We start from the raw sequence: 86,309 nt of genomic DNA, 5'->3' as shown, positions 1-86,309 counted from the left end.
GATGTGTTGTTTTGTGCAAAAAGACCACTGGAAAGACCCAAAGATAGTAAGAGTGCATAGTGTATTTTTACCATTTTCAAATATAAGGCCTTAGGTTAGATATACAATCCGAAAGTTTGCAGAAACAGGATCCTATGGGAGTCTATGCGTATTGGTTAACATATTTACGCTGGCCCTAAGGAGGTAGGTCCTTATATAAAATCCCATTCCACAAATTAAACTCCAGAACAGTTTTTATATAGACTGCACAACAACAAATCAAGTGTGTAAATTTCGTTCTAAGCTTACCAAAGATGTTTAATATTAGTTATTTAACGATTTGTGGTAGGGTTTTTTTAAGGGAAGTTGTTATATAAGCTAACACAAGGATTAAATAAACCCAAATCTTAGTAAAATTTATTATATGAATGAAACAACAAAATGATTACCCCCAAATGAAAAATGAATTTAAACCTTTAAACAATTTAAAAATGAAAACGATAAAAAAAATATTACTAACCGTATTAATTGTATTAGCTATGGTGTCTTGTAGCAAAGACAATGAGGATACCTCTAATGCTTTACCTGAAGGTATTGCCTTAAAAGCGGATGCTAAAGTTAAAGTAGGTGATTTACCTATGAAGATTTTAGATTTTGTGGCCAACGAATTTCCTGAACGTACAATCGACGAGGCAGAAGAAGAAGATAATGGTAATTTTGAGGTAGAGTTGAGCGACGGTACCGAACTTATTTTTGATGCCGATGGCAACTTTTTAGGTATTGATGATGATAGTGAGGAGAACGGCGATTTTGACGACTCTGAGGTGGATATTGCGACTCTATTACCTGCTATTTTGGAGTATATAGAGATGAATTATCCCCAGATAGGCATAGAGGAGGCATCTATTGAAAACAATGATCATTACGAAGTTACTTTAAATGATGATGTCGTTTTAATTTTTGATGCAAACGGTGGATTTTTAGGTGTTGGCGTTGATAAAAACGACCAGGACGGTGATGGAGATTATGACTGGGAAGAGGAAGATGGCCACGATGACGGTGAGACTATAGACCCTGCCCAATTACCGGATATGGCTTTAGCATACTTGGAAGAAATGTACCCTGAACTTACAATTGTGCGTGCAGAAGTAGAAGACGAAGGAGAATTTGAAGTGACAATGAGCAATGGTCTTGAGGTCTATTTCGACGCCGAAGGAAATTTCCTTTCTATTGATGATTAAATCGACTGAGATTAATTGATAAAGTCCGGTTGTCCTTGACAGCTAAAAACTAAACTAGAAGGAGTCTGCCTATGGCGGGCTCCTTTGTTTTAAAAGGGTGTGGTCCTTTTATTTGCAAACATTATAGGGTGGACCATATCATTGGTTTAAAAAACAAATACACTACCTGTATTAGGACTTATCATTAAGGAATTTAAATTGGTCTTCTAAATAAGAATTAATAGCTTCTCCCTTATTTTTTAGTTCTTCGTATAATTTTATATTCACAATCGCTGAAATGGCTACGGCACCTACAAGCTCAGGAGTTTTCTCTATAGTTATAATGCAATAACGTAATTGGGAAGAAGATTCACCATAATAATCTATTCCCTTTTCAAAAATAGCTTTAACGCTTTCCGAATTATGGCAGTTACCTGTCAGTTCACGCAGTTCCTGTCGTATTTTTTTTGGTAACTGGTTAAACCGTTCAATCTGCCCGTCAAAATGGGTATAAAATGCATTTAACTGCACGGTTAGTGTATCATTTATAAGGAAAGTTTTGATGCCCTGTACCTTTAAGCCATCCCAAGTATTCTCATCTCGGTCTACAGGAATTAAATCCGATAAAACCCAGGCAATATTGGTTGTTAACCTGGCCGAATCTAAAACAACAGACTCTTTATTTTCAAGGATTTTGAGCACCTCTAATCCAGTGGTGTATTGATTAGATAATTGCTCAATAATCGATTCAATTTTATTCAAATCTCTGTTTAAATCCTGATGAATAGAATTTATGTGACTTCTTTCACTGATGATTGCTTTCCTATCCTCATTCCAATTATTGATCTGCAATGCAATTAATATTCCTATGACAACAAGAACAATCTCCCCTAAGGCATATATGAGATACCTTCCCGTTTTGCCTGCCCGTCTGTCAGGGGTATTTTCAGCCAAATGCTGCCGGCGTATTTTTTGAAAGAATTTGATCATTTAATGCAGTGGCTGGAAGTTACCTCACCAAGGTACTCAATTATCTTTTAAAAATTTCACTTGGAAAACTCTGAATAAGGATTAATTTTAAAGAAGTGCAAAACGACACAACCATCATATCATTCGGGCACATATTTTAATATAGTAAAACTTCATTTTCAATAATTATATGTAGTTTTAGAAAAGCCTAAGGCAAAATGGAATGGACTGGAAATGTTAATTTAAATTAATTAATGAAATTAAATATAAACAATACAATACATGAGGTGGATGTTGACCCTGCTACCCCTTTATTATGGGTCATCCGGGAACAGCTTGAGTTGACAGGAACAAAATTTGGATGTGGAATAGGACAATGCGGAGCCTGTACAGTCCATTTGGACGGACAACCAATTCGATCATGTCTTACCCCTGTTCAGCAGGCTATCGATAAAGAAATAACCACAATAGAAGGTATTGCGCCTAACGATAACGAATGGCATATCATACAGGAAATATGGATTGAGGAACAAGTTCCTCAATGCGGATATTGTCAATCCGGTCAAATCATGTCTGTCCATGCCTTATTGACCAACAATACGACTCCAACCGACGAGGATATAGACGAGGCTATGAGCGGCAATATTTGCCGATGCGGCACCTATCCAAGAGTACGAAAAGGAATTAAAAGAGCTGCTGCTGCATTGGCGGCCGCTTCTAATACAAAAAATGTGAACAATGGGGAAGTGGACTAGACGGGCTTTTATTACAACCGGTGTATTGAGCGGGGGTGCCTTGATAATTGGGGTGGCCATCAGACCCGGAAATCGTGCTGATAAAGTCAGGGATTTAATTGCTGGAGAAGGAGATACCGTACTCAATATCTGGTTGAAAGTTAATGCAGATAACACCATTACGGTTATTGTTCCTCATGCCGAAATGGGTCAGGGGGTCCATACCACCTTGCCAATGATGCTTGCCGACGAAATGGATGCGGATTGGAAAAACATTAAAATGTTAGAAGCTCCTGGGAATAAGGAATATGCCAATTATGCCATGGGAAAAGGGTTCCTAATGGGGCCAAAAGATATCCCTTCCATGCTTATCGGAACCGTTGACGGCTTTTTTTTAACAGCCACTAAACAAATCAGTCTTCAAATGACCGGGGGAAGTTCTTCTGTTCGTTTTACAGGCATGTTTGCCATGCGTGTGGCAGGAGCCGCCGCAAGATCGGTTTTACTGGAGGCAGCTTCAGAGGAATGGGAAGTTGATGCAGAGGAATTAGTAGTTAAAAACAGTACTATTTCGCACCCGGCGAGTAATAGAATGGCACCTTTTGCGAGTTTTGTAGTTAAAGCTGCGAATTTATCTCAACCAGCCAAACCCCGTCTTAAGACATCAGAAGAATTTAACATAATGGGAACCTCGCCACCGCGGTTCGATATCCCTTCAAAGGTCGATGGCACGGCAAATTTTGGAATTGATGTGGTCCTTCCCAATATGAAATATGCTGCCATCAAGGCTTCTCCTGTTTTTGGGGCCAGGGCAAAACCTTTAGAGGCAAGTGCTATTAAGGATATGCCCGGGGTGCACAAAATTGTGAATCTTGAAGGGGCCATAGCCGTAATTGCAGATGGCTATTGGTTAGCAAAAAAGGCGATAAACACTTTGCCCATTGAGTTTGACAAAAGTGATCACGATACGGTAGGCCTGAATGATATTTATGATAAGTATTTAATGGATATGGATGCTGCAATTGCGGAGGGGAATGAAGAAAAAGATGTTAAAAAAGGAAGCATAAAGGACATTTTTAAAGAAGCTACCAATGTGGTAGAAGCCGAATACAGAGTACCTTATTTGGCCCATGCCACAATGGAACCCATGAATTGCACTGCTTTGGTCAAAGAAGATGGATGCGAGATCTGGGTGGGAAGTCAGAACCCCTTAGGATTTGCAAACAGTGTAGCCGGAGTACTGGATATGGACCAGGAGAAGGTGTTGGTACATAACCAATATCTGGGCGGTGGGTTTGGTCGAAGATCCGTAGCAGATGTCGCTATTCAGGCAGCCCTTATAGCCAAAGAGGTAGACTATCCGGTTAAGCTCATCTGGTCTCGTGAAGATGACATCAGACAGGATCATTACAGGGAAGCCAATATCAGTCGATTTAAAGCAAGCCTGAATGATAAAGGTCAAATAAATGCCTGGAACAATCAGTTTGTATTTAAGCACGACCCGGAAGAAGCCCCACACATTCCTTATGGGGTTGACAATCAATTTATTCATTATACCAATAGTGAAACACATGTGCCCTGGGGGTATTGGCGAAGTGTAGATTCTTCCATGCATGCTTTTTTTACAGAATCCTTTATGGATGAGCTGGCGTTTAAAGCCAATAAAGACCCTTATCAGTTTAGGCGGGAACATCTTTCTAATGCACCCCGATTTTTAAAGGTTCTGGATCTGGCGGCTGAGAAAGCCAATTGGGAAGAAGCCCTTCCGGCTAGCTGGGGCAGGGGTATATCGCTTCACCAATCTTTTGGTACCATTGTGGCTCAGGTTGCCGAGATAGAAATAGTTGAAGACAAAGTAAAGGTGCACCGGGTTGTTTGTGTGGCCGACCCTGGTTATGCGTTTCACCCCGACGGTTTTACAGCACAAATGGAAAGTGGTATTGTTTTCGGTCTTACGGCTGCTTTGTATGGCGAAATAACCATCGAAAACGGGGCCGTAAAGCAGAGTAATTTCCATGATTACCAGATGGTACGCATGCACGAGTCTCCTAAAATTGAAACCTATATCGTTACAAGCGACAACTGGCCAGGTGGTGCAGGTGAACCCAGTACCCCGGGTATTGCCCCGGCATTAGCCAATGCAATTTTTAATGCAACTGGAATACGGATTCGTGAGTTACCCGTCAAAAATCATGAATTAAAGGCCAATACCGGGATATTAGGGTAACAAAATTACCTTAAAGTATTTTAATTGATGACTTATTTTTAGGGATGAGCTACGTCATATTCAATAGTATAAAAAACAAAAAGGAAGGCTGTATTTACAGTCTTCCTTTGTTGGGAATATAGCGTAAAAAGTTTATTTAATAACCAGGATTAAGTAGCTTCTCTTCTATTTCTTTTTTTCGTTTTTCCAGTATTTCCTGTTTCCTGGTGAGTATTAATTGCTGATTTTTAATTTCGGATAGTTCCTTTGCCAATAATTTTTTTTCTATAGTTTCTGTATCCATTGAAACATTTGAATTATCAATGATATTTATGTTGTCTTGGGTATAGATATCTAATTGGTTGATGAGGTCTTGAATATCACCAAAAGCTTTTTTAGTATAGTACCTTCCCATTTCAAAATCTTTTGGGTCTGAAGCCTTTTCTAAATTTTCGATCCCATCCAAAATAGGATCCATGGCTTTAGCACAACCACATAATTCTATCTGGTTTTTTACTTTTTCTAAAGCTTCCAGAGCCTTATAAGCATAATATTTTTGATGATCAAAATTCTTTGAGCTAATTGACTTCTTGGTATGGTTTAACGCATAAGATGCTGAAGAATAAGTGTTGTCGCATTTTGCAGAGGCAAATAAAGTAGCCGTCATAAACACAAAAGATAATAGAAATTTAGGTTTCATTGTAATTCATTTTAAGATTAGGGATGGTAAAGAAGGTAAACTTTGTTGAATTATAAAAAAAATTGTGGTCAACGGTTCAGTTTTGTAGTCAAAATACTATTAAAGGAACTTTTAAGATGTAAAAAGAGCGCTATATTCTTAATACACTTTAGAATTACCTGGCCAATTCCCATCACAATAAATAAACCACAAGAAAACCTAAATAAGTTCCGAGTGCATTTCCTAAAGTTCCAACAAGGATTGCAGGTAAGATGAGCTCATTTCTGTCAAAGGTTTCTGCTAGAGCTATAGCCGTAGTACCTCCGCCAATATTAGCCTGACTTACTATGGAAATCATTTCCCAGTCGCGGTAAATGAAACTGCCTAATAGAATTACAAGGATCCCGTGCAGAAATACAGCAATTGAAGCAAATATCAATAAAGTAAGTCCCACCTCCTTAAGTTCTAAAACCGAACTAATTTCACAATATGCCCCAATTACCGCCAGAAATATGTATACCAGGTACAAACCAAGGAAATGGTTTCCCTTTAAGCCTTGCACAAAAGGGGTTTGCGCAAGTAGAATCCCAATAGTAGAAAGCGTTAAAATTGACGGGATTTGAGGGTAAAAGTCAGTTATTAATTCAGATATATAATATGCGAAAATACCCAAAAAGAGCAACCAGATTAGCGAACGAAAATTAAGATGTTCTTTATCCACTGCAGCTAATGTTGGTGTGGCTGTTTGCACCTTTTTATCTTTCCAGAATGTTCTTAATATGGCAGGGAAGGAGAGGGTTACGATAATCCATAAGGTTGTAATTACATTGTCAACCGCAATGGTTCCGGCATACAGAATACCTCGTTCCTGAAAATCATACTCCAGGGCTACCGCATTAAAGTTAACACTACCTCCTGTATAGGTTCCTGTTAACATACCAGCAATAATTTTACCATCTTCTCCTAGTATGTCCTGCGGTGAAACCAGATACCAGGCTAAAAGTACTCCCAGGGTGGTAGCCAGCGAGCCTATTAAAAACAGGATAATCATTGGAGCCCCGGCCTTTTTTATGGAATTAAGATTAACTCCCAACAATAAGTAAAATATAGAAATAGGGGCTAAATAGGTGAAAATACCATCATATAAAGGAATAGAATTTGAAGCGGAAGGAATTAATCCCATGTTAGCCACTAAGGCTGTAAAAAGTATTACCAATAAAGCGGCACCAAATTTTTTGCCAATTTTAGTTTTAGAAATATAATCGGCCAGGATCACCATTAAACACAATACCCCTAAAACATAAACCGGGTTTTCAATAAAGTTCATTGCCTAAAGATATTAAAATAATTTCCCCAATCCGGAGCGTCTGGATTGGAAACCATAAAACATATCGTAAAATATTGAAGTATAAGTAGATAAGTATTAAATACTAAATATTTGGTTCATATACCAAGGGAGCCGGATCCGGTAAGTTCAACTCACGTATAAGCTCTAAACAGCGAGGATCTTTTCGAAATTCTTCATTTGAAGTAAGTATCCTTATTTGCCATGGATACCAAATGTGTTTTTTGGCATACTTATACCATTCAAATGCCTTATCAAAATCTCCAAGATTAGTATACATTATTCCAAGGCACAATGAAAAAAACGGAGCTCGCGGCATATTCTCCAATTCCTTAATTATTGCTTTGCCTTCTTCTATATGCCCTGCGCGTATTAATGCAGGACCATAGCCCAAATATTTACAGCCGGGATTTATTTCTGAGGCTTGGCGAAAGATCTCAAAGGCATCGTCTGTCTGGCCCTGATCCATATAAATTCTTCCCTTAATTAACATACCCAAGGCGAAATCATCCTGCATTTCGGAAACTTTATCCACTTCGGCAAGGCCTTCTTCATATAACCCAACAAGACGGTATAATTCACCAAGCCAAGCTGTATGTAAAGGTGTAAAAGGATCCAATTCCTGAGCGTGCTTGTGCTCTTCTATGGCTTCGTTCATGCGGCCAAAAAGCGCCAAATACCAGGATCTGTGATAATGATTATAAGCCATATTAGGATTGAGCTCATTGGCTTTATAAAAAGCGTACTCAGCAAGCTGCCAATCCCTCCCGGAATAGGTCTCGTAATGGGCAAGTGCAGCCCAGCCTTCTGCATTGGTGGAATCTAATTGAATAGCTCTTTTAGCTGCAGCATGGGCCTTTGATAGTGCATCCGGTGGCGGCATAAGACTATGACCTACAGTTATGTAACCTTCTGCCAAGCCTGCATAGGCGTAGGCATCTGCCGGATTTTCATCTATGGCTTCCTGTAAATAAACCAAGCCGCGTTGCCAGTCCTGCATTTTAGACTTGTTTAAATAGTGTTTCCCTTTTAAATATAGTGCATAAGTCTCCGGTTTTACCGGCCTAAGTTTAGACCACAATACTTCGTCTTCTAACTTTACTTCCAAGCCCATTTGACCAGACAGATCGGCTGCTACCTCAGCCCATAAACGCCTAACTTCAGAAATATCTTTGGAATAATTTTTTTGCCATTTTACTTTTCCATCATAGGACTCTCTCAACCTCACCTGGACATTCAGTGTATTAATTTCTTGCTCAACAGATCCGGAAATAAAGTAATCGATGCGACCTATTACATTAACAATTAAAAGATTGGTAGGATTGAACCCGGAAGCTAAAACACGTGTCGAAGCCAAACTGATTACGTTTAATTGATCTACTTTCGATAGTTCAGTAATAAGAGCTTCTGTCAATCCGTTTTTAATATATTCTTCAGCATCACTATCTGACTTAAGACCAAACGGTAGGACAGCAACTTTCCTAATATCAAAGGTTTTATCTTGTTGATTCCAGCGAGAACCTGCCCAAAAACTGATTACCACTAGCAATATAACAGCCAGAGAGAGAGATCCAACAATAAGCTTATTAAGACGCCTATTGTTTAATCTTATGGTTTCCGGATCCGTAATAGTATCTTCCGTTTTCTGAATACCTTCAGGGGTCAATTCATAAATCCATGAAAAACCGATCCAAAAAATAAGTCCAATAACCAAAGCGTAAATCAGAATTTTTATGGCATAATCAGGGGCATTGAAAGCGGGCAGTATAATTGAAGCAATCTGAATAACAACCCAGGCAATTGCCAAATAGGCAATTGTAGCTCTAAAAACGTTTCTTCTCTGAAGTTCGGAAATTAGTTTACGAAATTTCATATTCTGAATTAAATAGTAGCATTTATAAACCAGAATTGCACCTGATATGAATTCTGATTCGATTTCCCTTTTATTCAAAAAGTCAAATGCAAACCCTAACTGTTTTACATGTTAAATTAATAAATAAAAATCAATTTTGTTATTAAAAGCTTGATAATTAATGGGTTAATTACTTGGTGCCCACAAGAATATTGTGTAAAATCCAATGAATCATTATATATGATTTATTATCTTTAAAATAGTCATTGATTTGATTATTAAGAGAAACCCAATAGAAGAAACTTATCTACGACAATTAAAATTTATTCTCATGAAAAATGTGCAGTTTATTCTGATCTTCTTGGCACTCATCATAGGATGTAATACGAACCCCAAAATTGAACCAGAACAGGACTCTGTAGAAACTAATATCCCATGTGATAAAACAGGCCTTACGCTCCAGATTCTGGGCTCGGGAGGCCCTGCTGCCGGAGACGCCAGGGCTTCAACCGGATATTTGGTTTGGTTTAATGGCCATCCTGTGGTGATGATAGATGCCGGTGGGGGCACTTATCTAAGATTACAACAGGCGGGAGTGCATATTAGAGATATTAAGTTTCTGGGCATAAGTCATTTTCATCCGGATCATGCCTCTGAGTTACCGGCTTTACTTTGGTCCGACATATTTTCAAGCAGACCGGCTCCATTAAACGTTTCCGGACCGACCGGAGAAGGATCAGACGGACTTACGGGATTCCTGGAAGCGGTAAATGATATGGCAACGCCTGTTGATGCGTTTACCAGAATCAATGCTATTGAAGTTACTCCACACAAAGATTCTATAACAACGGTCTATAAGGATGAACTACTCGAGTTAACTGCAATTGGTGTAAACCATGCAAATAAGCCTTCACTTGCTTATAAAGTGACCATAGACAATAAGAGCATTGCTTTTGGAGCAGATCAAACGCTTGATAGCCCCGGTTTTGTCGATTTTGTTAAGGGAGCAGACCTTCTGGTATTGCATTTAGCCATTTCTGAAGAAGCTGACAAACCATTTACAAACCTTCATGCCAAACCAAGTAAAGTAGGGGCAGTAGCTCAGGAATCCGGTGTTCCGCGAGTAGTTTTTAGTCATTTAATGAAGTTGGATTCTGCCCATGCAAGAGCCAGAGAATTTAGTCTGTCAGATATAAATTCAAATCTAAAACTGGTAAAGGATAGTTTTAAGGGCACCATTATTTTGGCAGAGGATCTTGCATGTATTGCTTTATGATACATTTATTTCTAACATCCCTCTCATGAAGGCAGTTTTAATCCTTTCTCTTTATCATTTCCCTGGCAGGATCCAGCCACGCCTTATTCGGGGTATATAAAAAACCATGCCCGAGTCCTGTATTTATTTGAAGTTGTTCAAAACTTGCCGCATTGGAAGATTTATCTATCCAGTATTGGTAACTGTTACCAGCAACAGTATCAGATTTTTCGTAGATCCCCAAAATATTACCATGCAGGTTCCAGTCAAAAGTCTTCCGGGTATAATCACTGCTTGAACCCAGGAGTACATAATTCACCTTATTTATATTCATATCCGAAATGTACATGGCTATCATACCTCCCTTGGATGCCCCAATCACGGTAATATCTGAAGGCGCTACCCCTTTTGCTATAAGCTCATCTATTTCTTTTGATATTTTCTTTCCAAATTCGTAAAAGTCGGTTTTCTCTGTGCGTACCTCTGCATGAACGTCCGCACCGGTGGCTTTCAGGGAATCAACAATAGCGGTGTATTTATATGCCCCAAACTGAGGGCTTACAGCATGAATTCCTTGCACTTCTATTATCATTCCATGTAAATAAAATATATGTTTCATAGATTCTTTTTTTTGAGAACATGAGATTAGCAGGATTAGAATTGAAAGTTTGTAAAGGAGATTCATTGGTCTTAAATTATTTAGTTTTAAGCCTAAGATAACCAATTAAGTACTAACTTATTTTGTAGTAATGAGCTATTTATCCTGATAATCCAACAAGTGTTTTAAAATGAATTATAAGCACGAATTCCATCGTCTTAAAAAAGGAATTGATTTTTTAGAATAATTTTAAAAGACATACTCCTATTTAACTAAGAGTTCTTAAATTCACACTTCAAATTCAAAAATACCAACTGACAACCATGAAAAAAATTCAGAAATATCTAATTGCCCTTATTTTAGCGGGCATCCTTGTCCATTGTACCGATAAAAAACCAATAGCTGACGAACCTGATAAAAAGGATCGTAATATGTTCGGGCTTTATATGCCGCGTGGCTTAACAAAAACTACAGAAGGTCTTACACCCGGATATGTACTATTCAGACCGGCAAATTCCTCTTCTACATACCTGGTTAACCGGGAAGGAAAAGTGGTTCATGATTGGAAAGGGAATTATGAAGTAAACAGTTTTTATTTAAATGATGACGGTTCGCTAACACTTCTTTCTGTAGATCCGGATTTTCCGGTATTTGGAGGCGGAGGCAATGCGGGAAGACTTCAAAAAATTGGCTGGGATGGTAAAATACAATGGGATTTTGAATACGCCAACGAAGAACATCATGCGCATCATGATATGGCCGTATTGCCAAATGGCAATATTCTTGCAATTGCCTGGGAAGCCAAGACTGAGGAGGAAGTGTTGCAGGCAGGAAGAAAGCCCGAATTTACACCAAAAGCCGGTCTCTGGCCTGATAAAATAGTTGAAATAAAACCCCAGGGTAAAAGTGGGGGTAAAATTCTGTGGGAGTGGCATATCTGGGATCATTTAATCCAGGATTATGATGAAACTAAGGATAATTATGGGGATGTTGCGGCACATCCTGAACTTCTTGACTTTAATAAAGATGGTGAAATACCGCCTCTTATTTCGCACGACAGTATGGCAGTATTGCATAAACTAAAAAGAGCATGGAGGAATCAAACCGTTGAGAACAGGGGTGCTGATGTTTATCATTTAAATGCTATTAACTATAATCCTGAACTGGATCAAATTGTCTTTAGCTCCCCCAACTTGGATGAAATCTTTATTATTGACCATAGTACAACTACAGAAGAAGCTGCTGGCCATACAGGCGGGAAAATGGGACAAGGCGGTGACTTTTTATATCGATGGGGAAATCCTAAAAATTATAACCTGGGAGATTCTACTAATCAGAAATTGTTTGGTCAGCACGATGTTCGATGGATTGAGAAAGGCTTACCGGGCGCAGGCCATCTGACAGTCTTCAATAATGAAATTCCAATGGGACCAGATAGCCTGGAATATTCGGCAGTATACGAATTAGAGTTGCCAACCGATAATAAAGGTAACTATTTAAAGAATAAAGACGGCCAGTTTGGACCGGAGGAACCTGTATGGAAGTATATAGCGCCGGACACACTTTCCTTCTATGGAAGCTTTATATCGGGTGCACAACGAATGCAAAATGGAAATACTTTTATCAATGAAGGTCCCAAAGGTCGCTTTTTTGAAGTTACGCCGGAAGGAGAAATTGTTTGGGAATATCTGAATCCCTATCGCGGTACCATTCATCATTCTGATGGGGAGCCTGTTTCACCAATGCCCATGGCATACTGGCAATTCAGATCAAATTTTATCCCTGCAGACCATCCGGGATTACAAGGAAAGAAATTAGAACCTTTAGATCCACAACCTGAGGAATTCAAACTTCCTCCTAAGCCCAAAAAAGAGGGGGCATAATTAATTATAAGAAGAAATTTGTTTCATTAACATAGAAAGTATGAAATAAGGTGCGATGGTAATTTATTTGTTTAATCGTAATTAATGCCAGGTAATTGCACCTGAATTTCACTCGCAAAATTGGTCCATTCCTGATACATTTCCTGATATTTTTGGGGTTTGATGCTTTTTAAATCATGCATTTCACCCAGATCTTCATCGAGATTATAGAGTTCAAATTCTGATAAACTGAATGGATCACTGAAATTGGTTATTTTCCATTGCCCCTTCCTCAACATTGTATTTCCGCTGTGCTCCAAACCAAAAACATAGTCGTTCGCGTGTATAGTTGTTGTTCTACCCGAGATAAATGGCAGCAGTGATTTTCCCTTCAAAGGGAATAGTGAATTCCCGTTAAATTCTTTAGGATAACTTATTTTGGCGATGTCATACAGAGTAGGAGCAATATCCATAACCGTTAGAAAGTCGCTTGCAATTACATTTTGCTGTCCTACCATGGGGCCGGTTATAATCATGGAGGCTATAATGCCACCGTTAGTGGCAAATTCCTTGTAATACCTGAAGGGTGAAGAACCGGCTTCTGCCCATTGGGGGCCATAGGAAATCAAAGAATTTGCTTCTCCCATGGTTTCATAGTCATTGTTAAAATATGGATTTATATATGGTCTGATCCCCGGATTATTATAATAGTCTTCTCCTGCGGCCCCATTATCCGACATAAAAATAATCAAAGTATTCTCGTACTCCCCGATATCCTTTAAATGCTGTACGATACGGCCAATATTCACATCCAGATTATCTACCATTCCAGAGTAGAGTTCCATTTTTCGCGATTCTCTTTTTTTTTCATTCGCCGAAAGAGAATTCCAGGGCCTTACTGAAGGATGGGTAGGAGGTAAGACCGCGTCTTCAGGAATCATACCCGCCTTTTTAAGACTTAGAAATCTATCTTCTTTTAATTTATCATAACCTTCATCATACCTGCCTTCATACTTTTTCCAATAGGCTTTATCAACCTGCAGTGGCCAATGTGGTGAAGTATATGCCGCATAGGCAAAGAAGGGACGTTGATCATCTTTGTGCCGATCAATATATGTGATGAGTTTATCGGTATAAAGATCTGTAGAATATGACCCTTCCGGCCATGCTGTGGATTTTCCATCTTCTGTATAATGTGAAACCGGGATACCTTTAAATAATCCCTGGCTGTTATAATGATTTCCAACGCCTTCAAGCAGAACGAACGAGTGTTCAAAGCCTTTTTGGTGTGGGTTGGCCTCCCTGTCAGTACCCAGATGCCATTTACCGGCCATATAGGTGTGGTAACCATCCTTTCTTAGCAAATCGGGTATAGTAGCCACTCTATCTGTTAGATATCCTTCGTACCCAAAAACCTGTGTGCTTAGGGCCTGTCTTCCTACTCCTGCAATATGGTTGTCATTACCTGTTAAAAGCATGGCCCTCGTGGGAGCGCACATGGGTGCTGTATGAAACCTGCTAAACCGGATGCCACTTGATGCCAAACCATCAATATTGGGAGTTGCAATATCTCCGCCAAAACATCCGAGATCTGCATAACCAAGATCATCTGCCACTAATATTAAAATATTGGGTCGTGTATCTATTGAAGTTTTTTCCGAAGTACCCGAACAACCTGTAAATCCAATGATTACAAATAGAAACGTAAGAATCGAGGTTGTATGGTTAAGTCTAGAAATAAAATTACTATTTGTAAAGTGACAGCATGTTTTAAATTTTATTGGAAGATGTATATTTTGTCTAGTTCGTCTATCGAGATTTATCATTTAAAGCGACTCTTTCATTATTAAATACCTAAGGTAAGGATTTATCATTTAGATGGTATTTAGCAATATTGAATAATACTTTCTTCTGTTGACTGGAAGAAGTATTATAAAAATCTCTCAAACAATATTATTAACCTGAGGTATGGACTGTTCTGTATAATTCAGTACTTTGTAATTCTTTAGGAAAATATATGAAAGTATTATTTATAGGGGGTACAGGAAATATTAGCAGTGCGTCGAGCAGATTGGCTATTTCAAAAGGGATAGAGTTGTATCACTTGAACAGAGGAATAAACAAGGTTGAAATAGAAGGGGTAAAAACTATTTTAGGTGACATCAACAATCTATCCAGTCTGACAGAACTGAAAGGTCATAGTTGGGATGTTGTGGTTAACTGGATTGCTTTTACATCGACAGATATTGAGCGGGATATTGCTTTATTCAAAGGGAAAACCAAGCAATATATTTTTATAAGTTCGGCATCATGTTATCAGACACCATTGAGTTACCCTGTCATTACTGAGTCTACACCGCTATCTAATAATTTATGGGATTATTCTAATGACAAGATTAAGTGTGAAGATCGCCTAATAAAGGCTTATCGGGAAGAAGGTTTTCCTATTACCATTGTGAGGCCCTCTTTAACTTATGACACCGTTATACCTATAGCTATTGGTGGGTTTAAAGAGTATACCGCAGCCGATAGAATTCTAAAAGGAAAGGAAATTATTATTCATGGAGACGGAACTTCATTGTGGACTGTAACCCATTCTGACGATTTTGCCAAGGGCTTTGTAGGATTATTGGGATTATCACAGGCTACAGGCCATGCGTTCCATATTACATCAGACGAAATATTAAGTTGGAACATGATCTATGAAATCCTGGCAAGCAGTCTGGGTTGTAAAGCAAAAGTAGTGCATATTGCTTCAGATTTTATATGTAAAATAGAACCCTCTTATACAGGCACTTTACTTGCTGATAAAGCCGAAAGTGTGATTTTTGACAATACTAAAATAAAAACATTTGTCCCCGGCTTTAAAGCAACAATCCCTTTTGCAGAAGGTATAAAAAGGACACTGAAATGGCTGGATGAAAACCCGGAAAAGAAAATTATAGACCAAGAGGAAAACAAACGGATTGAAAAAATACTTAAGGCCTATAAAAAGCTTCTGTAGGATATAATAGGATTTGCAATAAATTAATCCAGGTATTTATGAAATAAGAATTAGATTTATAACAATGTAATTAATAGGTACTAAAAATTTAATCATGATCAAAAAATTTACAATTATAGTTATACTATTTTTAGGTGCTTTTGGATTTAGCCAAAAGGAAGTTTATGAATTTCGGGAATATGAGTTAAAGTTTGGAAAACCTGTTAAGGTATTACATGATTATTTTGAAAATGCTTTAATACCTGCTTTAAAAAAACAGGGAATTAAAAATATTGGAGCATTTGAAGAAATTGGAGATGCTTTGCCAAAGAAGATCTATTTATTAATTACTTATAATGATTTGAATAGCTACCAAAAGGTGCTTGATAATCTAAAGGATGACTCAGTTTTTTTGCAGGCATCTGCAGCATACAGTAAATCTTCTCAGGAAATTTTTCCTGTAGAACGATATGTAACGTCATTGTTTACGGCATTCGATGGTATACCAAAATTAGTAAAACCATCAGAGGGTTCCATGGTTTTTGAATTACGAACCTATGAGGGCTATAATGAAGATGCTTTTCAGCGCAAAGTAAAAATGTTCAATGAAAGTGAATTGAGCATTTTTGATGAGGTAGGCCTGCACTCCGTTTTTTTCGGAGAGAAAATTGCTGGGCCACAAATGCCTTGTCTCACCTATTTGCTTGCATTCAAAGACATGGCAGAGCGCGACGCAAACTGGGCGAAATTTGGCCCTAACCCGGAATGGCAACGAATTTCAAAACTACCGGAGTACGCGAATACCGTTTCAAATATATACAGGGTTTTTTTAAAACCTTTGTCCTATTCTCAATTGTAAAATATCAAAGGGGATTCTTAAATCTTTAGGTTCGTATCCATTAAGTTCTTAAAATGGATAGAAGGCGGGAGTATGGTATAGATAGTGGTTGCCGTTCCTTTCCGTAGCTAAGCAGTTTCTCAATTTTGGCCTATCTGTTAAGTTTAAAGGTTTCAAGATTGATATCATCTAAACCAATATCATCAAAAGGATATTCTAATTGATCCTGGATGTTATAAAGAGAAATAAGTATAAACTCCGTAAGCAAAACTATAAAATAGGTAATTCCCTGATTGTTTTCCAAGCCAACATCATAGATAATGGTTGGAGCATAAATTAATGGGAAGATATAGATGAATACGAGACAATAAGCCTTTAAGCTTATTGGTGTCCTATGCGTGTTAATAGCGTGTAAGTTCTCTATAGATTCGTGGAGATCTTTCATAAAACGAAAAGTTCTGTCTTTTAAATTTTTCGAAACTGTTTGATCGTTGGCGACGATAAATGTAAGCACCTTATCAATGATTTCATCCAGATCTTTTGTATTGTCGCCATTATTTTTTAGTTGATCCATAGTTTGCTCACTAATGTTAAGCAAAATATCGGTCATTTCTTTTTTGCTTTCTACAGAGAGTTCCTGGTTACTCATCACAAAATAGTGAACTGTCTTTAGAGCACTTCTGAATTTACTCAAATGTTGCAGGGCCTTTTCCCGACGCCTGAATGAACCACGTATAGTAAAAACCAGAGGAAATATTATGGCAATACTTAACATTGTAAGATCAACATAAAAGTTTAAATTGAATCTAAAAGCCAGAAATGTAACGACAATTGAAACAATCAATACGATTAATGTTCTGTAATTTAATATGGTAAGATATCGTCTAATAGCTAAAAATTTATTAACTTATGAAAGTAAATCTAACTACAATCTAGTGAATAAGCAAGCCATATTTCCTTTCCTTTTTATATACCTATATTTTATTGGACCTGTTTTTTCACAGGAATTAGCAAAAACCGACCAGGATAATCAGGTCACTGAGCTCTTTCTTAAAAATGATGCTTTACCCGTTAAGCTGAGTTATTCCAATAAAGTTTTAAGGAAAGAAACCAATGACAGCACATATGTTGATAGCGAAATTGGATATATGACAAGCGATGAGTCCTGGAAAACCTTAGAAATAAAAATCAGGGCAAGGGGGAATTACAGAAGGGAAAATTGCTTTTTCCCGCCCGTGAAAATGAAAATTAAAAAATCAGTTTCCGCCGGGACCTTGTTTGAAGGAAATAAGAAACTAAAACTTGTACTTCCTTGTGTCCTTCAAAAGGACTATAATGATAAAGTCTTAAAGGAATACATGGCGTATAAATTGTATGAATTTGTTTCTCCTTATCATTTTAAAACGAGATTGTTGAATATTGATTTTACGGATGAAAAAGGACAGAAATTTAAAACCTATACCGTAAAAGGATTTTTTATAGAAGATATTGATGAGGTAAAAGACAGATGCAACGGTAAGCAAATAACAAGGTCTATACATCCGCTTGAACAGGATGATCTGTGTTCGGTTAGAAATGATTTTTTTCAGTTTATGATTGGTAATACCGATTATTCCTCGGCTTATCGGCATAATGAAAAGCTTTTGTTTGTAGATAACAATATTATGCCTGTACCCTATGATTTTGATATGTCAGGATTGGTCGATGCCAGCTATGCAGTTGTCTCTCAGGTTCAGGGTGAGGTACTGAGCATAACCGATGTCACTCAAAGATTATATAGGGGATTTAAACGCAACCCGGCTACATACCAAACCGTAAGGAATGAATTTCTGAATAATAAAAGCAAAATGATGACTGTTATTAATGATCTAGAATCAAGCTTTGATGATCCAAAGGAATTTGCGACGGCAAGAAGATTTATCAATGACTTTTTTGACGTTTTGGCAAATGACAACTCTTACAGAAAGGAGATATTAAACGTTGCAAGGCTAAAATAAAACCCTATCTGCGGTTTATATTAATACTCAATTACTTTTTAAAATAAAAAACCCGTTATCTCCATATGCACTGAAAGGTTTTTCATTCAAACAGTTCTATTAAAGGTTCCCCGGTTGTTCCACTGGGATAAGGTATATTCAGAATCTGTGCGATGCTGGGTGCAATATCGATTACCGATACTTTTCTTACGGATTTACCTTTAGGTATAGAATTCCCGAACCATAACATTGGAACATGGGTGTCGTAGGCATACCCGGAACCATGTGTAGTACCTTTAATTTTTTGCATGGTTATTCTGGGGTCCAAATTCTGAATAAACCCTGGCTTAAATATTAAAAGGACATCTCCTGATCTTTTCGAATGATAGCCATTTTGAAGCATTTGTTTCATACCATAACTATAACTTTGTGATTGTAAATCAGACGCGGTAAGGGCTCCGGTAACTTCATCAAGAGTAATCAGAAAATCTGCGGCTTCCTGCTGTACTGCTCTTAGAGATAATTTTTTTTGTTTTATTACATCCCGGTTTAGATATACAGCCTCCCCATCGAAATTTTCAACCCATTGATTTGTGCCATATTTTGAATTCAAATGAGTCAGAAGAGCAGTCTCATATTGCTTTATATGAGCAAGCCCTGCAGGTAGCTTATGATCTGCCAGGTAGGAAGCTACAGGTACAGACCCGTGATCAGAGGTTAAGAACAGTAAATAATTTCCAGTACCAACAGTTGCATCAAGTGATTTTAATAAATTTTCTATGTCCCTGTCCAATCTTAATATTACATCTTCAAACTCTACGGACTGCGGCCCAAAAGTATGTCCGATAACGTCAGGAACAGAATAGCTTATATTAATAAAATCTGTAATATCGTCTGTACCCAGGCCTTCGTTCTTAATTGCTTCTATAGCAAAATCCGTCAACAAAGAATTACCAGCGGGGGTAACCCAAATTAATTGAAATTCAGCACCTATTTCCCTATAACGCTCCCTCATGCTCTTATAATCATATGGGAAAGTTGCACTTGTTTTACCGCCTAGAGCCCGCTCATAATTATTGTCATCCGGAGCGCTCGCCGTATAGGATTCAATTGGATAAAGAGTTGACCAGGAATCTGATAAATACGAATTTGATTTTTCCAATTTATTAAAACTGGTCACCCATTTAGGTAATTCATCCATATAATAAGAACTGCTAACAAAATAACCCGGACTCGATTTCCAGTCATGCCAATATGCAGCATTAGCCGCATGTCCTCCGGGTAAAATAGCACCGCGGTCTTTTAGGGAGACACTTATTACTTTAGCTCTAAAATTGGTGCCCAATCTCAACTGATCCGTGATGGTAGACGTAAGAAGATTTCTTGGAGACGCACCATAGCTGTTAACATCCGAGGTTCCAACGATAAGTTCGTTATTATCCCCAATATTTGTAATGACCTGTTTTGAACTCCGCTGATACCAGGTATTTCCAATGATTCCATGCATAGAAGGGGTTGTTCCTGTATAAATAGATGCATGTCCGGCTGCAGTAACGGTAGGAATATAGTTATACTGAGTGTTTTTATAGTTAAATCCGTCCCGCATTATTCGTTTAAACCCGCCGTTGGAAAACCGCTCCTGATACTTGTAAAGATGATCAAATCTCATTTGATCTACCACAACACCCACTACCAATTTAGGCTTATCAGCTTGGCTTCTGGCAATGAATCCATTTAAAAGAAACAGGGCGGTAATAGCGATAATTCTAATCATAATTGAGTTATCTTTTTAGATTAAAGTTGGAATCCTGACCTAAGTACAGAACTGCGCTATTCAAAGATAATGAGTAATAATGTTAAATTTTATTAATAGCAGAGGATTAATTTTAGTTAAAAGGATATTTATCCGGAATAAACTTCGGACATAGGTTTAGACCATTATCATGCCCTTGGATCAATAAATTACAGACCCTGGTAAAAGGAATAAATTTTAGGGTTCATGTCTTTAACAGCAATCAGAAGTTCTTAAGAGGGACTCCCGTAAATCTCTGGATAAAAGTCAGCTATCTGAAGAAGTTGACCAAGCAATTCTCCCAGGTTTCCCAAATGAAGAAATATTGCATTAGAATCTATATACGTTTCTCTTACTACACACTCGTTCCCGTTTGCATTAAAAAACCAGTCGTACTTTAAGGTGGTATCTTTTTCTTTCTCCTTCACAATATTCAGGCACTGAGTTGCTATGCTTTTAAATTCTTCCTCTTTACCTTCCTCTATTAAAAATCTTGCGGTAAGTTGTATGTTTCCCATAATTAAAGTGTTTAGTTTAAATAAATATTGATTTTTTGTTTTTTTTATTGCCGTTCCTCTAAAATTAAAATAAATAGGATTCACATGTACGTCTGAAATTAGGTAAAGTCACAAAATAATAGATTTTTTAGCTGCTCTTCAATATCAGTATACCGAGAGCTAATACAAGTTGCTGGTTTAGGGTAGGGAGCAGTGTAGGAAATGTATAAAAAACCCCGAAAAAATATCCGGGGATTTGTATTCAAGCGTTTGGTACGAACTTTATTCAGGGGCAGATGCTCCAGCAACGATTCTGTAGACGTTAGAATTACGTTTGTTATAGTTGTCCTGAAAACCATCCCAAAAGCCTTCAGGCATGGTCCAGTCTTCGCTAAAGGCAGGGGATAATGCATCCTGCAAAGAGGAAAATATATCATAAGAATAGCTGCCATAGGTGAATGTTGAAGTTACCGGAGAAATGATGGCCTGATTACCCCATCCTTTCATAGTTGTTTTCCCTTCCTTCATGGCCTTTTCTACCGCAGGTTTCCATTTTTCAGCTTCAAAAGTAAGGTGCTGTCCTGTGTTTTTTGTGTCGTGATAAATAATACGTACAAATTTATAATCATCATCCGTTGAATTTTCTGCCCGAATATGGTTGGGAAGATTGCTCAGAAATACGTGATGCATGTTGGTGCTTATATTCTCCGTTCCAATGTCTTCCATTTTAACATCTGGAAACATTGTGGCTATGCTTGCCCAATCTGCACCTTTGTCAATATCCTTATAGGTATTTATAATCAGGATATTTGGGCTTGTATCTTGGTTTACACCTCCGACTTTTTGTAAAATGGCCCAAAATGTTAGGTTGCCTTTTGTAACTTCCTTTTCTGCCCATTTAGCCCAATACGTAGTTTCTCTTTTTAAATACTCCTGCATATTTTCAGGTGCCACCCTTCTATATTGATGTGTTGTGATTGTCTGGGCCATTGCAAATTGAAAACTCAATAAGCATACGACTAAAAATGTAATTCCTTTTCTCATTCTATGGTTGTTTTAAAGTTAGTATTCAGAAAGATAATAGTATTTTGGGTAAAGCTCTGCATATTTATTGCTTTGCATCACTATTCCAAAGTTTAACACATAAATAAAGTTGAAATTCTAAAAATTAAACCATCTCAAAGGACGAAGCCTCGCTTTAATTGTCCGAAACGCCTTTTTTATTTACCAAATGATTTCCAGATAAACCTATTTGAAATCATCCTTAGAGTGCAAAGTTTAATCGTGGTAAGTCCAATTCAATTCTGGCAAGAATCAATAATTTGATAAAATGCCCATTAATTACCCAAAGCTTTTTAAGCAATTCTTGTTGGTTTTACAAATGAAAAAAGTAAAAACGTAAACATGATTATCTTGGCTCCAGCACCACAAATGGTATAATCATTTCCTCCAGAGAAACACCTCCATGTTGATAAGAATTTCTGTAATAGCTCACATAGTGGTTGTAATTATTTGGGTAAGCAAAAAACAAGTCATTTTTTGCAAAAATAAATGAACTGCTCATTGTAATACTTGGCAGATGAATATTAGCAGGGTCTTTGGCCTCTATCACATCATTGCTATTATATGTAAGACTCCGGCCTGTTTTATATCTAAGATTAAGACTGGTCTCTTTGTCCCCAATCACTTTAGAAGGTTGTTTTACATTTATAGTACCATGATCTGTAGTAATGACTAATTTTAAGCCCATACTTTGAGCTTGTTGAATGATCTCAAGAAGAGGTGAATTCTTAAACCAACTATTGGTTAAGGAGCGATAAGCCTTATCATTGGATGCCAATTCTTTAATAACATCCATCTCGGTTTTGGAATGTGAAAGCATATCCACAAAATTATACACCAGAACCGTTAGGTCATTTTTCTTTTGGGAACGAAAGTTCTGAGAAAGATGTTTACCTTGTTTCAGACTACTGATTTTATGATACTCCCATTTTAGATCCAGTCCCAATCGTTTTAGTTGTTCTCCCAGGAATTTATCCTCAAATAAATTCTTTCCCCCTTCGTCCGTATCGTTCTTCCACCATTCAGGGTATTTTTTTTCCATTCCCAGAGGCATAAGGCCCGAGAAAATAGCATTTCGCGCATATTGTGTTGCAGTTGGCAGAATGCTGTAATATGGCATTTCCTTGCTTTTCTTATAATAGGGTGTTAATACATCTTCGAATGAAAACCACTGGTCATACCTTAAATTGTCTATCACCAACAAGAGGGTAGGAGCATCCTTGATTTCAGGCAGAATTAGTTCCTTAAACAAGGTATTCGACATTACCGGGCCATCACCATCCTTAAACCAGTTGGCATAATTCTTTTCAATAAATTTTCCGAACTGATTATTAGCTTCAACTTTTTGAGACTCCAAAATTTCAAACATCCCGGAATCTTCTATTTCTTCCAATTGTAATTCCCAATAAATAAGCTTCTTATAAAGATCTGCCCATTCTTCATAAGAATTGACCATAGATAGGTCCATCGAGATCTTTCTGAACTCTTGCTGGTAGTTGGAAGTCGTCTTTTCTGATACCAAACGAGAGTGATCTAAGTTTTTTTTAAGTGAAAGAAGTATTTGATTAGGATTGACTGGTTTTATAAGATAGTCGGCAATTTTTGAGCCAATAGCCTCTTCCATGATATATTCCTCTTCACTTTTGGTAATCATTACTACCGGAAGGGTTGTATCTATTGCTTTAATCTCAGTTAATGTCTCCAAACCGGAAATTCCCGGCATATTCTCATCGAGAAAAACAATATCAAAATTCCGGGCTCTAATTTCTTCCAATGCATCCTGACCGCTTTTGCAAGTTACTACCTGATAGTTTTTGCCTTCCAGAAAAATAATATGGGGCTTTAACAAATCTATCTCATCATCTACCCAAAGGATTGTTATCTTGTCCATTTAGTCCTTATCTTTACCGCTGAAAACAATAGCTATTTTGTCAAAATCAAACAAGCTTAAAATATTCAACGATCCAATTTACGGATTTATTAGAATTCCAGATGCACTAATTTTTAACCTGATAGCGGACCCATATTTTCAAAGGCTTCGGCGTATTTCACAAATGGGGCTTTCATATCTGGTTTATCCGGGAGCACATCATACTCGTTTTCATCATGCATTAGGCAGTATGCATTTAATGCAGGAAGCAATACAACTACTTCGCTTTAAGGGGATTGAGGTTACAGATGAGGAAGCACAAGGATTACTATGTGCTATCTTATTGCACGATATTGGCCATGGGCCTTTTTCACATGCTATGGAACATAGTTTGGTAGAAGGAATAAATCATGAAGCAATTTCGCACCTATTTATGGAGGTGCTTAACCGCAAGTTTAACGGAAGTTTAACTTTAGGAATTGAAATTTTTAAAGGCACATATAGAAAAAAATTTCTGAATCAACTGGTCAGCAGTCAATTGGATATGGACCGATTAGACTATTTGAAGCGGGATAGTTTTTATACTGGCGTTGCAGAAGGAAATATAAATGCCGAGCGTTTAATAACGATGTTAAATGTTGTGGATGGCATATTGGTTGTTGAGGAAAAAGGGATCTATTCGGTAGAGAAATTTCTAATGGCCCGAAGATTTATGTATTGGCAGGTATACCTTCATAAAACAGGAATAGTAGCTGAGCAATTGCTAATTAAAACATTACAGAGGGCAAAGGAACTGGTTGGTATGAATGTTGAATTGGCTTGTAGCCCGGCTCTCATGTTCTTTTTGAAAAACAAAATAGCCAAGGAGAATTTTAATTTGAAGGTTTTGGATCTTTTTGCAAGTCTTGATGACATTGATATTTTGGCTGCGATAAAACAATGGCAGCATAACACTGACTTTGTTTTGTCAAAACTTTGTGGGATGATTCTGAATCGAAGACTACTCAATATAAGGCTTAAAGACCAGCCTGAAAAGGAGAAGAGATTTAATGAACTTTTTGGGAATTTTAGAACAAAATACAAGTTGAGTGAAAAAGAAACCTCCTATTTTGTATTCCGTGGAATTATAGAGAACAAGGCCTATAATCGTCATAGCCAGAATATAAATATTTTACGTACTAATGGTAAATTATTAGATGTTGCCAAAGCATCGGATCATTTAAATTTGACCTCTCTGTCTGAGACGGTAATTAAATATTATATCTGTTATCCAAAAGATGATCTTTAGCTCTAATATTCTGAATTTTGGTCACCTCCAATTTCTTAAAAGCGTTTTGAAAGTCTTAATATGCTAATATATAGGGATTTATGCACATGTATTCTGCTTAATACCATTAATCAATTTTTCTTACTTTTGTCTGAATCTAAACACAGGGTTAAATTATTATAAAATTTGAAATTTACAGCTAGTCAGATTGCAGGTATTTTGGAGGGTGAGGTAGAAGGCAACCCAGAGGTTGCTGTGCATAAATTGGCTAAGATTGAAGAAGGAGAAATTGGTTCATTAACTTTTTTGGCTAATCCTAAATACACCTCTTTTATATACAGTACAGAAGCATCAATCACTCTTGTAAATAAAGATTTTGTCCCAGAGCAGGCCATTACTACTACCTTGATTAAGGTTGATGATGCCTACGAATCTTTTTCAAAACTATTAGAATATTACAATCAGGTTAAGAATAACAAAACGGGACTGGAAAGGCCCATATTTTTATCAGAATCTGCCACTTATGGAGAAAATTTCTATTTGGGAGCATTTTCATATTTGGGTAACAATGTAAAAATTGGTAATGATGTCAAAATTTACCCGAATGTCTATATAGGCGACAATGTGACCATAGCGGATAATGTTCTGATTTTTGCAGGAGCCAAAATTTATTCAGAATCAATAATCGGAAAAGGATGTGTAATTCATAGTGGAGCAATCATTGGAGCAGATGGATTTGGCTTTGCGCCTAATTCAAATGGGGAGTATAGTAAAGTTCCTCAAACCGGGAATGTAATTCTGGAGGAAAATGTAGATGTTGGTGCAGGAACTACTATAGATAGGGCAACCCTCGGATCAACCATTCTTAGAAATGGTGTAAAACTGGATAACCAAATTCAAATTGCTCATAATGTTGAGATTGGAGAGCATACGGCTATAGCAGCCCAGACAGGTATAGCGGGATCTACAAAAATTGGAAGAAATTGCAAGATTGGGGGCCAGGTTGGCATTGTTGGACATATAACTATTGGCGACAGGGTTAGGATACAGGCACAATCAGGAATAGGTAGAAATGTGAAAGATGATGAATTCATACAGGGATCACCTGCATTTAACTATGCAGATTATAATAAATCTTATGTTCATTTTAAAAACCTACCAAAACTGGTGAACAGGATTAATAATTTGGAAAAAAAAAGTGACGATAAATAAAGGATGGCAAAACAGCGTACAATAGCGAATGAAGTAACATTAACCGGCGTGGGTTTGCATACCGGAGAGAAAGTTACAATGAAATTTGTTCCTGCAACCGAGAACCACGGCTTTGCTTTTAAACGAGTTGATCTCGAAGGGGAACCAATTATTGAAGCAGATGCGAATTATGTGGTTAACACTCAAAGAGGCACTAATCTTGAGAAAAGAGGCGTTAAGATCCAAACCTCGGAACATGTTCTTGCAGCATTGGTGGGCATGGAGATAGATAATGTTTTAATAGAATTGGATGCCCCTGAACCACCCATCATGGATGGATCGTCTAAGTTTTTTGTTGAAGCGATTGAAAAGGCCGGAATTGTAGAACAGGACGCCGAGCGGGAAGAATATGTAGTTACAGAAGTAATTACTTATAAAGATGAAGCCTCCGGAAGTGATATAACATTAATTCCTGCGGAGGATTACAAAATTACCACCATGGTAGATTTTGGCACCAAGGTTCTTGGTACACAAAATGCTACCCTCGAGAAAATAGCAGATTTTAAAAATGAAATTGCAGATGCCAGGACATTTAGTTTTCTTCATGAATTGGAAATGTTATTGGAGAATGGGTTAATAAAAGGGGGTGATTTGAACAATGCCATTGTTTATGTAGACAAGGAAATTTCCGCTCCCACAATGAAGAAGCTTGAAAAGGCTTTTAACAAGAAAAAACTATCGGTAAAGCCTAATGGTATTTTAGATAATCTGACATTGCATCAACCAAATGAAGCTGCCAGACACAAATTATTGGACGTAATTGGAGATTTAGCTTTGGCCGGAACAAGAATTAAGGGGAAAGTAATTGCCAATAAGCCCGGACATTACGTAAACACTCAATTTGCCAAAAAACTGTCCAAAATAATTAAATTGGAAAAAAGGAATAAGGTTCCAAAATTTGATTTAAATCAACCTCCATTAATGGACATCACTCAAATTATGAAAATGTTGCCACACAGGCCACCTTTCCTCTTGGTTGATAAAATAATGGAACTTTCTGATTCTCATGTGGTAGGGGTAAAAAATGTCACCATGAACGAACCATTTTTCGTGGGACACTTTCCCGGAGCACCTGTCATGCCTGGGGTTTTACAGGTAGAAGCCATGGCACAAACAGGGGGAATACTGGTTTTAAATACAGTTCCTGATCCTGAAAATTACCTTACATTCTTTATGAAGATCGACAATGTTAAATTTAAACAACAAGTCGTCCCCGGAGATACTTTAATCTTTAAGTGCGATCTTATCTCACCAATACGAAGAGGAATCTGTCATATGCAGGCTTATGCATATGCAAATGGAAAATTGGTGTCTGAAGCAGAATTAATGGCCCAAATCGTAAAAACAAAACAAGAAGATTAGCATGAATCAGCCGCTTGCCTACGTTCACCCAGGAGCTAAAATCGCAAAAAATGTGGTTATAGAACCATTTACGACTATCCATAACAATGTGATAATTGGCGATGGTACCTGGATAGGATCCAATGTTACTATTATGGAAGGTGCCCGCATAGGAAAGAATTGCAATATTTTTCCTGGCGCGGTAATATCAGCACCCCCTCAGGATTTGAAATATGAAGGGGAAGAAACAACTGTGGTTATTGGTAACAACACCACAATCCGGGAGTGTGCCACCATTCACAAAGGTACCCGTGACAGAATGAAAACAGTGATTGGTAAAAATTGTCTTATTATGGCCTATTGCCATATTGCCCATGATTGTTTTGTAGGTAATAATTGTATTTTCTCGAATAATTCAACCCTTGCAGGGCACGTAACGATTGGCGATAATGTTATTCTTGCAGGTCTGGTGGCTGTACATCAATTTGTTTCAATTGGAAACCATGCTTTTGTAACTGGCGGATCTTTAGTACGTAAAGATGTTCCTCCTTATGTCAAAGGCGCAAGAGAACCATTGTCATATGTTGGAATAAATTCCGTCGGACTGCGAAGAAGAGGATTTGATTCAGACAAAATCAGGGAGATACAGAATATTTACAGAATACTTTATCAGAAGAATTATAACAACACTCAGGCTGTACAAATCATTGAAGCAGAAATGGAGGCTACGCCTGAAAGAGATGAAATCTTACAGTTTATTCGTGATTCCCAAAGGGGAATAATGAAAGGCTATTTTAGTACAAATTAATTATCTATGGCAAATACATCGGACATTAGAAAAGGATTGTGCATTAAGTACAACAATGATATTTATAAGGTTACTGAGTTTTTACATGTAAAACCAGGTAAAGGACCTGCATTTGTACGAACCAAACTCAAAAGCGTAACAAACGGAAAAGTTTTGGATAATACCTTCTCTGCCGGGCATAAAATTGAAGATGTACGTGTGGAAACAAGGTCTTATCAGTTTTTGTATTCCGATGGCACAACCTATCATTTTATGAATACGGATGATTATAATCAAATCTCACTTCAGGAAGCTATTCTAGACGCTCCGGGACTTTTAAAAGAAGGCGAAGTAGTTACAATAATGTTTAATACGGAAGATAGTATGCCATTATCCGTTGATATGCCCGCCAGTGTCATTTTAGAAGTAACCCATACAGAACCCGGACTTAAAGGAAATACTGCTACAAATGCATCGAAGCCAGCGGTTGTTGAGACCGGAGCCAAAGTAAATGTGCCACTTTTTATTAATGAAGGGGATAAAATTAAAATTGATACTGAAAAAGGCTCTTATATGGAGAGAGCAAAATAATAAATATAGATAAATATCTGTATTTAAATATATTAGATTGTTTTATTTTAAGCATTAATTTATATATTAAACTATTAATTTTGATAAATTTTTCGTGAAATTTCCAAAGCCATATACTTTAAAAGAAATTGCAGCAATCATCAATTCTGAATATGTAGGAGCGGATGATTTTTCTATTTATGGGATGAACGAAATACATGTTGTGGAAGAAGGTGACATTGTTTTTGTAGATCATCCAAAGTATTATGACAAAGCCCTAAATTCTAAAGCGACTGTAGTTTTAATAAATAAAAAAGTTGATTGTCCCCCTGGCAAAGCATTGCTGATATCCGAGGATCCTTTTAGGGATTTTAATACACTTACAAATTACTTTAAGCCGTTCGAAAAATCAGATTTGTCGATTACAAAATCAGCCATAATAGGAATGAATACTCATATTCAACCTAATGTCTTTATTGGCAATAATGTTGTAATTGGTGATAATTGCACCATTCATTCCAATGTTTGTCTGTATGACAATTGTGTTATAGGCGATCATGTCACAATTCATGCAGGTACAGTTCTTGGTGCCGATGCTTTCTACTATAAAAGAAGGCCAGAGGGCTATGATAAGTTGCTTTCCGGAGGACGTGTTGTAATAGAGGACCATGTAGATATCGGTGCACTTTGCTCAATAGATAGAGGAGTTACTGGCGATACCACAATTAAGAAAGGCAGTAAGCTTGATAATCAGATTCAGGTAGGACATGATACGGTAATAGGAGAAAATTGTTTGATTGCCTCACAGACAGGAATTGCAGGCTGTGTAGTAATTGAGGATGAAGTTACTATTTGGGGTCAGGTTGGGATAATAAGCGGTATTACCATAGGAAAGAAAGCAGTAATAATGGCGCAGGCTGGTATTGGCAGATCTCTGGAAGGGGGTAAAAGTTACCTGGGAAGTCCGGCTGGTGAAGCTCGAGAAAAATTCAGAGAATTAGCCCATCTGCGAAATCTCCCATCAATTTTAAAAGATTTAAACAAACAATAAGCAATTAACCACCCAAAAATAGTTTTCAAAAATATATTTTTGCATAACTAAAAAGACAAATTCACAATGAGCGTATTAGTAAATAAAGATTCCAGGATTATTGTTCAAGGTTTTACAGGTAGTGAAGGTACGTTTCACTCGGAACAGATGATAGCCTATGGCACAAATGTAGTAGGAGGGGTTACTCCGGGTAAAGGTGGTCACGAGCACCTTGGAAAACCTGTTTTTAATACCGTTGAGGAAGCTGTTCAAAGTGTAGGTGCAGATACCACAATCATTTTTGTACCACCGGCATTCGCGGCAGATGCAATAATGGAAGCTGCAAATGCTGGAATAAAAGTCATTATTACAATTACTGAAGGTATTCCGGTAGCTGATATGGTAAAGGCTAATAATTATATTAAAGACAGAGATTGTACGCTAATAGGCCCAAATTGCCCTGGTGTAATTACACCGGAAGAGGCGAAAGTAGGTATTATGCCCGGTTTTGTATTTAAGAAAGGAACTATTGGTATTGTATCTAAATCTGGTACTTTAACATACGAAGCTGCCGATCAGGTTGTGAGACAGGGATTGGGTATTACAACAGCTATTGGTATTGGTGGTGATCCAATAATTGGCACTACAACTAAAGATGCAGTAGAATTGCTAATTAATGATCCCGAAACAGAATGTGTTGTAATGATAGGAGAAATAGGAGGACAACTGGAAGCGGATGCGGCCAAATGGTATAAAGCCAGTGGTAGTAAAAAACCAATTGTAGGTTTTATCGCTGGGGAAACAGCACCTGCCGGAAGAACCATGGGGCATGCCGGGGCAATAGTGGGAGGAACAGATGATACTGCGCAGGCCAAAAAACGTATTATGCGCGAATGTGGAATAAATGTAGTGGATTCTCCTGCTGAAATAGGAAAGAAGGTTAAAGAAGTAGTTGGATAGTGCAAAATAACAACAATAATCCTCGGTAAATCTGAGAGGAAAATCCCGAATTAGTCGGGATTTTTTTTAGCCTTTATGTGAAACAAAACTTATCTTTGGAATACGAGTTAGGAAACAAAACAATGATATGAAAATATTAGACGGGAAGAATGTTATTATTACCGGTGCAAGTCGGGGTATAGGTATGGGTATTGCCAGGGTTTTGGCCGAACATGGGGCTAATATAGCCTTTACTTATAGTTCCAGTGAAGCTCCCGCGCTTGAATTGGAAAAAGAGCTAAATACTAAAGGAGTAAAGGCAAAAGCCTATAAGAGTAATGCGGCAAGTTTTACAGATTCTGAGAAGCTGGTTGCTCAGGTACTGGAGGATTTCGGAGGAATAGACGTGTTAATTAACAATGCGGGTATCACAAAAGACAATCTGTTAATGCGAATGCGAGAAGAGGATTTTGATACCGTTATTGAGATCAATTTAAAATCTGTTTTCAATATGACAAAGGCTGTTCAGCGGACAATGTTAAAACAGCGCAAAGGCTCTATTATTAATATGAGCAGCGTGGTTGGCGTAAAAGGGAATGCGGGCCAAAGCAATTATGCGGCTTCCAAAGCAGGAATTATCGGATTTACCAAATCTGTTGCCCTTGAACTTGGATCCAGAAATATTCGTTGTAATGCTATTGCACCAGGGTTTATTGAAACTGAAATGACCGATAAATTAGATGAAAAAACTGTACAGGGATGGCGAGAAGCAATTCCACTGAAACGCGGCGGAACTCCTGAAGATGTAGCAAATGCCTGTTTGTTTCTTGCTTCAGATCTGTCTGATTATATTACCGGACAAGTTTTAAATGTTGATGGCGGTATGTTAACATAATGCCCGGTCACACGATTTATTAACCCCAGCGCAAGGCTACTGACCGGATTGGGTTCCGGCAGTTAGGTGTTATCCAAAAAGTTTCATGCAACTACAAACGGTATTCCTCATATTATTTGCTGCGATCTTGGCTTTGGGGTTGGTTATATTTCAATACTATTACAAATCCAAGAGCAAAGGCACTTTATATATAGCACTCTCCTTTTTGAGATTTGTAGCATTATTTTGTGTGTTTTTGCTTCTAATAAATCCAAAAATCACCAAAGAGCAATATTCTTTGGAGAAGGCGAATCTAATTATCTTAGCGGACAATACCTCATCAATTGGCCAGGCAAACGGGGTTAATCAGCTTGTTAATGCCAAAAAACTGATTGAAGAGAATACTAATATTGCGGAAAAGTTTGATATCTCTGAATATGTATTTGGGACAGAGTTAAATTCTTTGGACAGTTTATCATTTTCGGAGAAAGCTACGAATATAGGACGCGCTCTTTCATCACTAAATGAAATTTTTGCGGGAAGCAATACAGCCATTTTGATGCTTACTGACGGAAACCAGACTCTGGGTGAAGATTATGAATTCTCTGGAGGAAGACAAAAATTCCCCATTTATCCAATGGTTGTTGGAGATACAACAAGTTATCAGGATATCAGAATAGATCAGGTAAACACAAACAAATACGCCTTTTTAAAAAATAAATACCCTATGGAAATTTTTGTTTCCTACCAGGGGAACAATACGGTGTCAACCACTCTGACCATTACAGAAACTGGTCAAAACCTATATAGAGAGCAAATTCTTCTAAGTGAGACCGAGAATTCCCAGATTATTAATACTGTGTTGAATGCCTCTACTGTTGGAATAAAGAATATAAAGATTAGTCTTAGTCCTTTGGAAAATGAAAGGAACATTACCAATAATTCCAGGCAAATAGGAATAGAAGTAATAGATGAAAAAACCAATATTGCATTAGTCTCCAATATGCTTCATCCGGATCTGGGTGCTTTAAAAAAAGCAATTGAAAGTAATGAGCAACGATCAGTATCAATTATAAAACCATCCTTGTCACCAAATGAACTGGAACAATTTGATCTATTTATTATATATCAGCCAGACACGTCTTTTGAAAAGGTATATTCTTATATAGAAAGTAAAGGGGCAAATATTTTTACCATCACCGGTCCCAAGACAGATTGGACTTTTCTAAATAAAGTGCAGAATAGTTTTCAAAAGAATAGTTATGATCAGAAAGAAGAAGTAACCCCTATTTTAAATGCGGGATTTACGCATTTTGATATCTCAGATCTTGTGGTGTCCGAATTCCCTCCCGTGGAGACAACTTTAGGCGAACTACTTATAACTGCAGCTTATGAAAATATATTGAGCCAACGAATTAAGGGAGTAGATTTGAATGAACCTCTTTTTACAGTACTTGAAACCAATTTACGTCGCGAGGCCATACTTTTGGGTGAAAATATTTGGAAATGGCGCGTACAGAGTTACAGGGAAGATCAGGAGTTTAAAAAATTTGATGACTTTATTTCTAAGGTTATTTTATTCCTGGCAAACAGCAAGCCACGAAGCAGGCTCACATTGGAGTACGAAAATATTTATCAGGGATTTAATAAAGCAACCATAAAGGCTACTTATTTTGACGAAACCTTTGTTTTTGATAATAATGCAACTCTAAATTTAATATTAAGTGGTATTGAGAATAACACTAGCAGGCAAATACCTATGTTGCTTAAGAATGGGTATTACGAAGCTGATATTAGTACCCTCCCTTCCGGGGATTATAGCTTTACGGCAAGTGTGAAGGATGAAAATCTTACCAAAACAGGAAAATTCACAATACTGGACTACGACTTAGAAAAACAATTGCTATCGAGTAATTATAAGAAATTAGATAGGTTGGCTAAAAGCACCAATGCGACACTTTATTTTCCTTCCCAGGTTTCTAAATTCATTGAGGACATAATTAAAGACAATAGGTTTGTGCCAATCCAAAAAAGCAAGCAAAATGTCGTATCTTTGATAGATTTTAAAATTCTCTTGGGAATCATTGTTGCAGCTTTGACTGCGGAGTGGTTTATAAGAAAATATAACGGACTAATTTAATTTTATATCTAATGGATAAATTACCAAAAATAGCACTGCCGGCAGTGTTTATAATTATTTTATTGATTATACTAATTTCTAAATCAGCAGTAACCATAGGTTCTGGTGAAGCGGGGGTTCTATATAGAACTTTTGGGAACGGTGTAGTGACGGATGAGCCACCTCTTAATGAAGGTTTTCATATTGTCGCTCCCTGGAATAAAGTTTTTGTTTACGAAGTAAGACAGCAGGAAGTTTTTGAAAAGATGAAAGTACTTTCCAGTAATGGTTTGGACATACTGCTCGATGCGTCTGCGTGGTTTCAGCCTGATTATCTTTCCTTAGGCAAATTACATCAGGAAAAAAGTGAACAATATAAAGAGCGTATTCTTCTTCCTGCTATCAGGTCTGCAGCGCGTAGCGTAGTCGGGAGATATACCCCTGAACAATTATACTCCAGCAAACGAGACGCCATTCAGGTGGAGATTTTTGAAGAAACCAAGGAAATCGTACAGGATCAGTATATACAATTGAATGAAATTCTTATCCGCGATGTTACTCTTCCTGCGACAATTAAAGAAGCCATTGAAAGAAAATTAAAACAGGAACAAGAATCATTGGAATATGAATTTCTTTTAATAACCGCGGCAAAGGAGGCAGAAAAAGTGCGTATTGAAGCTCAGGGCAAGGCTGATGCTAACAAGATACTTAGCGCATCTTTAACCGATAAAATACTTAAAGACAAGGGTATAGATGCCACTTTAAAAATGGCAGAATCTCCAAATGCTAAAGTCGTAGTAATAGGCTCGGGTGGAGACGGGTTACCTCTTATTTTAGGAAATAATTAATTAGAATAAGTTTTGTGAAATAAAAATAAATTCTAATTTTACAATCTAATGAGAAATAAAAATACACATCATCATTTGTACACTTGCACTCAGGCGAGGTAGAAATGTATTGTTGTATTCAAAAATATATCTAACCCGTTTGAGCAATCAAACGGGTTTTGCTTTTAAACCTTTTTGATTGCTTGAAAAAGAAATTTAACAAATGGAGAAATTAAAAATAGCCATACAAAAGTCGGGGAGGCTTAACGAAGATTCAATAAAAGTTCTAAAAGACTGTGGTATTTCTATTGATAATGGTAAAGACCAATTAAAAGCTTCTGCGCGTAACTTTCCAATGGAAGTATTTTACCTTAGAAATGGGGATATTCCGCAATATCTGAAAGACGGTGTCGTAGATATCGCTATCATTGGGGAGAATGTACTGAAAGAAAAAGGAGGCAATATCGCTGTGGCAGAAAATCTTGGCTTTTCAAAATGCAGGGTTTCTCTGGCCGTCCCAAAATCCAGTACTTATAGTAAGATCAATGATTTGGAAGGAAAACGGATTGCTACCTCATATCCAAATACTCTAAATGCATACCTCTCGGGCAAAGGGGTTCAGGCTGAGCTTCACATTATTAACGGTTCTGTGGAAATTGCGCCTAATATCGGATTAGCCGATGCTATTTGCGACATAGTATCCAGTGGTAGTACCTTATTCAAAAACAATCTTAAGGAGGTAGAAGTAATGCTTAGGAGTGAAGCTGTTTTAGCCGTATCACCAATGATCGCGGAGAAGCAGAGAGAAATTCTGGAAGATCTGAGGTTTAGAATAAAATCGGTATTGGTTGCCAGACAATCCAAATATATTTTGATGAATGCTCCCAATGACAAATTAGAAGATATTATTAAAATATTACCAGGAATGCGGAGTCCAACGGTTTTACCCCTGGCAGAAGAAGGCTGGAGCTCAGTTCATACGGTAATCAATAAAGATAAATTCTGGGAAGTCATTAATGAATTGAAACAGCTGGGTGCTGAGGGAATATTAGTATGCCCAATTGAGAAAATGGTGTTATGAAAAAAATATTCAATCCTAAAAAACAGGACTGGCCTTTTATCTTGCAGCGTCCAACTCAAACCGTTGAAGATATAGAACGCACTGTAATGCAGATTTTTAATGAAGTACAGGCAGGTGGCGATAAGGTTTTAAATAAATATACTAAGCGATTTGACGGAGTTGAATTGTCTGATTTATTGGCAAGCTCTGATGAGTTTAGTGAAGCGGAATCATTGGTGTCGGACCAGCTAAAAGTTGCGATAGAAACAGCAAAATCGAACATTGAAAAATTCCATAAGGCTCAGAAAACGCCAAAAATTGAAATAGAAACTACAGCAGGTGTAATTTGCTGGCAGGAAAAAAGGGCAATTCAAAAAGTCGGTCTCTATATCCCTGGTGGCACAGCTCCTTTGTTTTCCACTATTCTAATGCTGGCAATACCTGCCAATATTGCGGGATGTTCAGAGTTGATTTTATGTACACCTCCCGATATATCCGGGAAAATAAATCCTGCTATTCTCTACACCGCTAAACTTTGTGGCATTACAAAGCTCTTTAAAGTTGGTGGTATTCAGGCAATAGGGGCAATGACATTTGGAACAGAAAGTATACCCCAGGTTTATAAAATATTTGGACCCGGTAATCAATTTGTTACTGTAGCTAAACAAATTGCAACCAAGTTTGGTGTGGCTATAGATATGCCAGCGGGGCCAAGCGAGCTTTTAGTAGTCGCAGATGATTCTGCCAATGCAGGTTTTGTAGCCTCAGATCTTTTAAGTCAGGCAGAACATGGGACAGATAGTCAGGTAATACTGGTGTCTACATCCAAATCGCTTATGGACAAAGTAGAGGAGGAATTGCAAAAACAAATTATCGGGCTACCGAGAGCTGCCATCGCTAAAAAGGCAATTGAAAATAGTAAATTGATCTTTGTGGAAAATGATAAAATAGCCATCGAACTAATTAATGAATATGGGCCGGAACACTTTATTGTTTGTTGTGAAGACGAGGAATACTATATTAGAAACGTGGTGAATGCTGGCTCTGTTTTTCTGGGAAATTATACCCCGGAAAGCGCTGGTGATTATGCCTCAGGCACCAATCATACTTTGCCGACGAACGGATATGCAAAACAGTATAGTGGCGTAAATCTGGACAGTTTTATGAAGAGTATTTCGTTTCAGAGAATATCTGAAACTGGAATGAGGAATATTGGTAATACCATTGAAGTTATGGCAGAAGCAGAAGGACTTCAGGCTCATAAAAATGCAGTTTCTCTGCGACTTCAAAGTTTAAAAAACAAGCAATAGTAATTGCTTAAAGGATGTGGTTTATGAAATTTGACCTCTATAGATTAGTTCGGGAAAATGTCAGGGGATTAAAACCTTATTCATCTGCCAGGGATGAATATACCTCTGATGGCTCTGAAATGGTATTTATTGATGCCAATGAGAGCCCTTATTCTAATGGGATCAATCGTTATCCGGATCCGCAACAACGCCAGCTTAAAACTCTTTTGGCAAAAAGCTCTTCTTTAGCACCAGCTAATATTCTGCTTGGAAATGGAAGTGACGAGGTATTGGATTTGATTTTCCGGGCCTTTTGTGAACCACATAAAGATAATGTCATTACGATGCCACCTACTTACGGAATGTACAAAGTTCTGGCAGGTATTAATGCAATAGAGAACAGGGAAGTTCTTTTGACGGAAAGTTTTGAGCTTGATGTAGATAGAATTTTGGAGTCTGTAAATTCAAAAACCAAAGTTATCTTCCTGTGTTCACCTAATAACCCTACCGGGAATAGTTTTTCTGTTAAACATGTAGAATACCTGCTGAATAACTTTCAAGGTTTATTAGTTGTAGATGAAGCATACATAGATTTCGCAACCCAGGGCAGTTGGCTTAATAAACTTGGCCAGTTTCCTAATCTTATGGTCACCAGGACATTCTCCAAGGCCTATGGAATGGCCGGTTTACGCTTAGGTGTTTGTTATGCATCTGAAAATATAATAACGATCCTGAATCGTATAAAGCCACCGTATAATATAAATGAACTTACCCAGCGAAAGGCATTTCAAATGATTCAGAATACCGCTTTAGTAGAAGAACAGATTACTGAAATTTTAGCGGAAAGAGATCGGATGGTGGGACAGTTAGCCAAAATCTCATATGTAAAAGAAATATACCCTACAGATGCCAATTTTATATTGGTAAAAGTAGATGATGCAGATAAAAGGTACCAGGAAATATTAGAATTGGGGGTGGTGGTCCGCAACAGATCAACACAACCACTTTGCTATAATACCCTTAGGTTTACAATAGGTACCCCCGAAGAGAACGAAACATTGTTAAAAGTATTAAACTCCTTGTAATGGCACTACAACCGACAAAGAAGAAGGTCTTATTCATTGATCGCGACGGCACGCTTATCGTGGAACCGCCCGACGAACAAACAGACAGTTTAGAAAAAATAGTATTTTATCCGGGCGTACTTAGTTATCTAAGCAGAATAGCCACGGAATTGGATTTTGAATTGGTCATGGTGACTAATCAGGACGGTCTTGGGTCAGAGACGTTTCCTGAAAATACATTTTGGCCAGCACATAATTTTATTCTTAAATGTTTTGAGGGCCAGGGGGTAGTCTTTTCAGAAACCCACATAGATCGAACCTTCCCACATGAAAATGCGGAGACCCGAAAACCCGGTACAGGAATGTTGAAAAAGTATTTCGCTGAAGAATATGACCTGCAAAACTCTTTTGTTATTGGCGACCGGTTAACCGATATAGAACTGGCAAAAAACTTGGGGTCGAAAGGAATTTACATAAATACAAATACGTTTTTGGGAACAAATGAAATCACTGTTGAAGAAGAGGACTTAAAGGAAACAATCGTCCTGGAAACGGCAGATTGGAAGGCCATTTATGATTTTTTAAAACTGGAAAACAGAGTTGCTGAAATTTCAAGAAAAACTAAAGAAACTGATATTAGGATTAAACTTAATTTAGATGGAACCGGCATAAGCAATATTTCCACCGGAATTGTATTCTTTGATCATATGTTGGACCAACTTGCCCGGCATGGCCAGATGAACCTGGATATTAATGTAAAGGGTGATTTAGAAGTAGATGAACACCATACCATAGAAGATACAGGGATTGCCCTGGGTGAGGTATTCCATAAAGCATTAGGAAATAAGTTGGGAATGGAACGTTATGGTTTTTGCCTGCCAATGGATGATTGTCTTGCACAGGTAGCTCTTGATTTTGGAGGACGTAGCTGGTTAGTTTGGGAGGCTGAGTTTAAACGAGAAATGATTGGTAAGATGCCAACGGAAATGTTTTATCATTTCTTTAAATCTTTTTCTGATGGTGCAAAAGCCAATTTGAACATAAAAGCGGAAGGAACTAACGAACACCATAAGATTGAAGCTATTTTTAAGGCATTTGCAAAAGCAATTAAGATGGCGGTAAAACGCGATGTGGATAAAATGTTATTGCCAACAACAAAGGGAATGCTTTAGAAACTGATTCGGAATATCGAAATTAATAATCGCCAAAGTATTAAAGTACATGAAATTGGTTATAGTAAATTATGGAGCTGGTAATATCCAAAGTATAAAGTTTGCTTTCAAACGCCTTGGGGTTGAGGCTGTATTAAGTGATAAAGCGGAAGAGATAATGGCGGCCGACCGTGTGATATTTCCCGGTGTTGGGGAAGCAAGTAGTGCTATGAATAAATTAAAGGCAAGTGGTTTGGACAAGATAATTCCGGAATTAAAACAGCCGGTTTTAGGTATTTGTCTTGGGATGCAGTTAATGTGCAATACTTCTGAAGAAGGCAATACATCGGGTTTAGGTATTTTTGATACCGATGTTGTCAGATTTACTAACCGTGTTAAAGTTCCTCAAATTGGATGGAATCAAATAACAAATCTTAAATCCGCTTTATTTAAGGATGTAATTGAAAAAGATCATATTTACCTGGTGCACAGTTATTATGCCCCAATTTGCGAAGAAACTATAGCAGTCACAGAATATGAAATGGCATATAGTAGTGCTTTACAGAAAGATAACTTTTATGGGGTTCAGTTTCACCCTGAAAAAAGCAGTAAAGTTGGAGCTAGGATCTTAAAAAACTATCTGGCATTATAGTGGGAAATGAAAGAATTTAGAATCAGTACAGATATTCGTGAAATGGATGTTGATTTGGTCCATGAATATCTTTCAAAGCAATCATACTGGGCAAAAGGGCGAGGCAAAGAAGAAGTTATAAAATCTATGGAAAATTCCATTTGTTTTGCTGTATTTGACGGTAATGCGCAAATTGGTTTTGCACGACTTGTTACAGATTATGTAGTATTTGCATGGTTAATGGACGTATTTGTCATAGATGAATTCAAGAACAAAGGAGTAGGCAGATTTTTGATGAATTATATTATGAATTTACCCGAGATCAAAGAGGTAAATGGGTTTGGTTTAAGAACCATAGATGCCCATGGCTTTTATATGAAATATGGGTTTCACCAAATTTCTGAACCGGAAACATGGATGCAAAAAATTAGCTAAATGAGATTAATCCCGGCAATAGATATTATAGGAGGTAAATGCGTCAGGCTCTCACAGGGAGATTACAATACCAAAAAAGTTTATAGCGAAAGCCCTTTGGAAGTAGCGCTCAAATTTGAAGCACACGGCATTCAATATATTCACCTGGTTGATCTTGATGGTGCAAAAGCAAAACATATTGTAAATTATAGGGTTTTGGAAACCATTGCTGCTAACACAAATTTAAAAATTGATTTTGGAGGGGGGCTGAAGACCAATGAGGATTTGAAAATTGCCTTCGATTGTGGTGCCGGACAAATAACCGGAGGAAGCATCGCAGTAAATGACCGTGACACCTTTCTGGGATGGATTGAAACCTATGGAGCAGAAAGAATCATCCTGGGAGCAGATGTTAAAGACGAACGTATTGCAATTACAGGATGGCAGGAAGAATCAGATAAGAAATTGATACCATTTGTTAAAGATTACCAAAAGCAAGGAATCCGATATATCATTTGCACAGATATTAAAAAGGACGGGATGCTGGCTGGACCTGCAATAGAATTATACAAACGACTTCTTGAAGAAACGAGTGTAAATAAGACGGTGGTAAGTATGAGTGGTGTGGAAGATGTGAAAATTCCTGGAATAAATCTTATTGCCAGTGGCGGTATAGCGCATTTTGATGATTTACCGGCTTTGCAGGAAATTGGTTGCGAAGGTGCTATATTGGGTAAAGCCATTTATGAAAATAAGATTAGTTTAAAGCAATTAGAACAGTTTATATTATCAGCATGAATAATATAAAAGACAAATGGGTGTTAGAATTTTTGGAAAATTCTATTTACAGATTAGAAGAGAGTACCCGAATGATTATAATTAGTCTCGATTCTATTTCAGATTCAGATATCTGGAAAAAACCAAATGAATCATCCAATAGTATTGGTAACCTAATAGCGCATATTTGTGGTAATATGACACAATATATTATCGCATCTTTAGGAGAACAAGATGACTATAGAAATAGAGATGAAGAATTTTCAATGACCGGCGGATTTTCTAAAATAGAGCTTATACAAAAACTGGAAGATACTGTTAAAAAAGCCAGGCTTGTACTAAATAGTTGTGATAAAGGAGAACTAATCAAAAAAAGGTTAGTGCAGGGAACTAATCTTTCAGGCATAGGAGTTGTAATTCACGCAGTTGAACATTATTCGTATCATACAGGTCAGATTGCGTTTTGGACAAAGCTAATAACCAACAAGGATTTAGGGTTTTATGCCGGAAGGGATTTGAATACTAAAAACGAACTATAGAGGATGCTTACCAAAAGAATAATTCCTTGTTTGGATATAAAGGACGGCCGCACGGTAAAAGGTGTTAATTTCGTTGATTTAATAGACGCCGGAGACCCTGTTGAACTTGCAGAAGTATATGCAAATGAAGGTGCAGATGAATTGGTATTTCTTGATATATCTGCAACTGAGGAAAAACGAAAGACCCTTGCTAATTTGGTTAAACGCGTAGCGGAAAAAGTTAATATCCCTTTCACAGTTGGGGGTGGAATTTCCTCAGTGGAAGATGTTGATATTCTACTGCATAATGGGGCAGACAAGGTTTCTATAAATTCCTCTGCGGTTAAAAACCCCGATTTAATTAATGAGCTGGTTGCTAAATTTGGTTCTCAGTGTATAGTAGTTGCTATAGACGCAAAGCAGATAAATGGGGTATGGAAAGTACATCTCGTGGGGGGCAAATTACCTACAGATTTGGAATTGTTTAAATGGGCGAAGGAAGTTGAAGAAAGAGGAGCAGGAGAAATATTATTTACCTCGATGGACCATGACGGCACAAAAAACGGATTTGCCAACGAAACACTGGCAAGGCTTTCAACAGAGCGGAATATTCCCATAATTGCATCCGGTGGTGCAGGAAACATACAGCATTTTATAGATACTTTTAAAAATGGAAAAGCAGATGCCGCATTGGCAGCCAGTGTATTTCATTTTAAGGAAATGGAGATAAAAGATCTTAAAAAGGAATTACAGGAGAATGGTATTCCTGTTAGATTATAACTGAATTTTAATCAGCAGCAAAAGAATTATACTATGGAAGTAGCCTTTGACAAAAATAAAGATGGACTTGTACCGGCAATAATACAGGACCATACTACCAAAAATGTCCTAATGCTTGGTTATATGAATGAGGATGCCCTAAAAAAATCTATGGAAACCGGAAAAGTAACTTTCTATAGTAGAAGCAAAAATAGGATATGGCAAAAAGGTGAGGAAAGTGGTAATTATCTGAAATTGGTGGATGTTGAAGTTGATTGTGACAATGATACGTTATTAATTTCTGCAGACCCCGTAGGGCCTACATGCCACAAGGGAAGCGATACCTGTTGGAATAAAAAGAATGATCAAAATTTTGGTTTTCTAACACAACTTGAAGCTATAATAACGAATAGAAAGGAGCATGCAGATAATGAAAAGAGCTATGTAAGTTCCTTGTTTAAAAGTGGAATAAATAAAATTGCCCAGAAAGTTGGCGAAGAAGCGGTAGAAACTGTTATAGAAGCAATGGATGATAATGACCTGCTTTTTCTTGAAGAAAGTGCCGATTTACTCTTTCATTACCTTATTTTGTTGCGGGCTAAAGGTTTTCAACTTAATGATGTAGTGGACACACTTAAAGGCAGGCATTCAACAAAATAGCCCAAAACCTTTAAGTTTTCTTAAATATAATACTGCATTTTATGAAATGTAGTATTTTTAGCTAATGGCTATGAAAACAGGAAAAGGCTTTCGTTTTTTAAATTACGAGGCACCACAGCTTACCCCTTTTGAAAAACTTTTTGAGATTTTTCAGGAACTTATCACACATACTTCAGGTGATGTGGACGAGGCCCTGGATTGGTTAAGAGAATTGGATAAGGAGTATGAGCTTACAGATGAAAATTATACCATAGATGATTTTATCGAGGATCTGAAGGCAAAGGGATTTTTAAGGGAAGAATTGGAAGAGGGTAGTGGTGATGGAGAAGGTGAACCGGGAGAAGCAACTCTGGCTATTACTGCTAAAATGGAGCGCATTATTCGTCAGCGTGCTTTAGATCAGATTTTTGGTAAACTTAAAAGGAGTGGAGCCGGGAATCATAAGACAGGAAAATCAGGTCCCGGAGATGAGCACACCGGTGATTTTAGGGAATATCGTTATGGAGATTCTTTAGAACATATCTCTATGACGGAAAGTTTGAAAAATGCCCAGATTAATCATGGTATGGATAGTTTCGCTCTCACCGAAGATGATCTAGTAGTTGAAGACACCCATTTTAAAGCTCAAATGAGTACTGTGTTGATGATAGACATTAGTCATTCTATGATCTTATATGGCGAAGACCGCATAACACCTGCGAAAAAAGTTGCCATGGCCCTGGCTGAGCTTATTACTACAAGGTATCCTAAAGATACTTTAGATATTTTGGTTTTTGGAAATGACGCCTGGCCTATTCCCATTAAAGACCTTCCATACTTAAAAGTAGGACCCTACCATACTAATACTGTTGCGGGTTTACAACTTGCTATGGATATGTTGAGGAGAAAAAGAAATACCAATAAACAAATCTTTATGATCACGGATGGTAAACCCAGTTGTTTGCGAATGCCGGATGGTACATATTATAAAAATAGTGTTGGCCTCGACGATTTTATTGTTGAAAAATGTTACAATACAGCAAGGCAGGCAAGAAAATTACATATTCCCATTACTACTTTCATGATCGCACAAGATCCCTATTTGAGGCAATTCATAAGGCATTTTACCGAAGCTAATAATGGTAAAGCATTTTTTACAGGCCTGGAAGGTTTAGGAGAAATGATTTTTGAAGATTACGAACAAAATAGAAAAAAAAGATTAAAGTAAAGCATTATGTTAACGCTATAAAATATTGTTAGATAAAGATTTAGGTAATTATGAAAATAGATTTTAAAAAAATATCCACCTTAGGAGAGCTCAAGGCTGCAGGTTATCAGAGCAGGAGTATAAAGGATGAGCTAAGATGGAATCTACGTGATAAAATAAGCAAGGGGGAAGAGACTTTTCATGGTATTTGGGGGTATGAAGAATCGGTAATTCCCGAGTTAGAGCGTGCCATATTATCGCGCCATAATATTAATTTATTAGGGCTTAGAGGTCAGGCTAAAACACGTTTGGCAAGGTTGATGGTGAACTTACTGGATGAATGGATACCATTTGTTGAAGGCTCAGAGATTAATGATGATCCTCTTAAGCCTTTATCAAGGTTCAGTAGGGAACTTATCAAGGAAAAGGGAGATAAAACGCCTGTTTCATGGTTACACAGAGATGATCGGTTTTATGAAAAACTGGCCACACCAGACGTTACTGTTGCAGATTTAATTGGCGATGTAGATCCGATTAAGGCCGCAAATATGAAACTCTCTTATGCAGATGACAGGGTTATTCATTTTGGAATGATTCCACGTTCAAACCGCTGCATTTTTGTTATCAATGAGCTACCTGATCTCCAGTCAAGGATTCAGGTGTCCTTATTTAATATTTTGCAGGAAGGGGATATTCAGATAAGGGGCTTTAAATTGAGATTACCCCTGGATATTCAGTTTGTTTTTACTGCTAATCCTGAAGATTACACTAACAGGGGTAGTATAGTTACCCCTTTAAAGGACAGGATAGGGTCTCAAATTCTTACGCATTACCCGGAAGAAATTAAAATTGCCAGAAGAATTACCGAACAAGAGGCTCAATTAGATGAGAGGCAGGCAAAATCTATTTATGTGCCAGACTTGGCGAAAGACTTACTTGAGCAGATTAGTTTTGAGGCACGCCAAAGTGAATATGTCGATTCAAAAAGTGGAGTTAGTGCCCGAACAAGTATTACGGCCTTCGAAAACCTGTTAAGCACCGCAGAGCGAAGGGCCTTGATTTCCGGTGAAGATAAGACCCAGGTAAGGCTTAGTGATTTTATGGGAGTCATTCCGGCTATTACTGGCAAAATAGAACTGGTATATGAAGGTGAGCAAGAAGGTGCAGATACAGTTGCGCTTATACTATTTGAAGATGCCATTAAAACGTTATTCTCCGATTATTTTCCAAAGATTGAGAAATTGGAACATAAAGATGCCGAAAGCCCATATGATAACTTAATCAATTGGTTTTTTGAAAGCGAGGGATTGGATCTAATGGACAATTTAACCGATAATGAATATGAAGCTACACTCAATAGTATTCCTGAGCTAAATACACTTATTGAAAGGCATCAGCCAGATATTCCCAAAGAGGATACATTTTTTCTTAAGGAATTTCTATTGTGGGGACTTGTGGCGAATAAAAAGTTAAGTAAGCGTAGATTTCAAAAAGGGTATCAATTTAAAGACCTTTATGGGAGTTTTATAAGTAAATTATAAGCGAACTTTAAATAACAAAAGCCCTTTATTAAAAGGGCTTTTATCTTCATAGCAATTCTTAACCCTTTCCGTATATTCTAAGGTTAAAATAAATGAGCTACCTGCTTTAGAGCGTCTCAATAAGGTATTATAGCGATATCATGCAGATGCATTATTATCATAGTAGCCGAAACAATCACATTTTCCTTACATAACTTCAATCAAAATTTTAGAATTTTGTGATCACGTGGAAATCACGATCACTTTTATTTGTTATGTAATCACGAGAATTACATAGTATTAAGGTTTCATTGTTTTAAATGAAAAGACCTTAGAAATTCATCTAAGGTCTTTTGCGTTGCCATAACATAATAGAAAATTGTTATTGCCAAGAATCAATATTCTCATTAATGTTATCAAAGTTATATGGGCCCACCATTAATATTCGATGTTTAAACGTCAATATGGTTAGGAAAAGTAAAAAGAACTGCAAAAAGAAGATAATTGTGCCAACAGGGATAAATGTATTTGGCATTATATGATCCTGGTATTCGGTATAACTAAGCAATATATATAACGTATCCATAATTTTAAACATGTAAATAAGAAAAATTCCATACATGGCATATTCCAAATTGCGCATTTGTGGGTCTGTATATTCCTGCTCTTTTATTTTAAACCAAAGGACATATAGAAAGATAAAATGAACAACGGTAAACAATGGAAATATATAGTTATCAAATTTGAAAAAATAAAACTTATTGGTATACAAACCATAAAAGTTTAGAACTATAAGAATTGCGATAACTGCAACGGATAGTATCATGCATTTTCTCCAGGAAAAAAATCTTAAAATTGTATTCATATAAGTAGGTTGCAAGGCTTTGGGGAACCTTGTTGCCATTTTTAACGCAAGCCTATATTCTTTATTTGAAAAAATTCGATGAAGCGCAAACAATGTTGAGTAACCTCAAAAAGTTGTTGCGAAAACCATGTAGGTTTCCATTTTCCAAACACTTCATTTGATTAGGCTGAGGATCTCCCAAAGTATATATCCCTGAAAATCTAAACTTTGCTGGATCTGTCATAAGACCCGAATAATAAACAAGAAGAGAATCAATCAATAAAAGACGCATATTTAAATATGCGTCTTTTTTAGTTGGAATAGTGTCTATCTAAGAAATCCAATTACGTTTCTCCGCAATGCGAGCGAATTGTACCAGGACAATACCTATAATAATTACAATTACCGGAGTAACTACTCCTTGTACAGGGCCATAAATTTCTGAGGCATTAGTCATGAAAAATGAATGTGCCATTTGTACCAGTATACCAATAAGGGATAACATCAGTACAGGTTTTGCCAATTTTCTTCTTAGCAAAAGGACAATACACCCCAGAAGGCCTCCCCATACAGCTATAGCGAATGCAGCTGTAACCCATGCCGGAGTACTTTCCATTAGTGCTAATTGATCTGAGGTGTATCCGGCTTTCATTTCATCGGTCATATAAGCCTGACCAAGATAAGCCATAACCCCCATAAGGTTCCATAATAATGCGACAATGCTCACGATCCAAAACCAGACAGGTGGTTTTGTGTTTGATTTTTCACTCATTTTGTTTCAGTTTAGTTTGTTTATAGTATACAAAATACAAAAAATTGTAAATCCGACTTTATATATTCTGTATAGTTCAGACTTAGGTCGGATGCTATATGGTAAAACTGCAGTGTAACAGCATTGCAGTAATAAATCCAAAGTTTACGAAATTCCTGTCGTTAAACAGTACAATTATTTATCTTAACACTTATGAAAAGACGTCATTATTATTTAATAAGAGTTCAATTTTTAGGTTTTAGATATAGTGGATGGCAAAAACAGCCAGGGCAAAGAACTATCGAAGGAATGCTTCTTAAAACACTTAAATATATTCTGCCCCAGCAGAAACTTAAAATCTTAGGTGCAGGGAGGACAGATGCAAAAGTTTCCGCGCTCGATGCAGCATTCGAACTGATTATAGAAGAAACACCTATTTCAGATATATCAGATTTTGTAAAATTATTTAATAAAAACTTACCATCTGATATTAAAGTGATTAAAGTAGATGAAGTTGATAAAAACTTTAATATAATTAAGGATAGTAAATTCAAAGAATATTGTTATTATTTTTCCTATGGTGAGAAAAACCATCCTTTTTGTGCTCCATTTATGGCAAACATTTTAGAGGATCTCGATATAGACATTATGACAAAAGCTGCAGCACTTTATAAAGGGACCCACAATTTTAAGACTTATACAGCAAAACCAGGCGAGAATAAACAAGTAACACGAACACTTTCTTATTGTGAAATTATAAAGAATACGGAAATTTATGCCAGTTTTTTTCCAAAGAACAGTTATGTGCTGAGAATTTGCGGTAAAGGATTTATGCGTTATCAGGTTCGGATGATTATGGGTGCGTTAATCCAATTAGGTAGAGGTCTTCTTAGCCTTGATGAAATTGAAAGATCCTTAATGGAGGAAACAGATATAAAGATTTCATATATCGCTCCCGGTTCTGGGCTGGTATTGCACAAGCTTGAATTTGTATAAATCCAGTAAATAGAATTTTTTGTACATTGAAACAAATGTTATTCTATGCCAAATTGGGGTTATATTGTTGTTTTGTTGATTCTGGCCTATATCGTAATTAGCGCGCTCGTTTATTTACTTCAGGATTACCTTATGTTCAAACCCGAAAAACTTCCAAAAGATTTTCTGTTTCAATATGAGCACCAGGAAATAGAAGAATATAATGTTGAAACAAGGGATGGGGCAATAATAAATGGACTTAGATTTAAAGCGCAGCAGCCTAAAGGGATTGTATTCTATCTAAAAGGAAATTCCAAAAGCATAAAAGGATGGGGGAAGTTTGCGGTAGATTTTACAAGGCATGGCTATGATGTTTTAATGGTAGATTACAGGGGTTTTGGTAAAAGCACAGGCAGACGCACGCAGAAAGCTATTAAGCGAGATATGCAGGTAATCTACAATAAAATAAAGGAGAACGTAGACGAAAAGTATATCATACTTTATGGTCGCTCTCTGGGCTCTGGTTTTGCCGCCAAGCTAGCATCTATGAACAATCCGAGAATGCTGATACTGGATGCTCCCTACTACAGTTTAAGTAAGGTGGCCAAAAAATACATTCCTTTTATGCCTCTTTCGATATTGCTTAAATTTCCAATGCCTACCTATAAATGGCTGCAATACGTAAATTGCCCTATACATATAATACATGGCACAGATGATAAGTTGATTCCTTACAAGACCAGTGTTAAGCTATCCAAAATAAAACCAACTACAACAACCTTGTATACGGTGATTGGAGGAGGACATAAGAATTTGAATACATTCGAATCTTACCACAAAATGTTGAGTGAAATCATCACAAAAAGACCAACAAAGGTTGATCTTAAAGGTTCCAGTATTCATGTAAAACATAATTTAAAAGTTTAAATGGTTAAACTAAAAAAAGCTGTTCTATTCTTATTAGCGGCTTATCTACTTATATCTACTATGCTCTATTTTCTTCAGGAAAAACTTATCTTTTTACCTTCCAAATTGCCCTCAGATTATACTTATTCCTTCACTCAGCCGTTTGAGGAGATTTTTTTAACAGCTGATGATGGTGCCGTTTTAAATGGTATTCATTTTAAACAGGAGCAGCCTGAAGGAGTTATTGTCTATTACCATTGTAATGCTGGCGATCTTACACGCTGGGGAAATATTGCACTATTCTTTGTTGAAAAGAACTATGATGTAATCATTATGGACTACAGAACCTACGGGAAAAGCACCGGTAAGCTTAGTGAAGAAGCACTTTTTAGTGACGGACAGCTTTTTTATGAGTACGCATTAAAAAATTATGATGAGTCGGGAATTACATTGTACGGTCGTTCACTGGGCACTGGGATTGCAACTTGGGTTGCTTCTCAAAACAAACCGTTTCGCCTAATCCTGGAAACACCTTATTACAGTCTTTTGGATTTGGGAAAAAACCGTTTTCCGTATTTACCGGTTCAATGGTTTTTAAGATATCCGTTAAAATCTTATGAATACATTTCAGAAATAAGCTGTCCAATAGCATTTTTTCATGGCACAGAAGATAGAGTAGTGCCCTATAAATCTGGTTTGCGCCTTTTTAATTCAGTCTCTGAAGATAAAAATTCCTTTTTCACAATAAAGGGCGGGCATCATAATAATTTAAATGAATTCGAGGTTTATCGTGATGGAATTCAGAAAATTCTATCCTCTTATCAGTCAAATAAATCTGAAGATAAATAGCGGTCACCCCGGTCGCAAATAATGGAAACAATCAGGCCGCTTTTAAGGCTCGCAGCAAGGTTTAAAGCAGCTACCGTTGCTCCGCCACTGCTCATTCCTGCGAAAATACCTTCTTCCTTGGCTAAGCGTTTAGCCATAATTCTTGCTTCATCTTCACTAACTTCCATAATTTGATCAACTTTTGAAGGGTCGAAGATCTTTGGAAGGTATTCTTTGGGCCATTTTCTGATTCCCGGAATTTTGGATTCATCCTTTGGTTGCACACCTACAATGGTAACATTTTTGTTTTGTTCTTTCAAATAGGTAGACGTCCCCATAATAGTTCCGGTTGTTCCCATTGAGGAAACAAAATGGGTGACTTTCCCTGCTGTATCCCTCCATATTTCCGGGCCGGTGGTGGCGTAATGAGCTTTCCAGTTGTCGTCGTTTGCAAACTGGTTAAGCATTTGATAACCATCGTCTATTACCTTGGCTTCAGCGTAATCCCGGGCACCTTCTATCCCCAATTCGGCATTGGTTAAAGTAACCTTTGCGCCATATGCACGCATGGTTTGTACTCGTTCCTTTGTTGAATTTTCGGGCATAACCAATTCAATATTTAGCTTATATAAACCGGCAATCATTGCCAGGGCAATTCCTGTATTCCCACTGGTTGCCTCAATTAATTTGCTGTTGCCATTAATCTCTCCCCGCTCTATCCCGCTTTTGATCATATTATACGCGGCTCTGTCCTTAACACTACCTCCGGGATTATGCCCTTCCATTTTAAACAGAAGCGTAACGCCGGGGTTTGCATTTAAAGATCTTGAAGCCACAAGAGGTGTGTTCCCTATTAGATCTATAATACTATGAGACATCTGGCAAGGTTTTTATTTTTATTTCGGCACTATGAAATACTGTAGAATTAGGAGCCACAGATGAAGTGACCCAAGCATTACCCCCAATTATTGAATTTTCACCAATTATAGTGTTACCGCCCAGAATTGTAGCGTTTGCATATATCGTAACATTATCCTCTATAGTGGGATGGCGTTTAGTTCTCTGCAAATTTTTAGCCACATATAACGCCCCCAATGTCACACCCTGGTAGATCTTTACATTGTTTTTAATTATTGCCGTTTCTCCAATAACAACCCCGGTTGCATGATCAATAAAAAAGGATTCTCCTATTTGAGCACCTGGATTTATGTCTACTCCGGTTTGCCTGTGCGCATATTCTGTCATTAATCTTGGAACAAGAGGGAAACCCTTGTTATATAATTCATGTGCCAGGCGATAGATAGCAATCGCATAAAAGCCGGGATAAGCCATATAAACTTCTTCAATAGACAAGGAAGCGGGGTCACAGCTGGCTATTGCCTCTGCGTCTAAATTCAGTTTTTCAAGGACCATAGGCAGTCTTTCCAAATAATTACCCCATATTTTGGTACAGGGTTTTTCAATATCCCAACAAGCCAGATTTATCAACTCATCAAATTTAATTTCCAGAGATTCAATATTTGTCTCAACAGGAGTTTCAATATCAAATAATGTAAGGAATAGAAGGTCTGTAAAATCTTCCACCTTTCGTTTAAGCCGAAACCTGAGATTAGGCTGCTTTTTATTTTCTATAATTTTCTTTACGATTATTGACTTGTCCATTGTATATAGTTGAGTATCAAAATTAACCAATATTCAAAAAGCATCTAGCCCAAAATGGTTAACTTTAGCATAAATTTTATACCGCTTAGTCGAATGGCAGATACAGTAATTACTAAAGACACGCTTCGTTTTTTGAACGAACTAAAAATAAACAATAATCGTGAATGGTTTGAGCAGAATAAGTCTGAATTCAAATCTTTGGAAACTGGAGTAAAAGGATTTTACAACAGTCTGATGGATAAGATGAAAGAGCATGATGAAATTGAAAAACTAAAAATGTTTCGAATTTACAGAGATGTAAGATTTTCAAAAGATAAAACGCCGTATAAATCGCATTTTGCGGGTTCCTTTTCAAGGGCAGGGGCAAAACTTAGAGGAGGATATTATTTACAGATCCGACCTGGAGGATCATTTATGGCTGCCGGTTTTTGGGAACCAAATAAGGAAGATCTTTTACGTATTCGTAAGGAACTGGAGCTTGATGCAACAGCTTTAAGAGAATTAATTAATAAGCCTTCCTTTAAGAATACTTGGGGAGAACTGGTTGGTGACGAAGTTAAAACAGCTCCTAAAGGATTTAGTAAGGACGATCCTAATATTGATCTGATCAGGAAAAAAGCGTTTATTTTTGTGCGAAATTTTACAGATAAAGAAGTTTTGAATAAGGATTTTATGGTAGAAGTAAATAAATCCTTTAAAGAAATCAGACCCTATTTTAATCTAATGAGTGAAATCCTGACAACTAATCTCAATGGAGAATCCCTCCTAAACTAATACTGTAATTTCGAAAGCTTGTACCTGGTCTTTTAGGCGTTCAACTACGATATTCATCATCCGTTTGTTCAGCGTAGAAGAATTTTGAATATAGGTCATATATTCTTCAACGGTAAACTGTCCTATTACCATACCCTTCAGTGAGTTTCGGAATTTGATATCCTTTTGTATGGCATTTTCTATATAATCCAATCGTTTTTCAATGTTCAATTGATAAAACGCATTCTTATGTTTAATAATGTAGTTCTTAAACGCTTCGATTAATAGTGGATTCTGAAATTTGATTATGGGACGTAGCGTACTGTTCTGGAATTGCTCGTCTTTACTCATGTAAGGGGTTATTTTGGCATTGGGAATTTCCGGCCTTAGGCTAAGGAGGTCAGCAGATCTTTGGTTCATCTGTAGGAGTTTCTATAAAATTAGAAAATACGCCACCTATGCTAAGCCTGGATAGTAATTAGTTGTTAACTGGTTTATGAACAGGTGGAATTTTAATGCAAATAATACGATAGCCCATTTAAGTAAGTTCGTTTTCTAAAGTATTCTGAATTATATGTAAATTCAACACCGTTTAAAAGTAATACGAAGCTGTATGAAATTTGGTAAGGTAGAATGTCCGGATCTTATAGATTTATCCCTTCCTGAGGACCATCCTTACTTGGCTGATGTATTAGATTCTGGTGCCAGCAAAGCCCCGCTAAAAATATTTGTAGGATGCGCTAAGTGGAACAGACAAGAATTAAAAAATTTTTATCCCCGTGGGACAAAGGAAGAATTACCATATTACAGCAGTCAATTTAATTGTATAGAACTCAATGCCACCTTTTACCGCATCTTTCCCATTAAACAATATAATGACTGGCATCATATGGTCCCGGATACATTTAAGTTTTTTCCCAAGGTGGTTCAAAATGTGAGTCATCTGAGACGCTTAAACGACATGGCATATCCTGCACTTGAAAACTTCCTTTTGGCCACAGCAGGATTCGAAGATAAATTGGGAACCATTTTTTTGCAAATGCATCCAAACTTCGGCCCAAAAAACTGGGATAGGGTAGTTCGATTGGCAGATTACTGGCCAAAAGAGTTTCCTCTTGCCTTGGAATTCAGGCATACTGATTGGTTTAATGATGAGTATGTAGCCAATGAGCTTTACAATTTACTTGAAGAAAAGAATATTGCTAATATTCTGGTAGACACGGCAGGACGAAGAGATATTATGCATATGCGACTTACCAATAACGAGGCCTTTGTTCGTTTTGTTGGGGCTAATCATAAAAGTGATTATGACCGTCTTGAGGAATGGGTAGAACGCTTATGGCATTGGCATACTTTGGGGCTTACTAACATCCATTTTTTTATTCATCAGAATATGGAATTGGAATCTCCTTTGCTGGCCGCTTTTTTTATTAAGAAAATAAATGAAAAATTCAGGATAAACCTTAATGTACCAAAAACCTTAGCTGGCAATAACAATTAATCAATAGCTTGCACCTACTTCTACAAAGGTATTTTTATGATGATACTTTGGGTGTTCCGGAGCAGCCATACAGCAGGTGGAACCTAGATAAAACAGAGCCAATTCATCAAGTTTTTCAACAAAACCGTCCAAAGTTATAGATTTAGGAAGTTTTATGCTGCCAACCCCGGGGCCTCCAACAACAGATAAGTACCAGATTCTCCCTTTATTATCAGTAATATCAATATTATAGCGTTCATTCCTGAATGCGGGTAAAGATGGATTTTGTTTATATATCCATGGGCGTAATACTATGAGGTCTCCCGGTATATGCTGTATTCTGGTAATAGTGCCGCTTACGGGAGCATGTATCCGATGGTAATTTTTGTTATGCAAAAAAACGTTTGTAAAACTATAAGCAGGTGGAATGTCTCCCTCGGATACTCCAAAAATTGTCTCAATAGTGCGTATATCACTTTTAACTCTTGAGGTTCGAAATTCATGGACTTTTCCTTCATCACAAAGCAAACCCTCGCAGGGCCAAACCCAGGGGCTATTACTTACGGGAAGCATCTTGAACCTTCTAATAAAAAAATCCTGAAAACTTCCAAAATCTTCTTTCCCCTCCGGAGGGAGAAATTTGTCCTTGTAATTGGGGTCCCTATAATAATATCTTATATAAGGAGCAATGATATATTTAGTAAAAGGTTTGTCATAAACCTTAGAATAGAAAGCGGAAATACCTCGCTGCAAATTGCCAGGTAAACCTCCCCAAAATGTAACGGACAAGAACTTATATAAGTCAGCTCGCCACTGAGGTATTTTGAAAATCGTAAAATACGGATCGGAATTGTGATATCCTATTCCTGCAGGCTCCATGATGATTTAGCTATAATTTTCAAATACAGAACAACTCTTTTTCATCTTATTACAGTCTGATTGTTTCTTAAGTTTAATATGGGCTTCATGAATTCCTGCCTGCATAGCAGAATCAGTTGTAGGCACATTTACATAATTTGAGAAAAAAGCAAGAAGAAGGGCAACGAAGTATTTGCTGACTGTTTGCATGATGAAAATTGTTTAGGTTTATTAAATCTATTCAATTTCATCTCTCATTAAAAGGAATTAAGAAAAGTTTATTGTTAGCTTAACATTATTTATAATTCTTCCCTAATTATTTGTTAACACTTTTAACTTTATCAGGGAAAAATAGAATGTGCAATCCATTTTAGGTCTAAACGGAAAATTAAGTTTAAGCTATTCACAAATTCTTTACATTGCTATTACTTTTTCAGAGAGCGGGCATATTCCTGAACCTCATCCAGTACTCTCAGCAAATTGCCTCCCCATAATTTTTCAATTTCCGATTCAGAATATCCCCTTTTTACCAATTCTAAGGTTACATTAAACGTTTCGGAAGCATCGGACCATCCTTTAATGCCGCCTCCACCATCGAAGTCAGAGCTTATTCCTACGTGGTTTATCCCTATAAGATTAACCATATAGTCTATATGGTCTGCAAAGTCTGACACATCCACTTCGGGCGGTACATCGTTTCTGTCGGCAACAAGTCCTCTTGCTAATTCGATAACTCTATTGGAATTTTCAAGATAATCATCCTGTTCTTTTTCGGTGAGCTGTCCTAATTGGGATTTTTCAATCCATTTTATTCCAAGGGAATCTGCAATATGCTTGTATATCCCTTTCATGTAATTTTCCCTCTTATCATATTTGGCTGTATTCAAATAGGCATCCAGGGCCACTGTTTGAACCACACCACCATTTTCTTTGAGTAGCTTCAATTGCTCATCATCTAAATTTCTGCTGTGATCACAAAGCGCGCGTGCAGACGAATGGGAGGCTATTATTGGTGCTTTAGATAGGGATACGATTTGAACCATAGATTCCTTTGAAATATGTGAAATATCAATCATTATACCTAATCTATTTAATTGATATACAGCTTTTTCACCAAGATCACTTAAACCATTATGTAACCAGATATTGTCTTTTTCTCCTGTGTTTGAATCACAAAACTGACTATGGCCATTATGTGCAAGAGAGACATATCTTGCGCCTAATTCATGATACATCTCAAATTTGGATAAATCCTCACCAATCGGATAAGCATTTTCCACACCAATCATAGCAACTTGTTTGCCGGATTTATGAATATTAATTACTTCTTCAGATGTTCTGGCAAGTTTAATTTTATCCGATGCCAGAGTATCACATAAACGATGAATGGCATTAAATTTGGACAGGGCATTTGCTTCTGCTTTAGCATAACCTTCAGGGTTTAAGGAATCCTGACCAGTATAGACAACAAACCATGCCACATTTAATCCTCCCGCCTGCATTTTCGGTAAATTAACCTGGGTCTTCAGATCCTGAGTGTAATTTATACTGTCTGTAAAATTCTTCACGTTAATATCATCATGTGTATCAATCGTAATTACATTTTCATGGATTTTTCTGGCAGTAGCCTCAAGGTCTGTATTTTGTGATGTCTTGGATTCATTGCACCCACTGAACGATAAAAGACAGAAAAAGCCGATAATATGTCGCATATGATATGTTTTAGACCTACAAATAAAGCATTTTGACAACATAATACGAACCCTAGGTAACATTTAATTGCATGAGGGTATGGAAATGAGGATTTTTAAACATGTTAAAGCCTATAAAATTGGAGTTTGAGAAGTCCCTGGGAAGAATCATCCTTTTGCATTTCCAATCTTATAACTAACCTAAAATTACCCCTTGAAACCAAAAAACCTACTTTCTCAATTGTCGGAACTGGAGACGACTCTTAATAATTTTTCATTTGAAGAATTATCTGCAGACGAAGCCACGCGTCTTAAAAAATCATTCGAAGCCTTTAAAACCCATCTTGAAAAACGGATTTGGGGAGAAGATATTCCACTTGATCAGGATTCCAAAACAGATTCAATAAAAGAACAGGAGCAGCTACAAAATGCTCAGGAAATGTTGATCGCCACAGTCAGTCATGAGATACGAACGCCACTAAGCGGAATAATTGGCTTTGCAGACCTTTTAAAAGAGGGAGAATTAACTGCAGACCAACAATATCAGGTAAACGCCATTCAATCAGCTTCCAATTCCCTAATGGATATTATCAACGAACTTTTGGAATACTCCAAACTTTCGGCTGGATTGGAAAATTTTGAAATGCTGGATTTTAATTTTTTCAGCATTATACAGGATGTTGTTTATCTCTGTAATACGCTTATGTTGGGTAAAGATGTTAAACTCGAAGTAGACGTTGACAAGAATATTCCCGGGAACCTTATTGGTGATCCTTCCAAACTTTCACAAATATTATTAAACCTTCTTGGTAATTCTATAAAGTTTGTAGAAGAGGGCGAGATAATGCTAAAAATTAGACTACACAGGCAGGATCAGGAAAAGGTAGCATTAGACTTTGTTGTTACTGATACCGGAATCGGAATCTCCAAGGATGATTTAGAACATATTTTCGGCTCATTTAAACAAGCTAATCAACAGACATTTTCTAAATATGGAGGCGCCGGGCTTGGATTAAACATTGTAAAACAGATTGTTGACAAACTAGACGGGGAAATTAAAGTTGAAAGTACGCTTGGTGTTGGTACTACATTTAAATTTACGCTGCCCTATACAAAAGGTTTATCTGCTGCGATATCTAAATCTAAACCAACTGAAATCTCTTCGGAAGAGGTTAAAGGAATGAAGATCCTGGTATTTGAAGACAATGCGTTAAATCAGCGACTTATAGAACGTCGATTAAATTCGTGGGGCTGTAAAACCTATATTACAGAAAACCCTATCTACGGGTTGAATCTCCTTCAAACTACTGCAATTGACATTGTACTTATGGATCTCCGAATGCCTATAATGAGCGGGTTTGAAGTAACACAAAAAATTCGAAATAACACTAAAAAAGAAGTGGCAGAGATTCCCATAATAGCCCTCACAGCAGACTTTACCATTGACGATAAAAACGAATGTGAGGAAAATGGAATAAATGATTTCATCCTTAAGCCGTTTAGCCCGGAAGAATTACTTTCAAAACTAATTAAAAACAGGAATGAACCCCAAACTAATTATAATTTTAGTGCGTCATCTGACGATAATCAGGTTGATCAGACGCTCTCTGAATCGGGCTTTAACCTAAACGCTGTCTTAGAAGACTGCATGGGCGAGTTTGAACTGTTAGAGGAGTTGATAGGTCTTTATAAAAGAAATGCCCTTGAATTTATAGGTGATGTTAAAATGAAACTGCAAGATGGCGATATAGAAGGGGTTGCATTCGCAGCACACAAGATTAAATGCGGTTTAAAAATGATGCAGACAATGGAGCTATTTTCCATCGTTGAACAATTAAATACAACTGCAAAGACTACTAAGGATATTAATCATATGCAATTTCTGCTAAACAGATTTGTGCAGGAATATCCGAAAGCAGAAAAGATGATTGATGAAGAATTAGGACGATTAAATAAAAACAGAAACGAGTAGGATGGTAAAGAAGAATCTATTATTAGCGGAGGACGATGAGTTGTTAGCATCTTTATTGGATTATAGACTTCAAAAAGGAGGCTATAATGTCCATTTAGCAAACGATGGCAGGGATGTAAAAGAATACCTTAAGACGGCAACCCCCGATATTATTGTAAGTGATATAATGATGCCCTATTTCTCAGGCATTGAACTTATAGATTACGTAAGAAACCAATTGAATTTAAAGATTCCAATAATCATTATTTCGTCTGCAGGAAATGAAGAAAATGTTCTTAGTGCTTTTGAATTAGGAGCCAATGACTTTATATCTAAACCGGTGAGTCCTTCGGAACTTTTGGTTAGGGTGGGAAGAGAGTTAAATAAAAAATAATTTTTGAAAATAATCTCACAAACATATCCCAGCGTTATGCTGATAGGTGCACCAAAGATCCATACGGATCTTTTGTGGGATTTAACAATATTGTTTTCCGGACTCGGGATATTATTCTTTGTATTTGTTTTTATATCCCGAAACAGAATATCTGCTAAAGCATTGAAAGTATCCCGTCAGAAAAAGATTCTGACGCCTATCATCAGCAATTTCCTCTTCTACGAGACAGATGCCACCAAGGAGGAAAATTATGAATACATAAAATTAAAAATTGAAATTCGCGATCTATTGAAAACACCCTTTAACCGATTCGTGTTAACAGAGATTTTATTAGATCTAAAAAAAGACCTTTCAGGTGATTCTCGTAATCGAATCTTTAAATTATACCAGGACCTGGAGCTACATTTAGATGCTTTTAAAAAATTAAGGAGCTGGCGCTGGGAGCTGGTTTCCAAGGGAATACTTGAATTAACCCAAATGAGAGTATTAGCGGCTTATGGATTTATAAAAAAATTTATTAATGATAAAAGAGGCGTAGTACGTAAACAAGCGCAAATAGCAACGGTTACTCTAAAACATGAAGGCATTTCGTATTTTTTAGATTCCACGAGATATGGAATCTCTGAGTGGCAACAATTAAAACTGCTTGATGTACTCAGGAATTTTGAGGACTTTACACCTCCGCGATTTAAAGCATGGCTTACCTCCAAAAACAGGGATGTGGTATTATTTGCCATTCGGCTCATAAAGCATTATAACCAAAATGACGCTAATAAGTCTTTGATAGAATTGGTAAAGCACAGGAATGACCAGATTAAATCAGAAGCCATTCAGTGTATCAAGGATTTCGGTGTTTTTGAAGCTGTACCTATGTTAAAATCCGTCTTTCGAAACTGTAGTGTGGATATTAAATTACAGATTCTTGACACCATTTCTTCATTGGGTAAAGAGGAGGATATAGAATTTCTTCAAACTATAGTAAATAAAGAATCAAACTTCCTTGTAAAAAGTAAAGCTATAAGCACAATTAATGTTTTAGTGCCCGAAACCTATGTTCCAACAGAAGGAATTGATAAAAATATTACCACGGAAAATTTTGAAAATAATGTAGAAGACAATTCTACCCAATTAACAGAAATTATGAATAACAAGGAGATACAACCGGAAGACAGCCTGTCAGCTTCAAACCATGAAGAAAATTCACAAGACCTGCAGGATCATTTAGATCCGGAAGTTGAGGATGAAATAATATTTGATCTCTGTTTTATGGAGGAATTGGAGGACATCCTTACGGAATTTAATGAATCTGACAAGGAAGTAAACTATTTACCCCTGGATTTCTTGCCATTGATATCAGAAGAAGAGGGACTAAAGTTTACATTGGATCCTAAAACTGCTGAGAATAGTGATGTTGAAACAAAAGAAATTCTGGAAGAGGAAAGTTTTAAAGAAGAATTAGAGGCAATTCTTGATAAAATCAAAACCCATAATGTAGATGATATGAATGAAGGTGAGGAAGATTCAGAATTGGAATTTTTGCCCTTGGTAGTAGAAGGTAGTATAGCGGACGAGCCAGAAGATTTGGTAATGGCTGCTGATGAAGACATATTGGCTATAGAAGTAAACGAAGAGGAAGTAGTTACAGAAGAAAAAAATTCAAATCTGCATAACAAAATACCACAAGTTGATTGGTTACCGGAGCAAGAACTCGAAAGTTTTGAAACCATAGCCAAAAACTCTATAGACTGGATGGCATTCGTGAGCGAATCTGAACGAGCCGGAAATATGACTCAATCAGCTGCTTTAAATGCTTCAACCTGGCATGAAAATATTGAGGGCGATGAAAATAATGATAATTCCACTCCAGATTTTTATGGATTCAGCATTTTTCAGGAATTATTCCGAACCTGCGACACAGAGTCTAAGCTTATCTTATTAGATGAAATATTGGCTGTGGGCGATGAGAAAGAAGTACATTTCTTAAAAACACTCCTGGAAGATAGTGACAAAAAAGTAAGTGCTAAAGCAGAATCAATATTAAAGGAGTTACAAAAACTGCTAGCGCCTGAAATGCCAGACGAGACTACTATAGAACAAATTCACACTAATGGCCAAGGAGCTGAGAATACATATTCTGATAAGGAAGAAACGGAAGTAACAAGCCCGGAAATTATGAAGACCGCAAGTTTTCCGGATATAGAAGAGAAAAATATGAAGTCCCTGGAGTACTGTTTCCTAGACGACGCAAGCAGTGAAAACGATAATAATCACAAACATCTTTTTGAGTTGGATTTTGAATTAATGGATACCGCATTGGAGGTGATAAAAACAGGTCTGCAGTCAGATAAAACAGAAAAAGAAGAAAATGATAAAGAGGAAGATATAATATTTGGTTCACTTATGGGAAACTTAATCTTATTACCTAGAAAACTTAAGGAAATGTTTAATGGATAGTGGTTTATTCAACATATTAATAGAGTATTTAAACATTGTGTTTCTTGTGTTTACCGTGGTGCTTTTCACCATGTTTAGCATTATGGGATACCTGGCTACAAGAAATTCTATCCATTACAGAAATAAAAATAGCTTCGTTGACCTTTCTAAGATAATGGCTTCACCATTGGCACCAAGTATTACTATTATTGCTCCGGCCTTTAACGAGGGATTGACCATAGTTGAAAACATAAGGTCGCTTCTTTCCCTTCAATATGTGAATTATGAGGTAATGGTAGTTAATGATGGAAGCAAGGATGACACCTTAAAGAAAATGATAGACGCCTATGATCTGGAGAAAGTGGAACGAATAATAGATCCTGAATGGAGTTCAAAACCCATACGCGGAGTGTACAAATCCAAGCAGCGCTCCTTCTCTAAACTTACAGTTATTGATAAAGAAAATGGCGGTAAATCTGATGCCTTAAACACCGGCATACATCTATCAGAAAATAAATATGTGGGCTGTATTGATGTGGATTGCCTTTTAAGGCCTGACGCTTTGTTGCATGTTGTAAAATCATTTTATCAAAGAACTCAAAAAAGGGTAATTGCTGTTGGCGGTGTAATACGAGTAGCTAATTCCAGTAAAATTTCAGGGGGAACTCTTGAGGAGATACGACTACCAAAAAATTGGCTGGCCAGATTTCAATTATTGGAATATACCCGATCTTTTCTTTTAGGAAGAATGGCCTGGGGCCGAATAGATAGTCTCTTGATCATTTCAGGAGCTTTTGGATTCTTCGATCGGGAAATAGCCCTGGAAGTAGGTGGATATGACACTAAAACAGTAGGCGAGGATATGGAGATTGTATTTAGAATGAGGCGCCATATGCATGAGCGCGAAATTCCCTATACGATTGAATATATCCCGGATCCACTTTGTTGGACCGAAGTTCCGGAAAGTTTTAAAATTCTAATAAACCAGCGGGATAGATGGGCACGCGGAAACCTGGAAACCCTGTTTGCACATAAAGACATGTTTTTTAACCCTAAGTTTGGCCGACTTGGAATGCTTAGTTATCCGTATTGGTTTTTCTATGAATGGCTGGCGCCAATTTTAGAATTTACAGGATTTTTCTCCGTTATTATATTTTACTATATGGGAATTTTAAATTTGGATTTTTTTCTGGCCATTACAATTACCGTCTATACATTTTCCATAATGTTCTCATTCTATGCAATTCTTTGGGATGTGTATTCTTATAATCAGTATACCAAGACAAAAGACATACTTATTCTAATGTTTTGTGCCATAATTGAGCCATTTACATTTCACCCTTTAGTAGTTTGGTCTGCTATCAGGGGTAATTATAAAAAATTATTTAGAGTAAAATCCGGCTGGGGATCACAGGTACGGAAAGGATTTGCCAAAATATAATAAAATGCAGATAGTCACTAACACATCGCGGAATGCCGGGCGAAAGACCCTAAGGGACTTTATACGTCTTATTATGGCCTTTTTTCTATGTTTGGTGGTTTTGTCGCTTTATCAAAATATTCGCCTCTATATGGCAGGTGTTCTTGATGGAGTATTGACTAAAAGTCTATTGCTTTTAGTTGTGCATCATTCAGGGTTTACAGCTATGATTAGCCTCTTTATGGCTTTCATCTTTAATTATTTAGAGTCTAAGAGACATTCTTTAGGATTTAAGGTGACATACATACTATTCATTGTTATTTTAATTATTGAAGGCTTACTGGTAGAGTTTTATGTGCGAAACTATGATATACTTGGTGCAGGGTTTTTAGAAGTCTATAATAGCAGGACATCCACATCTGACTTAATGCTGTCTATTTTTCTTTTACTCCCGGTTATGACAGGGTTTTTATATCTCTTTTATAAATTTACCGCTTCTGTATATGGAACCATTAGCCGAATGTTTCCTCTAACTATTATTCTTTTTAGTTTATTTCTAGCCACCTTAACTTCTGATAAAAATCCTGTTAACGAAAATAAACTACAACACTTAGCATATAGTGTTGCTGATGAGGTTTTTGATTTTAATAAGTATGAAGGAGAAGAAGAGTATCCTCTATTACACAACTATGTTTCCAATAAAAGCCTTGCTCCCTATTTTAATTTAAGAGATAAAAAGCCCAATTTGATATTTATAATAGTGGAAGGTCTTGGATCAGATTTTGTTGGTGATAAGGCAATATATCGTGGATTTACGCCTTTTTTAGATTCGCTGCAGACCAAATCTTTGTATTGGAACAACTATTTGAGTAATGCCGGAGAAAGCCATGCTGCACTACCATGTTTATTAGGTTCTTTGCCGTTTGGAGATAATGGTTTTACCAATTCGACTGATTCCCCTGCGAGACAGACTATTTATGGGATCCTTAAAAAAAATAACTACACTACTTCTTTTAACTACGGAGGGAACAGTGCACATAATCAATTAGACAAATTTCTCTATGAAGAAAGAGTAGATTTTATTTTAGACAACAAAGGGTTTGGCAGCGGATATCTGAAACAAAATGAAGATGCAGCTGGTATATCCCTTGGATATCCGGATAAAGCACTCTTTCAGAATTGGCAAAACGATCTCTTTAGTTCTAATAAACCAAGATTAGATGTCTTCTTTACTCTAAGTTCTAAAAAACCCTTTCTTATTCCTGAAAAAGATACTTATATACTTAAGGTTGACAAAATTTTGGCTAAAGGTAAAATGGCGTCCAGGCCTTCAAAGTTGGTGAAGAAGAATAAAGAGATTTTTGCCAGTATTTTATATACTGATAGCGCGTTAAAATCATTTTTCTCTTCATATACCAGCAATCTGGATTACGCTAACACCATCTTTATTATTACAGGCAGTCATAACCTTACCGATCTGCCACTGAAAGACAATTTGGGAAGATATAGGGTGCCTTTACTCATATACAGTCCTTTATTAAAACAGCCGGCAAAGATAGCTTCTTTGGTTTCCCATGAAGATGTAGCACCGGCAATCCTGGGGTTATTAGAATCGGGATATGATATGATAATTCCATCAGAAGTTGCCTGGCTGGGGAGAGGACTTATTCATGATGGAGTATTTGACGCAACTAAGAAGATTCCTCTTTTCAGACATAGTAGTAATATTCAGGATTTTGTTTACGGCAATCATTTTCTTACCGGCGGTAATTTATTTAAGCTCGATAGTGAACTGAAATTGATAGATCCGGATCCTTCGGTTTTAAAGCAGGAAGTGAAAGAACATTTTAAGTATTTCAAAGCGGTCAATAAATATGTCATGAACAATGATAAAATTATTCCTTTTTCATCAAACTTATTTGCTCAATTAAAAAGTAATCCTTCCAAAGAAGAAATGGTCTGGATAAACAGTGTTTTTAATGGTAAAGACTTTGATAATGCATACAATACAGCAAAAGAATTAGCCTTTGATGGTGATACGAAACGGGCCCTGCTTTTAGGGGGTTATATCTTATCTCAGGTACCCGGTCATGCGGATACAGAAATATTAATGGGAAGAATTCATGCATGGGAGGGTCGGTATGATCTAGCAATTGAAATACTGGAAGGAGCTATTCATAAGTACCCTATATATGCTGATGGCTATGCTGCTTTATTAGATGTTTTTTTTTGGTCAGGTAATGACCAGCGCGCTTTGTCTCTTCAACGTACTATAGAGAGAAATAACATTCAGAATAAAGAAGTACAAAACAAAATGAAGCGGGCTCAGCAGAAAATTGAGAAAACTGAAGAAAAGGAAAACAATCAAAAAAACTTAATAAAATCAATTGGGGAATCACCCTTAATTTCGAATAGGAACTAATGTTATATCGAATCATATATTTAGGGTTATTTCTGTTGTTTTTCCTTCAAAAAGGCATGACACAGGACTTGGCATATCAGGGCAATCCTGATAATTCATACTTTATTGCCCGCGATCTTGCTTTTGAAGGACATCACGGTATGGCCAGAGACACCTTACGGCTTATTCTTTCTAGATACCCGGATTATACCGATGTGAGAAACCTTCTTGCAAAAACATACAGCTGGGATGGTAATCATAATGAAGCCAGGAAACATTTCAATAAAATAACTTCAGTAGAAAGACAGAATAAGGAAGTGTGGATAGCTGCTATAAAAAATGAAATGTATGCGAAGAATTATACAATCGCCTTAGGTCTGGCAAACAAAGCACTAACTTTTATAAAAGATGATTCTGATTTGCAGAATTTACGAAATGATATTATAAATGAAATTTACAGCAGGCAAAATGCGACTGAAACGAGTGCCGAAGATGAATTAAAGGAAACAGAGGCTAAATCATATAAGAATAGAATAGGAATTGTTAATTCCTTAGATGTATTTGATATCGTATACGACCCTATGATTTATTCCGGTGTGGAGTATATTCGCGAAACTGAAATTGGAAAAATAATACCCAGGGTAAATTACAGTAACCGTTTTAATATCAATGGATTACAATATGAGATGGATTTCTATCCAAAAATTTCAAAAACTTTCTATGCCTATACGAATTATGGGTATTCTAATTCGAGGATTTTCCCGAACCATAGAGCAGGGGCTGAGCTTTTTGCTAATCTTCCAAAAGCGTTGGAAGTATCGGCGGGAATGCGCTATTTGGATTTCGTAACCAGCCGGGCTATAATTTATACCGGTTCTTTAGGGCTATATAAAGGGGATTATTATTTTTCTTTGAGACCGTACATTACCCCAAGAACAGATGGACCTATTGGTGTCTCCGGAAGTCTTTTAGCCAGAAAGTATTTTCAGGATGGTGAAAATTATTTTGGGATAAACCTGATAATGGGTTATTCGCCTGAAATTAAGCAACTCATCTCTGATAGTGATATAGTACTCGCGGAGACACTGCTTTTTGTGGAATCTCAGCAACTTCTTTTCGAATACCAGTTTACCGGCAATAGTTTGACGAACAGCTACCGGGCCAGCCTTGGCATCACAAGACAGGAATTAGTATTTGATCCGGGTAAATTCTTTTTGGCGCTTTCTGCCGGATTCAGGTACCACACAAAGTTCTAATTCCTTGCCTGACCAATACAAATTAATAGTTTACAACAAAATTTACTGGCTTCACCACATTTAATTGGGTAATATTATTGGATTTTTTACGTTTACTATATGATTATTGATACCCAAATCTCAATAATGTAAAAACCAATCTTACCATGTTATACGACACCTACGGGGAGGAGTATTTAAATTTCCTCCAAGATTTGAATGAAATTTTAAGTTTAAACGAATTAGCCGAATTGGACTATTTATAGACCACTCGGCTTTTTCTTTTTAAAAAATTATTATTATGGCAAACCAGAATCAAGACAATACCGCGTATTTAAATTTCATTGAGGATCTTAATGAAATTCTATTGGATTATAATATTCACAAATTAAGCTGTTCTTAAGTGTTTTATTTAACAGATTATTAGTTAAAGCCTGGTTTTACCAGGCTTTATTTTTGTTTTTACCCTAAATAGGTTTTAAGCAGCTTACTTCTGGAATTATGACGCAATTTTCGAATTGCCTTTTCCCGTATTTGTCTAACCCTTTCTCTGGTAAGGTCAAATGTTTGTCCAATCTCGGCAAGGGTCATCGATTGTTGGTCGCCAATACCATAATAAAGTTTGACAACATCTGCTTCTCTTGGCGACAAGGTTTCTAAAGCTCGGTTTATTTCCGTATTAAGGGATTGCTGCATCAGTTCTTTATCGGGTCTGGGAGATTCACCAGATCGCATAACATCATATAAATTGGAATCCTCACCTTCTTTAAGAGGTGCATCCATAGAAACATGTCTGCCTGAATTTTTTATGGACTGCTTTACTTCACTAACACTCATTTCCAATTCCGTTGCAATTTCCTCAGCAGAAGGAGGTCTTTCATGCGCTTGTTCTAAATAGGAAAAAGTCTTCTTAATTTTATTAATAGATCCAATTTTGTTCAAAGGCAATCTAACAACTCTGGATTGTTCAGCTAATGCTTGTAAAATAGATTGGCGAATCCACCAAACCGCATAGGAGATAAATTTAAATCCTCTGGTTTCATCAAATCTTTTGGCAGCCTTTACCAACCCTACATTACCTTCATTAATTAAATCGGGAAGTTTTAATCCTTGATTTTGATATTGTTTTGCCACTGAGACTACGAATCTCAAATTGGCATTTGTTAATTTTTCCAGTGCAGCCTGGTCGCCGGTCCTGATCTTCTGCGCTAATTCTACCTCTTCATTTGCCGTAATCAGTTCTATTTTACTGATATCTTGCAGGTATTTATCTAATGATTTTGATTCTCTATTAGTTACCTGCTTGATAATCTTAAGTTGCCTCATATATTATTGTCTAGATTATTAGTTTATAATTTCTCAGTATAATGTTTTATTCTGTCTTTTCCAAACCTAAACCACTAATGTTTTACATAAATTATGACCGTTACATATATCTGTTAAGGGCCTTATTTTTATGATATTTTAATACTATTTTGCTTCACTTTATATGCTGTTTAAAGCGAACAATACTATCTTTACAGCCGTATAATGAGTAGACGAGCGCTAAAAAAGTATTTGACGGGTCTTAAAAAGCCAGAATTAGAAGAGCAAATGGTTGATTTATATGACCGTTTCCCGGCTGTTAAACAATACTATGATTTTGTTTTTAATCCCAGAGAAGATAAATGGGTACAGGAAGCTAAAGTTAAAATATCCAATGAGTACTTTCCTCTTAAAAGAAAAAAAGCAAGGGCCAGAAGATCAGTCGCACAAAAGTATATAAAACAGTTTTTGAAATTGGGCATGGCTCCGTATTTAATAGCAGATGTCATGCTTTTTAACCTTGAAGTAGCACAATCCTTTTCACGCGAACGCAACGTTCCTGATTCGTTTTATAAAAGCATGCTTAATTCATTTACACAGCTAATACATCATGTTTCTTTTTATGAAATGCTCCCCGACTTTAAAGATCGCATTATAAAAGTATATAATACTACTTTGGAACAAAAATGGGAGTATTCCGAGGGTTTTACCAGGGCACTGGATATAATTGATTAAGTCTGGAAAACGTAAAGCTTTGGTATCAAATTAAATGTTTGTTTATTTTAAAATTTTAGAGCATAAATGGCTATTGTAATTATAAGACAAGACAATAAAATAGATTCATGGAAGAAAGCTTTAAAGGCCAATGCTCCGGATATCCCGATTTACAGCTATCTGGAAGAACACCCAAAAGAAGAAATTACTCTGGCTTGCGTTTGGAAACAGCCAGTCGATTCTCTAACGCAATATCCCAATCTTAAATGTATTGCTTCATTAGGCGCAGGAGTCGATTTTATATTCAAAGACCAGTCTGTTCCTGAAAATATACCAATAACTCGCGTAGTAGATCCCGTTTTGGCAAGTGATATGTCTGAATTTGTTTTGGCTTTGATACTTAACTATTTCAAAAACCTTAATAACTACAGGACAGATCAAATGAAGAAGGTATGGTACCCTCAGGAATACAAGAGGATTTCTGATGTTACTGTTGGAATTATGGGTATGGGAGCTTTGGGCGAGAAGCTCGCAGAAGACCTTATCAAAAACCGATTTGAAGTAATTGGATGGGCAACTTCACCAAAAAATATTCCCGGGGTAGAAGTATACAACGGTGATAAAGAAAAAAACACCTTTCTGTCAAGGAGTAATATACTTGTTTGTTTATTACCATTAACCCGGCAAACTACTGGAATATTAAACAATAAATTGTTTAAAGAATTACCAAAACAATCCTATGTTATTAACGTTGCAAGGGGTGGTCATTTAGTAGATGAAGACCTGTTGGAATACATTAACAACGGCCATCTGGCAGGAGCAGGATTAGATGTTTTTCATGAGGAACCACTTTCAGTCGAACATCCCTTTTGGACGCATCCAAAAATACATATTACACCTCATGTTGCCAGTGTTTCTGATATTGAATCTGTAATACCACAATTATTAGAAAACTACGGAAGATTAAAAGAAGGACTGCCTTTGAATAATGCAGTTAATCGTGAAAAGGGATATTAACTTGTAGTTTTCAGGTTTATAATTTCTTTTAAGTATAAAAAACATATAATTTTGCAAAATTGGAGTTACGACAACTTCAAGATTAGTATTTCCTTAAATCTTTCAATGAAAATTCGCTTTTGCAGATACAAACAGATCAAATAGAAAAAAAACTTTACGATTACCAATTACAGGATCTGAATACAATATTTTCCTTTTTGGAGGAAGCTTCGGAAGATGTAAATCTACTCTATCAGCTACCGACAGGTGGTGGTAAGACCGTGGTGTTTTCTGAGATAGCCAAAAGATTTATAGCCAAAACTCAAAAAAAGGTAGTAGTTCTTACCCACAGGATTGAATTAAGTAACCAAACTTCCAGAATGCTAACCGGATTTGGTGTTAAGAACATGATCATTAATAGTGAAGTTAAGGAATTAAAGGACCAAAATAATTTCATGTGCTTTGTGGCTATGGTTGAAACCCTCAATAACAGGCTGCAGGAAGAGATGATTGAGTTAGATAATGTGGGCTTGGTGATAATTGATGAAGCACATTATAATTCTTTCAGAAAGCTTTTTAAGTACTTTGAAAAATCGATTATTTTGGGTGTAACTGCTACACCCCTGAGCTCCAACATTAAGCTTCCGATGAAGGATAACTACAGTAAGTTAATTGTTGGGGAATCTATTGAATCGCTTATAAAAAAGAAGTTTCTTGCGAAGGCCAATATGTATAGCTATGATGTTAGTCTACGTTCATTAAAGCTTGGGATTAGCGGAGATTATACCGTAAAGTCTTCCGATGAATTGTACGGGAATCAAAACATGTTGGTTAAATTATTAAGTGCCTATGAGGAAATTGCTAAGGGAACAAAAACCTTGATTTTCAATAATGGTATAAACACTTCGCGTTATGTATATGAAACTTTTAGGAAAGCCGGGTATCCCATTAAACACTTAGATAATAAGAATAGTGCCTCAGAACGAAAGGAAATCTTAGAATGGTTTTCAGAAACCAAAGATGCTATTTTGACTTCGGTAAGTATTTTAACGACCGGATTTGATGAACCAACTGTAGAGACCATTATCCTAAACCGGGCGACAAGATCACTGACTCTTTATTTTCAAATGATTGGAAGAGGATCTCGTATTCTTGAAAATAAAACAGATTTCACGGTTGTGGATATGGGAAATAATGCATCTCGTTTTGGAATGTGGGACGCACCCATTGACTGGCAGGAAATATTTCACTTTCCAGATTTTTTCCTTGAAAACATTAAGAATGATGAGGATATAGAACGTGAATTTGTATATTCCATGCCTCCCGAATTAAGGGCAGAATTTGCTAATTCTACCCAAATTGATTTTGATGTTAAAGCCGAATATAAAAAGGTGTTTGCACAGGGTCTGAAGTCTAAGACTGTACTTGAACGCAGTATAGAACAGCATGCCCAAATATGTGTTGAAAATAGTGAAGATGTTTTTGATGCAAGAATTCTGGCCAAAAAGCTTAAAGAAGAAATCTCCTATCGGGTGAGGCAATATTCATATTGTATTATGAACAATACAAAGAATTATAAAGAATGGTTGGAAGAAGATTATGAACGTAAACTGCGTTTGAATATATCCCAAAAATTTGCGTCAAGAATGTGATTTTTACAGCTATAAGTAGCTAAAGCCAGCCATAATATACCTGAACAATGTTAATTATTTATTAGGGTATTTTTCTTAGTTAACCGTATATAGAACTATGCATTCAAATAAAGTGTTGATTCTTGGTCTAACCTGGCCGGAACCTAAGACAACGGCGGCAGGGATGAGGATGATGCAATTAATTCATTGGTTTTTAGAAAAAAAATTTCAAATTACTTTTGCCAGTACCGCTGCCTTTAATGAGTATTCCGAAAATTTAACCGCCTATGGGGTTGATCAGCAATCCATAAAACTAAACCATCATAGTTTTGATGAGTTTGCTCAGCAATTAAATCCTTCTATCGTGGTTTTCGACCGCTATATTATGGAGGAACAATTTGGTTGGAGGATAGCGGAGAATTTACCCGATGCGCTTCGGATTTTGGATACTGAAGATCTTCATTCGCTTAGATCCGCGAGAGAAAAAAATTTCTCTGTTCAAAAAGAATTTAATGTTTCCGATTGGCTAAGTCTGGATATTACAAAAAGAGAACTGGCAAGTATTTTCCGGTCAGATTTATCGTTGATTATTTCCAAATTTGAGATTAAACTACTATCAGATATAGTTAAGGTAGATGAGAGTTTACTTTTCCATCTGCCGTTTATTTACGAGCAATTAAATGAGAGTATTATTAAGAATTGGCCCCCCTTTGATAAAAGACAACATTTTGTATTCATCGGAAACGGGAAACATGCCCCAAATATAGATGCAATTTCATGGCTTAATACCGACATATGGCCATTAATTAGGGAATCACTACCGGAATCGGAATTGCATATTTATGGGCCATATATGCCGGAAAGTGTTCGAAAAATGGAAAGCCCTAAAACAGGTTTTAGAATTAAAGGATGGGTAAGGGATGCAGCTTCTATAATGGCTCAGTCAAGGCTTAATCTGATACCATTGCGCTTTGGTGCCGGATTAAAGGGAAAACTGTTGGATGGTTTTATAAACGGAACACCTTCTGTTACAACTTCTATTGGAATGGAAGGGATAGGTAATTCTAAAGAATTAAACCTTTTTACCCAGGACGAAGCCATAGGTTTTTCTAAACTGGCTATAGGACTTTACCAGAATAAGTATAGATGGAAGGAAACCCAAAATTTGGGAACAGATTTGATAAACAAACATTTTAACAAGGTAGTTTTTGGAGAAAGACTTAATAAGAAAATTATAGAATTAGATCAAAACCTGAATCAACATAGAGCAACCAACATTATTGGAGCCATTTTAGCACATAAAACGTTGCAGAGTACTAAATATTTATCCAAATGGATTGAAGCCAAAAACAATTTGTTACAATAAAAAACTCGACGTTAATTAGATAAAGACCTTATAAAAATGAGAGGACATTAACAGTACAAGCCTTATCTTTATTGCGTACATAGAAATACTCTGATATGAACATAAACTGGAAAACCGTTAAAACTTTTGAAGATATTACCTATAAAAAAAGCAATGGAGTGGCACGTATTGCTTTTAATCGGCCTGATGTACGAAACGCGTTCAGGCCTAAAACTACAAGCGAGTTATATGAAGCTTTTTATGATGCCCAAGAGGACACTTCTATTGGTGTAGTATTGCTTTCCGCTGAAGGGCCCTCGTCCAAAGACGGCGTCTATGCGTTTTGTAGTGGGGGTGATCAAAAATCCAGGGGCCATAAAGGCTATGTGGGTGATGATGGAATGCACAGACTGAATATCCTGGAAGTGCAACGCTTAATTCGCTTTATGCCAAAAGTGGTTATTGCAGTAGTACCCGGGTGGGCTGTAGGAGGAGGACATAGTTTGCATGTGGTTTGTGATCTTACCCTGGCGAGTAAAGAACATGCTGTTTTTAAACAAACAGATGCTGATGTTACAAGTTTTGACGGGGGGTATGGCTCTGCATACCTGGCTAAAATGGTTGGGCAGAAGAAAGCCCGTGAAATTTTCTTTTTAGGAAGAAGTTATACCGCACAGGCGGCATATGAAATGGGTATGGTTAATGCGGTAATACCTCATGAGGAGCTAGAGGAGACCGCTTTTGAATGGGCTCAGGAAATATTGGCAAAATCACCTACTTCTATCAAAATGCTAAAGTTTGCGATGAATCTTACAGACGACGGAATGGTTGGTCAGCAAGTCTTTGCCGGCGAAGCCACCAGATTGGCATATATGACAGAAGAAGCAAAAGAAGGCAGAAATGCATTTTTAGAAAAGAGAAAACCTGATTTTGGAACGAATAAATGGATACCATAATAATAGAGCTGACCTGGTTTGGTTTTAGCCTTTAATAATCCACGTCTTTTAAATAAATTGAGTTTTCCTATAAAATCGAATTTAGTTTTAACCATTATAGGGATCTGATTTAAAGACCATTTATATTGGTTAATACACTATCCTGGACCACATGCTAACATGTATTCGTGTACGCAATAAGATTGAAGTTGTTAAAACTAAAAAGAGCCCTGCCAACTAAGACAAGACTCTTTTACGAGAACACTATATGAAAATGAAAAAATTAACTTCTTGTTATTTACACTGTAAACATACAGCCAACCTTTCTGAAAATATAATTATTGTTGTGAGCAATCATAGATTTGTGGTAAAAAGAGCAATTCCTGTTATTTGATCGCAAAATGGAGTCTCAATTATTTATTAGCTGCTAAATTTCTTACAATTCTCACTTAAGGAATCTTTTGTTGAATTTTATTACCTTAACTTTTTTATTAATAACCCATTCATTTAGAATATAAAAATTGATTGGATGTCTAATATAGGATTGATAATTGCGGAAAGGAGCAGGGATATTGGAGACTTCCTGGTTGGAAGATTAATACCCTTTCGCAAAAAGAGAATGATAGGCCCATTTATTTTTATTGATCATATGGGCCCCACTAGTTTAGGACCTGAAAAATATATGGATGTTGATCAACACCCGCATATCGGACTGGCCACACTAACTTTTATGTTAGAAGGAGAAATCATGCACGAAGACAGTTTGGGTACAAAGCAACGAATTACACCCGGTTCTGTAAATTGGATGATAGCAGGTAAAGGAGTTTCCCATACAGAGCGGACCCCTTCTGATCTAAGGGATGGGAGAAGTTTAGTTGCCCACGGATACCAAATATGGGTTGCTTTACCAAAGGAATTAGAGGATATAGCCCCACAATTTTATCACTTTGGCCCTGATGAACTTCCTCAATGGCACAATGGTAGTACGACCTTTAAATTAATAGCTGGTAATGGCTACGGTAAAACATCGCCTGTACCTGTTCATTCCCCTTTATTTATGGTAGAAATAAAGACGGTTGAAGATTATGTGTTGGACACATCAAACGAATTATATGGTGAAATTGGAATTTGCGTAGTAGAAGGTACTATCGTGGCTTGTGATAATGAAATTAATAAAGGCAATATCCTGGTCTCCAAAGTTTCAGATGTTTGCAACATTAAAGTCAAGGCCAATTCCCATATTTTGTTGTTTGGGGGAGAACCATTTAGCGAGGAACGACATATATATTGGAATTTTGTCTCTCATGACAAAAATAAAATTGATGAAGCTAAACAGGCATGGAAGAATAAGACTTTTCCAATGATGCAAACAGACAGAACCTATGTGCCACTTCCTCGTTAAACCAACTATTTTGTATTCGTATCTCTTAAAGGCTATCTTCATTCTATGATCAACTCTTATAACTTCTTTAAAAACCTCAAATACAGCGGTCTGGTATTCAGTATTTACATATTGCTGTGTAGTTGTAACTCTCCAAAAAAGGATAAAGCAGTCGTTTTATATGAAACCAATTGTGCCAGTTGTCACATTCTTCCTGAAATAAATAGCTTGCCAAAGGATATTTGGTCAGAGAAAATACTTCCTGAAATGGGAGCAAGATTAGGGATAAGAGACTCGGGTTACAATCCCTATAAGGGACTTTCATTTGTAGAAATGGATGCGGTTATAAAAACAGGAATATTTCCTGGAAAACCCATGCTGGATATAAGGGATTGGGAACTCCTAAAGGAATATATTATAAGTAATGCCCCAGATTCATTGCAAGTAATCGGGGACAGTGTTACTCCTGTAGAATTATCACAGTTCACACCAACCAGGATTTCCCTGGATAGTACTATAGGGGCATTTTTTACTTATATGGAATTTAAAAAGGAAAAAAAAGGACTCATGCTAGGTGATCTATATGGCAACTTATCTGAATACAGTTTTGCTACTAAACAAAACAATCGCATAGGTAGATTTGGCAGTCCGGTGGTGTCCATAGAAGAAGATGGCGATAATATGATTGTAGCTGCAATTGGAAGTATAAGACCTAGCGAATTATTTTCCGGCAGACTATTTGAAGTGAGTCCGGATACAATAAAGATTATTCCCGAAGCCCTTCATCGCCCGGTTCATGTACTTGCTCATGATTTTGACAAGGATGGGATTAAAGAATTGGTTGTTAGTGAATTTGGAGACATAAAAGGGCAGCTATCACTTTTTAGAAAAAGAACGGAAGAAGAAACCTATACAAAGCATATACTTTTAAATCAACCTGGCACAATAAAAGCTGAGATAAGTGATATGAATAATGATGGCAAGGATGATCTGGTAATATTAACTGCCCAGGGGGATGAAGGGATCACCATACTTTATCAGGACAATGATTTAAAATTCAGACCCGAAAAGGTTATCCGTTTTAGTCCTGTATATGGTAGCAGCGCGTTTCAAATGATTGATTATGATCATGATGGAGATGATGATATAATTACGGTGCACGGCGATAATGCGGATAAATCATTTGTGCCCAAGCCATATCATGGAATGCGCATTCATATTAATAATGGCAAAAATTCATTTACAGAGGCATATTTCTATCCTTTAAATGGTGCTACCGCCCTGGAAGCAGTAGATTTCGATCAGGACGGAGATATAGATATTGCCCTGGTAGCATCGTTCCCCGATTATCAAAATAGGGCCGATTTCTCATTTGTATATTTAGAAAATAAAAACGAACTTAATTTCAATTTTTCCGAGAATACCTTTATGGATTCAAATAGTGGAAGATGGTTCTTAATAGATACCGGGGATATTGATAATGATGGGGATGAAGATATTATTTTAAGTTCGTTTACTTACGCATTTACTCCTGTACCCAAGTCTTTTTCGGATCGATGGAATGACGAAAATGTGGATATAATGGTGCTGGAGAATAATTTAAGTAACTCAAACGATTAGCTATGCGCAAAGTCATTTTAATATTTCTAATGGGGTTACTTTTAGTATCATGTAAAAGTGAAGAACTTATATGGAAATCGATTGAAGTTACGGCCTCAGCTTATAATTCAGTGGAGAATCAAACCTCAGATCAACCTAATGTAGGGGCCTGGGGCGATACGCTTAAACCTGGCATGAAATGTATTGCAGTATCGCGTGATCTGTTATCGATAGGAATTAACCATAATACCAAAGTAAAAATTACAGGTTTAAAAGGAATCTACCTGGTAAAGGATAAAATGAATGAAAGATGGACAAATAAAATTGATATTTACATGGGAGACAACATAAAGGAAGCCAGGGAATGGGGGTCTAAAAAAGTAACCATTCAATATGCGATTAATCCTGATTAATTACAAAAGGCTCCATAAAAATAAACTGAACATAACCCGAACATAACAAAAGAGATTCCTCCTCCTGAATGAAGCAACTTCTTCTAATAATTATCACACTAATTTTTCTGTCCTGTTCAGCCTCAAAAGAAATTGTAGACAAACCAATTGTCTTTAACGAGGAAAGAACTGAACTAACACGCACCTACTTATTGGAGCGTTATGGACTGGAGCAGGAATCTCCGGCAATTTCACCCAAAATGATTGTATTACACTGGACAGTTATTCCCAGCCTGGAAGAGGCATTTGAGGCATTTGACCCAGCCACTTTACCCAACTGGCGGCCTGATATAGAAAGCGTAAGTGGACTGAATGTATCCTCACAGTTTATGGTAGACAGGGATGGCACCATCTATAGTTTGATGCCCGAAACAAATATGGCAAGGCATGTCATTGGGCTGAATCATTGTGCAATAGGGGTTGAAAACGTTGGAGGCACTAAAGAGTTACCCTTGACAAAGGCGCAGTTAAAAGCAAATATTTGGTTGGTGGAATACCTATCCAATAAATATCCAATTGAGTATTTAATTGGACACTATGAATATACAAATTTTGAAAACCATCCTTTATGGTTAGAGAAAGACGAAACCTACAGGACGGTAAAAACAGATCCGGGTAAAGATTTTATGAAAAAAGTACGTAAAGCAACCAAAAATCTTAATTTTAAACCCGTACCGATAAACCCAGAAAATAATGACAATTAAATATCTAAATGTACTCCTTCTCACAATAATTACTACTCAGCTATATGCTCAGCCGGTGGAGATAACAAATTCCCTATATGAGACATATGATTCTTATAAAGAACCTACTCTGAATAAAAGACGAATTAAACATCAAGAGCTGGTACCACTTGTAAAAGGATACCGTAATAATCCCAAATTTGATGTTACCACTGTTGGAAGCTCCATTGAAGGCAGAACACTATCTCTTATCAGTATAGGTAAAGGTGAAACTGATGTCTTTTTATGGTCACAAATGCACGGTGATGAACCAACAGCAACTCAAGCCATATTTGATATATTAAACTTTTTCGATAGTGATGATTTTATAGATGAAAAAGAGGAGATATTAAAAAATCTAAGACTTCACTTTTTACCCATGCTAAATCCTGATGGTGCCGAGGTCTTTCAAAGAAGAAATACTCTTGGGGTAGATATTAACCGGGATGCACTAAGACTCCAATCTCCCGAAAGCAAAACCCTTAAACGGGTTCGGGATAGTCTAAGTGCCAACTTTGGTTTTAATCTTCATGATCAGAGTACGTACTATAATGCTGAACGCACTAATAAACCCGCCACTGTATCATATCTGGCACCAGCATATAATTATGAGAAAGACATAAACGAGGTTAGAGGCAATGCTATGAAAGTTATTGTTTATATTAACAATATCATTCAGAAATATGCCCCGGGACAAGTTGGAAGATATAACGACGATTTTGAACCAAGAGCCTTTGGAGATAATATTCAAAAGTGGGGGACAAGCACAATTCTAATTGAATCTGGCGGCTATCCCGAAGATATTGAAAAACAGGAAATACGAAAGTTGAATTACGTCTCTATTCTGTCTGCAATTTATACTATTGCCAAAGGAAATTATAAGGATATTAATCTGGAGGATTATGAAAAAATACCAGAAAATGATCGTAAACTCTTTGATTTAAAAATAGAAGGAGTAAGCTATGAATTGATGGGTTCTGAATATATTCTTGATTTGGGTATTCAAAGACCTGAAGTGGATATGAAGGGGCATAATGATTTTTGGTATAGCAGCCGAATAATAGACCAGGGAGATCTTTCGACCTATTATGGATATAAGACATTTAATGCCGAGGGCTATATACTTAAACCAGGAAAGATATATCCAAAGACCCTAAAGTCAATTCAGGAGCTGAACAAGTTGAATCCCTTGGAATTATTAAAATCCGGATACACGTACATCAGAGTTGAACAACTTGACGAAAATATCTTAAACTCACCAATCCCTTTACATATTATTTCAACAACCTATAAAGTTCCCAAATTTAATCTTTCCGTTGGTAAAAATCCAACTTTTCTGCTTGCCAAGGATCAGAAAATCGAAACTGCAGTGATCAATGGGTTTTTAGTAGATTTAGAAACTGGTGATAGCGATTTTGTAAATGCTATGATCTATAAATAAGTTAATTCTTATATCTAAGGCCTTACTACTTACACTTTGTTTATCTCTAAGCCTAGGGTTATATGTTACCGTTGAATAGATAACTATAATTAGTGGTAAGATGGGAAGCATTTGAAAGTAAGATTACCAACATAGTGAACAAAGCAACTACTATTGATGAAAATACTAAGAGAACGACACTTTTATACCATCTGGACAATGGTCCTATTGCACTCTGACTGATAATTTCGTTTACTACATCCATGATTTCTTTTTTTAGCGTTAAACATTTTTTAATACATTTTAGGATGACTTTAAGTTGCAACAGTTCATTGGGGTTGTTACATATAAAACAAGTTATGTTCCAAAAACCCTACTTTAGGAGAATATATTTTTGATAATCCAAAAGAAAAGAGGTGCCAAATAGCACCTCTTTAATTGTCTCAATATTATTACGTTTTTACTCACAGCCTCCGGTAAAGCCAGATGTGTCAAATTTAGTCTGTACAGCTCCCTGCAGGCTGCCATTGCTCACTTGTATAGCCAGATTATTTTCACCACTACCATCTCGTTTTGGGGTGCAATATTCAAAGAGGTAAAAACTATTTGACTGTTCGGTTACCCTAAGTGAAATATCATTAAAAGTTGTTTCAAGTTCTTCCTTGTTCCCGGCAAAAACGCTCGAAGTTTTACCAATTTTCATTAGTATTTCAGTATCAATTTCAGATCCTAAGCCAATTGCAAAAAAAGAAATATTACTATTAGATTCATCTACTTTTTTTAAGGCTTCCTCTTCACTATATCGTGAAGCCTGGTCAGTGCCATCCGTAAAAACTACTACTGAAGTAGCGCCAATAATACTATTATTTGTGCTTTCGTTAAGTAATTCGGAAGCAATATTAGTAGATTTAATTACCGCTCCGTATAAATCAGTTGATGGATCATTGCTAATTGTAGTTGTTATGCCTGCTATTGCAGCTATCAATTCGTCCCTGGAGGCAGTTAAGGGATTCAATAAATGTAGTTCATCTTCCCCGTCAAACCAGTAAATAGCCATTTTAAACGAGTCTTCCTCTATCGTGGGCATTACATTATTAATAAAACTAGTCGTTGCAGATTTTAACTCATCCAAACTACTGCTAAGTACACTATTACTAAGGTCGAGTACCAATAAAGTACTATTATTAAAAATTTGTGAATTAGGCGAAATACGGGCATAAGACTCAGAGGCAGATATGGTATTAAAACATTCGTCGTTTCTTCCTTGCTCATAAATAGTAAATTGTTCTGCAGTTAAGCCCGGTACTGGATTACCGATCTGGTCAGAGACTTTAAAAAAAATAGATACTTTACCAGGTAAGGTGGTAAATTGATCCTGAATAGATAATACAAGATCACTTTCACCGAGGTCAAGACAGTCATCAACAGGATTACCTAAACCAAGTGAACCAGCCTGATTGATGTCAAAATTTACATCATCATCTGCATTTCCACAAGAAACGAATAGGATTAAAGCACATTGTAGACCTAGAAGCTTAATATAAGTTTTCATTTTCATAAATTTTGTTGTTCCAACAGCACAACGGCTAATTCTATTTAAAATTATGGGAGTATTTAAAAACTTTGTTAAATCTTGTTAAAACGGAATACAAATTTTTTTGTAGCTTACTATGTTTCTATGTTCTTACCATTAGGAAATGTTCTTATTTTAGCCGGTAAGAAACAGTTGCAAGGGTTAGCTGAAGAAGATTTAGAGATAAATTACCAGGTTTGAAAATTCTTTTGCTTTTTAACATTTAACAATTTGTTAAATGGGCAAGAGTTACTTATAATTTTGATAACTTTAAGAAGTATTCTAATTACTCACTAAAAAAACATACATATGCCAACGTATCAATTAAATATTAATGGTGAATCGAGGTCAGTTGAAGTTAGCGAAGATACCCCGTTACTCTGGGTTTTACGCGATCATTTAGACCTCGTAGGAACAAAGTATGGTTGCGGCATTGCACTATGTGGTTCATGTACAATTCATCTTGATGGAATTGCTGTCAGAAGTTGCGCTTTAACCTTGGCTCAGGTAGAGGGCAAATCTATAACCACCATAGAAGGTCTCTCGGAAGATGGTACTCATCCTGTTCAGGAAGCCTGGAAAGAGGTAGATGTTCCCCAATGCGGTTATTGCCAGTCCGGCCAGATAATGACTGCTTCAGCATTTCTTAAAAACAATCCGAATCCAACTGAAGATGAGATTAAAGATGCTATGCAGGGTAATATTTGCAGATGTGCGTCTTACACCAGAATTTATAAAGCAGTTGAAATAGCCGCCAGTAAAATGGCATAGTGAACCAGCAAAAAAAAATCAAAATGTCTACACAAAAAACATCAATAACATTTAGCAGAAGATCCTTTATGAAAACCAGTTCCCTGGCAGGAGGTGGATTAATAATTGGTTTTAATTTATTTAATGCCTGTAAGCCAAATGCCAAACCTTCAATTGATTTGGCAAAATTAAACTACAATGATTTTAACGCTTTTATTAAAATAGCAGATAATGGCGCAGTGACCATATTTTCACCCAATCCTGAAGTTGGACAAGGAGTTAAAACCTCAATGCCTATGATAATTGCTGAGGAATTAGACGTGGCGTGGAAAGACGTTTATGTGAAGCAGGGTGTATTGGATACCAATAATTACACCAGGCAGGTGGCCGGAGGAAGCCAGTCTATTAGATTTGGCTGGGATGCCTTAAGGGAGACCGGGGCAACAGCAAGACAAATGCTCATTAATGCAGCGGCGGCAAGATGGGGGGTTGATCCATCTGAATGCACGACCAGTGAAGGTGTTATTAGTAATGCTGCAGGAGAAACATTGAGTTATGGCGAAGTTGTCAATGAAGCTGCAAACCTTGAGATACCTGAAGATGTTACTCTAAAAGAGGTAAAAGACTATAAGATAATTGGAAGCAATGTCACTAATGTTGATATCGATAAAATAGTTAAAGGTGAAAATCTTTATGGGTTCGATTTTAAAACTGAAGGTATGCTCATTGCCTGTGTAATGCGCCCTCCGGCTTTTGGTCAAAAACTGGAATCCTTTGATGATGCAGACGCGAAAGCTGTCGATGGAGTTACCGAGGTACTCAGGTTCGGAGATAAAATTGCCGTTTTGGCAAAGGATACCTGGTCGGCCATGAAAGGAAAAAAGGCATTAAAGGCAGAATGGAAGACAGATACCAAATTAGAAAGTACTGAAGATCATGATAAATTATTACTGGGATTGTTAGACGGTAATAAATTTGAAACCCTTCGGGAAGACGGTGATATTAAGAAAGCTTTTGCACAGGCAGATGAAGTATTGGAAAGAACGTATGAATCTCCATTCCTGCCCCACAATTGTTTGGAACCTATGAACTTTTATGCTAACGTTACTCCGGATAAGATACATTTGGTAGGTCCTATTCAAACACCGGAAGGCACAGCCAAACATATCGCTGAAGTATTGGAGCGTGATTTTGAGGATGTCCATTTAGAGATGACCAGGATTGGTGGTGGTTTTGGCAGGAGGTTATATGGTGATTTTGCCGTGGAAGCAGCGGAGATTTCTAACAAGGCCAAAAAACCGGTAAAAGTTGTATTTTCAAGAGAGGATGACATGGCGGATGGCATTTACAGACCTGCAATAAAATATAGAATAAAAGCAGCGGTTAAAGATGGGAAAATTACCGGATATCATTTAAAAGAAGCCGCCATTAATTCTAATATGTATGGCCTGATACCTAACTTTTTTCCCGCAGGCGCAATTGAAAATTATCAGGTAGATGTAGCCAATTATAAAAGTAATATCACAACCGGGGCCTGGAGAGCTCCATATACCAATTTTCTTGCTTTTGCAGAACAAAGCTTTTTTGATGAATTAGCCGAAATGATGGAAGTAGATAAGATACAACTCAGATTAGACCTGCTTCAGAAAGTGAAGGGCACAACCGATGAGCGAATTCAGTATTCGCCTGAACGCATGGAAATAGTGATCAAAACAGCTGTAGAGAAATCAGGTTGGGGCACAAAACCGGAAGGTGTTTATCAGGGATTTGTAAATTATTATTGTCATAACAGTCATGTTGCAGAAGTGGCTGATGTAGTTTTGGAGAATGGCCAACCTGTGGTCAAAAAAATAACCTGCGTCGTTGATTGCGGAATTGTAATAAATCCCTTAGGAGCCTTAAATCAGATCGAAGGTGGTATAATTGATGGTATTGGCCATTCTATGTACGGAGATTTTACTTTTCAGGATGGAGTACCACAGTCAGTTAATTTTGACAAATATCGCCTCATTAGGATGAAAGAGGCACCCATAGTAGAAACTCATATGATTAAAAACGAGTTCTCTCCAACCGGACTTGGGGAACCAACGCTGCCTCCTGCCGGTGCTGCAATTGCAAATGCTTTTAAGGCGGCAACAGGAAAAAGATTATATAATCAACCCTTTAGTAAATACCCCGATTTATTAACAGGGCCGGAAAAAGAAATCATTGGTTAATATGACGATTTTATTGTTTGGTATAACCAAGGATATAGTTGGTAGTTCATCGCTGTCGATGCCTGTTGCGAAATCTTTAAAGCTGAAGACTGTCGGGGAATTAAAATCATATCTTGGCAGCACTTATCCTGAATTAAATAGGCTAAGTTCTTTGGCTGTGGCCGTAAATAACAGTTATGCAGCTGATGATGTTGCCATAAATAATTTTGATGAAATTGCATTGATTCCACCGGTAAGCGGAGGTTAGTGCCTTTAAAATAAGTAAAACCTTATTCGGTGTATTAAATGCTATTAGACAATCACAACAGAAAAATTAATTACCTGCGCCTGGCCGTCACAGACCGATGTAATCTGAGATGTAATTACTGTATGCCTTCTGAAGGCATAAACTTTGCTAAAAAAGACAAGTTGTTGACCATGGAAGAGCTTTCAAAAATTGGTGAATTACTTGTTCAAATGGGGATTGATAAAATCAGGATAACAGGAGGAGAGCCATTTGTGAGAAAAGATTTGATGGCCCTACTGAGTAACCTCAGGAATAACCCTGGGCTTAAAGATATTTCTATTACTACGAATGCGACTTTGATTGGCCCCCGCATTGATCAACTTAAAGAACTAGGCATTAAAAATGTTAATGTAAGTATGGACGCAATAAACCGGACAACATTTGAACGGATAACGCGGCGGAATCATTACGAAACTGTTCATAATAATCTAATACGGCTTATATCAGAAGGGTTTAATGTCCGAATTAATTTTATCGTTCTTGACAATCAGAATATTCAGGATATAATTCCAATTCTGGATTTACAAAAACATTACCCGGTTAGCGTTCGCTTCCTGGAAGAAATGCCATTTAATGGAGGATCTAAAAAATTCAATGCCATAAAATGGGACTATAAAGCCATCTTGTCCCATATTAGTAGTACATATCCTTCCTTTGAATTAATACAATCCCCAAAAACTTCTACTTCAATTAATTATAAAATAGAAGGTCATAAAGGGAATTTTGGAATTATTCCTTCGTTTAGCAGAACATTTTGTGGCAGCTGTAATAGACTAAGAATAACTGCCCTGGGAGATGTTATTACCTGTTTGTATGGTCCTCCCAAAATTAATCTCAGAGAAATAATAAGAGGTAATTCTCCCGAATATAATATTAAACGAGCAATAGAAAGAGTCATTGGCAACAGGTCAATTACGGGCTTTGAGGCTCAGAAAGAACACAAAGGAGTATTTGATAATTCCATGACCTCCATAGGAGGATAATGATAACAGACCAAAAAGACTAGGTTAATTACCAGTAAATCTATAGAACGATGAAAATCCAGGATGGAAACTCACAAGTAAAACTTTATGGCCTGGTGCTTTCCGGAGGAAAAAGCACAAGAATGGGTCAGGATAAAGGAGTAATAGAATATCATGGGCTGCCACAGCGCATGCATGTTTATAATTTGCTATCTAAGGTTTGCGATAAAACATTTTTAAGTATTCGAAAAGAACAGGAATCAGAAATTTCAGAAGGCATATCCACTGTAATTGACAGGGATGAATATAAAGGCCCTTTTAATGGATTGTTGAGCGCAAACTATGCCTATCCTAAAGTTGCCTGGCTTGTATTAGCCTGTGACCTTCCGCTAATAGATCTAAATGCAATAAATCAATTGATAGCTGCCAGAGATAAGGAAAAAAATGCAACTGCATTTGCTACCCGAAAAAGTGGTTTACCAGAACCTTTAGCCGCGATATGGGAACCCCACGGATTAGCCAATGCTATAGATTATTTAGAACATGCCGCTAGCAGTTGTCCCCGGAAATTTTTGATTAATTCTGCGGTTAAATTAGTCTTTCCCAAGGATGATACTGTTTTAATGAATGCAAACTCAGAGGAAGACTATAGAGAAGTATTATCCAAATTAGAATCCATTTGAATTCAAATCGCTACATACGTCAAACTTCGCTTAAGGGATTTGGTCATAAATCTCAGGATTTATTGTTAAAATCGCGTGTTTTAGTTGTAGGAGCAGGTGGCCTTGGAATTCCTGTGCTACAGTACTTAAATGCAATGGGGATAGGCACTTTGGGAATAGTGGAAGGGGATAAGGTAGAAATTACCAACTTACAAAGGCAGGTGATCTATTCCGAAAAAGATATTGGAAAGCCGAAACTTGAAGTAATTATTGATAAATTAAAAGCCCAGAATTCAAATACCACACTAATAGCTCATGATACTTTTCTAACCCGTAATAACGCTTTGAGTATTATTAATGATTATGATATTGTAGTTGATGCAACTGACAATTTCCCTTCACGTTATCTTGTTAATGATTCCTGTGTTATTTTAAAAAAGCCATTTATCTATGGTGCATTACACGGTTTTGAAGGACATATCAGCGTGTTTAATTACAAGGGAGGCCCTACGTATAGGTGCTTGTTTCCCGTACCGCCTGAGGAGTCATCTATTCCTAATTGCAATGATAATGGAGTGTTAGGCGTAATTCCGGGAATAGTTGGTACTTTACAGGCTTTAGAAGCGGTTAAATGCATTACGGCCTTAGGGGACGTGTTATCGGGTAAGCTATTAATATACAATGGGTTAAATCAATCCTTTTATAAATTAGGTTTTCAATCAGAGCCTCAAAATTTAGTACGCTCCAGCCTCGAGAGTACTTACGAAATTCCCAACTGCGATTTCGTTAGTGAAGTTTCTGTAGAGGCATTTCAAAAAATAAAGAGCGAGAGCAATTCATGGCAACTAATTGATGTACGAACAAAAGAGGAATTTACCCTAGATCCGTTAAAAGAAGCTATTAATATTCCTTTGTCGGATTTGGAAATACAACTTCATAAACTTAAGCCGGAACAGTCACTTTATTTTATTTGTCAATCGGGAATTCGAAGTCTTAAGGCAGTAAGCATTGCAAGAAATCAATATCC

79 protein-coding genes are annotated in these 86,309 nt (G+C 36.9%); 57 read left to right on the top strand and 22 right to left on the bottom strand.

Features of this window, described 5'->3' with window-relative positions; translation table 11 throughout:
- Positions 1-470: 470 nt before the first annotated feature.
- Positions 471-1,220, top strand: a complete 750-nt coding sequence (locus WBM60_RS00935; protein WP_424263620.1) for a PepSY-like domain-containing protein — start codon at positions 471-473, stop codon at positions 1,218-1,220.
- 171 nt (positions 1,221-1,391) lie between these two features.
- Here the strand turns inward: WBM60_RS00935 and WBM60_RS00930 are convergent, their stop codons facing one another.
- Positions 1,392-2,189 (bottom strand): DUF6090 family protein, encoded by a 798-nt coding sequence (locus WBM60_RS00930; protein ID WP_424263622.1) that lies wholly within the window; start codon positions 2,187-2,189, stop codon positions 1,392-1,394.
- Between the two features lie 233 nt (positions 2,190-2,422).
- On the opposite strand from WBM60_RS00930, the gene WBM60_RS00925 reads away from it, so the two are divergent.
- Both WBM60_RS00925 and WBM60_RS00920 read left to right on the top strand, forming a co-directional pair.
- Positions 2,423-2,923: a (2Fe-2S)-binding protein gene (locus WBM60_RS00925; protein ID WP_424263624.1), complete on the top strand. Its 501-nt coding sequence runs from the start codon at positions 2,423-2,425 to the stop codon at positions 2,921-2,923.
- A complete protein-coding gene (locus WBM60_RS00920) occupies positions 2,907-5,129 on the top strand; it encodes a molybdopterin cofactor-binding domain-containing protein (RefSeq protein ID WP_424282638.1) in 2,223 nt (740 codons plus the stop codon). Before WBM60_RS00925 ends, WBM60_RS00920 begins: the two co-directional genes overlap by 17 nt.
- A 136-nt stretch (positions 5,130-5,265) precedes the next feature.
- On the opposite strand, the gene WBM60_RS00915 is transcribed toward WBM60_RS00920, so the two are convergent.
- The 3 genes from WBM60_RS00915 to WBM60_RS00905 all read right to left on the bottom strand — a co-directional run bounded on the left by WBM60_RS00915 (position 5,266) and on the right by WBM60_RS00905 (position 9,005).
- Positions 5,266-5,808 (bottom strand): hypothetical protein, encoded by a 543-nt coding sequence (locus WBM60_RS00915; RefSeq protein WP_424263930.1) that lies wholly within the window; start codon positions 5,806-5,808, stop codon positions 5,266-5,268.
- A 172-nt stretch (positions 5,809-5,980) separates the two neighbouring features.
- Entirely contained in the window at positions 5,981-7,114 is a 1,134-nt protein-coding gene (locus WBM60_RS00910) for a DUF819 domain-containing protein (protein ID WP_424282637.1), read from the bottom strand.
- A 103-nt stretch (positions 7,115-7,217) separates the two neighbouring features.
- A complete protein-coding gene (locus WBM60_RS00905) occupies positions 7,218-9,005 on the bottom strand; it encodes a hypothetical protein (RefSeq protein WP_424263926.1) in 1,788 nt (595 codons plus the stop codon).
- A 310-nt stretch (positions 9,006-9,315) separates the two neighbouring features.
- On the opposite strand from WBM60_RS00905, the gene WBM60_RS00900 reads away from it, so the two are divergent.
- The gene (locus WBM60_RS00900) at positions 9,316-10,260 is read left to right on the top strand and encodes an MBL fold metallo-hydrolase (RefSeq protein WP_424263924.1); all 945 of its coding nucleotides are present in this window, start codon (positions 9,316-9,318) and stop codon (positions 10,258-10,260) included.
- A 37-nt stretch (positions 10,261-10,297) separates the two neighbouring features.
- On the opposite strand, the gene WBM60_RS00895 is transcribed toward WBM60_RS00900, so the two are convergent.
- The gene (locus tag WBM60_RS00895; RefSeq protein ID WP_424277770.1) at positions 10,298-10,858 is read right to left on the bottom strand and encodes a hypothetical protein; all 561 of its coding nucleotides are present in this window, start codon (positions 10,856-10,858) and stop codon (positions 10,298-10,300) included.
- Positions 10,859-11,160: 302 nt separating this feature from the next.
- Between WBM60_RS00895 and WBM60_RS00890 the strand changes: the two genes are divergently transcribed.
- Positions 11,161-12,720: an aryl-sulfate sulfotransferase gene (locus WBM60_RS00890; RefSeq protein WP_424263920.1), complete on the top strand. Its 1,560-nt coding sequence runs from the start codon at positions 11,161-11,163 to the stop codon at positions 12,718-12,720.
- A 71-nt stretch (positions 12,721-12,791) separates the two neighbouring features.
- Here WBM60_RS00890 and WBM60_RS00885 read toward each other — a convergent pair whose 3' ends face one another.
- Positions 12,792-14,438, bottom strand: a complete 1,647-nt coding sequence (locus WBM60_RS00885) for an arylsulfatase (RefSeq protein WP_424276305.1) — start codon at positions 14,436-14,438, stop codon at positions 12,792-12,794.
- 278 nt (positions 14,439-14,716) lie between these two features.
- On the opposite strand from WBM60_RS00885, the gene WBM60_RS00880 reads away from it, so the two are divergent.
- Positions 14,717-15,703, top strand: a complete 987-nt coding sequence (locus WBM60_RS00880) for an NAD-dependent epimerase/dehydratase family protein (RefSeq protein WP_424259574.1) — start codon at positions 14,717-14,719, stop codon at positions 15,701-15,703.
- A 94-nt stretch (positions 15,704-15,797) separates the two neighbouring features.
- Positions 15,798-16,541 (top strand): NIPSNAP family protein, encoded by a 744-nt coding sequence (locus tag WBM60_RS00875; RefSeq protein ID WP_424259573.1) that lies wholly within the window; start codon positions 15,798-15,800, stop codon positions 16,539-16,541.
- 130 nt (positions 16,542-16,671) lie between these two features.
- On the opposite strand, the gene WBM60_RS00870 is transcribed toward WBM60_RS00875, so the two are convergent.
- Complete coding sequence (locus WBM60_RS00870) at positions 16,672-17,364, bottom strand: hypothetical protein (protein WP_424259572.1); 693 nt, start codon at positions 17,362-17,364, stop codon at positions 16,672-16,674.
- A 91-nt stretch (positions 17,365-17,455) separates the two neighbouring features.
- Between WBM60_RS00870 and WBM60_RS00865 the strand changes: the two genes are divergently transcribed.
- Positions 17,456-18,517: a hypothetical protein gene (locus tag WBM60_RS00865; protein ID WP_424259571.1), complete on the top strand. Its 1,062-nt coding sequence runs from the start codon at positions 17,456-17,458 to the stop codon at positions 18,515-18,517.
- Between the two features lie 82 nt (positions 18,518-18,599).
- Here WBM60_RS00865 and pafA read toward each other — a convergent pair whose 3' ends face one another.
- From pafA to WBM60_RS00845, 4 genes are all read right to left on the bottom strand, one after another.
- Positions 18,600-20,270 carry an alkaline phosphatase PafA gene (gene pafA, locus WBM60_RS00860; RefSeq protein WP_424282636.1) on the bottom strand — a complete coding sequence of 557 codons (1,671 nt, stop codon included), beginning with the start codon at positions 20,268-20,270 and terminating at the stop codon, positions 18,600-18,602.
- A gap of 251 nt (positions 20,271-20,521) precedes the next feature.
- On the bottom strand, positions 20,522-20,806 hold the full coding sequence (locus WBM60_RS00855; protein WP_424282635.1) for a hypothetical protein: 285 nt from the start codon (positions 20,804-20,806) through the stop codon (positions 20,522-20,524).
- A 261-nt stretch (positions 20,807-21,067) separates the two neighbouring features.
- Positions 21,068-21,829, bottom strand: coding sequence for a hypothetical protein (locus tag WBM60_RS00850; RefSeq protein ID WP_424280164.1), 762 nt, complete (start codon positions 21,827-21,829; stop codon positions 21,068-21,070).
- A gap of 364 nt (positions 21,830-22,193) precedes the next feature.
- Positions 22,194-23,738, bottom strand: a complete 1,545-nt coding sequence (locus WBM60_RS00845; RefSeq protein ID WP_424278750.1) for a PglZ domain-containing protein — start codon at positions 23,736-23,738, stop codon at positions 22,194-22,196.
- Between the two features lie 37 nt (positions 23,739-23,775).
- On the opposite strand from WBM60_RS00845, the gene WBM60_RS00840 reads away from it, so the two are divergent.
- The 22 genes from WBM60_RS00840 to WBM60_RS00735 all read left to right on the top strand — a co-directional run bounded on the left by WBM60_RS00840 (position 23,776) and on the right by WBM60_RS00735 (position 45,772).
- Entirely contained in the window at positions 23,776-25,005 is a 1,230-nt protein-coding gene (locus WBM60_RS00840) for an HD domain-containing protein (RefSeq protein ID WP_424276398.1), read from the top strand.
- Positions 25,006-25,170: 165 nt separating this feature from the next.
- Positions 25,171-26,196, top strand: a complete 1,026-nt coding sequence (gene lpxD / locus WBM60_RS00835) for a UDP-3-O-(3-hydroxymyristoyl)glucosamine N-acyltransferase (RefSeq protein WP_424280062.1) — start codon at positions 25,171-25,173, stop codon at positions 26,194-26,196.
- A gap of 3 nt (positions 26,197-26,199) precedes the next feature.
- Positions 26,200-27,597, top strand: a complete 1,398-nt coding sequence (locus WBM60_RS00830; RefSeq protein ID WP_424276399.1) for a bifunctional UDP-3-O-[3-hydroxymyristoyl] N-acetylglucosamine deacetylase/3-hydroxyacyl-ACP dehydratase — start codon at positions 26,200-26,202, stop codon at positions 27,595-27,597.
- A gap of 1 nt (position 27,598) precedes the next feature.
- Positions 27,599-28,384: an acyl-ACP--UDP-N-acetylglucosamine O-acyltransferase gene (gene lpxA / locus WBM60_RS00825; RefSeq protein ID WP_424259050.1), complete on the top strand. Its 786-nt coding sequence runs from the start codon at positions 27,599-27,601 to the stop codon at positions 28,382-28,384.
- 6 nt (positions 28,385-28,390) lie between these two features.
- Complete coding sequence (efp, locus tag WBM60_RS00820) at positions 28,391-28,954, top strand: elongation factor P (protein ID WP_424259051.1); 564 nt, start codon at positions 28,391-28,393, stop codon at positions 28,952-28,954.
- 94 nt (positions 28,955-29,048) lie between these two features.
- Entirely contained in the window at positions 29,049-29,984 is a 936-nt protein-coding gene (locus WBM60_RS00815) for a UDP-3-O-(3-hydroxymyristoyl)glucosamine N-acyltransferase (RefSeq protein WP_424259052.1), read from the top strand.
- Between the two features lie 66 nt (positions 29,985-30,050).
- Positions 30,051-30,923, top strand: a complete 873-nt coding sequence (sucD, locus tag WBM60_RS00810; RefSeq protein WP_299162127.1) for a succinate--CoA ligase subunit alpha — start codon at positions 30,051-30,053, stop codon at positions 30,921-30,923.
- A 127-nt stretch (positions 30,924-31,050) separates the two neighbouring features.
- On the top strand, positions 31,051-31,797 hold the full coding sequence (gene fabG / locus WBM60_RS00805; protein WP_424259054.1) for a 3-oxoacyl-[acyl-carrier-protein] reductase: 747 nt from the start codon (positions 31,051-31,053) through the stop codon (positions 31,795-31,797).
- Between the two features lie 85 nt (positions 31,798-31,882).
- Complete coding sequence (locus WBM60_RS00800; RefSeq protein ID WP_424282634.1) at positions 31,883-33,916, top strand: VWA domain-containing protein; 2,034 nt, start codon at positions 31,883-31,885, stop codon at positions 33,914-33,916.
- Between the two features lie 11 nt (positions 33,917-33,927).
- The gene (locus tag WBM60_RS00795) at positions 33,928-34,743 is read left to right on the top strand and encodes a prohibitin family protein (protein WP_424259056.1); all 816 of its coding nucleotides are present in this window, start codon (positions 33,928-33,930) and stop codon (positions 34,741-34,743) included.
- Positions 34,744-34,945: 202 nt separating this feature from the next.
- Positions 34,946-35,803, top strand: coding sequence for an ATP phosphoribosyltransferase (gene hisG / locus WBM60_RS00790; RefSeq protein WP_424259057.1), 858 nt, complete (start codon positions 34,946-34,948; stop codon positions 35,801-35,803).
- On the top strand, positions 35,800-37,092 hold the full coding sequence (gene hisD / locus WBM60_RS00785; protein ID WP_424259058.1) for a histidinol dehydrogenase: 1,293 nt from the start codon (positions 35,800-35,802) through the stop codon (positions 37,090-37,092). Before hisG ends, hisD begins: the two co-directional genes overlap by 4 nt.
- Before the next feature lie 23 nt (positions 37,093-37,115).
- Positions 37,116-38,156 (top strand): histidinol-phosphate transaminase, encoded by a 1,041-nt coding sequence (gene hisC / locus WBM60_RS00780; RefSeq protein ID WP_424279527.1) that lies wholly within the window; start codon positions 37,116-37,118, stop codon positions 38,154-38,156.
- On the top strand, positions 38,156-39,307 hold the full coding sequence (gene hisB, locus WBM60_RS00775; RefSeq protein WP_424259060.1) for a bifunctional histidinol-phosphatase/imidazoleglycerol-phosphate dehydratase HisB: 1,152 nt from the start codon (positions 38,156-38,158) through the stop codon (positions 39,305-39,307). The genes hisC and hisB overlap by 1 nt, the downstream gene beginning before the upstream one ends.
- A 49-nt stretch (positions 39,308-39,356) precedes the next feature.
- A complete protein-coding gene (gene hisH / locus WBM60_RS00770) occupies positions 39,357-39,938 on the top strand; it encodes an imidazole glycerol phosphate synthase subunit HisH (protein WP_424276401.1) in 582 nt (193 codons plus the stop codon).
- A gap of 6 nt (positions 39,939-39,944) precedes the next feature.
- Complete coding sequence (locus WBM60_RS00765) at positions 39,945-40,352, top strand: GNAT family N-acetyltransferase (RefSeq protein ID WP_424278739.1); 408 nt, start codon at positions 39,945-39,947, stop codon at positions 40,350-40,352.
- On the top strand, positions 40,353-41,129 hold the full coding sequence (locus tag WBM60_RS00760; protein ID WP_424276403.1) for a HisA/HisF-related TIM barrel protein: 777 nt from the start codon (positions 40,353-40,355) through the stop codon (positions 41,127-41,129). It abuts the gene before it with no gap.
- Entirely contained in the window at positions 41,126-41,647 is a 522-nt protein-coding gene (locus WBM60_RS00755) for a DinB family protein (RefSeq protein ID WP_424263433.1), read from the top strand. The genes WBM60_RS00760 and WBM60_RS00755 overlap by 4 nt, the downstream gene beginning before the upstream one ends.
- A 3-nt stretch (positions 41,648-41,650) precedes the next feature.
- On the top strand, positions 41,651-42,406 hold the full coding sequence (gene hisF / locus WBM60_RS00750; protein ID WP_424263431.1) for an imidazole glycerol phosphate synthase subunit HisF: 756 nt from the start codon (positions 41,651-41,653) through the stop codon (positions 42,404-42,406).
- On the top strand, positions 42,407-43,045 hold the full coding sequence (hisIE, locus tag WBM60_RS00745) for a bifunctional phosphoribosyl-AMP cyclohydrolase/phosphoribosyl-ATP diphosphatase HisIE (RefSeq protein ID WP_424282639.1): 639 nt from the start codon (positions 42,407-42,409) through the stop codon (positions 43,043-43,045).
- A 64-nt stretch (positions 43,046-43,109) separates the two neighbouring features.
- A complete protein-coding gene (locus WBM60_RS00740; protein WP_424263429.1) occupies positions 43,110-44,252 on the top strand; it encodes a vWA domain-containing protein in 1,143 nt (380 codons plus the stop codon).
- A 50-nt stretch (positions 44,253-44,302) separates the two neighbouring features.
- A complete protein-coding gene (locus WBM60_RS00735; protein WP_424278288.1) occupies positions 44,303-45,772 on the top strand; it encodes an AAA family ATPase in 1,470 nt (489 codons plus the stop codon).
- Between the two features lie 361 nt (positions 45,773-46,133).
- On the opposite strand, the gene WBM60_RS00730 is transcribed toward WBM60_RS00735, so the two are convergent.
- Both WBM60_RS00730 and WBM60_RS00725 read right to left on the bottom strand, forming a co-directional pair.
- On the bottom strand, positions 46,134-46,655 hold the full coding sequence (locus WBM60_RS00730; RefSeq protein WP_424276536.1) for a hypothetical protein: 522 nt from the start codon (positions 46,653-46,655) through the stop codon (positions 46,134-46,136).
- 271 nt (positions 46,656-46,926) lie between these two features.
- Positions 46,927-47,367 (bottom strand): hypothetical protein, encoded by a 441-nt coding sequence (locus WBM60_RS00725; protein WP_424276537.1) that lies wholly within the window; start codon positions 47,365-47,367, stop codon positions 46,927-46,929.
- 192 nt (positions 47,368-47,559) lie between these two features.
- On the opposite strand from WBM60_RS00725, the gene WBM60_RS00720 reads away from it, so the two are divergent.
- Genes WBM60_RS00720 through WBM60_RS00710 form a run of 3 tightly spaced genes read left to right on the top strand, consistent with a single transcriptional unit; the run spans position 47,560 to position 50,076 of the window.
- Complete coding sequence (locus WBM60_RS00720; protein ID WP_424263501.1) at positions 47,560-48,342, top strand: tRNA pseudouridine synthase A; 783 nt, start codon at positions 47,560-47,562, stop codon at positions 48,340-48,342.
- A 45-nt stretch (positions 48,343-48,387) separates the two neighbouring features.
- Positions 48,388-49,248 (top strand): alpha/beta hydrolase, encoded by an 861-nt coding sequence (locus tag WBM60_RS00715; RefSeq protein WP_424263503.1) that lies wholly within the window; start codon positions 48,388-48,390, stop codon positions 49,246-49,248.
- A complete protein-coding gene (locus WBM60_RS00710; protein ID WP_424282633.1) occupies positions 49,249-50,076 on the top strand; it encodes an alpha/beta hydrolase in 828 nt (275 codons plus the stop codon). It abuts the gene before it with no gap.
- Here the strand turns inward: WBM60_RS00710 and cysM are convergent.
- The gene (gene cysM / locus WBM60_RS00705) at positions 50,049-50,933 is read right to left on the bottom strand and encodes a cysteine synthase CysM (protein ID WP_424263507.1); all 885 of its coding nucleotides are present in this window, start codon (positions 50,931-50,933) and stop codon (positions 50,049-50,051) included. The genes WBM60_RS00710 and cysM overlap by 28 nt on opposite strands.
- Positions 50,923-51,717 (bottom strand): serine O-acetyltransferase EpsC, encoded by a 795-nt coding sequence (epsC, locus tag WBM60_RS00700; RefSeq protein WP_424263509.1) that lies wholly within the window; start codon positions 51,715-51,717, stop codon positions 50,923-50,925. The genes cysM and epsC overlap by 11 nt, the downstream gene beginning before the upstream one ends.
- 93 nt (positions 51,718-51,810) lie before the next feature.
- Between epsC and WBM60_RS00695 the strand changes: the two genes are divergently transcribed.
- Complete coding sequence (locus WBM60_RS00695; RefSeq protein WP_424263511.1) at positions 51,811-52,491, top strand: DUF2461 domain-containing protein; 681 nt, start codon at positions 51,811-51,813, stop codon at positions 52,489-52,491.
- On the opposite strand, the gene WBM60_RS00690 is transcribed toward WBM60_RS00695, so the two are convergent.
- Positions 52,483-52,890: a glyoxalase gene (locus WBM60_RS00690; protein WP_424263513.1), complete on the bottom strand. Its 408-nt coding sequence runs from the start codon at positions 52,888-52,890 to the stop codon at positions 52,483-52,485. The genes WBM60_RS00695 and WBM60_RS00690 overlap by 9 nt on opposite strands.
- Positions 52,891-53,083: 193 nt before the next feature.
- On the opposite strand from WBM60_RS00690, the gene WBM60_RS00685 reads away from it, so the two are divergent.
- On the top strand, positions 53,084-53,971 hold the full coding sequence (locus tag WBM60_RS00685; protein ID WP_424263515.1) for a DUF72 domain-containing protein: 888 nt from the start codon (positions 53,084-53,086) through the stop codon (positions 53,969-53,971).
- Here WBM60_RS00685 and WBM60_RS00680 read toward each other — a convergent pair whose 3' ends face one another.
- The 3 genes from WBM60_RS00680 to WBM60_RS00670 all read right to left on the bottom strand — a co-directional run bounded on the left by WBM60_RS00680 (position 53,972) and on the right by WBM60_RS00670 (position 56,520).
- Positions 53,972-54,829, bottom strand: coding sequence for a phosphatidylserine decarboxylase (locus WBM60_RS00680; RefSeq protein ID WP_424276539.1), 858 nt, complete (start codon positions 54,827-54,829; stop codon positions 53,972-53,974).
- A 6-nt stretch (positions 54,830-54,835) separates the two neighbouring features.
- Positions 54,836-55,018, bottom strand: a complete 183-nt coding sequence (locus WBM60_RS00675) for a hypothetical protein (protein ID WP_424261675.1) — start codon at positions 55,016-55,018, stop codon at positions 54,836-54,838.
- 215 nt (positions 55,019-55,233) lie between these two features.
- On the bottom strand, positions 55,234-56,520 hold the full coding sequence (locus WBM60_RS00670; RefSeq protein ID WP_424261677.1) for a dipeptidase: 1,287 nt from the start codon (positions 56,518-56,520) through the stop codon (positions 55,234-55,236).
- A gap of 193 nt (positions 56,521-56,713) precedes the next feature.
- Here WBM60_RS00670 and WBM60_RS00665 point away from each other — a divergent pair, with 193 nt between their 5' ends.
- The 6 genes from WBM60_RS00665 to WBM60_RS00640 are packed head-to-tail and all read left to right on the top strand — an operon-like array spanning position 56,714 to position 66,354.
- Positions 56,714-58,471: an ATP-binding protein gene (locus tag WBM60_RS00665; protein ID WP_424276540.1), complete on the top strand. Its 1,758-nt coding sequence runs from the start codon at positions 56,714-56,716 to the stop codon at positions 58,469-58,471.
- A gap of 1 nt (position 58,472) precedes the next feature.
- Positions 58,473-58,844, top strand: a complete 372-nt coding sequence (locus WBM60_RS00660) for a response regulator (protein WP_424259195.1) — start codon at positions 58,473-58,475, stop codon at positions 58,842-58,844.
- Positions 58,845-58,847: 3 nt separating this feature from the next.
- Positions 58,848-61,298: a HEAT repeat domain-containing protein gene (locus tag WBM60_RS00655; protein WP_424282632.1), complete on the top strand. Its 2,451-nt coding sequence runs from the start codon at positions 58,848-58,850 to the stop codon at positions 61,296-61,298.
- Complete coding sequence (locus tag WBM60_RS00650) at positions 61,291-62,718, top strand: glycosyltransferase family 2 protein (protein ID WP_424259193.1); 1,428 nt, start codon at positions 61,291-61,293, stop codon at positions 62,716-62,718. The genes WBM60_RS00655 and WBM60_RS00650 overlap by 8 nt, the downstream gene beginning before the upstream one ends.
- A gap of 4 nt (positions 62,719-62,722) precedes the next feature.
- Positions 62,723-65,119: a sulfatase-like hydrolase/transferase gene (locus WBM60_RS00645; protein WP_424277916.1), complete on the top strand. Its 2,397-nt coding sequence runs from the start codon at positions 62,723-62,725 to the stop codon at positions 65,117-65,119.
- Between the two features lie 56 nt (positions 65,120-65,175).
- Positions 65,176-66,354: a YaiO family outer membrane beta-barrel protein gene (locus WBM60_RS00640; protein ID WP_424276973.1), complete on the top strand. Its 1,179-nt coding sequence runs from the start codon at positions 65,176-65,178 to the stop codon at positions 66,352-66,354.
- 441 nt (positions 66,355-66,795) lie between these two features.
- On the opposite strand, the gene WBM60_RS00635 is transcribed toward WBM60_RS00640, so the two are convergent.
- Positions 66,796-67,659 (bottom strand): sigma-70 family RNA polymerase sigma factor, encoded by an 864-nt coding sequence (locus tag WBM60_RS00635; RefSeq protein WP_424276974.1) that lies wholly within the window; start codon positions 67,657-67,659, stop codon positions 66,796-66,798.
- 204 nt (positions 67,660-67,863) lie between these two features.
- Here WBM60_RS00635 and WBM60_RS00630 point away from each other — a divergent pair, with 204 nt between their 5' ends.
- The 10 genes from WBM60_RS00630 (at position 67,864) to WBM60_RS00585 (ending at position 78,854) form a co-directional block, all read left to right on the top strand.
- A complete protein-coding gene (locus WBM60_RS00630; protein WP_424261000.1) occupies positions 67,864-68,373 on the top strand; it encodes a DUF6155 family protein in 510 nt (169 codons plus the stop codon).
- Positions 68,374-68,439: 66 nt separating this feature from the next.
- Positions 68,440-69,369: a 2-hydroxyacid dehydrogenase gene (locus WBM60_RS00625; protein ID WP_424282631.1), complete on the top strand. Its 930-nt coding sequence runs from the start codon at positions 68,440-68,442 to the stop codon at positions 69,367-69,369.
- 119 nt (positions 69,370-69,488) lie between these two features.
- Complete coding sequence (locus WBM60_RS00620) at positions 69,489-71,000, top strand: DEAD/DEAH box helicase (protein WP_424261004.1); 1,512 nt, start codon at positions 69,489-69,491, stop codon at positions 70,998-71,000.
- A 97-nt stretch (positions 71,001-71,097) separates the two neighbouring features.
- Entirely contained in the window at positions 71,098-72,345 is a 1,248-nt protein-coding gene (locus WBM60_RS00615) for a glycosyltransferase (protein ID WP_424282630.1), read from the top strand.
- 95 nt (positions 72,346-72,440) lie between these two features.
- Positions 72,441-73,280 carry a 1,4-dihydroxy-2-naphthoyl-CoA synthase gene (locus tag WBM60_RS00610; RefSeq protein WP_424261008.1) on the top strand — a complete coding sequence of 280 codons (840 nt, stop codon included), beginning with the start codon at positions 72,441-72,443 and terminating at the stop codon, positions 73,278-73,280.
- 508 nt (positions 73,281-73,788) lie between these two features.
- A complete protein-coding gene (locus WBM60_RS00605) occupies positions 73,789-74,661 on the top strand; it encodes a pirin family protein (protein ID WP_424282629.1) in 873 nt (290 codons plus the stop codon).
- A gap of 45 nt (positions 74,662-74,706) precedes the next feature.
- Positions 74,707-76,260 (top strand): FG-GAP repeat domain-containing protein, encoded by a 1,554-nt coding sequence (locus WBM60_RS00600; protein WP_424282628.1) that lies wholly within the window; start codon positions 74,707-74,709, stop codon positions 76,258-76,260.
- A gap of 2 nt (positions 76,261-76,262) precedes the next feature.
- A complete protein-coding gene (locus WBM60_RS00595) occupies positions 76,263-76,652 on the top strand; it encodes a 3D domain-containing protein (protein WP_424276978.1) in 390 nt (129 codons plus the stop codon).
- A 68-nt stretch (positions 76,653-76,720) separates the two neighbouring features.
- Positions 76,721-77,395 carry a peptidoglycan recognition protein family protein gene (locus WBM60_RS00590; RefSeq protein WP_424276979.1) on the top strand — a complete coding sequence of 225 codons (675 nt, stop codon included), beginning with the start codon at positions 76,721-76,723 and terminating at the stop codon, positions 77,393-77,395.
- Entirely contained in the window at positions 77,385-78,854 is a 1,470-nt protein-coding gene (locus tag WBM60_RS00585; protein ID WP_424282627.1) for a M14 family metallopeptidase, read from the top strand. Before WBM60_RS00590 ends, WBM60_RS00585 begins: the two co-directional genes overlap by 11 nt.
- 58 nt (positions 78,855-78,912) lie before the next feature.
- Here WBM60_RS00585 and WBM60_RS00580 read toward each other — a convergent pair whose 3' ends face one another.
- Positions 78,913-79,098, bottom strand: coding sequence for a hypothetical protein (locus WBM60_RS00580; RefSeq protein ID WP_424259335.1), 186 nt, complete (start codon positions 79,096-79,098; stop codon positions 78,913-78,915).
- 195 nt (positions 79,099-79,293) lie between these two features.
- Positions 79,294-80,385 (bottom strand): vWA domain-containing protein, encoded by a 1,092-nt coding sequence (locus tag WBM60_RS00575; RefSeq protein ID WP_424259336.1) that lies wholly within the window; start codon positions 80,383-80,385, stop codon positions 79,294-79,296.
- Between the two features lie 330 nt (positions 80,386-80,715).
- On the opposite strand from WBM60_RS00575, the gene WBM60_RS00570 reads away from it, so the two are divergent.
- From WBM60_RS00570 to WBM60_RS00545, 6 genes are all read left to right on the top strand, one after another.
- Complete coding sequence (locus tag WBM60_RS00570; RefSeq protein ID WP_299162242.1) at positions 80,716-81,177, top strand: (2Fe-2S)-binding protein; 462 nt, start codon at positions 80,716-80,718, stop codon at positions 81,175-81,177.
- Positions 81,178-81,200: 23 nt separating this feature from the next.
- A complete protein-coding gene (locus tag WBM60_RS00565) occupies positions 81,201-83,372 on the top strand; it encodes a molybdopterin cofactor-binding domain-containing protein (RefSeq protein ID WP_424279680.1) in 2,172 nt (723 codons plus the stop codon).
- 1 nt (position 83,373) lies between these two features.
- A complete protein-coding gene (locus WBM60_RS00560) occupies positions 83,374-83,619 on the top strand; it encodes a MoaD/ThiS family protein (RefSeq protein WP_424259338.1) in 246 nt (81 codons plus the stop codon).
- A gap of 38 nt (positions 83,620-83,657) precedes the next feature.
- Positions 83,658-84,641: a GTP 3',8-cyclase MoaA gene (gene moaA / locus WBM60_RS00555; protein WP_424259339.1), complete on the top strand. Its 984-nt coding sequence runs from the start codon at positions 83,658-83,660 to the stop codon at positions 84,639-84,641.
- Between the two features lie 50 nt (positions 84,642-84,691).
- Positions 84,692-85,303: an NTP transferase domain-containing protein gene (locus tag WBM60_RS00550; protein ID WP_424259340.1), complete on the top strand. Its 612-nt coding sequence runs from the start codon at positions 84,692-84,694 to the stop codon at positions 85,301-85,303.
- A partial coding sequence (locus tag WBM60_RS00545; protein WP_424282626.1) for a ThiF family adenylyltransferase occupies positions 85,300-86,309 on the top strand: 1,010 nt, incomplete at its 3' end. The genes WBM60_RS00550 and WBM60_RS00545, both read left to right, overlap by 4 nt.

Origin of the sequence: Eudoraea sp., from assembly GCF_049669105.1 — a bacterium.
In the GTDB taxonomy this organism is placed as follows: Bacteria; Bacteroidota; Bacteroidia; order Flavobacteriales; family Flavobacteriaceae; genus Eudoraea.
The sequence above is the reverse complement of the archived record's forward strand: the minus strand, read 5'-3'. Positions and strand labels throughout refer to the sequence as shown.

Excerpts from the sequence above, each read along its gene's own strand:
- hisH (WP_424276401.1), top strand. The coding sequence starts at position 39,357 with ATGAAATTGGTTATAGTAAATTATGGAGCTGGTAATATCCAAAGTATA.
- WBM60_RS00735 (WP_424278288.1), top strand. The coding sequence starts at position 44,303 with ATGAAAATAGATTTTAAAAAAATATCCACCTTAGGAGAGCTCAAGGCT.
- WBM60_RS00610 (WP_424261008.1), top strand. The coding sequence starts at position 72,441 with ATGAACATAAACTGGAAAACCGTTAAAACTTTTGAAGATATTACCTAT.
- WBM60_RS00650 (WP_424259193.1), top strand. The coding sequence starts at position 61,291 with ATGGATAGTGGTTTATTCAACATATTAATAGAGTATTTAAACATTGTG.
- WBM60_RS00625 (WP_424282631.1), top strand. The coding sequence starts at position 68,440 with ATGGCTATTGTAATTATAAGACAAGACAATAAAATAGATTCATGGAAG.
- WBM60_RS00680 (WP_424276539.1), bottom strand. The coding sequence starts at position 54,829 with ATGGAGCCTGCAGGAATAGGATATCACAATTCCGATCCGTATTTTACG.
- WBM60_RS00755 (WP_424263433.1), top strand. The coding sequence starts at position 41,126 with ATGAATAATATAAAAGACAAATGGGTGTTAGAATTTTTGGAAAATTCT.
- WBM60_RS00830 (WP_424276399.1), top strand. The coding sequence starts at position 26,200 with ATGGCAAAACAGCGTACAATAGCGAATGAAGTAACATTAACCGGCGTG.
- WBM60_RS00590 (WP_424276979.1), top strand. The coding sequence starts at position 76,721 with ATGAAGCAACTTCTTCTAATAATTATCACACTAATTTTTCTGTCCTGT.
- WBM60_RS00800 (WP_424282634.1), top strand. The coding sequence starts at position 31,883 with ATGCAACTACAAACGGTATTCCTCATATTATTTGCTGCGATCTTGGCT.
- WBM60_RS00550 (WP_424259340.1), top strand. The coding sequence starts at position 84,692 with ATGAAAATCCAGGATGGAAACTCACAAGTAAAACTTTATGGCCTGGTG.
- WBM60_RS00720 (WP_424263501.1), top strand. The coding sequence starts at position 47,560 with ATGAAAAGACGTCATTATTATTTAATAAGAGTTCAATTTTTAGGTTTT.
- hisB (WP_424259060.1), top strand. The coding sequence starts at position 38,156 with ATGGCACTACAACCGACAAAGAAGAAGGTCTTATTCATTGATCGCGAC.
- WBM60_RS00725 (WP_424276537.1), bottom strand. The coding sequence starts at position 47,367 with ATGAGTGAAAAATCAAACACAAAACCACCTGTCTGGTTTTGGATCGTG.
- WBM60_RS00925 (WP_424263624.1), top strand. The coding sequence starts at position 2,423 with ATGAAATTAAATATAAACAATACAATACATGAGGTGGATGTTGACCCT.
- epsC (WP_424263509.1), bottom strand. The coding sequence starts at position 51,717 with ATGGACAAGTCAATAATCGTAAAGAAAATTATAGAAAATAAAAAGCAG.
- cysM (WP_424263507.1), bottom strand. The coding sequence starts at position 50,933 with ATGTCTCATAGTATTATAGATCTAATAGGGAACACACCTCTTGTGGCT.
- WBM60_RS00740 (WP_424263429.1), top strand. The coding sequence starts at position 43,110 with ATGGCTATGAAAACAGGAAAAGGCTTTCGTTTTTTAAATTACGAGGCA.
- WBM60_RS00845 (WP_424278750.1), bottom strand. The coding sequence starts at position 23,738 with ATGGACAAGATAACAATCCTTTGGGTAGATGATGAGATAGATTTGTTA.
- WBM60_RS00695 (WP_424263511.1), top strand. The coding sequence starts at position 51,811 with ATGGCAGATACAGTAATTACTAAAGACACGCTTCGTTTTTTGAACGAA.
- lpxA (WP_424259050.1), top strand. The coding sequence starts at position 27,599 with ATGAATCAGCCGCTTGCCTACGTTCACCCAGGAGCTAAAATCGCAAAA.
- WBM60_RS00575 (WP_424259336.1), bottom strand. The coding sequence starts at position 80,385 with ATGAAAACTTATATTAAGCTTCTAGGTCTACAATGTGCTTTAATCCTA.
- efp (WP_424259051.1), top strand. The coding sequence starts at position 28,391 with ATGGCAAATACATCGGACATTAGAAAAGGATTGTGCATTAAGTACAAC.
- WBM60_RS00890 (WP_424263920.1), top strand. The coding sequence starts at position 11,161 with ATGAAAAAAATTCAGAAATATCTAATTGCCCTTATTTTAGCGGGCATC.
- WBM60_RS00855 (WP_424282635.1), bottom strand. The coding sequence starts at position 20,806 with ATGGGAAACATACAACTTACCGCAAGATTTTTAATAGAGGAAGGTAAA.
- sucD (WP_299162127.1), top strand. The coding sequence starts at position 30,051 with ATGAGCGTATTAGTAAATAAAGATTCCAGGATTATTGTTCAAGGTTTT.
- moaA (WP_424259339.1), top strand. The coding sequence starts at position 83,658 with ATGCTATTAGACAATCACAACAGAAAAATTAATTACCTGCGCCTGGCC.
- WBM60_RS00645 (WP_424277916.1), top strand. The coding sequence starts at position 62,723 with ATGCAGATAGTCACTAACACATCGCGGAATGCCGGGCGAAAGACCCTA.
- WBM60_RS00715 (WP_424263503.1), top strand. The coding sequence starts at position 48,388 with ATGCCAAATTGGGGTTATATTGTTGTTTTGTTGATTCTGGCCTATATC.
- WBM60_RS00895 (WP_424277770.1), bottom strand. The coding sequence starts at position 10,858 with ATGAAACATATATTTTATTTACATGGAATGATAATAGAAGTGCAAGGA.
- WBM60_RS00580 (WP_424259335.1), bottom strand. The coding sequence starts at position 79,098 with ATGGATGTAGTAAACGAAATTATCAGTCAGAGTGCAATAGGACCATTG.
- hisG (WP_424259057.1), top strand. The coding sequence starts at position 34,946 with ATGGAGAAATTAAAAATAGCCATACAAAAGTCGGGGAGGCTTAACGAA.
- WBM60_RS00850 (WP_424280164.1), bottom strand. The coding sequence starts at position 21,829 with ATGAGAAAAGGAATTACATTTTTAGTCGTATGCTTATTGAGTTTTCAA.
- WBM60_RS00560 (WP_424259338.1), top strand. The coding sequence starts at position 83,374 with ATGACGATTTTATTGTTTGGTATAACCAAGGATATAGTTGGTAGTTCA.
- WBM60_RS00615 (WP_424282630.1), top strand. The coding sequence starts at position 71,098 with ATGCATTCAAATAAAGTGTTGATTCTTGGTCTAACCTGGCCGGAACCT.
- WBM60_RS00900 (WP_424263924.1), top strand. The coding sequence starts at position 9,316 with ATGAAAAATGTGCAGTTTATTCTGATCTTCTTGGCACTCATCATAGGA.
- WBM60_RS00565 (WP_424279680.1), top strand. The coding sequence starts at position 81,201 with ATGTCTACACAAAAAACATCAATAACATTTAGCAGAAGATCCTTTATG.
- WBM60_RS00915 (WP_424263930.1), bottom strand. The coding sequence starts at position 5,808 with ATGAAACCTAAATTTCTATTATCTTTTGTGTTTATGACGGCTACTTTA.
- WBM60_RS00690 (WP_424263513.1), bottom strand. The coding sequence starts at position 52,890 with ATGAACCAAAGATCTGCTGACCTCCTTAGCCTAAGGCCGGAAATTCCC.
- WBM60_RS00605 (WP_424282629.1), top strand. The coding sequence starts at position 73,789 with ATGTCTAATATAGGATTGATAATTGCGGAAAGGAGCAGGGATATTGGA.
- WBM60_RS00630 (WP_424261000.1), top strand. The coding sequence starts at position 67,864 with ATGAGTAGACGAGCGCTAAAAAAGTATTTGACGGGTCTTAAAAAGCCA.
- hisD (WP_424259058.1), top strand. The coding sequence starts at position 35,800 with ATGAAAAAAATATTCAATCCTAAAAAACAGGACTGGCCTTTTATCTTG.
- WBM60_RS00675 (WP_424261675.1), bottom strand. The coding sequence starts at position 55,018 with ATGCAAACAGTCAGCAAATACTTCGTTGCCCTTCTTCTTGCTTTTTTC.
- WBM60_RS00760 (WP_424276403.1), top strand. The coding sequence starts at position 40,353 with ATGAGATTAATCCCGGCAATAGATATTATAGGAGGTAAATGCGTCAGG.
- WBM60_RS00570 (WP_299162242.1), top strand. The coding sequence starts at position 80,716 with ATGCCAACGTATCAATTAAATATTAATGGTGAATCGAGGTCAGTTGAA.
- WBM60_RS00635 (WP_424276974.1), bottom strand. The coding sequence starts at position 67,659 with ATGAGGCAACTTAAGATTATCAAGCAGGTAACTAATAGAGAATCAAAA.
- WBM60_RS00710 (WP_424282633.1), top strand. The coding sequence starts at position 49,249 with ATGGTTAAACTAAAAAAAGCTGTTCTATTCTTATTAGCGGCTTATCTA.
- WBM60_RS00875 (WP_424259573.1), top strand. The coding sequence starts at position 15,798 with ATGATCAAAAAATTTACAATTATAGTTATACTATTTTTAGGTGCTTTT.
- WBM60_RS00585 (WP_424282627.1), top strand. The coding sequence starts at position 77,385 with ATGACAATTAAATATCTAAATGTACTCCTTCTCACAATAATTACTACT.
- hisC (WP_424279527.1), top strand. The coding sequence starts at position 37,116 with ATGAAATTTGACCTCTATAGATTAGTTCGGGAAAATGTCAGGGGATTA.
- WBM60_RS00905 (WP_424263926.1), bottom strand. The coding sequence starts at position 9,005 with ATGAAATTTCGTAAACTAATTTCCGAACTTCAGAGAAGAAACGTTTTT.
- WBM60_RS00595 (WP_424276978.1), top strand. The coding sequence starts at position 76,263 with ATGCGCAAAGTCATTTTAATATTTCTAATGGGGTTACTTTTAGTATCA.
- fabG (WP_424259054.1), top strand. The coding sequence starts at position 31,051 with ATGAAAATATTAGACGGGAAGAATGTTATTATTACCGGTGCAAGTCGG.
- WBM60_RS00880 (WP_424259574.1), top strand. The coding sequence starts at position 14,717 with ATGAAAGTATTATTTATAGGGGGTACAGGAAATATTAGCAGTGCGTCG.
- WBM60_RS00730 (WP_424276536.1), bottom strand. The coding sequence starts at position 46,655 with ATGGCAACAAGGTTCCCCAAAGCCTTGCAACCTACTTATATGAATACA.
- WBM60_RS00660 (WP_424259195.1), top strand. The coding sequence starts at position 58,473 with ATGGTAAAGAAGAATCTATTATTAGCGGAGGACGATGAGTTGTTAGCA.
- WBM60_RS00910 (WP_424282637.1), bottom strand. The coding sequence starts at position 7,114 with ATGAACTTTATTGAAAACCCGGTTTATGTTTTAGGGGTATTGTGTTTA.
- WBM60_RS00935 (WP_424263620.1), top strand. The coding sequence starts at position 471 with ATGAAAACGATAAAAAAAATATTACTAACCGTATTAATTGTATTAGCT.
- WBM60_RS00795 (WP_424259056.1), top strand. The coding sequence starts at position 33,928 with ATGGATAAATTACCAAAAATAGCACTGCCGGCAGTGTTTATAATTATT.
- WBM60_RS00685 (WP_424263515.1), top strand. The coding sequence starts at position 53,084 with ATGAAATTTGGTAAGGTAGAATGTCCGGATCTTATAGATTTATCCCTT.
- WBM60_RS00670 (WP_424261677.1), bottom strand. The coding sequence starts at position 56,520 with ATGCGACATATTATCGGCTTTTTCTGTCTTTTATCGTTCAGTGGGTGC.
- WBM60_RS00640 (WP_424276973.1), top strand. The coding sequence starts at position 65,176 with ATGACACAGGACTTGGCATATCAGGGCAATCCTGATAATTCATACTTT.
- pafA (WP_424282636.1), bottom strand. The coding sequence starts at position 20,270 with ATGATTAGAATTATCGCTATTACCGCCCTGTTTCTTTTAAATGGATTC.
- WBM60_RS00765 (WP_424278739.1), top strand. The coding sequence starts at position 39,945 with ATGAAAGAATTTAGAATCAGTACAGATATTCGTGAAATGGATGTTGAT.
- WBM60_RS00920 (WP_424282638.1), top strand. The coding sequence starts at position 2,907 with ATGGGGAAGTGGACTAGACGGGCTTTTATTACAACCGGTGTATTGAGC.
- hisF (WP_424263431.1), top strand. The coding sequence starts at position 41,651 with ATGCTTACCAAAAGAATAATTCCTTGTTTGGATATAAAGGACGGCCGC.
- WBM60_RS00600 (WP_424282628.1), top strand. The coding sequence starts at position 74,707 with ATGATCAACTCTTATAACTTCTTTAAAAACCTCAAATACAGCGGTCTG.
- WBM60_RS00930 (WP_424263622.1), bottom strand. The coding sequence starts at position 2,189 with ATGATCAAATTCTTTCAAAAAATACGCCGGCAGCATTTGGCTGAAAAT.